We start from the raw sequence: 113,347 nt of genomic DNA, 5'->3' as shown, positions 1-113,347 counted from the left end.
CATCTGTGGGACCATCGGTTCCGTCGGTTCCGGCCACCAGCACAGTTAGCTCATCCATCCGTAATATTTGCTCGGCCAATGCCAGTGCCAGGGCTTGATTTCGACCGCCGTGACCTGGATTGGAAGGCAGAATAGTTGTCGGTTCGCCGCCCCAAATATAAACACCTGTGGGGCCGTTTCGTAATTCATCGGCTATTTTAACAGCAAGCTCATAGACATCTGCATAAAGACTTTCGGCATTTACAACGACATTCAATCCTAGTGAAGCTGCGCGGGCTGCGGCGGCGTCACGTGCTACCTTATTCGACGCCACAATATATGGACTAAATGAAAACTGGGGGTTTTTTGGACCCTGCCCAATACCCGAACCCAAAACAGAAAGGTCATCTCCCTCCACATCAGATATAGCCAACACATTTACAGAGGCGCCAGCAAAGTGGGAAAGAAGTTTACCGCCCTTTATTTGCGAGATTTCTTTTCGGCACATATTTATTGGGCCAATATCAAGGCCCGAGGCAAGTAGTCGCGAATTTTCGGTTTGCAGGTCGGCCAATGTGTTGCCCTTTGACAATAATTCGACAAGCGAGGATGCACCACCTGATACAAGCATTAATAGGTGCGAACCTTGCGGGCACTGTTTCACAACCCTTAAGACTTCCCTGCCTGCAATAAGCGAGTTGCTGTCAGGGATAGGGTGTGCTGCCTCGATAGTTCGCACCGACCCGGGTAGGGATTGGCTGTGGCCGTATTTTGTGACCACCATTGCCGGTATGTCGCTGCCAAATACCAATTGTGCTCCGGAAAGCATGTCTGCTGCGGCCTTGCCAATTGAAATGATTTGGTCGGGTTTTGGTAGATCAAAATCAGTCAAGGCTGTTTTAACGCTACCCTCGCCCCTGACTGCGTCAACACCAGCAAACCAAATTTCCCTGAGGCATTTTTCAATTGTAAGGTTCATCAATTTCCCGATGTTGCTGGCGACGACTCTCGCCAAATGCAAATTAGAAGTGCTGCATCTGGGTTGACGGGATCCCGTTGGGTCGTTCCAAATCCACTGTAGTTAGACCAAGTCTTTAAGTTGTGCCACCATCGTACTGTGTGCGCTATTAATGTCATCTTTGAGCGCCTCCACCGCCTGGACCTCATCATTTTTCTTGATTGCTTCGATCATGGATCGGTGCTGATCATTGGAAATCTTATAATGCCCGGACTGTTGCAGAAGATGAAAATAGGGATTGATGCGAAGCCAAATGTTACTGATTGTTTCTAGTAAAATGGGAGAGTTCGCTTGACGATAAATCGTAAAGTGAAACTCATAATTTGCCCGCAAAAACCCTTTAGCCTCCTTATTCTGCTCTGTCTCAATCATCTCATCAAGTTTATCTTCAAGGAGTTTGTGGAATGTTGTACTTGGATTGGCAATTGCCCATCTCAATGCCGTTGCTTCAACTTCAAGCCGAACATTCCGCAGGTCGGTGAAAACTGACTTATCAAGCCGCGGCACACCGATGGAACGGCCTGAAACAACAGTTAGTGCTCCAGCTGCCATTAAGCGAGATATTGCCTCGCGCACAGGCATTGGGCTAACGTTAAAGGCCTTGGCAATACTTGCCACGGTTATGGATTCGCCAGGTGCTAAATTACCTTCAAGAATTAATTCGCACAATTGTTCGTAAACTGCTGATTGCAGGGTTTCTCGGCGAACTGGCCTAATAGCTTTAAGGGTCGAATTCATTTAAAATCTCTCTTTATTCCAACTCTTTATAACCCAAAAATTCATTGGCATAAAGATCAAAAATTATTGATTATTGACTTTTGATCAAAAATCAATAATCAATAATATACCGAGCTAAAAAATTAATGGGAGGAAATATGTTCAATCTAAAATCGGCAGCCAAAGCGGCAATAGCCACAAGCTTGCTGGCATTCTCAGCAACAACAGTCAGCGCTCAGGAAAAATATGACGTATATTTATCCATGAGCTACATCGGAAATGATTGGCAAGCTGAGGCGGCCAATATGGTAAAGGCGATTTCGGCACATCCCAATTATGCCGATCGCGTGAACTTGCAGGTTCAAGTGGCTGGCCCAAATGCCCAACGGCAAATTCAGCAAATTAACGCTATGGTTCAGGCTGGCGCTGACGCCATTGTCGTCTACCCCATTTCACCAACGGCATTGAATAACGTGGTGAAAAATGCGTGTGACAAAGGCGTAACGATCATCGCTTATGACGGTGAAATCAGTGAACCTTGTGCCTATAACGTTACCATAGACCAACTAGAAGCTGGCAAAGCTACAGCACAATGGCTAGCTGCAAGATTAGGTGGGCAAGGTGACATTGTGTTGATGACTGGTGTGCCAGGCACTTCAGTAGATGCGGCACGGACAGCAGCAGCTAAACAGGTTTTTGAACAGTATGAAGGCATCAATATTGTTGGTGAAGCTATAGGCATGTGGAGCCAAGCTGTTGCACGGACTGAATTGTCGAAAATTCTAGCGACGCGGGACTGGGGCGACATTGACGGCTTGTGGATGCAAGTTGGCTGTTTTACTGCCAATTCAATGCAGTTGGAAGCAGGAATTTCTAATGATGCTCTACTCCCTTGTGCTGGTGAGGGATCGAATGGTGGTCGCGTTCAAATGTTACCTGAAGGTACTGAAGTTGAAGGCGCTAACGGTCCATATTCACCCCTTGGTGCGCCGCGCATTTCATATGCATCGCCACCTTATTCGGGCGCGATGGCATTTAAGTTGGCTGTGGATATTCTTGATGGCAAAGAAGTCGCAAATTTAACAACATTGCCGTTGCCACTGGTCACCAACGAGACGGTTAAACTATGTGATACCGGAAGTTGGGAAGAGCAAAAAGCTGGCTGTAATGCGTTCCTTCCATCATTGGTTTCCAACCCAGGTTGGTTTGCATCGATCTTTTCTGACGAATTGCCTGAGGTTGGCCTCAACGCTGCTTTGGTTGGTCAACCAGAAATGTAAGATATAGCGTCAACTCACATTTTGCGCCTGGTGCCTTAGCATAGGGCGCAACTTTATCTTCATTTCCTCAAGAGAACTACTATGTTGGAACCACCACGCCCTCCAGTTATCGAGTTGATCAATATACGCAAGGCTTACGGCCCAACAATTGCCAATGATGGTGTGAATTTTCAAGTCAAAAAAGGATCGGTTCATGCGCTTTTGGGCGAAAACGGAGCCGGAAAATCGACCACAATGAAGCTTTTGTCTGGCTTAATCCAACCAGATAGCGGCACCATTTTGATTGATGGTCGTCAGGTTGCACTACGCTCCCCAAGAGACGCACACACTTGCGGTATTCAAACAGCATTTCAAGAACTAACCCTAATCCCAGATCTGACTGTTCTAGAAAATATGATGCTACCCAAGGGGCCAACCAACACTTTATCCATGTTGAAGCGTTCTGAAGCAGCTCGCAAAGTATCTAAACATTTTCAATCTGTTAGCCTGGATGTGAATTGCGATGAGTTGGCAGGCAACCTTGACCTTGCAACACGTCAAAAAATCGAAATTGCTCGCGCACTTTATCGCGACCCACAAATTTTACTGTTGGACGAGCCCACGTCCGCCCTAACGGGAGATGATGTTGATTGGTTGGGCACGATCATAGCTGATGCAAAGATGCGTGGTGTGACAATTTTGTTCATCTCGCATCGCATGCCGGAAGTGCGTGAATTTTGTGATACACTTTCAATCTTGCGCAATGGCCAGCATGTAAAGTCAAGTCCCGTAAAGGACATCGCTGACGAAAAAATCCTTGAATTGATAATTGGCCGGTCGGTTGAAACGGCGTTTCCACAGCGCGATCCCGTCAAAATTGACGGCATAAAACCAGTTTTGGCAGTGCGAAACCTCTCAGTTGGAAACAAATTACACAAAATCAATTTCGCATTACATCCCGGTCAAATTGTCGGCATTGCCGGACTGCAAGGCATGGGACAAAAGGAATTATTCAATGCACTTTTTGGCGCGGCACCGATTGATAAAGGTGAAATGCTAATTGATGACGCAAGTGTGCATCTGCGTTCACCAGCAGATGCTCTACATCCTTCCATTGCAATTGGTATGGTGCCCGAGGAACGTAAGACTGAAGGTTTGTTTCTTACATTACCGGGAAAACAAAATGCCAGCCTTCCCGTCATTGATCGATTTTGCAAAAAATTCTTGCTGAACCCACATGAGGAAACTAACGCGACAGCAACTTCTTTCGCGGCAGTTGAAGTTGATTCACGGGCACAATATTTGCCCGTAAGCGCGTTCTCAGGTGGCAATCAGCAAAAGATTGCAATTGCTAAATGGCTCGTGGCGCAAAGCCGAATTTTGCTTCTATTTGACCCAACTCGCGGAATTGATGTGGGCACAAAACATCAACTTTATCAACTAATGAGCTCCTTTACTGCAGCGGGCGGTTCTATCTTATTGCACTCTACTGAAGTGCCTGAATTGGCCCATATGTCGGACAGAGTTGGTGTGCTTTACCAAGGCAAAATTGCCAGTTGGTTAGATGGAGAAGCAATAACTGAAACCAACATAATTCAAGCAACGCTTGGTGCAAATAACGAACAAACATCAGGTGCAGCATGAACCAAAGTGAAAATGTAAACACACGTCCATCAAATAGAAAATCCCAATTTGTTCTTGGATTGACGCGCAATCGCGCAGTTTTGGTATCATTTTTAGTTTTGATTGCGCTGTTTACCTTGAACAGTTCAATTAGCCCCTATCCGCTTTCCTATTTCGACATTTCATTCATGGCCAGTGGGGGCACAACCACTGCCTTAGCCGCGGCTGGGCAAACGCTAGTTATCTTGTCGGGTGGGTTTGATCTATCCGCCGGTGCGGTTGTCTCATTGGTCAATGCTGTGCTTGCGACTCAGATGGACCCAGCCAATTATGAGGCATCAGTGCCACTTTGGACAGCAATCGGTATTGGTGTTGGCATGTCAGTTGGCGCGTTTAATGGTTTTTTTATCGCCTATCTTCGCCTACAACCGATTGTCGTAACTTTGGCCACTATGTTCATTGTGCAGGGTTTGACTTTACTTGTGATGGACAAACCAGGAGGTTTCATTTCCCCCAGCTTAGCGTCGGTTTTCATGGGTGATGCGGTAGCCAATTTATTGCCAGCATCTATCGTACTGTTAGCAATTGTGGCTTTGCTTTGGTTGTGGTTGAAGCGAACACCATTTGGCTTGGCGCTATATTCTATTGGTAGCGATCCAGAGGCGGCTGAATCGGTTGGATTGCAAACCCGGTGGGTGACCTTTTCTACCTATGTTTTTGCAGGAGGCCTTTACGGACTGGCGGGTGTTTTTGTTAGCGCCCAAACAGGGTCAGGTGATCCATTGGTCGGTAATTCCCTACTGCTACCTACTTTTGCCGCTGTCGTTATCGGCGGTACCCGATTGGGTGGTGGTAAAGGCGGCCTCATAGGATCAATCTTTGGGGCGTACATTTTGATGTTCGTGGTCAACATCCTGTTGTCTTTAAACGTGTCTGCCTATTATGCAACCATTGCAGAAAGCATGGTGTTAATGGCGGCAGTGTTGGCGGGTACATTGTCATCAAACAGTCCTTTAGCGGTCCAATTGCGGAGCGTTAGACAAGATATTATTGCCCGTAAAAAAGGCATGTTGGTTAGCCAAAGACCCTTTGTGGACAATCGGTTGAACATTGCGGGCAATGCCGAACTTGTCCAACATGATCGTCTAAGTTTCTTAAAGCGCAATGCAGCCATGCTACGTTATACTTTACCAGCATTTATCTGCCTGTTCTTAGTGCTACTGCTAACCCAATTTACGTTGGGCAATGTCTTTAGTTCATTTAGATATTGGGACGCTCTTTTGGTGTTGTCGTCGTTTTTGGCCATTTTGGCGCTTGGCCAAGGCACGGTGATCCTAACGGGTGGATTGGACCTATCTGTTCCTTGGATGATTGGTCTATCCGGTATATTGGTCGCCGGGATTGTTCAGGGGGACAATGGCGCCTTAATATATGCAATTCCCATCACCCTTATGGTGGCGGTCTTTATCGGAACCATGAACGGATTGGGCGTTGTGGCCCTGGGATTGTCGCCAATTGTTGTAACATTGGCCATGAACGGATTGTTGCAGGGAGCAGCGTTGATTTATTCCAATGGTACGCCCGATGGTTTTGCTGCCCCGGCTTTGCGTTGGATGATGACTGGTGAATTTTTTGGAACTACACCCATTATTCCAGCATTGGCTTTATTTGTAGCGTGTGCTGTTTTGTTATTGGGTCGAACTGCATTTGGCCGCCGCGTTTACGCCATTGGAAATAGCGAAGCAGCGGCCCGTCTCTCTGGGATAAACACCAATAAAACGCTGATATTGGTCTATATCCTCTCTGCCATTTGTGCCGCGCTTGTTGGTATTTTGCTTACCGGTTTTTCCGGACAAGCCAGTTTAGGCATGGGAGATGATTATCTCTTACCCTCCATCGCGGTTGTCGTAGTAGGCGGTGCCTTGATCACCGGAGGACGTGGGCATTATATCGGCATGTTTGGCGGAGCATTGCTGCTGACTTCCATGCAAACCTTGCTCGCGGGAACCACTTTACCATTCGCATTCCGGCCCGTCTTTTTTGGCCTTGTGATCTTAGCCGCAGTCATCGCGTTGCGCGAAAAAAGGAGTCGTTAGTTATGACCAACACAACGAATATTTGTCTGCCCGGCTTGGCAGGGAAACGAGTGGTAGTGACCGCCGGGGCTGGCGGTATCGGCCTTGAAATATCGCGCCTGTTACATAGTCAAGGTGCCAAGCTCGCAATCTGTGATGTTGATCAAGGTGCCTTAGAAGTTGCACAAGAGGAGTTGGGGAACTGTCTTGCTCGTGTAACGGATGTGTCTGACGAAAATGCTGTCGAACGTTTCTTTTGCGAAGTTGAAGCAGAGTTGGATGGTTTGGATTCATTGGTGAACAATGCTGGAATTGCCGGTCCCACCGGTGGCGTGGAAAATATTTCCGTCGCAGATTGGCGTCGTTGTGTCGACATTTGCTTAAGTGGTCAATTTATCTCAGCCCATTTTGCAGTTCCTATGCTGAAAGCTGCGGGCGGTGGATCAATAGTGAGTATGTCATCTTCTGCTGGCAAGCACGGTTATGCATTTAGAACCCCGTACTCTGCTGCAAAATTTGGAGTGATCGGTTTGACCGAAAGTCTAGCTAAAGAGTTAGGTCCTGACAACATTCGAGTTAACGCGATTTTGCCGGGCATTGTGGCTGGGGCACGAATGGAGAGTGTGATTCAGGATCGGGCGCAAGAAACCGGCGTTAGTTATGACGAAATGGAACGTGATTATCTATCCAAGATCTCGTTGCGCCGCATGGTGACCATGGAAGACGTAGCCAAAACGGTCGCGTTTTTGTTGTCGGATGCAGGCAATAATCTATCGGGGCAGTCCTTGGCCGTCGATGGCAATGTCGAAACGCTTTGAATATCGGTGCATCCAAATACAATGAACAACAGGAGATAAGTGCATGAGTAATGCTTTCGATCAAGGTGGAAAGGTTATTGTCACTTGTGCCATAACCGGAGCGATCCACACCCCCAGCATGACACCATATTTGCCGATCACTCCTGACGAAATTGCCAAGGAGGCAATTGATGCAACAAATGCTGGCGCGTCGATTTTACATCTGCATGCTCGCAACCCAGAAACGGGTCAACCGGACCAATCACCTGAAGGGTTTTCTCAATTTCTTCCCCGCATTAAACACAGCACAGATGCGGTCATTAACATCACCACCGGTGGCAGTCCATACATGTCAGTTGAGGAACGCGTGCGACCTGCCGCCACCTATCAGCCTGAGTTGGCATCATTAAATATGGGATCAATGAATTTTGGTCTGTATCCATTATTGAGCAAATACAAGAGTTTCAAACATGATTGGGAACGCGAGCATTTAGAAGGGTCTCGTGATTTGGTGTTCCGAAACTCGTTCAAGGATATCGAGTATGTGCTTGAGACTTGTTATGGCAATGGCACGCGATTTGAATTTGAGTGTTACGATACCTCACATCTCTACAATCTGGCGCATTTCGCAGATCGTGGATTGGTCAAAGCACCGTTCTTTGTGCAATCAGTATTCGGTTTACTGGGGGGCATTGGCCCGCATCCTGATGATGTGATGCATATGAAGCGCACTGCTGACCGATTGTTTGGGGATGACTATCGATGGTCTGTATTGGGTGCTGGCTCAAATCAATTTAGGATTGCGACCCAAGCAGCTGATATGGGCGGCAATGTTCGTGTTGGGCTGGAAGACAGTATTTGGATCGGAAAAGGTGAACTTGCGATTTCTAACGCGGCCCAAGTGCTCAAAATGCGCAGCATAGTAGAGGGGTTAGGATTTTCGGTTGCAACACCAAATGAGGCACGAGAAATTTTATCCCTAAAGGGTGGCGATCAGGTCTCGTTTTAAGCGAAAAACCATTGAGGAGGAACTCCATGCGGATAGAAGTACTTTTAGATGTCAAAACCACACTTGGCGAAGGTCCAATTTGGGATGTTGAACAGCAACGCCTTTATTTTATTGACTCGGTGGATGGTCGCATTTTCAGATGCACGGCTGACGGCACTGAAATCCGCGCTTGGGATGTTCCCGGGAAAATTGGTTCTTTGGCTCTTCGCAGCAATGGACTAGGCGCGATTTGCAGTTTGGAAGGCGGTTTTTACACACTAGATTTCAATTCTGGTGATTGCGAATTATTTTATGACCCTGAACCCAACCTTCCCACAAATCGTTTGAATGATGGCAAGGTTGATCGCAAGGGCCGATTTTTTGTTGGGTCAATGGATACGATGGAAGACGATGCCAGCGGCGCACTTTATCGAGTGGATCCAGACTTTAGTGTCACAAAAGTGGATGATGGGATTATTTGTTCAAACGGCCCATGTTTTAGTCCCGATGACAAAATTTTCTATTTTCAAGATACCTGGACAGGTGAAATTTGGGCTTACGATTATGACATCGAAACTGGAAAACTGAATAATCGCAGGACCTTTGCAAAGGTAGACGGCTCAAATGGTGGGGCTGCAGATGGCTCAACGGTAGATGCTGAGGGATACCTCTGGAATGCATTGGTTTATGATGGCAAATTGACCCGCTTTACCCCAGATGGTGATGTTGACCGGATCATTGATATGCCTGTTAAAAAGGTAACTAGCGTGAATTTCGGCGGACCCAATTTGGATGTTTTATATGTGACTTCCATGGCAAAACCGCCATTGCCCCGCTTCCCCGAAGATGGCCCTCAAAGAGGAAGTCTTTTTGCAATATATGACTTAGGCATAACAGGTGTTCCCGAGCCAAGATTTGGCGCGTGAACACCTACCTCTTTATGTCGGACCAATTCAGGGAGATAGTTCGCTGGCCAGCACAACTGATCACTTTGTCCGCAAAGCGGTCTTTTGTGAGTGCGCAACGAAGGATTGTTCTTTATCTGAACCTGATTTCGGGCAAGAGAGGGTGGCTTTTCTTTTCGTTGGTCCAAATCATATCTGATACCCATAAGCCCGCCGCTTTCAATTCCGCAAGACAAGCAAACTGCGTCTGGTTTAGGCTCAGCACATGAGTGGAAGGAAAGGCGCTGATGTCTGAGGGTCGGAATTTTACAGCCTATGAAGAGCGGCTGAACCGTGTGATGACGCATATCTATGACAATCTGAGCGAGGAGCTAAACCTGGATCGTCTGGCCGAGATTGCCTGCATGTCTCCCTATCACTGGCATCATGTCTTTCGAGCCATGACCGGCGAAACGCTGGCCGAAGTGGTGCGTCGGTTGCGGTTGAATTGGGCGGCCAATGTCTTGTTGCAAGGATCCGACCCTGTTCGCTCTGTTGCCGAGCAGGCAGGCTATACCAATCTGTCCAGTTTTTCTCGGGCCTTCAAACGGACGCATGGCTTGTCACCCGATGATTTTCGAAAGCAGGGCGCCAAGGTCACGCACCTATGGGAGCAGAATGCAATGGCTGATGATGCTTATCCGATGATTGTGAAGGAGATGGATGGCTTTGCCGCTGCCGGCGCCCGCCATGAGGGACCTTATCGACAGATCGGACGAGCTTTCAAGGAACTGGGATCTGTGTTGATTGCCAATTCATTGATGGACGAGGTGGATCTTTTGTTCTGTCTTTATCATGATGTGCCGGGAACCAAGCCCGATGAGGAGATGTGCTCGCACGTTGCTGTGGCGATCAGGGAAAGCTTTCCCAAGGATCTGGAGAAGCTGGAATATTTCGATATTTCCAGTGGACGCTATGCCGTGCTGGAACATACAGGGCCTTATGCGATGTTGAAGGGGGCTTATGAATGGCTATACGGACATTGGTTGCCAAAGTCCGGCTTTGAGCCCAGGGACGAGCCGCCCCTGGAGGTTTATATCAATGATCCGCGACAGACCCCGGCGTCCGAGCTCAGAACCGATATCCGTCTTCCCCTCATATGATCGGGTATCGTTAAAGCACTTCTCATAATCGTTGAATCGCGACTTGAGCATTTTGAATGAATACCTGGTCATTCAAAATGCTCAAGCCATTGTTTCCAAGCATATTCTTATCCGAAAACCGCACACACTTTTCGGGAATACGCTCTAATCCCTTACAGGACAAAGCGCAATGCTGCGCTTGTCAGGGAAGCCACAAGCAATATTCTGATGATGCCCCAATGCATCCGGAAAGCCAGAAAAGAGCAGAATATGAACAATGCCAGGGCGATCCATTCGATGGATGCGAGTTCTGGCGTCCATAAGGTCAGGACCCCTTGTTTTTTGAGGCTGACCTTTGAAAACAGAACATGAAGGGCAAACCAAATGGACAAGTTCAGGATGACGCCGACGACCGCCGCCGTGATGGCCTGAAGTGCGCCTTTCAATCGGGGCTGGTTCGAGATCCATTCGATGTAAGGGGCACCGGCAAATATCCATAGGAAACATGGTGTGAATGTCACCCAAAGACAGACGAGGGCTGCGGCCAGTCCAAGCAGCAGTCCGCCCTGATTGAAGCCAGCAAGAAAGCCGACAAATTGTGTGACGAGGATCAAGGGGCCGGGCGTGGTTTCTGCCAATCCCAGTGCATCGACCATTTCCCCTGCCGTCAACCAGCCAAATTGCACAACAACATCCTGTGCCATATAGGCCAGAACGGCATAGGCTCCGCCAAAGGTGACGACCGCCAGGGTCGAAAAGAAGGTGCCCACTTCAACAAGCAGATCAGGGGCACCCAATGCAGCCAGTGCCACAAGCGGGATGAGCCAGATCGACAGCCAGATCAGACATGTGACAAATGTTCTGGACGCCGAGATATGGGCCATGTCGACGGTTTGTTGCTCATGGGATTGTGTGCTCATGAGCCAGCCGATGAGGCCTGCCGCCAGAACGATCAGCGGATAGGGCAGAGAAAAGAAGAAAATGCCGGTGAAAGCCAGCCCGACTATGGCCCAGTGGTGTCTCTTTGTCAGGGCTTTCCTTGCCACACGTAACAAAGCTTCCACGACAATGACCAGAACCGCAGTTTTGATGCCATAAAAAAGCAGCTCGACCAGCGGTACATTTCCAAACAGGCTGTAGATTGTGGCCAATGCCATGATGATTGCCGCGCCGGGCAGGACAAAAAGCAGCCCTGCAATCAGGCCGCCGATGGTTCCGTGCAAGCGCCAGCCCGCAAATGTTGCGAGCTGCATGGCTTCCGGGCCGGGCAACAACATGCAAAAGCTCAAGGCATTCAGATATTGCTGTTCTGAAAGCCAGCTGCGTTCTTCGACAATTTCTTTATGCATCAAGGCGATTTGTGCAGCAGGACCGCCAAAGGATAGAATGCCGATTTTCCACCAGACGCGTGTTGCCTCGCTCAGGGAAGGACTTGTGCGTCCTGGTACTTCGGTGAGGGTGGTCAAGATCATGTACTCCTGGACATCGCGGGCCAGTCATGTCCCTCATTGGTCGCATCGCGTGCCCAGCGATAGAATGCGTCATAGAGCTTGATGCCAGCCTCGAGCTGTTCAAGATCGTCCCGATACATGCGAGACAGGCCCAGCGACGCCGCCAGAAGGCCTGCGGCTTCGGGGGCGAGATCATGTCTGTTCGTGTCCGCCCCGCGCACGATCAAGGCCAGTCTTGCAAGTGCATCATTTTTGATGCCAAATTCCTCCACCATGGTGTCAAAAGTGCAGTCCGGGCCACGATGGCTCCAGAAAACACCCTCTATATCAAAGGGGGTGGCGTTGAAGCGATCTGCGACATTGAGCACTTGAGACGCCGAGACAAACAGAAATTGTGCCCTTGGGTCGATGAACCGGCGAATGAGCCAGGGACATGCGATGCGATCAATTTTTGGGCGGTGGCGTGTGACCCAAATTGTGCGGCCCTCATTGTCCAATGGCGGCAACTTGCTGACGTCAACCATGGGCAAGCCTGCATCTCTCCAGGCAAACTGACCGCCGCCAAGGATTTCGGCCTTGACGCCACAATTGCGCAATAGTGCTGCGGCTCCCTGGCTGATCTTCAGGCCTTTCTGGCAATACAGGACGACTGCCTTGTCCTTGAGACTGTCTGCGATTTCGGTGATCTTGTCGAAGGGGTAGCGGCGCGCGCCCGGGATCAATTGCGGGCTGTCGGTAAAGTCCTCATCAATGCGAACATCAAGCAGGATTGGGCAATCGGGCGTGCCGATCAATCGGGCGAGTGTGGATACGGATATTTCGTTATATGACGCCATAGAGCATCCTCCATAAAGAGCTATCAGACTGGAAGGATACAAGTTTTGGCTGGCGCCTCACGAGGTGCTTGTGAACCCCTGTTCGAACTTTATAGGTACAATCCCTGTTGCTGTCAAACCGTCAGCCGTATTCCCGATGCCAGAGTAGAGACGTCATAATCGCCTTGTGTTGCAATTGTATGAAGCCTGCTGACAGGGTGACGGAGCGATCTTTCATGCGATTGTATGGATGGTTCGCTTTCTTTTCATTTTGCGGCAGTTTCGAGCAGATGGAGCAAGTCATCTGCACAGGAAACTCCCTCACGCGGGGCATGATAAGCTGCAAGAGCAATCGGTGACAGTTTGGGAAGGTTGAATGTTCCGGATGCGGGGACCAAAGGCTCTACAATTGTCAGGCGTGGCATGACGGTCAGTGCCAATCCGGCTTGAACAAGGGATCGGACGCCTACCGGATGAGGGCTTAGATGTGTGATATGCCCTTGTTGTCCGGCGGTATCTAACGCGGTCAGGGCATATTGTCGGAGATCCCGCCCGTCCGTGAGAAAGGCAAGAGGTATGGGGCCTTCGTCAGGCAATGCAAAATCAGGTGAGCAAACCCATTCCAGATCCATGGAATGTACGAAGGATCGCAAGGCATGCCGTCCCTGATCCATCATGAAAGCCACGTCTATTTCGCCCTCTTCCAGACGTTGAAGCAGGCTGTCGCTGCGATCGCATTGTATCTGGATTTGAACATCGGGTCTTTGTCTGGCAAATGTTCTCAAGACATTGCTGACAATGGACATTGCCAGCGTTGTTGTTGTTCCCAGTCTCAGGATTTGTCGTGAATTGGTTGTGCGGACTGTCTCAATTGCTTCCTCTGACAAGGCAAGTATACGGCGTGCATAGATCAGAAATGCTTCCCCCTCGGGGGTCAGATGCATACTCTGGCCGCGCCCGCGCGACAGCATGGGTTGGCCCAGGGCTTCTTCAAGTTTCCTGATTTGGGCGCTCACTGCCGATTGAACGGTGTTGCGCTTTTCGGCAACAAGCGTGAAGTTGAGATCTTGCGCCACAAGTGCAAATGTCTTGAGCATATTGATGTCAAATGAAATCTTCATATGAGATTTTTAAAGCCAAATAAAATCGTTTCAAAGATTTAAATGCGGGGTTTACACAAGTTTGAACCATCAAACGGACGGACCCTATGGAACTCACACTTTCTTTTTATCTTGCTTCAATTCTGGCCATCTTGCTGACGGGTATTTCCAAAAGTGGTTTTGGCGGAGGATTGGGGGTTATGGCAGTTCCCATCATGTCGCTCCATGTTGCCCCTCAATTTGCAGCTGCTGTCATGATGCCAATCTTGTTGGTCATGGATATCCTGATTGTCTGGCGCTATCGCCAAACATGGGATTGGTCAATCGTGTTTGGTTTGTTGCCTGCGGCTCTTATCGGGTTGTTTTTGGGTAGCATCACATTCCAGCATATGGACGTGGATTTTATCAGGCTGCTTATTGGGCTTCTTGCCATATTCTTCGTTTTGCAGTTTTTTGCCTCCCGGCGTGCAGGATGCATCTTTGGTGTGACCCATCGGCCCGTGGTCTGGGGACTGGGGCTTCTGTCCGGCTTTGCAAGTTTTGTTGCCCATGCGGGTGGCCCGCCGGTCAAAGGCTATCTGCTGGATCAAAAGCTGCAAAAGACGTGGTTCGTGGGAACCAATACCGTCTTCTTTTTCTCCTTGAATCTCATCAAGACGATTGCCTATGGGGCAACGGGCACCCTCTCTGCTTCAAGTATGGTCACCAGCGCATGTCTTGCGCCCGTATTGTTTGTGGGTGTTTTCCTTGGAACGCGTCTGCATTCCTTGGTGAACCAGGATGTCTTTGTGAAAATTGTCTATGGTTTCCTTGCCTTGGCAGCCGCGAAATTGCTCTCAGACAGCGTTCCGGCCTTGCTGCCCTGATGGCCTTTCATGGGACCATGGCGTCGATGCAGATGCCGTAGAAGCTGTTGATCAGTCTGAGGTCTTTTTTGTCCCTTGGGATGACGAGACAATCTCGATATTGCTCGTTCATTTCGCGTACCGGGATGGCGACCAGCTTGTCGGATGGAAAGAGGCTGTTTTCCAGCAAAAGGCTGACGCCGAGATTGTGCAGAAGGGCCTCCTTGACCATGGGAAAGGTTGTTGTCTTCATCTGACGCGCAAAGCTGAGGCCATGCTCCTCGATCTTGGATTGCATGATTTTCTGGGTGAGGGATCCGTCTCCCGGCAAGACCAGGCATTCTGACTGCAGATCTTTCAAGGATAATTCGGAGCGGTTTGCCAAAGGGTGATCGGTGCGCATATGGGCCATGTATCTGGAGCGGCGCAATTCATGGATGAAGAGGTTCTCGTTTTCCTCTGGCTCGGTGATGATGGCGACATCCACCTGCCGCTCATTGAGAAGCACCATGGATGTGGTCCAGTCATAGAGTGTGAAGTCGATTTGTATCTGCGGATAGAGCTCGCCATAGCGGGCAATGATCGGCATGGCCGGGCGTGGGGCATTGGCAATCAACCGAATATGGCCATCACTGAGGGCGCTATAATCGCTGATTTTTTCGGCGACCAGCTGATCCAGTGTTGCCAGTCTGTCGGTAATCTTGAACAGCTCGGCCCCGGCACGGGTCAGCTCCAGACCTTCGCGCCTCCGGATGAAAAGCTGGGTGCCCATCCTCGCCTCCAGCTTTGCCACATGCTGGGTGACGGATGATTGGGTTACCCCCAGACAGTGCGCCGCTCGCGAGAAGCTTCGCTCCCGCGCTACATGGGTGAAAGCCTTGATCTGATAGGGGCTGGGCGATGTGTTCATGACAATTCCATGTTGAATTTCATGACGGACTCTAACGAGTATTAGCGACACTAATATTACGTCACAGATGTTTCAATCAGCCTCTCTAGGGTGCCGCTCAACATAAGGAGCAACTTGATGGCATCCATTTCCCTGAAGGCAATTGAAAAGAGCTTTGGAGAGACCTCGGTTCTGGAGCGGATCGATCTGGATATCGCTCCCGGTGAGTTTCTGACCCTTGTCGGCCCATCCGGTTGCGGCAAGTCGACCCTGCTGAGAATTCTGGCAGGGCTTGAGGCTCCGGACTCTGGCGATGTGTTGATCGATGGCGAGCGGGTCAATGATGTGCGTCCTGCCGATCGAAACCTGGCTATGGTGTTTCAATCCTATGCGCTCTATCCGCATTTGAGCGTTGGCCAGAATATGATGACGCCCTTGCGGTTGCGGGATCTGTCTTTCACGGAGCGTCTTCCCCTGATCGGGCAATTTCTGGCGCGGGCCAAATATCGTGACCTTTCCAGCCAGGTGTCTGACGCTGCCAAGGTTCTGAAGATCGATCATCTGCTGGCGCGCAAGCCGGGCCAATTGTCAGGAGGACAGCGCCAGCGTGTGGCTCTCGGCCGGGCCATGGTGCGCAAACCGGTCGGCTTCCTGATGGATGAGCCGCTTTCCAATCTTGATGCTGCCTTGCGCATTCATATGCGCTCGGAACTGGCCGAACTGCACCGCTCGCTGCAGACGACCTTTGTTTATGTAACCCATGATCAGGCCGAAGCACTGACCATGTCCGACCGCATGGCGGTGATGATGGATGGCAAGATCCTGCAGCTTGGAACGCCGGATGAGATCTATAACAATCCGCGCGATATTCGGGTTGCCGAATTTGTCGGGGCACCCAAGATCAATCTGTTGCCGGGGCATCTGGATGCTGATGGGCACGCCGCTTGCGAGGATGTGGTTTTGACGCGGGTGGCAAAGAACTGCTCTGGCGACATCACCATCGGCCTGCGCCCGGAGCATCTGGCGCTGTGCAGCGTCAAGGATCCCGATGCCTTGCAGGGGCGTGTGGTGCACAAGGAAAATCTCGGTGCAGACATCTATTTGCATGTCATCCTGCATCAGGGTGGGCATCGCCTTGTGCTGCGGGCAGCTCCGATTGAGGGTGTGCCGGTTTCCATCGGGCAGAATGTTGCCTTCAAGCTGCAGCATGGTGTGGCAATGGTGTTTGATGAAGCCGGAAAGCGGGTGGATCTGTCCCATGAGGCAGAGAAGGCACCGGCTAAATCCGGGGTCAAAGCAACCGTGCCGGAGGTTGCGTGATGGCAAGATCCAAAGCGCATTACTGGTTTGTCGGCCCGGCGCTCATCCTCATGGTGTTGATCCTGCTTTTGCCGATTGGCATCGCCTCGCTGATGAGCTTCACCAATTACAGCCTTGGCAATCCTGGTGCCGAATTTGTCGGTCTTGCCAATTATGAGAAGATCTTCACCCGCTCGGCTTACGCCAAGATGTTCGGCGCAAGCTTTCGATATGTCTTTGTGGTAGTGCCCTTGTCCGTTGGCCTGGGGCTGGGGGCAGCCTTGCTGATCAACTCGATCAAGCGTTTTGGCGATGTTTACAAGACCATCTATTTCCTGCCGGTGATGGCGGCATTGATTGCCATGGCGATTGTCTGGGAATTTGCCTTTCACCCTACCATCGGCATTGTCAATTCCACCCTTGAGCGGGGCTGCGGCTCCTTTCTTGAAGGCTGGAGCTGGTATGCCCATGGCTGCAAGCAAGGCTTTCCGCTTTGGCTGACGGATCGCGACTATGCCATCTGGACCGTTGCCTTCATTGGTGTCTGGCAGGCATTCGGCTTCAATATGGTGCTTTATCTGGCTGGGCTTACCTCTGTTCCGCGAGAACTTTATCACGCCGCCGAGATGGATGGGGCCAAATCGGCATGGGAGCGGTTCCGGCTTGTGACATGGCCGATGCTGGGACCGACCACCGTTTTTGTCGTCACCATTTCCGTCATCCGTTCCTTTCAGGTCTTTGACACGGTCGAGGCCTTCTATCCGCAAGGTGGCGGGCCGTCCAAATCCGTCTATGTGATGATGTTCGCCATTTATGAAAAAGCAATTCAGCAGAACCTGATGGGGATCGGTGCTGCCATCACGGTGGTGTTTCTTGCCTTCGTGATGTTTCTCACCTTGGCCCAGCGCTGGCTGGTGGAAAGAAGGGTCCATTACACATGAGTTATGCAACCCAAACATCAGCGCAGTCTGGCAGCCTTCCGGCCTTTCGCTTTTCAACCGCTGAGACCATGAAGCATGTGGTGCTGATTGTCGGCTGCCTGATCGTGCTTCTGCCCTTCTATGTGATGGTCAGTTACAGCTTCAAAAGTCCGGCCGAGATCATGCAGAATATCGGTGGCTTCTTTGGCAGCCAGGAAGCGTTCCGCGATGATTATTGTATCAAGCTTGGCAAGGATATTGCCGACTGCATGGTGACGCCGGTCATCTATAATTACACCACGGCCTTTGAGAAGGCACCTTTGGTGCGCTATCTGTTGAATGGGGTGTTTGTCACCGCGTCCATCTTCTTCATTCAGGTTCTGGTGGCGCTGCCTTGTGCCTATGCACTGGCCAAGTTGCGCTTTTGGGGGCGGGAGGTGGTCTTTGGTCTGGTATTGTTCTGCCTGCTGATCCCGGTTCATGCCATTGCGCTGCCGCTTTACATCATGCTGGCCAAGCTGGGCCTGACCAACAGCTATGCGGCGCTGATCATCCCCTGGTCCATCTCGGTCTTCGGCATCTTCCTGATGCGGCAATTCTTCATGACGGTTCCCGATGATCTGATCGATGCGGCCCGCATGGATGGCATGAACGAATTTTCCATCATATGGAATGTCATGTTGCCCACCGCCGTTCCGGCCTTGCTGGCCTTTGCCATCTTCTCGGTGGTGGCCCACTGGAACGATTATTTCTGGCCACGGATCGTGATTACCGGTGATCGCTCCCTGTTTACCCCGCCATTGGGTCTGCGGGAATTCAAGGGCGATGCGGATGGCGACAATTTCGGTCCGATGATGGCCACGGCCACGATCATCGTTGCCCCTTTGATCGTGGCATTTCTTATCGCGCAGCGCCGCTTCATCGAGGGCATCACCCTCAGCGGCATGAAATAGCAAATAAAGGAAAAGCGGGGCCGCCATTTGGCAGCCCCATCACCGAAATCCCGTTTTCAGGGATCAACCGGGACCGGACGAGTTTGTCGACCTGCCAGTCCCATGGCAACACAGGAAGAGTTCCATGAAAAAGAGCCTCACCGCAATAGCAATGCTTCTTGCATCCTCTGCTGCACAGGCAGAAGACAAGGTTACGATCGAATTTGCCTATCCTTACTCACATCTCTTCGATGTGACCTATGAGAAAATCCTGCCAAAATTCAACGAGCAGTTTCCCCATATCGAAGTCAAGATGCGTGCGACTTACGAATCTTACGAAGATGGCACCAATACCGTCCTGCGCGAAGCTGTTGCCGGAACGCTTCCTGATGTGACCATGCAGGGCCTGAACCGTCAGGCAATTCTGGTTGAAAAGGGCATTGCCAAGTCGCTTGAGCCCTTCATCGCCAAGGAAAAGAATTTTGCCAAGGAAGGCTATCATGATGCCATGCTGAAGCTCGGCACCTTTGATGAGGCGACTTACGGGCTGCCATTCTCCGTCTCGCTTCCGGTTGGTTATTACAATATGGATGTGATGAAAAAAGCTGGCATCACATCTGCCGCTGATTTGCCAAAGTCCTGGGATGAGGTCGTCAAGGTTTGTGGCAAGTTGCAGGATGCTGGTGTCAAGAACCCGATGTTCTGGGGCTGGAACATCACTGGCAACTGGTTCCTGCAGGCGCTGATGTGGTCTCAGGACAAGGCAACCATGGAAGGCAATGCGTTCCAGATTTCGTCTGACGAAGGTCTGAAATCTCTGGAGACCATGAAGGGTATTTTCCGTGGCTGTAACATGCAGAATATCGAATGGAAAGCGGCTCTGGCGTCTTTCTCTGCTGGTGAAATCGGCATGATGTTCTGGTCGACCTCTGCTCTGGGTGCAGTTGAGCGCGCCAAGGGTGATTTTGAGCTGAAAACCAATGAATTCCCAGGTCTGGAAGCCTCTGGCCCGAAAGGCCTGCCTGCTGGTGGCAATGCTGCCATGTTGGTGTCTGCCTCCAAGGATCCAAAGGTTCTGGATGCCTCCTGGCAATGGCTGAAATTCATCACCTCTGGTGAAGGGGCCGCCGACGTTGCCCGCACCACCGGCTATATGCCACCAAACAAGGCTGCCAACGAGGTCATTCTGGCGAACTTCTATCAGCAGAACCCGAACAAGGAAACCGCTGTGCGTCAGCTGCCATTGCTGCGCGACTGGCAGGCTTATCCTGGCGACAATGGTCTGGCTGTCACACAGGTTGTCTATGATGGCATCGAGGGTATCGTGACCGGCGAGCATGATGATATGGCCGAGCTGCAACAGGAGCTGGCCGAGGAAATCGCTGATCTTCTGCCAAAGAAATAATCACGCCAATTTGCGCCGCCCGGCTTTTCGGGCGGCGTTGTTTTTCAAGACAAGACGATCATGAGGACACCATGAAACTGCTGCAGCTTACGGACATCCATCTCACCAAACCGGGTGACACCATTGCCGGGCGTGAGCCGAATGAGAATTTCCGCAAGGCGTTGCATCATGCAACCAGACATCATCCGGATGCCGAAGCCGTTGTCATTACCGGGGATTTGTCCGATTGGGGGGATCGGGAGGATTATCTGCGCCTGAAAACCGAGATTGCCGCCTGTCCGTTGCCGGTTCATCTATGCATCGGCAATCATGATGAACGCGATATTTTCCTCTCTGTCTTCCCTGAATGTGCTGATGAGAATGGCTTCGTGCAATCGCTTGTGCCTTTGTCGGAAGGCACGGCCATTTTGCTCGACAGTTGGGGGGCGAATTCCCACGCCGGATTCTACTGTGCCAAACGTCAGGCCTGGCTGGATGCGCAATTGTCCAGGCTGTCCGGGCCGATCTATCTGTTCATGCATCACAATCCGGTGCCAACGGGCGTTGCACCCATGGATCAGATCATGCTGCAGGATGCTGATGCCTTTGGCCAGATCATATCCCGGCACAAAGACAAGATCCGCCATCTCTTCCATGGGCATTGTCACCTGCCTCTGACCGGCTCCTTTCATGGCATCCCGTTCAGCGCCCCGCGCGGTACCAATCATGCGGGTTGGCCGGACTTTGACAATGAGAGAAATCTTTCAGCTTCTGATCTGCCAGAGAGTTATGCCGTCGCGTTCTGTGGGCCGCATTCGGTGATGGTGCATATGGTGGAATATGGCTATGAGGGTCAGATCAGACGCGAAGGCTCCCCCGATTATGCCGAATGGGACCGACTGACCATGGTACGATAGGACTGATTTGGACATATTGCGTTTGGTTGGGTCCTCAATCAAACGCAATGTCGGGATCACGGGATTGCTTTGCGCATATTGATGCCCGTTGGCGCATATCCTGATGACAGATACAGCTTTTCTGCAATCTTGTTGTCAGCTGCCACACGTAGTCGAATTTCGGTAAATTCCGTTTTTGCAAACCATTCATCAAGTGCTGTCAATGCCAGCCGACCAAGGCCTTTTCCTCTATGGGAGGGTAGAATGCAAAAGTCGCTGATGAATATGGTTTGGTTCTTCCTGTTTGGCTGGCACCATAGATAGCCAAGAGGTGTATTGGATGTATCCGCTATGCCAATGATGCACAAAAGAAGCTGATCTGGTGTTTCGACACCCAGCTTCAGCTCTTCGGACACCGATTGTTCGGCTTGTTTGGTGGCTGTCTGTATGTCCAGATCATAATTGGACGAGATTTCCTCGGCATAATCGGGAATGAAAATATCGACATAGCCTTGAAACTCATCTGATCTCATTTTTCGAAGTGCGATCATTTTCTTCCCGGTCTGTTGGCCAAATCATCCATTTGAGTATGCGGCAGAAGTCTTACCCTGTGCATCGGGAGGTCAGCAGTTCAACGGCGCTGTCAAAAACGGAAATATCGGTCTCTGCGCGTGCGGCCAGATGTGCGCCTTCCAGTATGGCAAGTGTCGCCCGGGCTTCTGCCTTGGGGGTCTTGACGTCAAGAATGGATCCATCCTCCCTGGCCAGCTCGAACATGGAGAGGATCCAACGTGCCATCATTCTGCGAAACTCCACGATCTGGTGGTTCACCTCGTCTGACAGGCTTTCGCGACTTGAAATCAACGAGACGCATAGGCATACCATGTTTCCGTCATCAAGTGCATCGCGGTAGAGCGAGATGAGATCCAGAAGACGACCTGATGCCTTGACATTGCGCCGTTCGATTTCTGCGCAGCAGTCTTCTAGTTCTTTGTGGTATCGCTCCAGCAGAGCTGCGGACAGCGCCGCTTTGGTTTGAAAATGATAATGAATGGAGGCTTTGCGGATGCCAGCGGCTTCAGACAAGTCCGCATAGCTGAATCCGTCAAACCCACGGGTCCGGGCAGCCTTCTCGGCTATATCGAGCAACGTTGTTTTGGTATCGATTGCCATTGCCTGCTACACCCTTACACGTTCCAGCATTGTCAGTGCATTTTCCGCAGCTTCCAATGCGCCTTCCAAATATCCGCCAAATTCTGGTGCGACCTCCGTTCCGGCGAAAAGGAGGCGTCCTTCCCAAAGATTTTCTAAAGCATATGGCAGGCCATAGCTAGGGTGGTTGTAAAGCGGGCGGCGATCCAAATCTGTTGATGTCAGCGGATCAAAGGCCCAGTCTTTCAGATGAAGGGCGGATACTGCGCCAGCTTGTGGTCCGAACAGCCTGACAAGCTGCGCGATGATTTGCTCGCGAAGTGTTTCATGGTCTGATCTTGCTTGTGGCGGAACACCGATAAAACCAAACAGCGCGTGGTGATCTTCGGCCATGGTGGAGGCATCATGAATTTCCACCAATGGGCCATGACGGCTCATGGCATCACCAGACAGGCCAGCTTCGCGCCAGAATGGTCGATCATAGACAGCCATGGCCTTGGCTTGTCCGGCCATCCATGTCGGGATCGCTGTCATGGAGGCAATCACTTTGGCATCGAGTGCGGGGGCAAAGACAATGTTGGCAGCGATGCGTGGTGGCAAGGCAAGGACAACTTGATCTGCCTCGACATTCAGTCCGGTGTCGGTTTCTGCGGTTATGTGATTGCCGTGACGGGTCAATATCGTGACACGGTTTGAGACTGTCAGCCTGCCCTTAGGCAGCATGGCTGAGAGGGCATTGGTCAAAGCAGCCAGCCCTCCTTCCAGACGGTAGGAGCCTTGCATCGACGCATAACCTCGACCGTGCTGCACCAATCCACCTTCATCTTCAAAGCATAATTCGCCATCAGAGAATTGTCCGAAGGCCCGCAGCTTGAACTGATTGATGAGGGATGCAATGCGTGGCTGCCCCGGCCAGAACCAGGCCGGTCCCATATCGAAATAGGCCTCGTTGGTGCCTTGGGTCAGAATACGTCCGCCGGGGCGATCTCGAGCTTCCAATAGATGAAAATCCCGGCCTTTATTTTCCAACGCATGGGCAAGTGACAGGCCGGATAGACCGGCCCCGATGATGAGGGTTTTCGTTTGTATCATTCAAAAGCCCTCGGAAGCCGGGCGAAGATCCAGCTCGTGCGTCCAGGTGGATGGGGGTTGTTGTGCCAGTTGCCAATAGGCCTCAGCAATGGCCTCTGGTTTCATCATCTTGGATGGATCCAGATCATGCAGATCACGCGACCGTGTCGTGTCGATGATCCCGTCAAGGATGACATGGGCGACATGAATGCCTGCGGGTTGAAATTCGCGTGCCAGTGATTGTGTCAGCCCGCGCAAGGCGAATTTGGCGGAGGCGAAAGCGGAAAACCTGGCTCCGCCACGCAAGGATGCTGTGGCTCCGGTGACGATCAATGTTCCACCACCACCTGTTACCATTGGCTGCAGGACGCTTTGTCCGAGAATGACAAGCGATTGAACCATACTGGTCCAGGTTCGCTGATAGTCGTTCAGGCTTGTCTTTTCAAAAGGTGCGATGACCAGTTCGGCGGTGTTATGAACGACAATTTTGGGCGGGCCATGCTGGGCAATGAGCTCCGCGATTGCTAACGATGTTGCCTCTGCATCGGCTAGATCAATCTCCAAAAATGTACCGATCGGATTGATGGGCCGTGTGCGGCCAAGCCCGACGGCTGTCATGCCTTCGACCTCAAATCGTGACAGCAAGGATTGACCAAGACCGGCACCAGCTCCTGCAACAATCGCCAAAGATGATGGTTGTGTCATTCGATCATACCTCAGGCGGCTTTGCGAAATGCAGGTGGCCGGTTTTCATCCAGATCTTTGCCCCATTTGGGCCTGCCTTGATCTTGAGCGGAGCGCCGTCAGGTAGGCGAAGCCATGCGTTTTTGCTCAAGCTCTCCCCGCTTTCTTCAACTTCACCATCGATGACCAGAAGTTCGCTGCCGCCACTTTGCGTTGTTTCAAAGGCGGTTCCTGCATCAAGGTGATGATATGTCACGGTTTCACGGGCATCCTCGTGCAGCATGGCTGTGGCCACGCCATCAACCTTTTCTGCCAATTCTTCGGCCATGGTTTTGCGGAACTGGGTTCGGTCTTCCATGTCGAACTGCCAGAGTTTGACAAAGATCGTGCAACCGGGTGCTGATCCGGGTGTGTGCTGGCTGGTTGGCGGGTTGCGCACATAGGTGCCTTGCGGGAAGTCGCCATGCTCGTCCTGAAAAACACCATCCAGAACGATGAATTCCTCACCGCCGGTGTGTGTGTGGGCGGAGAAACGGGAGCCTGGTGCGAAGCGCACGATGGTTGTTGCTCTCGCCACTTCGTTGCCGATGCGATCCAGCATGCGTCGATCCACCCCGGTCATGGGAGAAGCCTGCCATTCAAGCTGGTCGGAATGGACAAGCACTCGTTCGGAGAAATCAGAATTCAGTTCCATGTTCGGTTCCTTTCAGCCACGGCGAAATCGGCAAGGGGTTGGAGTTACCAAGATCTGTATGATGGCAAAAGCAGCGTGACGGTGAACCTGGTTTGGATATCCTTCGTCATCAAAGCCTGCCAGTGCAGCCCTCTTTGATTGGCATCTATATAACTACCTACTAATAGGTAGATTGTCAATTGCGTATGACGGAACCTGAGAAAGGGTGGGAGCGAATTCCCATGTCATGCGACCATGCTCTTTGCTGCCAAGTCTTGCTTGGATCTGCTTTTTGCGTGAGTGATTGTTTCTAACACTTTGTTTTCATATAATTTTTCTTTCCTCATTCCTGGTGTAACTGCCGGTAAATCCAAAACACTTGCATAAATATGAATATCATTTTACAGTCAATTTGATCAAATAGTGAGAATCTTATGCAAGATCGACTTATCAAACTTTTAGAAGCCGTGGCGGGAAGTGCCGAGCCAGTATCTGCAATTGAGCTTTCCAAAATGCTGGATGTGCCGAGAGCAACTCTCTATCGAAACATCACAACGCTGGTGAAATGCGGCTTTCTGGATGAGACGAATAATGGAACGCGCTATCAGTTGGGACTGCGGTTCGTGAAGATTGCATTGACAGGCAAGGCTGATGGGCATGTCATTGGTGCGGTTTCAGGCGTGATGCACAATTTGGTCAACGAATTGGGAGAGACGGCCTTCATGGCCAGATATCGCGGTGGACGGGTTGATCTGATCCACAATGAGATCCCGCTTGATCCTTCGGTATCCTATATCTATCCAGGATTGGGCCCACGTCCTGCGCATGCCTGTTCTTCGGCAAAAGTGATTGCTGCGTTCATTTCGCCCGAGCTTCGGGATGAGTTGATCGAAACCAATCCATTGAGATTCAATACCAGCACGATCATAGAGCCTGATCTGATTGAAAAAGAGCTGAATCAGGTCAAACGCTTTGGCTATGCGATTTGTGATGGCGAGATTGACGAAGGTGTCACGAGCGTTGCCGTTCCGGTGAATATGGATCGATTGGGAGCGATTTTTTCCATTGGGATCGTAGGGCCGTCACACCGTATCAAGCCCGTTATTCAAAACAGGATCTTGCCATTTCTGACACAGGAGGCCATTCGCGCCGCTGCCGCCATTCAGCACTGCTCCATATCTGACGCTGAAGCAATGAACAATCAGACAATAACAGTTGCCCAGGCCTCAATCGATCCAAGTCTAAGCTATAAACACTAAGATCCTTTTGGGAGGAAAGATCATGAATAGAAGAGAGTTTGGTACTTTGTCCGCCGCTGCTGCAATGGCGCTGTTTGCGCCGTTTCGGGCCTTTGCAGATGAAACCTGCCAATCACCTTATATGCCCAAGATCACTGGCCACGAAGAGTTCGTGTATATCTGGACGTTGGGTGTTGAAGGAATGGGCGATGAGCAAGATAAGCTGGTCACCATTGATTTGCGTCCGGGTTCTGCGACGCGCGGTCAGGTGATCAACAGTCTGTCAGTCGGAGGCCGGAACGAAGCACATCATGGTGGCTTCTCGGCCGATCGTCGGTATTTCTGGACGGGTGGGCTGGATACCAACCGCATATTCATCTTCGATATTCATACTGATCCCGCTAAGCCGACATTGCACAAAACGATCGAGACCTTTGTCAAGGATTCCGGTGGCGTTGTCGGGCCGCATACATTTTTTGCGCTACCCGGCAGCATGATGATTACAGGATTGTCAAATGATCGCGATCATGGTGGCAGAACTGCCTTGGTCGAATATAATGACGACGGAGAATATATCTCCACCTATTGGATGCCGACCAAGGAAGATATGCAAGGTGCGGTGGCTGTTGGGGATGCAGTTGCAGATGGGTATGGCTATGATATCCGGGCATTGATCCGTAAGAATGTCATGCTGACCTCCTCCTTCACCGGCTGGTCCAACTATATGATGGATTTCGGGAAAATGCTGCAGGACCCTGAAGCGATGAAGCGTTTTGGCAACACGATTGTGCAGTGGGATCTGCACACACGTCAGCCACGCAAGGTCTTCAATGTTCCAGGGGCGCCGTTGGAAATTCGGTTCCCGTGGGGATCGGATGCGAACTATGCCTTCTCGACCACAGCGCTGACCTCGCAGCTATGGCTGATTTATGAAGATGAGGGCGGCGAATGGCAGGCAAAATCTGTGGCTGACATTGGCAATCCTTCCGATATTCCACTGCCGGTTGATATTTCCATCGCAGCCGATGACCAGACACTCTGGATCAACAGTTTCATGGATGGAAAGACGCGGTTGTTCGATGTATCGGATCCCCATAATCCTTCACAGATATATGAAAAAGTCATCGACCGGCAAGTGAACATGGTCAGCCAAAGCTGGGATGGTAAACGGGTCTATTTCAGCTCCTCACTTCTTGCCAATTGGGACAAGAAAGGCAGCGACGACGCTCAATATGTGCGTGCCTACAACTGGGATGGACGTGAACTGGTCGAAGACTTCAATATAGACTTTTACGAATTGAAGCTGGGGCGTGCCCATATCATGCGGTTTGGTAGTTCCGAACTATATGCGTGATCTCGCCGATTGCCGGGCAATTTCATCATTGCCCGGCGATGCATCACCTGTCTAAGGAGCGATAGCATGCAGTTTGTAAAGACGTCTGCGCTTGTTGCAGGGCTGGGAGCGATGGCTTTTGTCTGGTCTCTTTGGAATGATGTGCCTGAAAGGGTTCCATTTGCCTCTGTATTTGAAGCACCTGAAAATTATCAGTTTGAACCCCCCGTTGCCGGTTCCTATAGATTGAATCGTATCAAGGCAGCGCCGAATGGAACGGTGCTGGATATTCACGGTCAGGCCCACGAGCTTTCAGATCTGATGAAGGGAAAATACACGCTTGTCAGTTTTGTCTATCTGAATTGCGGCGATGTCAATGGTTGCCCTTTGGCCATGTCAACATTGTTTGAAATTCACGATACAAGTCTTGATCTTCCCGGGCTTCCGAAACATGTCCAATTGATGACCATCAGCTTTGATCCCAAGCGTGACACAGTCGAAGCAATTGAAAGCTTTGCCTATCCGATTTTGGCTGATGAGAAAGCCGAACAAAAACTTGATTGGCATGTGCTGACGACGACTGGTCAGACGGATCTGAAACCGATTATCGATGGCTTCGGGCAGGCGATCGATCAATCGAGCGATCAGGATGTCATCAATCACTTGCTCAGAATGTATCTTGTCGACCGGGATGGTGAAATCCGCAATGTCTATGGTCTTGGGTTTCTCGATCCAAGGTTGCTGATGACAGATATTGAAACACTCCTGATGGCAGAGAAAAGCCTGTGAAACGTGTAGCCATACTTGTCTTCTGCTGCGTTTGGAACCCGGCATTAGCCGACGATAGCTATGTTTTGCCTGAGCCGATCTCTGCTGAAAGCTGTGCTGTAAATGAGGAAGATTGGGCACAAAAGGCGGTGGAGCGTAGCCAAAGTGTGCATCTTGGGCTTCCCGCGCTTGGGAATCCCAAAGACAATCCTGTAACTGCCGCAAAAGTCAGACTTGGTCGCAAATTGTTCGCCGACCGGCGGCTTTCGATCAATGGCACCATGTCTTGCGCCATGTGCCATGTTCCTGAACAGGGCTTTGCCAATTGGGAATTGAGCACGGCAGTTGGCGTTGAGGGGCGGAGTGTAAAACGAAACTCTCCCACACTGATCAATGTCGGTTTTCTGGACGTGTTGTTCCATGATGGGCGCGATCCATCCTTGGAAACACAGTTTGTCGGGCCACTGGTTGCGCGCAACGAAATGGCCAATCCGTCAATCGGTGTGGTTGTTGCGCTGCTGCAGAACCTGCCTGAATACCAAGGGATGTTTGAGACCGCCTTTGGGGCCCGGGCTTCACTGGATCGGATCGGCAAGGCGTTCGGGGCCTATCAACGTACTCTGATTGCAGGGAATGCGCCATTTGACCGTTGGTATTTTGGTGATGAAGCCTCTGCAATTTCTGACGCGGCCAAGCGCGGCTTTGATGTCTTTCAGAATAAGGGAGACTGCGCATCATGTCATGTGATCGAGCAGCAGCATGCTTTGTTCACTGATCAGCAATTCCACAATACCGGCTATGGGCAGATGCGGGAAGATCGTCGTCAGAATCCGCCTTCGACAGTCAAGGTACAGGTTGCACCGGGCGTGGTGCATGATGTTGATTTTGGCAAGGTTGCCGCTGTAAGTGCACCCCAGGAAGTCGATCTGGGTCGATATGAGGTGACGGAAGATCCCAAGGACCGCTGGCAGTTTCGGACGCCCTCGCTTCGAAACCTGACCGTGACGGCCCCCTATATGCATGATGGGTTCCTGAGCAGCCTATCCGATGTTGTTGAATTCTATGATCAAGGAGGACCACAGACAGAGGAACAGGATCCAAGGGTCAGGCCGCTGTCGCTGACAGATAGTGAAAAGCAGGACCTGATTGCATTTCTGGAAAGCTTGACGTCCCCCGATCTGGGCTGCCTTGTAGGCGAAGCCCGCATTCATCCACCAGACAATATCGAAAGCACAGCAAAGTAGAGCTGGCCGGGAATGGTGACGATCACTTCCTTTCTATCCAGTTGCATCATGCGTTCGTCAAAGTCAGATTGAAGACGGCTGATGAGGTATATGGAAGCGTTTTTCGGGAACAGCTTCCATAAAACCTGCTCATCCTTCACATGGATCCATCCATTTATTCAGCATGGATTTGTACCAGGCTGATTCCTTGCCACCTTTCTTTCCAGACAGGACCGACTTGTAAAAGGTTGCCTCGAACTTCTTTGCAACGCATTCGGAAACCTTCAAACTATGATCAAGACGAGACACTGAACTCGGTGGATCTACAAAAGACTTTGCATAGTCGAACGCTTTGTATTTTCCGTGAATATAAGCGTATCCAGTCGAGCATTGCCTGATCTTGCTTCGATCAAGACCCTTTTGGGCCATACAATGACAATCAAATGCCCTTTGCCCAAAGCGTGACAACGAGTCGATGCATTTTTTGTGCCGTGCCATGAAAGCATCTTTCGCACCCAAATGCTTTTTCGGATCGCCCGTGATGGCGATCTCTCTGGGCCATCTGACTTTGCGATAATCAGAGCCTTTTGCTGCTGCAACATTCATTAAGTGATAAATTTTATCTCTTTGTTGCAGAATATCGTCTCGAGAAGATGACCTGCTTTTGATGATTTTCTCATCAATCATCTCGACCAACTGATCAGAAGACGGAATGATGTCGCACGAGCTTGACAGAAGGCCCTCTGCGAGCGCATCGAGGCTATCCATCTTGACAATATTTTTCAAAGTGGCACCCAGTTGTTCCAGCAATTGGCTATCAGCGGGCAGATCAAATGTCGCACAAAGGTTCAGCTTTGCTCCATCAAGGGTATTGGTACGATGGAAATCGACATAGGCACTGCTCTTGATGAAATATCTTCTGGTGTTGCCTGCGGTCAATGCCTCCACTTCGCCTGCAGGTCTTCTGATCGTCGCAGGTCTTAGATTGGCTTCCAGACGTTTCAAGAATGCCTGATGTTCTTCTTGGGAGGCAAAGTAATGGCGTTCAGCCTTTTGAAATGGCATGTCCAGAATTACTTCCTCGTCGAAAACAACAACGACATGGAACTTGTTATTGTTACCGGGATCTCCAATGCGAAAGATGCAGCGGGTGGGGCCGCTCGAGTAGCTGAAAGCCAACAGGGATTTTGAGATTGCGGTGACAAGCCGCTCTTGAGATCTGTTGTAAATCTCGTTGTCGGTAATTAAGTAGAATTTGTTGACATTGCCTCGTGCTGTGCAATTGAACGACTTGTCTGTGAACAGCTTGATATCCCAAGCCTTCTCAACTTCCTTTGCAGTCTTGGTCTCCATTCTCACAAGGTTTGAAGGATCCACCTGTGCCTGAGCGCTGCCAAGGCAGATTGCCAGAACGATCAGGGCAAGGACAACTCTTAAGGTTTGCAACATTCTGAACATATCTGTTCCTTCAAATTGTCAAGTGACTAGCAGGTATATGTTTCTATTGTGGTTTTGGAATTGGAACAGGCAAACCTACTTGCGGATAAATGATACTTGTTCCATTCCATCACACTAGTCGAAGCTATAGGGATTGCAGCCTGCCAGGGCGATTGCCGTCGAAGAAATGCCATACCATGCGAGACCATTAATTCCAGCACAGCTATCATGCTGATAGGTTGAACTGGAGCTTGTGTTTGAACTGCTATTTCCCGAAAGGGCGAGGATACCGATCGTGACGGCACCCAATGCAATCCAGGGCGCGGCTTTGCGGATCGTTCTGCGTGTCTTCAAGTTATCTGTATAGCGATCAAAACCAGCTCGCAGTTTCCGGGCGATGGGCTTTGCTTTTTTTGCCAGAACGGCATTGTCCGATTGTGCGACCTGCTCATAAGCATTCATGGCATCGCGATAATAGAAATATTCACCCTTGATATATGTTCCACTTTGCCCGCGACGCACGACAGAGAGATAGTGATTGGCAGCCATTATGCGGCCGACATCTGTTTTGAAGACGTTCGGGCTTTTGAATGCGCCATTCACATTGAGCTGCTGCGCCTTGGACAATGTGTCGAAGCGGTAAATCAGCTCCAGTTTCGCCGCATCACTGCCAAGAGTTGCAGCCTTGAACCAGAGTTTGATCGCCAAGTTCTTATGCTTGTTACCTGTTCGCTTGGAATAATATTTGGCTAGATAATCGATTGAATCGACGTGATTCAGATCTGATGCTCTGGTTAGCAAAGCAATTGCTATCCCAGGCTTGGCTTGATCCAAAAGGTGCTTTGCACATTCAAGCATGGCGGCAGGATAGCCTTGTTCGGCACTCTTGCACAAAAGTGCCTGTAAAGCTGCTGAATTTTTCTCTGTCAGGTCATCATTATGGAGGTTCAATGTGGCAAACATGAATTGAGCTTCGGCATTCCCCAGGTCTGCCGATTTTTCCAAGAGCTGCGAGACCTGACGAAGATTCGTCGGCCCGGCTCCCTCTTTTAGCACGGCTTTGGCTTTGCCCAGTGCGGTATCAGCATTTCCTTGTCCGGCCTTTTCAAAAAGCAATCTAGCGTCTTGGGCCGTTTTGTTCGGTATCTTTCCATCCAGATAGAGCTGCGCCAGTCGTTCGTTGGATTTTGTGTCGCCATTTTTGATGGCAGCAAGATAGAAACCTTCTGCCTTCAAGAAATCCTCACGGTCGGCGCCAATCTTATTGATGAACATGTCGGCCAGATAGCGTCTGGCGATGATGGATCCAGCATCGACGGCAGTTTCCAAAGCAATGCGAGCGCTTCGACGGGACTTTCGTTCACCTAGTCCCAGCAATGCCAGTTGGCTCTTGTATAAAAGCGCCACAGGGTCGTGTGTCGATGAGCGATTATTTATTTCATTGATGCATGCTTTGAGAATTGGTTGTGTGAACCGCTTTTCATCAAAGGCAGTTTCGGAAAATTCAAGTGAGCAGTTTGGGCCTGATCCGGATGCTGCCAATGCAGAGGCATTTATGTGAAATGAGACAAGAAGGCTCAGGAATAATGCTGAAAGAAAATTCATTGTACATTCCCAGTTGTCATACTCATTCCGATGCAATCCTGCCAAATAAGCACCAAATTTTCCAGATGTTTTTTGTGAGAGCTGCGCGGATATTATAGTCCGAATATGTCAGCCCCGGGTTTTCGCTTTCAGGAAAACCGCCAATGATCTTTGGTTATTTGCAACTGGCGGTTTCTGGCATGGAATTGTTGGCCAAGGTGGAATGCCGAACCTCCTGTAAACGCTTGAAGTCACCCTTTGACCTGCCTCTGTCACAGCTCCAGCTTTCTTTCTTCTAAACCACCATGGATATCAGGGCGTTCGAAAGAATTTCCCATTGATGGCGCAGATTATATGAAAGCATCCGGCACGCGCAGTGGTTTGAAGGGCTGTGCGTGCCGGTATTGCTTAGTCTTTCGTGTCGTGGCCAGCCATGCCGCCTGAGACCTCCTCGGTGGCTTCAGCGCTCAGTTCTTCCGGCAGGATCAGGTTCAGCACAATGGCGATCAGGGCTGCTGGCAGCAGGCCACTGGTCATCAGGGCGCGTATGGTGTCCGGCAGATATTGCACCGCTTTGGGGTCAAGCTTCAGCCCAAGGCCGATGGATAGAGCAATGGCAAAAATCACCATGTTGCGGCGGTTCCAGTTGACATCTGCCAGCATGGAAACACCGGCGGCCACCACCATGCCGAACATGACAATCACGCCGCCGCCCAGCACTTCGATGGGGATGGTGCGGATGATGGCGCCGACCTTTGGCACCAGACCGCAGAGGATCAGGAACAGCGCGCCGATGGTCACGACATGACGGCTCATGACACCGGTGATTGCAATCAGGCCCACATTCTGGCTGAAGGAGGTGTTTGGCAAACCGCCGAAGATACCTGAGATTGCCGTTCCAAAGCCATCGGCATAGGTCGCGCCTTCAATTTCCTTGTCAGTGGCTTCGCGGCCAGCACCACCCTTGGTGATGCCGGACACATCGCCAACGGTCTCGATGGCGGAGACGAAGGACATCAGACAGAAGCCGATGACTGCGGCCATGGAGAACTCAAAGCCATAAGCAAAAGGTGAAGGCAGAGCGAAAGGCGCAGCGCGTCCAACGCTTGTAGCGATGCCATCCAGACTGATCATGCCGACCATGAGCGCATAGATATAACCGGCGATGATGCCGATCACCACCGCCGAGACGGCGAGCATGCCACGGGCGAAGAATTTCAGGCCAAGGGTCACGATGATCACGACCAGGGCTGCGGACCAGTTGAGAAGGCTGCCATATTCCGGTTTGCCGATGGCAGGCACGCCGCCAGCAGAATATTGGATGCCGACTTTGACCAGTGTCAGTCCGATCAAGGTCACGATCAGGCCGGTGACAAGCGGCGGCAAGGCAAAGCGGATGCGTCCGATGAACATGCCAAGAACCGCATGGAAAAGACCGCCGATCAAAACGCCGCCGAACAGCGCCGGCAGGGCTTCCACGCCTTTGCCCGCGACCAGCGGTATCATGATGGGAATGAAGGCGAAGCTGGTGCCCTGAACGATGGGCAGGCGCGCGCCAACCGGGCCGAGGCCAATGGTCTGAAACAATGTTGCAATGCCTGCAAACAGCATCGACATCTGGATCAGATAGGTCATGTCAGGAAAACCCTGTGCCCCCGCATCCGAGCCAAAGCCGAAACCGGCCGCGCCTGAAATGATGATGGCTGGCGTGACATTCGAGACGAACATTGCCAGCACATGCTGAATGCCTAGTGGTACGGCCTTGTGCAAAGCCGGAGTATAGTCTGGATCGCGGAGTTGCTCCGCGGTTCCAAGCGACGTATCTGCCATTCTTCCCTCCCAACGGCGTCTGATTGCATGTCGATATTTGGGATATCGACTTTCATTGGCTGTCTTGACCGGTCTTCAGCCAGATGCGCCCTTTCCCTGTCTGGTCGCAAATTGCGCATGCCTATTGCCGGAGCAGGGGATGCGTAGATCAGGCCAGATAATGTGGTGAATGGTGCGGTCATGAATGCCGCGAGGGGAAAGGGGATGCGATTTTCAGGGAAAGTCTGTGTCGTCCCGGGCCCTGCCTTCATGCCATGACGGATTTTGTGCTTTGCCTGTTCATGGGGTGAAGATACAACAAACCCGCCTGGTCGAGCGGGTTTTGGGGTCAGATATGGGTGACTTTGATAAACCTTGAGACGATCTGTTTTGTCTGCCTCCCGAACCATGTCGCCTATGGCAATGGCCCGCTTCAAAACAGGGAAGATCGTTCCAGCCAGCCTGGACGAATGCTCGATTATTGAGCGCAAACTGGCCAAGAAATCTTCCTGTCTCATCTATCCCTCCGATCAATTGTCATCTTATTCAAGGCAAGAAGATCTATTATCAAATTCTGGTAGATACTCCTTCATGCTTTGCATGAGCGGCAGCTTTTGTTTCAGGCTGGTGAAGATGCGGCATCAATAGGCAGTAAGCCCCATTGAAACCTTGCTTTTTGGGTCCTGAGCCTGGTGTGATGGAATTGAAACAGGTATCATTTGTCTGCAGGTTCGTATGCCTATTATCGATACTGAGAACCACACTAGAAATACATATTTGCTCGTCACCTTTTTGAATCTAAAGTTCGTTCGGTGCTCGCCGCTCAATGTGGCGAACTTTAGATTCGGGTGGCTCGCCAAGAAGCGTCAGGGCTTTTGTGAACCATGGAGCCGTCTCGAGCAGATTGGACCAGATCAGTTTGATGTCGACCTCTGCTTCCGACGTGATGACAGGCAGCGTCACAAGGGACGTTCCATCATAGCAGACATCGCTGGGCGGGCGGGAATAGCTGATGCCGACGCCATTTCCGTGTGCTGCCATGGAACGCATCAGCTCCAGCGATCTGACCGGCGGGGCAATGCTGGGCGTGATGTGCAATCGATCCAGCAGCTCGCGCATGAATTGGTTCGAGAGGCTCTCTTCGAAGAAGATCAGTTGATGGGACTCCAGATCCTGCAGCTGAAGCTCAGATCTCGCTGCAAGCGGATGGTCGCTGGCAACGAAAGCCACCGGTGCGGCCCTTTTGATGATCTGCCGCTCATACTTTGCGTCAAAGCCAATGTCATAGGAAAGGGCGAGATCGATGCGCCCCTCTTCCAGCCCCGATGCCAGCTCTGAAAATCGTCCTGCCACGCCCTCAAATGTTATATTTGGAAAGTGGTGTCTCAGTGTCTCCAGAGACGAGGCCAGATGCCAAGGGGCCAGGTCTTCAAAGCATCCCAAAATGAAGGGCCGGGTGACTTCGTGCCCTTGTTCAAGCAGTTTGGCATTGTCCAGTAAGGTGCGTGCGTTGGAGAGAAAGTGATGCCCAAACGGGGTGATCTTGATCGTGGCTCCCTTGCGCCGTACGAAGATTTTCGATCCCACCACATCCTCGACCCGGCTAATGGCAACGGATAGGGAGGGCTGGGATACATTCAAACGAGAGGCCGCTTCCGTCAGACTTCCTGCATCAGCAACGGCAATTACATATTCATACTGGCGGATGGATAAATATAGCATGAAACTATTAAGATCATAAAAATGTATTATTTGAAACTAATTTTGATAATGGCTAGGCTCTTTTCTCAGAACCAGATTTAGAAGCCCTGAGCCAAGCCCTCTCCCCCTGCATCCCACCCGTCATGGAACGGATCAAAGGGGGATGCATTGGGAAAGGGCTGGTAATGCGGCTTACAATGCGTTCCCGAAAAGTTGCAGACTTTTCGGACAAGAATTCGCTCCTGGAAATCTCTGAATGAGACTTTTAAATCGGGCGGTAAGAGGAGGAGACACACATGCACCCGCTGGTTACCCAAGCCCATATTGATGCTTTTCAGCGCGATGGTGTTGTCCTGATCGAAGGATTGTTCGCCGACCATATCGAGACCATCCGTGCCGGCATCGAGATGAATATGGAGCAGCCCGGCCCTTATGCTGCTGAAAACCTGAAAGCAGGCGAGGATGGGCGTTTCTTTGATGATTATTGCAATTGGACCCGCATTCCGCAGTTTGAAGAGGTCATCAGAAAGTCCCCGGCTGCGGAAGTTGCCGCTGATCTGATGCAGTCCCGGCGCGTGCAGGTTTTTCATGATCATGTGCTGGTCAAGGAGCCTGGCACCTCCAAGCCAACCCCGTGGCATCAGGATGGTCCCTATTATTTTGTTGACGGCATTCAGAATGTCAGCTTCTGGTCACCGATGGATGTGGTGACGGAAGCCAGCCTTCGCTGCGTTGCTGGCAGCCATTTGTGGGAGAAGCCGGTGCTGCCGACCCGTTGGCTGAGCGAAGAGACTTTCTATCCGGATGAAGATGCCTATATGCCGGTACCAGACCCGGACGCAGAAGGCATGGACATCAGGGAATGGAGCCTGAAGCCAGGCGATGCGGTTGCCTTCAATTATGCCGTTCTGCATGGCGCACGCGGTAATAGCACGCAAAACCGTCGCCGGGCCTTTTCACTTCGATTGCTTGGTGATGACGCCCGTTACATCGAACGCCCCGGCAAAACCTCACCCCCCTATCCCGGCCACGACATGAAGCCGGGCCAAGTCCTGCGCGAAGACTGGTTTCCCATCATCTACCAACGGTGAGGGGGGAAATGAGGCGAGTGGGAAATGAGCTTTCGCTGCTCGGTGTTCCAATGACGGGATTGCGGGCAAAATGCCCGTTCAGTTCGCTGGCTCAGATGTTAGAATTCTTCAACCTGAACCAGTGCAAATTGAAGCCGACCCAACCTCTCGAGCCATCCAGATAGTGGCGCAACTTATCCTCTATGAACGATAAAGCTCTTGTGAGGAAATGCAGTTTTGAACAAGGCAAGTTTGCCCGGAATACATGAAAGGATTGTTCCGTGACCGAACTCAGCATACTTTTCTGCAAACATGAAAGCGAGCGACTGAAAGCTATCATCCATTTCATGATCAGAAGCGACCAAATAGCATTCTTCAGGAGCGCCTAAATCTCTTAGTATATTTAAAAGGCTAACTTCATCTCTTTTACCGCGCGGCACCTCTTTTGAATAATCAGAATGCATCGTTACACGATGGCTAAGTCTTCTTTGCAGCCATTTTTTACGACTTTTCGAAGTTTCAAATGCTCGCTTCATACGATCTTTTTCAACAGGATCAATCAGCTTGAATAATCCTGCAATATGGGCTTCTCGGTCCAACGGCCTTAGTTCCTTCACTGAAAATCTGCCCTCAAAGCTGAATGAAACATCTAAGTTTGTCAAAGATCGAAGCCGCCAAAGTAATCTGTGAAGCTTTGAATTTGCTATTCTGGCAATTTCACTTCCGCTACATAAACGTTCTCTCAAGGTTCAACTACCGCTGCAACAGCAATGTCTGGAAATCGACTATCTGTCAGAGGCCTACAAACGCACCACCCGCGTGATCGAGCCGCACTATATCCCGCTCAACTGGCCCGTTTGGTACATCATTACCTGGGACCATCCACCACCACCCGAACCTTCCGAATAGACCGCATCAAGAGAACCATGTCACTGGAGCAGAGTTTCGCACTACGGCCCCAAAGCCAGTTCCAGAACATCTTCGCAGATTATTTCGAAGCGATTTAGGGTAGGCCGGGATGGCAGCTTGGGGGACGAAGCAGATATTTGGATTTCAGGTCATTAAACCGTAGAATTCTGTGTTTAAAGCAAGGCGGGAAGCAATCGCGTATTGAAAGCGATATACAGTCAATGCTCTCTTTGAAAACGATGAGAGAATTTTGCAATCCTCATTAGTTGCGGCTGCCCAAAACTCCATCACAGCTTTTTTGATGTACTTATCAAACCAAATTTTCTGCAAGATTCATATCCTTGAGGAACTTGATATATGGTTAAGTGTTTGGTGACCGGAGGAACTGGCTTTGTAGGTGGAGCAGTCATCGATCAATTAGTTCTTCAAGGTTTTGAAGTAACAAATTTCGATATTTGCAAACCTTGCCAACAGCACACTTCATCTAGGGTGCGTTACATAGTCGGGGACGTTAGAGACGAAGGCGCGATCTTAGAAGAAATACGAAGCGTAGATTGGGTGTTTCATCTAGCGGGTGTTCTGGGAACACACGAGTTATTTGATCGTGCGCGGCTTGCTATAGATACTAACATCGTCGGCACCCTAAATGTCTTAGAAGCAATCAAAAGATATAATCGAAACACACGATTATTTATACCGGCCAAGCCAAATGAATGGAACAATGTTTACTCGGTAACGTCCGCCGCCGTTGAGAAATTAACACTCTCTTATGCCGAGACATATGGGCTTGATACTCGGATATTGCGACTCTGGAATTTGTATGGTCCTGGTCAAAGTATATCGCCAGTTAGGAAAATGGTTCCGACTTTCTTCGCTCAGGCAATAATAGGAAATCCAATTGAGATTTTTGGCGATGGAGATGAGGAAGTGCGGCTGATTTACATCGAGGACGCTGCAAAGACGATATTGTCAACAATGTTTTCAAATTTACCTAAGACGCCACTTGAGATTTCCGCTTCGACAAAGTTAACGGTAAGTGATGTTGCAAAAAAAATATTGAGTGTAACAAAATCAAACGCAGCTATTGAAAACATTAAGATGAGGCGTGGTGAGCAATCCGGTATGTATTTCTCCTCTCTTCCCGCAGTTGAGGGGTTTATAAATAATAATTTCTATACTTCCATTAATGAGGGTATTGAAAAATCATATGAATGGTACTCAAATATAAGCTTTAATGAATTGAAGATTGAATTAAAAAAAATCTCGATGGATTTGAAATGAAATCTGTATTAGTGCTGTTGATCTGGACCGCTGTTTCGTTTTTTTTGATTTTATTCGCTAGAGATGTATTTATTTACGATACGGTAGAATTGGTATTACCAGCAGCCCACGAAGTTAGAAGCATCGAAGCTCGGCTGGGTAACTTGGGTACATGGCTGCAAGCTACGATCTCACTGCTAACTTTGATCATAACTAGCTTTGCTATAATTCAGCTGTTTATGGTGAGACAGCAAATTGCGAACGACGAAATCAGAAAGCAACAAGATGCGTACCGCCGATTAGTCGATCCTCAAATGGTTTCGATCAAGAGATTTATTCATTCTGAACACGTTGGTAATTGCTTCGATGTTCTCGAGGAGTATTTAAGCAATACGGAACTGACACAAAAAGACGCCACAACCAAACTCGGCGAACTTCGGGCGGATATGCGTGTCGACAAACCTGACGACGACTATCCTCTCTTTCAAGGCAAGGCCCTTACGCTTGACCATATCGAACTTGTTCTCAATGAATACAATAGTCTCTCCAAGCTGTTGAATGAAGGTAAGCTGGATTCCCAGTTTTCCACCGAACTAGGTCTTAAAAATTTCAACACTATCTATCAAAAGACACTCCCTTTTATAAAGCTTAGGCAAAATATGAACCCTAGCTATGCCAAAGAATTCGAGAGTTTCTGTTTGAGCAAAAGGAAAACAAATTCGCGCGGTTACCATGTCAGTTCATTTTTAAAATACCTCATCAGCGCTTTCCCTTATCGAAACTCGTCAAAGAAATAGATATACGCCATTGTCGTCTCATTGGCTTGGGGCGCAAAGTGGTCCTTGGGTCCTACGATCAAACAAGCCGGGCCACAGTGTAACTGCAGCTCGTTCGCTTTGTGTGCTTGGTTCCGAACTCCATTCTTCCCCCCTAAACCCCCGTCGCAGTCAGCGCGCTCGACAGGCTCTCCCATTGGCGGCGGCTGATGGCGGATCTGGTGGCCAAGAGCCAGTAGGTCTCGCTATGGTCGAAGATATGCTCGCCTAGACGGACAAGCGCGCCGCTTTGCAGATCGGACAGGCATAGCGGCAGGGAGCCGAGGGCGACGCCGAGGCCTGCTTTGGCGGCTTTTATGGTGCCGTCCATGGTGTCGATGCGGATTTGCGGCATGGGCGTGGAGGGCAGGGCGAAGCGTTGGGTGAAACTGCTCCAATCAGGACGAGGCCCGGTGCAGGCAAGGCGTGGCAGGCTGGTCCAGTCGTCCGTTTTTGCTGCTTCCAGAAGGCTGGGCGCACAGACCGGGGCCAGTGCTTCGGTGAAGAGCGGGATCTGATAATGATGGGGCCAGTGGCCCGAGCCATATCGGATCTGGATGCTGTTGTCGGTTGTGGCGGTCTGTCCGCCCAGAATATAGGATTGGACGGAAATCTGCGCGCCGGTATCGGCATGGACCCGTGCCAGCCTTGGCAACAGCCATAGGGAAATGACCGATTGGCTGGCCGAGATGGTCAGGCGATTTTTGCCGCTGGCAAAGAGCAGCTCAGAGCTTTCGCTCAAGCCGCGCAAGGCCGCCTGCACATAGGGGAGCCAGGTTTCTCCGTCCACGGTCAGGGAAATGGTGCGGGCCTGTCGCAGGAAAAGCTGGGTATTGAGATGCTTTTCCAGCAGTCCGATGCGCTGGCTGACGGCAGGTTGGGTGAGGCCGATCTCATTGGCGGCGGCGGTGAAACTGCCGAGGCGGGCAGTGGCTTCAAACGCGCGGACCCATTCCAGCGGAGGCAAACTCTGCGATGACTCTTCCATAAATGAAACCGCCCCTTAGCTTTAATTTTTCTAATTTGAGTTTATAAGCATTTTCCCCAAGATGGTAGGGTAATTCGACCAAAGGACCCACATCATGCAAGCCACGCTGAGTGAGAATGGCGCCGTTCTGACGCTGCATTCCGACGATTTCCGCCTTCGATTTCATGCCATCTGGCTGCGCGACAATGCGCAAGACATTGAGACCCGCGCCCCGGGCAACGGCCAGCGATTGATTGCGCTGCGCGATATCCCGGCCGTGACGGTGATGTCTGCCGCCTCAATCGACGGCGAGGTGCTGAGCGTGACCTTCGCGCCGGAAGACAAGAGCGTGACATTCGATCTGGGTTGGTTGAAGGCCAATGCGTATGATAAAGCCGATAAACCTGTGTCTGGCTGGTTGTCTGATGACATCACCCCATGGGATTCGAGCCTGCAGCCCAATGTGCCGACCGGCCAATATCCGGCGCTGGTGCAGCGCGGCGCGGACTATGCCAACTGGATTGACAATGTTGCCCGCTATGGCTTTGGCAAGATTGAAGCTGCGCCAGTGAAAGAGGGGGCTCTGTTTGATGTGGTCGATCTGTTCGGCTATGTGCGTGAGACCAATTATGGCAAGCATTTTGAAGTGCGCACCGAGGTGAACCCGACCAATCTGGCCTTTACCGGGCTGGGATTGCAGGCCCATACCGATAACCCTTATCGCGATCCGGTGCCCTCCATTCAGGTGCTTTATTGTCTGGAAAGCTCGGCTGCCGGGGGCGAGAATATGGTGGTGGATGGTTTTGCCTGTGCCCGCCGTCTGCAAAAGGAAAATCCGGATTACTTTGATGTATTGGCCGAGCATTGCGCCCGCTTTGAATATGCTGGCGAAGAGGGTGTCTGCCTGACCTCGCGTCGCCCGATGATCGAACTGGCCCCGGATGGGGAGCTGATCGGGGTGCGCTTCAACAACCGCTCGCTGGCGGCTGTAACGGATGTGCCGTTCGAGAAGATGGCGTTGTGGTATGCCGCCTATCGCCGTCTTGGCGAGATCATTGATGACCCGGCCATGGAGGTGGTCTTCCGTTTGGAGCCGGGCGAGGCCTTTGTCGTTGACAATACCCGCGTGCTGCATGCTCGCAAGGCTTATTCCGGCATCGGCAAACGCTGGCTGCAGGGATGCTATGCCGACAAGGACGGTTTGCGTTCGGTGCGCGATGCTTTGTCTCGCAAGCGTTTGGAGGCAGCAGAATGAGCACTGCAAAACAGGATCTGAGCGCCGATAACATTGTGGAATTTCTGGCCGATATTTTCGAGCGTCGAGGTGCCGAGGAATATCTGGGCGAGCCGGTCACCATGGGCGAGCATATGCTGCAAGGGGCCACCATTGCCGAGCAGAACAACCAGCCCGACGAAATTGTCGTTGGAGCGCTGTTGCATGATATCGGGCATTTCACGTCCGAGTTTGGCACCTTCACCATGGATGATACCGAAGACCGCTATCATGAAGATGCGGGCGCGGAAGTGCTGGAGCGCTTCTTTCCCAGCGTCGTGACCGATTGCTGCCGCTATCATGTGGCGGCAAAGCGCTATCTCTGTGCAACCAAGCCATCCTATTTCGAGCGTCTGTCAGAGGCCTCCATTCATTCGCTCAATCTGCAGGGCGGACCGATGAGCGAGGAAGAGGTGGCCGAGTTCGAAAAGAACCCGAACCTGAAACAGATCATCGCCGTGCGCTATCTGGATGAAGCGGGCAAGATTGCTGGCATGGAGACCCCGGACTTTCGCCATTTCGCCCCTAGGGTCCAGCGTCTGGTCGATGCCCATATGCGACGCGGCGAGGCATAAGCGATGAGCAAAGTCTGTCTGATTGTGATTGATGGCTTGCGCGATGATACGGCCCGTGTCGCCTGCAAGTATCTGATGGCAGCGGTCGCCAAGGGTGATGCACGGCTCTGGACCATGGAAGCATGTCTTCCCACCATTTCGGCGCCGCTTTATGAGACCATCCATACTGGTCTTACCCCGACCGAGCATGGCTTGCTGGATAATGAAGGTCTGCGTCCTTCAACCAGTCCAAGCGTCTTTTCGGAAGTCAAAGCCGCAGGCGGTTTAAGTGGCGTGGTCGGGCATAGCTATTTCCATAGCCTGTTTGGCGGCTCTGAATTTGATCCCTTCACCCATATCGAAATCAATGATCCGAAGGCGCCCATCGCTTATGGGCGCTATTACAGCATGGATGGCTATGATGCGGACAATTCCGTGCAGCCAGCCGAGATCGACCTCTGCGCACAGGCCTGGATGATTGCCGACCGTCATGCGCCTGACTATCTGCTTTTGCATTCCTCCAGCTGCGATACGCTTGGCCATGCCCATAATCGGTCTTGGGGCGGGTTATGTGCGTCAGGCACAAAAGGTGGATGCGGCGCTGGCAAGGCTGATCCCGCGTCTGATAGAGCGGGGTTATCAGGTGCTGGTTACCGCTGATCATGGCATGGATGAAACGGGCAATCATGGCGGCGACGCGGATTGTCTTCGCCAAGTGCCTTTCTTTGCCTTCACGGACAGGCTGAAAGCCAATGAGACCGAGATGCTGGATCAACGCGCTCTGGCGCCCACAATCCTTGCTCTTCTCGGGATCAATCGCCCGGTCAGTATGACAGCGTCACCGCTCGTCTGATCTTTGCGTTATTTCCTTGCATCAAGGCCGGGCCTATCTATGGTTCGGCCTTTTTGTTTTGGAGAGTTCCTGTACTTGGAGCTTGATTAAAAGTCCCTGGCCAAGCCCACTCCCCCTCCCAAACCACCCGTCATGGTACCCTCTCGATACTTTCAGGGGCGGTTGGCAGAGGGAGAGGGCTGGTGATGCTACTTAAAAGTCTCATCCAGAGACTTTTAAATCGGGCACTAAATCTCGCTGTAGTATTCCCATAATACCACTTTGGTCTTCGCTCCAGTTAAGGTGAGATGGGAGAAAATTTTATGGCAAAACTCATTCACAGCATGATCCGGGTTCTTGATGAAAAGCGCTCGGTGGCATTTTACGAAGCAGCATTCGGGCTCAGCGTCAAAGACAAGCTCGATTTCGAAAGCTTCTGCTTGATCTATATGGTGTCCGACCAATCAGTCTTTGAGCTGGAACTGACAATCAATAAAGAGCGGACAGAGCCTTATGATCTGGGGGATGGCTATGGCCATCTTGCCCTTGTGGTGGATGATCTCGAGGCCGCGCGGGAGCAGGTGATTGCTGCCGGGGCCGAGCCAAGGGACATTGTTGATTTTCGCCCGGCTGGCACACGTGTTGCCAGATTTTTCTTCGTGGCTGACCCCGATGGTTATCAGATCGAAGTGATCGAAAAAGGGGGAAGGTTCTCTTAGAGCTTGATTGAAAGTCCTGGCCAAGCCCACTCCCCCGTCCAAACCGCTCACGAGGGTACCATATCGGGTGGTTTGGGAGGGGGAGTGGGCAGGACATGCAATTCACAGCGAGCTCTTAAATCAAAGCATAAGGGGAGGAGACCAAAATGCTTTATCAATTGAATTTCAATGTCGAATATGATGCCACCATGCAGCAGCAGGGCTTGCTGGGCGTATGGGCAGAAGAAGCCGATGCTGCCCTGGGCGCAAAATCGGCAGGGGTGGTCAAGGATCTTTGGAAGATCGTAGGCGAGCGCAAAGTCACCGCCATTGTTGATGTCGAAAGCCCGGATGCGCTGGATCAGATCCTGTTTGATCTGCCGATCATGCAAAGAATGGGACATCATGTGAATGTTGAGGTAAAGTCTTTGCGCCGCTACGAAGATTTCGCGGCAGATGTTAAAGAACGCCTCGGCAGGTAACAATGTGCCAATTGTTCATAGACGCAGATCCTGCACTTTGGACGCCCCAGACCCGATCCTTTCGGATGGATGGGATGGTGACCAGCGTGCGCCTGGAAGATCTTTTCTGGCGCACTCTGGAGACGATCGGGGAACGGGATGATCTGACCGTCCCACAGCTCTTGCTCCGGCTTTATAATGAGAGTCTGGATGCAGGCCATGATATCGGCAATTTCACATCCTTCCTACGGGTCTGCTGCCTGCGCTTTCTGGATCTGCAGTTGCGCGGCTTGATCCCGGTCGAGCCGGGCGTCAGACTGTCAGAGTTGCTGGTTGATGACATTCTGGCTGCGGAACGCTGCGAACGCGATAAACGCGCGCCCTTGCTTTGATTGGCTGATGGGTTTGTTAACCACAATGCACATATAGGGCAACCCGAGGCTCTGGAGCTTTGTCTGCGGGGGCAAATCCAACTTCGCTCCCGCGTCCATCACCTCTGACAATGCCAAACATCCCCAGATACTGGAGTACGGAATAGTATTTCGAGGGTGGTGGTGAGACAGGTATGGTGTCGCCAAGAGTTTTGGGTTCGATATATGAGGGGAAGCTTGGTGCGGCCGGATCAAGAGTTTCATCCTTCTCTCTGTTTCCAAAAGTCGTAATCTGCTCACCAAAGTTGCTCAGTGCAGGAATTTTGCTCTTGTCGCAGGTGAAGGATAGGGTGCCTTCATCAAGATCAAGAATGCCCAGCTTATAACGCGTCCCGATAAAGATGGTTTTCCTTCTATCATCGATATAGAGAGCAGCGCCCGAGTTATACGGCTTCTTGTATATTTCGAACCATTCGCTTTCAGCCAATGGCCAGAAACCACCCTTTTCGTTGAGTGATAGTCTCTCTTCCATTCCCCAGTCCCAGGATACGGAAAAGGTCAGGTTGTAATCAGTCTGGTCAATGACCACGGTCTTTGAACTCTGTGTCGTCTTGTTCCAGACCACAAGAGTGACACCGATAAGCAAGGCAATGAAAATAATTTTACGCATCAGTTTGGGGACTTTGCATACTAGCGATTTATTCAGTCTCATAAGATATGGATGGACCTATACTAGCCGTAAGGTCATATCATGTTTCGTCTCTCTTTATTTTTTGCGTTGTTTCTTGGTTCTCTATTCCCTGCTTTTGCTGGCAATTTTTGCATAAAAGCACTCAAGAATGGCAAACCCAAACTGCCGGTGGAGGTCAAATCCCCTTATCGTATGGCCAGTGATCCGCTTGTCGTTGGTGGTAAAATGGGGCTTCTGGTCAAAGCCTATAACAGGCATGAAATCTATGAGATTGTCGATAATGACTATCGTCTGGTGAGGGAGGATTTCCCCCATGTCTGGGGCTTGTCATACCCTTACAGAACATTTCCCTTGCGTGCTGGCGGGGCGATAGGAATAGGCTCAAAGCCAAGGGCCATCTATTATTTGCCAGCGGATGGTGAAAGGTTCGAACGGATCGAAGGCACACAAGATTATGTAGCTGCCAGTTTTGATGCTGTCTCGCAGATCCTTTTCTTTCAGCCCAAAAATTCAAATAGAATCTCTGTGATATGGGCGGGTAAAGTCCTGCCGACCACCTTGCCCACGTTGCTTGAGCGTGGCGTTGGCGATATTCACTTTATCCCGGAGCTTGAGGGCTATTTGGCCAAAACCTCTGCGAATTTTGAATCTAAGAAAGGCAATCGTTTTTGGTTCTTGAAGGATAAGGATGGGGTTTGGCTGCCTGCGAGTGAAGAGTTTGAAAAAGAGGATGCGCGTGTTCTTGACTATTATTTGAGAGACAAGACAATTCTTGTCGAAGAAGATGTCAGGATACTCAAGATTTTTACGAATAATCGGCCAACCGCTTTTTTCCGGATTGAGGATGGCCGGCCTGTCTTTGACAAGGCAATTTCTGAAGACGGTTGGACGCAGCATGAAAAGTCGCGGTCCGCACTTTTGTGGAATCCGATGTTTTCGGAACGAAAGAAAACCTGGTGGGGCAAAGTCATCGAACCAGAGACGCCCAAGCTTTATATCTTGAGATATGGTCAGACAGTCCCGGAAGAAATTCCAAATATCGCACCAGCCAAAATTGACGATGGCAATGGGTTTCTTTCCTTTTCGACGTTTATAGATGCATTACCTGAAACCGGGGATCTGTTGATCGAAACAGACAAGGGACGCGTTTTGTTTGACGGCAAAGACTTTGCCGCCGTTCCCGGCCTTGGCTATGACATCTTGGGAAGGCATGTGCGCTTTGTTCATAGCGGTCTGAAAAAACTTCTTCAGTCCGAAAAGGGTGTCTTTGTAATGAATGACGATCTGCTGATAAAGCAGGTTACGCAATTCCCTTTCCATGATCCTTGGCGCCATAATGTGAGCATCGAGTATTTTCCCAAGCTGGAAGCCTATTTGATCAATGACCGCAGGACTGGTGACGTCTATTCCTCCGCTGCGTTCGAGACTTTTCATCGGATCGAAGGCTCTGCAGAAATCACCCAATTTGTTGCTGCCTTGCCCGACCGAGCGGCTGTGCTTGCCGTGGCCAAGGACGGACTCGTCACGATCGAGAAAGACTGCAGATAACAGTAGCCTTTCAACCCTGCTGGATTTCAGGAAAATCGCGCACTCTTCGGTTCCAAGTCCCTAAGGGTAAAATTGATCGAGTAGAAATGGGGGCGGGGACTTGATAGAGCTGCGAACGCGACAAACGCGCGCCCTTGCTTTGATTGGCGCGCGTCTGATCAAGCGGGGTTATCAGGTATTGGTCACCGCTGATCATGGCATGGATGAAACGGGCAATCATGGGGGTGATGCCGACCGTTGGTGTTACGTGCCGTTTTTTGCCTCTCCTCGTCTGAGCGCGCTGGTGGTGCAGCCTGAAAGTCTCTGATCGAGGCGTTTAAATCGGGCGCTGAGCTTGATGTAGATGTTCCATTCTTCTGTTTGGTCTCGGGGTTGCTATGCATCTGACCCGACATAACTGACCAACAGTCCGAACAACTCATTTTGTGATGAGATGCTCAGCTTCTTGTATAGCGATCGGCGATGGACTTTGACCGTCTGGATTGAAATCCCGAGTTTCAACCCGATGGCTCTGCTGGAATGCCCCTGAACGATCAAGGCAGCGACCTCCGCTTCGCGCATCGAGATGTCGGTGCGACGTGCGTGAGCCATGGCATGAAACCTGCTGTCCAACGGTTGCGATTCCATCACTTCCACGGCGGGCTGATTGACCAGAACCTGCCTCAATTTAGGGGCCAGAACCTTTGCTAGTTGCTGGAATTTGGCAAGCTCGGTGGCGCGAAACCGTCGTTGTCCGTGATTGCGCCCCATTGAGAGATGAACTGCGGAGGTCTCATCAATCCGCGCCACGAATCCCAGCTCATCCACCATATTTGTTGCCCCAAAATAGTTGGTGAAATACTCGCTTGATTCAAACCGGTCTGGTGCGATGTCTCTTAACAGACAGGCTTCCCAATCCTTGACGGTAAAGGCGCGATGGAAAAACGGGTCTACCATATAGCCCAACTTGTCATACCGTTCATCAAAGAGCTGGCGCAATGTCTCATCTGGTATCCAGCGGAAAAGAATTTTGGGAAGGCGGGAGCGATGAAAATGGATCGCCAGAATGCTTTTGGCTCGGAAGGTCTGACTGCCAAACGCCGTGATAGCGCGATCAAAACTGTCTATGTCGTCTGCAAGCGCGATTTCGCCCAGAAAGTCATATTCATCCATGAAACGCCCTTCTTGCGACTCCGCACCACCAAATTTGCTTTTTTTTATCGAAATATACCACTCTGGTGGTATTGGATACCAGTTTCAAAGTCAATTCACGTTGAAAATAAAGGCGCCGATTTTTGGGAGGAAATGGCATGACATCCGCAATTGGCCTGAATGGGCTTCAAAAGACATATCCGGGGTCGCCCCCGGTACGGGCGTTGCGAAATGCTGATCTGACCATCAATGACAATGAATTCTTCACGCTTCTGGGGCCATCAGGTTGTGGCAAGACCACGCTTTTGCGTCTTATGGCGGGATTCGAAGTGCCGACAGCAGGGGAGCTGACCTTGTTCGGAGATGATATTGCGCATCTTCCGCCGGAGAAACGTCCGATCAATACAGTGTTTCAACATTACTCGCTGTTTCCGCATATGACGGTTCTCGACAATGTCGCCTTTGGCCTCAAACGTTTGGGCAAGCCAGATGGCGAGGCCAAAAAAATGGCGCAGGAGATGCTGGATCTGGTGCATCTGTCGGAATTTGGTGCACGTAAACCGGACCAGCTTTCAGGGGGGCAACAACAGCGTGTGGCACTGGCTCGTGCGCTGGCACCGCATCCTCGTGTGTTGCTGCTGGATGAACCTTTGTCTGCGCTTGATCTGAAGTTACGTCAATCCATGCGGGCGGAATTGAAGCGTCTGCAAAGAGAAACCGGGATCACCTTTGTTTTCGTCACCCATGATCAGGAAGAAGCACTGGCGATGAGTGATCGGATCGCGGTGATGTCGCAGGGTGAAATCCAGCAGGTTGGTGACTCCGCCACCATCTATGAATTCCCCGAAAACCGCTTTGTTGCAGAGTTCATTGGTGATGCGGATTTCTTCGAGGCTGAGGCCTTGGGAGGGTCCCGCTATGAATTGTCAAACGGGGAAATCCTGATCGGACCAGAAACCAAAACAGCATCTGGAGCCGAGGTGACGTTGTTTTTCCGCCCGGAGAAGGCGACCTTGAAGCATGCAGGTGAAGGTGTGCGCGGACGAGTGTCCGATATTCTGTATCTGGGGAACAGTACCGATTATGTCGTGGAGCTGGCGCAAGGTGGAGCGCTAACGGTGCGCTCGGAAAACCACAAGGATGGCACTGCCATTGCGGATGTTGGAGCGGATGTGGTGGTTGAGATTGATCCTGCGGCCGTGCGGGTGGTGACACCATGATGCGGCTCGGAGACATGATCCGTTCTCATATGGCGCTGATCCCGGCAATGGTGGTCATCGGCTTTTTCATGATCCTGCCGATCCTGATCATTCTGATCTATTCGTTTCTGGCACCTGGTGACTATGGTGGCGTAAAACCCGAATTTTCGATTGATGCCTATCAACGTTTGCTGTTTCAACGGGACCTGTTTGATCATATGGTGTTCGACCCGGCTTATCTGAAAATTGCGTTTCGGTCCGTTTGGGTTGCTGTCGTCTCGGTTGTTGGATGCCTGATCCTTGGGTTCCCGGTGGCTTATTACATTGCCTGCCAACCGGAAGAGCGACGCAACATCTATCTGCTGCTGATCACCATCCCGTTCTGGACCAATCTGTTGATCCGCACCTATTGCTGGATCCTGGTATTGCGCGACACCGGGTTGATCAATGGGGGCTTGATGCGGCTGGGTCTCATAGATGAGCCGCTCTCCTTGCTCTATACCGAGGGCGCAATTGCACTGGGACTGATTTACACCTATGTGCCATTCATGGTCCTGCCGATCTATGCGGCGCTTGAGCGGCTTGACCGACGTCTGATCGAGGCCGCGCGGGACTTGTATTCCAGCCGTTGGGTGGCCTTGCGCCATGTGGTCATCCCGTTGGCAATGCCGGGAATTGTTGCGGGATCAATCCTGGTTTTCATTCCGGCGCTTGGTGCCTTCATCGCGCCCGACCTTTTGGGTGGGGGCAAGAATCTGATGCTGGGATCTTTGGTGCAACTGCAATTCTCGTCTGCGCGTAACTGGCCCTTTGGATCCGCTCTGGCAATGATCATCATGGCAATGGTTCTGATAAGCCTGTTCTTCTATGCCCGTAGTGCCAGAAAAAATGGCGGGGGGATCCAACATTGACCCATAAACATGATATACGCCGGCTGCCCGGTTTCAACTGGATCACCCTGTTCTTCTTTCTTTTTCTCTATTTGCCGCTGATTATCCTGGTGGTGTTTTCTTTCAATGATTCACGATCTGCAACTGTCTGGAGCGGGTTTTCATTGGATTGGTATGTCAAAGCCTTTGCCAATGACGATATCCAGCGTGCCACCAAAAACAGCCTTATCATCGCGGTGTGTTCCACCGCCAGCGCAACAGCCATGGCGATGATGGCGGCATTGGCATTGTCCCGCAACCGGGTCGTGAAAAACAAGAAGCTGTTTGGCGGGATTTTGATCCTGCCTTTGATGGTGCCCGAGATTGTCACCGCAGTGGCCACGCTTACCTTTTTCTCCGCCATCGGGTTGTCGCTGGGGCTTGGCAATATCATCATTGCCCATTCAGTCTTTTGCATCCCCTTTGCCTATCTGCCCATTCGTGCCCGTCTGGAGGGGATGGATGAGAGTCTGGAGAGTGCGGCGCGCGATCTTTATGCAAACAAATGGGACACGCTGCGACTGATCACATTGCCGCTTCTGATGCCGGGCATTGTGTCCGGGGCCATGTTGGCCTTCATCATATCTCTGGATGATTTCATCATTACCCTGATGGTGGCCGAAGCCGGATCAACCACCTTGCCCATCTATATTTACAGCCTTGTGCGCGTGGGGATCACGCCCGAGGTCAACGCCATCTCGACCGTTCTTTTGGGGGTTTCGGTCCTCATTGTCACCGTGTCCTATCTGGTCGGAAAAAAGAAATAGGGACGTGGATCATAACTGGGAGGAAATCATGAAAAAGTTCGCTACATCCTTGCTGGGCCTTTTGCTTGGCACAGGTGCCGCCTTTGCTGACGGAGAGCTGTTCGTTTATAACTGGACGGATTATACCGCGCCCGACCTGATCAAGAAATTTGAGGCCGAAACGGGTATTTCCGTCACGCTCGATACTTACGATTCCAATGAGACGTTGCTGGCCAAGCTGCAATCCGGGGCCACCGGTTATGACATCGTGGTGCCCAGCCACAATTTTGTCCAGATCTTTGTCTCGGAAGGGCTTTTGCAGCCCATCAACGCTGAAAAACTCAAAGGCGCGGCCAACCTGAGTGCCAGTTTCACCAGTCCATCCTGGGATAAGAACAATATCTATACAATCCCATGGCAATGGGGGACCACCTCATTCACCGTAAATACGGACATCTATGCTGGTGACATCAACACCTATAAAATCCTGTTCCAGCCCACCAAGGAATTGCAGGGCAAGATCGGCATGTTCAAATCTGCCGATGAGGTGATCTCGATGGCATTGATTTCGCTGGGACTGCCGCTTTGCAACGAAAATCCCAAAGACATGCAAAAGGTACTTGATCTGCTGAAAGCGCAAAAACCGCATGTGAAGACCTATAATTCCGATGGCATTCTGGAGCGCCTGAGCTCGGGGGATGTTGCCGTGCATCAGAATTGGAACGGTTACTCCATTCGGGCACGCAATCAAAACCCGGCGATGAAATATGCTTTCCCCAAAGAAGGGGTGATTGCATGGGCCGATAATATTGCTGTGCCCAAGGGGGCACCGAACTATGACAATGCCATCAAATTCATCGAATTCCTGATGGATCCGGCAAACATTGCCATTCAGTCCAATTTTGCCGGATATTCCAACGGCATCGCAGGCAGTGAAGCCTTCATGAGCGACAAGTTGAAAACCGCCCATGAATTGTCACCGCCAAAAGGCACGCCGCTTGTCTTCTCAAAAACCTGCTCTCCCAAGGCGGTCGAGTTGCAGAACCGTGTTTGGACCGCGCTTCTGCAATAACGCCACCACACCTGATGGGGCTTCGGCCCCGCTTTTTTCTTTGAAAGCTGACGGCATATGACCGACCTGATCCTTTTGAACGCACGCATTTTGACAATGGTGCCAGATCATCCTCGCGCCGAGGCCATTGCCATCACAGGACAGCGCATTTCCGCGATTGGAAAGACGGCCGAGATAAAAACACTCGCAGAACCGCATACCAACGTGATCGATGCAGGTGGGCGTACGATATTGCCCGGTTTTATTGATAGCCATGTGCACTTGTTTCAAGGATCGGCAGAGTTGGATTTTCTACCGGTAGGCGGGCTGACGGATTTGGCCGATATCCAGCCCAAAGTGCATGATTATGCCAGCATGCGTGCAAAAGAGCCCCTGGTTCTGGGTGTTGGTGCCTTCTACGATCTGTTTGTCGGGCTGGGCACTCCTCCGCGCTTGTTGCTCGACGCCATTCTGCCAGATCGGCCATTTGCCCTGCTGGCGGCAGACCTTCATACGGTCTGGGCCAATACAGCGGCGCTTGAGAAGGCAGGATTGCTGGATGGGGCAGATATGCCCGAGGGCAGTCATGTGGTCATGGGAGATGATGGTTTGGCCAATGGCATTTTGCTGGAGACGGGAGCCTTTGGTCCGGTTCTGGCTCTGTCACGTACCGGCGGGCGGGATATGCTTGGGTATGTCACAGGGAATGACCCCGATCCTGCTGCAACCAAAGCTGAACGTGAAGCAGACAAGTTACTGCTTTTAAAAGGGATTGACCATGTAGCAGAGCATGGTATCACCACATTGCACAATATGGACGGCAATTTCTATCTTCTTGAATTGCTGAGTGAACTGGAAGCCGAAGGACGGCTGAATATACGCGTTCAAGTGCCGATGCATCTGAAAAATTACGATCCGCTGGACCGGTTGCAAGAGGCCGCCCAGATGCATGAGCAATATAGAAGCGAAAAGGTCTGGTCCGGTCGGGTGAAAATGTTCATGGACGGGGTGTTGGAAAGCCGGACGGCCCTGAAATCCCGTCCCTATCCTGATAGGCCGGGTATACAGGGTGAAGCCGTGTTTGATTCCGACCGCTTCAATGAAGCCTGCCGCATTGCCGATGCCATGGGGCTGCAAATCAGCGTGCACGCAGTGGGCGATCTTGCGGTCAGCCGTGTGCTGGATGGATATGAATATGCCCGCAAGTGCAACGGCAAACGGGATGCTCGCCACCGGATCGAGCATATCGAAGTGATTTCCGCAGCGGATATCGATCGCATGAAAAGGCTGGATGTCGTGGCATCAATGCAGCCCCGACATGCACCATTTGCAGGTTTCTTCGAACCACCTCAGCCAAACACCGTTCTTTATGATGATGAATATGTGCGAGCCTATGCGTGGCAAACTCTGCGCGAGAGGGCCATCCCGTTGGCCTTTTCTACCGATTGGCCCGTGGTGCCGGTTGATGTCATGGCCAATATCCAATGTGCGGTCGCTCCGATGGATCTTGGACCAAGCTGGCCGGATCAGAGCCAAACCCTGATGAACACGTTGGACAGTTACACCGCCGTGAATGCCTGGATGGCATTTCGCGACCAGCATCATGGTAGCCTCAAACCCGGACTGGCCGCTGATCTGGTCATGTTGGATGGTGATATCGAAGACTGTGACACCAATGAGCTGCGCGATTTACCTGTCGCACTGACCATTTGTGATGGGACGATTATATTTGTTGATGGTGCAGTTTAGTCGCAAGCTTCTTGTATGATTGGCGGTTTTGATGATGGTTTTCAAGGCCATGATTTTGTCAACGATCCTGAGTTTTCTGGGCATTGCCAGCTTCAGGCAAAGAGCATCCACACTGCGACGGCAGTCAGAATTATACCGAATGCAAGATTGAGTGTTTTCGCGCTATCGGGTGATCTGAACAGGTTTGCTATCCTGTCTCCAATCAGTGTCCAGATTGAGAATGCTACCAGATTGTTGAGCGTGAATATTGTCGTGATCAATATGATTTGAGCGAATATTTCCGTGGTGGACGTGTTCAAAAACTGAGTGAACATCAGAGCAATGATCACATAGGCTTTGGGGTTGAAGAGCAGCAGAACGACGCCGTCGATAAATGTTGCGGGTTTTGCTTCTTCAGCTCCTTGCAGTGTTCCTGCTCTCAGCATTTTCCAGGCTATGAAAAGAACATAGAGGGATCCAGCAATCTTCAATGCCATAAAGAATTGAGGGAATGTCTCGATTGTGGTCAGAAGGCCAAAGCCAATTGCCGCAGTCACCAGCCAAGTTGCGATGTGATATCCGATATTTGCCGGTATCGTTGCACGGAAACCAAATCTTGCTCCGTTGGCAGCGAAAAACATGTTACCCGGACCCGGACTATAGGCAAGCGGGAACAAGAATAATATGAGTGCAAGTGTCATCAGTAGCATTCCGTAACTTTGAAAGAAGGACTGTTACTGAAGCATTTGAAGAAGTGATCTTGCCACCCGTTTCTTGCTCAGCTTGTCGGTTTTGATTAAGGTTGCGACCTGGCCTTTATCTACCAAAATTGCTTGCTATGCCTTGGAAATGTCTTGTGTTCTGCGGTCCAACCTAGACTGAACGAAGCTGTGCTTCGAAGGCTTTGCGGTCATGACGGATCTTGTCCAGCACATCGTGTGATGCGTTTGGACGGTCGTCGTGCGTGCCGCTCCATATGATGATCTCCAGCAATATCGGCGCCAGATCGCGTCCCTTTTGGGTCAGGGTATAAAGGAAGCTGCGGCGATTTTCCGGGTCGCGGCTTTTCTCGACGATTCCGTCACTTTCGAGCTGCTTGAGCCGGTCAACGAGGATATTCGTTGCAATGCCCTCTTCGGCCTGCAGAAATTCGCTATAGGTGCGTTTTCCGCGCAGCATGATCTCGCGGATGATCAGCAAGGTCCAGCGATCCCCAAAGATATCGAGCCCGAATGCAATGGGGCAACCGGACGGGCGTTTTCTGGTTTCTGGTTTCATTTTCCAACTCTAAAAAAAAGACTTGCAAAATGCAATATATAGTTTTAGGAAATTACATATTACATATTGCATTTTGCAAGTTAATAATGGAGACGTTAGATGCCAATATCCCTAACCCTTACTGATGGTGTCCTGCCGACGGGGCAGGAAGCTGTTGCTGTTGCCAAAATCACCGAGTCTTTTCTCAAACATCACGGCATGAGCGGGAATACCAAGATGACGCCCAACATCACGGCGCATGTTGCGATTTTGCCAAAGACCCACACCTTTGCTGGTGGTAAGCCGGTTGAAGGGGCCTGGGTTGAGACCACGACGCCGACCTTCGCTCTGGCTGATCACGAGGTGCAGAGCGCATTCTTTGGGGAGGCAACGCAGATCCTGCATGATCTGTCGGGTGGAACGCTTGCCAAGGATCGCATCTGGTCCAACGGTGTTCATGCGGTTGATGGTACATGGAATCTTGACGGTAAGGCCATGACCAATGGCGAAATTGGTGATGCGGTGTCAGGCGGATAATCGACTTGCCTGCAAGAAGACACAATTCTGCCGGACGGGAGGCTCGTCTTTCCGTCCGCCTTTCTCATCAATTGCAAGGATCTGAAAATGACCATGATGCCCAACCCTCAATCTATTCCTCATCGCTTACTCCACGCCATGATCCGGGTTGGCGATCTGGAGCGTTCCGTCGCCTTCTACCGCGACGCACTTGGTATGCGAGAGTTGCGACGCGAGGATTATCCGGATGGGCAGTTTACCTTGTCTTTTCTTGGCTATGGGGATGAGAGAAATGCATCTGTCATCGAGCTGACCTACAATTATGGCGAGAAAGACTATGGTCATGGTACGGGGTTCGGCCATATCGCCGTTGCCGTTGCTGACATCGCTGCTGCTTGTGAGCGTTTGGCGGGGATGAATGTCAAGATTCTGCGTGATCCGGGGCCCATGACATATAGTGCGACAAACGGGCAGCGTGATGTCATCGCATTTATCGAGGATCCGGATGGGTATCGTATCGAGTTGATCGGAACCTGAGCTTTTCGCTGACCAGTTTTACCGTTTTGAAATTCAGAGCCTGATTTAAATGTCTTGGCCGAGCCCTCTCCCCTCCCAAACCGCTCACGAGGGTACCATATCGGGTGGTTTGGGAGGGCGAGAGGGCTGGTGATGCAGCCTAAAAGTCTCGATTGGAGACTTTTAAATCGGGCACTCAGATATTCCAGGGAGAAATATCATGCCATTCGTGCGCATCCATCATCCGCAAGGAAAGAGTTCGCATTACGGTGTTGTTCTGAGCCAGGCTGTCCATGAAGCTCTGATCTCTGCTTTTGCAATTCCGCGCGAGGACTTCTTTCAAGTGGTGACACAGCATGAGGCGGGGACCGAGTTGATCGGCCCGGCAGAGTTTTTGGGCATTACCCATTCTGCTGATCTGATTATTGTGCAGATCACCTGTGCGGAAGGGCGGACACCTGATCAGAAAAAAGCGCTTTATGAAGCGATTGCCGACAATGTCAGCAAGGATGCTGATGTGCCACGGAATGATGTGATCATCAATCTGGTTGAGACCAAACGCGAGAACTGGTCCTTTGGCGATGGAGCCGCGCAATTCTCATGATGCGTACCATGTCAATGTGATAGGGCGATTGGACAAATCGCCCTATCATTCGGACGACAAAATGGTCAAGATCTGGCGTCCGCAAAGAGTGCGAATGGGCAACCAGCCCATTCGCACTCTTTTTCCAGTCATATCAGACCATTTTGACACCAAATCCAGCTCATTTATGCGTCTTGCATCCTAGCTTTCAGCGGATACAGTATCAGCCCAGGGAGCCATAATTTCCGTTGTTCCTGCGTTCATTGTACCATTTCGTTCGATAATAGAGGGGCAGGCAAAATGGTAGGGATAGACAGTGCGTGGGGCTTCGGTCATGCTTGGTAACTTTTGCTTTAGGGCGGTGCGGATTGGCTCTGGCAAGGTATGATCGATGATGGTTGTTTCCGACAGACTGACATCAATCCTTGGTTCGTGCATTGCAGTATTTGCATCCATGCCAAAGTCCAAAAGATAAGATATCAATTGGGCAACGGCTGGCATGATTTTGCGGCCACCTGCTGCTCCAAGGCCGAAGCGCGTTCCGTCCGAACGTTCCAATAATGTAGGGCACATGTTAGAGAGACAGCGTTTGTTCGGACCTATGGAATTTGGTTTCCCGGATTCGGGATCAAACCACATAATTCCATTATTCATAAGGACCCCGCTTGATGGCAGGGTCATACGTGAGCCAAATATTGAAAGGAGCGTCTGGGTCACAGAGACCATTGTTCCTTCTTCATCCACTATATTGAAATGTGTGGTGCAACCTGGCACTGGTTCATTCGCAACATCACCCATTGTTTCGAAACGTTCCTGATTGGCTTTACGGATCACTTGATCAAATGTAGTGAAGTCTTCCGCTGAAGGTCTCATCCCGTCAGGAGACCATTCTTTGAGCCATTGGAATACCCGTTCCAACGTCGGTCCGGCAGTTATCTCCGGGGTTCCGAAAATGCGATGGCCTTTGTACCGAAATTCAGATGCGGGAACAATTTGGGCTCTGTAATCGTTAAAATCCTGGAGGCTATGGTGTCCTCCAGCGGCTTTCAGATCATCCACCATATTCTGAGCAATAGACCCTTGGTAGAAGGCTTTTGCTCCCTGTGACGCTATGGTTGCCAATGTGGTTGCGAGATCACTCTGGTCACATCGTGTCTGGCCAAGTGCGGTCCAGGCGGAGGCCTTTGGGAAGCCGTCTTCTTCGAGATAGACAGCGCGAGATGCCGGAAATTTGGCCAACCCCTTGGCTGCACTTGCGAGGATCAATTGAGCATACCAGTCAACCAGCAGCCCTTCCTCAGCTTCAATGATGGCAGGAGCCAGAAGATCCGCCCAGGGCAAAGATCCGAAGGTTTCATGGGCCTTGGCCATTCCGGCTACCTGACCGGGAATTGCGATGGCTTTTGCTCCAAAGACATTGGCGTCGTCTTTAACGACAGGCCAGGGGAAAAGATCATTGGCCTTCCCACCGATGACGGGATAGTCTTCTTTCTTCAGCATGGAGGGTGATCGCATGCCGAAATCCACCACGTGAGCCCCTTCATCATTGGCGCGCCGGATGATCATGTAACCGCCACCACCGATACCGCTCATCCATGGTTCTACAACACCGAGTGCAAACGATGTAGCAATGGCGGAATCAATTGCGTTTCCGCCTTTTCGAAGGATATTTGCTCCAATTTCGGACGCTATGCGGTTTTGTGATGCGACCAATCCTTTTTCGCTGACAACCACCGGTTTTTGAATTTTCATTGTTTGGCTTGCTGCGCGGCTCATGTTCGGGTCTCCTTGCGCTCTTTCAGAGTTCGGTGGGTTATGAAACTGACTGAAAGTACGGTCAGGCCCAGAAATAGGATGGAAATTGGGGTTGAGACGAAGATCGACCAGTCTCCGGAAGAAATTGTGAGGGCCTGTCTAAGCGATTGCTCGCCAATTGGTTCCAAGACAAAACCAATCATCATGGGGGCAAGTGGAAAAGCCAGTTTTCGCATGGCATATCCAAGAAATCCAAAGCCCAGCATGATCCAAAGATCAGTGGGACTGGAATTGAAACCGAAGACGCCCAGCAAGCACAGGATTGCGATAATCGGATAAAGCACATAGCGCGGGATCATCACAATGCGGGAGAAAAGCCGGATTGCAGCCAGCCCGATAATGGGAAGCATGAGTGCGGCGATTAGCAAGGCGATGAATATTGCATAGACAAGGTCGAGATGTTCGGCAAAGAGCTGAGGTCCGGGTGCTAATCCGTGTATCAGGAAAGCGCCGAGTAGAACTGCCGTAACGACATCTCCTGGAACACCTAGAGCCATCAACGGGATTAGTGCGCCGCCTGCAGTTGCGTTGTTGGCCGATTCCGCTGCGGCCACACCGTCCAGAGATCCTTTGCCAAATTTCTCAGGTGTTTTTGAAGCGCGCTTGGCTTCGGAATAGGAGAGAAATGCCGAAGGGGTGGCCCCCAAGCCTGGAATTGAGCCCAATATGATCCCGATAACCGAACCCCGCAGGATTGTGGGAAGCTTCTCTCGTATCTTTGCCCAACTGATTTGGGCTTTGGGAACGACAACCTTTGAAATCGAATCTGTGAGCTGCTCTGCCTGAATGAAGAGCTCCGATACGGCGAAGAGACCAATCAGCATCGCCATTAGCGAGATGCCATTTAACATCGTGAGCTCACCGAATGTGAAGCGTGGTGTTGCCATCATTGGGTCAAGGCCTATCGTCCCAAAGATAAACCCTATGGATGCAGCGATAAGGCCCTTGATTATGGACTTTCCTGAAACTCCGGCAACGATGGTCAAAGAAAACAGAACCAGCATTGTGAACTCTGGCGGACCAAATTTGGTGGCCAGTTGTGCCAACAGGATAGCGCCGAAGATCAGAGCTATGGTTGAGATAACGTCTCCAATGACTGATGACCATAGTGCCATTCCCATTGCTTCACCGCCGCGCCCTTTTTGGGTCAGCGGATAACCGTCAAGAACCGTGGCTGCTGCTGCAGGCGTACCTGGTGTGTTGATAAGGATGGCTGGTATACATCCGCTGAACAATGCCCCTTTATAGGTGCCAAGAAGAAGGGCAAAGGCGGTGATTGGTTCAAATGCATAGGTCAGAGGAATGATGAGTGCGATGCCCATGGTGCCGGTCAACCCCGGAACAGCACCCATGAAAACGCCGAAGGCCACACCTGCAAAGATTGCGATCAGGTTCTGGATTGTTAGTAGCATGTCCAAAGCAGAGAGGAGGTCAATAATCATGAGCATATCTCAAACGAGTGGCAGGTTCAGACCAAAGCTGAACACAATAAACAAGGTTGCGGTTGTGGTGGCGGCAACCAATAAGATGATCAGAGGATTCCGCGCGCCAAATAGAAGCATGAGGGCAGCAATGGTTGGCGGGGTTGCGTAGAAATATCCGAATGACTGAAACATCAGAATGAATCCGGCCATGGTAGCGGCGATCAATAGCGCGATCTGGAATTTCGCCAAGCGATCCTTCAGTGTTATTTGGTTGATTTCAGGCTGTTTCGGGGATTTTGTAAATCCAGAGAGACTTATCAGGGCCAGTCCGCCAAAGCCGATCAGAATAGTGCCGAGCCGCGGAAAAAATTGCGGTGACATGGCACCACTCTCGCTGTTTGCGACAAAATTGGGAATTAAATAGAAATACAGTGCAGTTGAAAAACCTATCAATACCAGCCCGCAAATTGTATCCGACTTTCTTTGTTGCATTCCCTGCCTCCCTTGGGGAAATAAAAGGCCCGTTGCGGTGTAGCAACGGGCTTCGCGTTATCACGTTGCTATTTGCCAAGTCCGGCGGCTCGAATGATCTCACCCTGAATTTTGTAATTTTCACGGACATTTTGTTCGAAATCGGCGCTGTTTCGATAGGTCATCTTCATAGCTAATTTGTCGATAATCGCCTGCAACTCCTCACTCTCAGTTGCATTCTTGATAGCCGCGTCGAGTTTTCCGACTATGTCTTCGGGCACACCGTCGGCGGCCGCTATGCCCAGGATGGAGGGTGCAGCAATGTCGTATCCCAAGTCTTGTAATGTGGGTACATCGGGAAACTGCTTCATACGTGCGCCGGTCATGATGGCAAGAAGCTTGAAATCACCCGATTGAACCTGGGGCAACCATTCGGTAGCGCCAGCCATGACATCGACGTGATTGCCTAGCAGAGCGGTCACGGATGCGGCACCGCCCTTGAACGGAATTGCTTTCCAGTCGAGACCTTCCTCCATTGCCAGGCGTTCCATTGTCAGATGCTGGGGTGTGCCAGTGCCTGCTATGGCATAGCTGATTTTGCCGGGGTTCTTTTTGGTGAATGCCACCAGTTCCTCAAAAGTCTGATAGGGCGCATCTGAGGGAACAACGATCCCGAGATTCCATGCACCATATTGGGAGATGAAGGTGAAATCGGAAAGCGTATCGTAAGGTAATTCCTGACGGTGCGGCGAGAGCACTGCAGCTCCTGTTGTCAATGTAAACACATTATAGCCATCTGGCCGCTCTGCAGCAGCGAGGCCCGCAGCAAGTGAACCACCACCGCCCGGCTTGTTGATTACGGTTACAGATGTGCCGAGTTCTTGTTCAAGCAGTTTAGCCAGGACACGTGCAGTTGAGTCCGTCGTTCCACCAGCACCATATCCAACGGTCAGATTGATGTCCTTCGATGGCCAGTCGCCTGCAAGTGCAGGGCCTGACAACAAGAGCAAGCTAAGAGTAGCTGATCTCAATAAATTCTTCATATGATCCTCCATTTTATCGTATAACGATTTTTATATTCGTTATTCAATTTAATAGTCATGAAATTGATCTGTCAACAGGATATTTCGTGTGACTGATTGCGAATACTGATGAAGGCATGGTCTATTGCAGGGTAAGCAAGGAGATCGTCTCGAATGAGTTCAAACGCGTTAGCAAAAGCTCTGGATGTTCTTGAAGCCTTTCAAAACTCGTCCGGTGCCTTGACTGTAAAAGATGTCGCGGAGCTGAATGATGAAACTCAAAGCTCTGTCCAGCGAAGCATCTATACCCTTGAAACTCTGGGGTATCTGGAGCGCGAAGAAGCGGGGAAAAGATATGTTCCCGGGCGTGCTTGCCTGCGACCTGTCTATGGATATTTGCGCAATAACCGGTTTCTTGAAACCGCCACTCCATATCTTATTGATCTGTCTGAACGGTTTGCTACACGAGCTGACCTCACCGTTCTGGAGGGAACAGATATTGTTTATCTGTCCCGGATTCCCAGCCGTGATGAATTGTTAAATTTGTCCCCTCTCGGAAGACGCTGGCCAGCCATTCATACAGCCTCCGGGCGTGCGATTCTTGCTGCGATGAAGGATGATGAACGCGATGAAGTGCTGTCGGCATCGTCTTTCTCCAAGACCACGCCTCATTCTCTTACAACACTCGAAAGCATCGTGCGTGCAATTGAGGATATCAAAAAAAGTGGTTATTCCTATCAAAGTGAGGAGGTTCTTCTTGGCGCTGCCTCTGTTGGGGCTGCAATTGTTGGAACCAATGGAGAAGTACAAGGGGCAATCATTCTGGGGGGAGCGGTAGAAGCATTTCAGGACATTGACCAGCGGCATATTCTCGGTAACGCCGTGAAGCAGGCCGCCCGGGCTATCGGAGCATATATATAATGGCGGTAGAGCAGACGACGGCCTTTGATCCGAGGACGAATTCCAGAGAAGATCCCAGGTTTCTGTCTTCGGTCGAGCGTGGATTGTCTGTGCTTGAAGCACTTTCGGACAGTTCCGGGCCGATGTCCCTCACGGAAATTGCCCGTATTACCGGACTTGCTGTTCCGACATTGCAACGGTTGACTGCAACGCTGGTACAAGCCGGATATTTGGAAAAAGAGGCGGACTCGAAACGGTACTGCCCGACGGTCAAGACCGTTGATTTACTTTTCAGTTATTTGTCACGGAATCAATTTGCTAAACGTGCATGGCCACATCTTGTGAAGTTGCGTGAAGATCTTGGGCTTGATGTTTCGCTAGCAGTTCCATCGGGAACTTCGATGATCTATGTGCATCGGCTTCCCGGATATGCGGGCAATTTTGAAAATACGTTACCTGGAAAAAAGATTCCAATACATCTATCTGCGAGTGGTAGATGTGTCCTGTCATTGGAGAATGTGGGAAAAGTCGAAGGTTTTCTGAATTCAGCGGTTTTGGAACCTCTCACCCCATGGTCAATTGTGGATCCTGAGACAATATTGTCGGAGATTGCCAAGTGTAGAGAAATTGGATACGCGGTCGTTAAACAGGAGGATGCCTCTGGAACGATCTCACTCGCTTGCCCGGTGACAAAGACTTTCAAGGCGGTAGCAGGTATCTCGGTTCATGCACCTGTTGCTGGTTTGGATATATTGGATTTCGTTTCGAAGGTCCTGCCGTCTGTCGTTGCGGTTTCGAATGCGTTGAGTGAAACGTGATCTGGTCGACCCTCGGCAAATCAATTTGGCAGCTACGAGGGGCGAGGCATTCTGAAATTCGCTATACATGCGCCCCACAGACCTCAATATTCCTGTTTCAGATCAGGTCTTACAATCGTCCGGCGGGCAGGATTTGTTTCAGTATGGCGGCGATGATGGCTTCGGGGCGATCTTCCTGAACCAGATGACCGGGGACCAGGCCCATTGCTATGCAAAGATCATGGGTCAGAATATTGGGCCGCCGCAAATTTCATTCCCTGAACTAGGCCGTCATAACCGTGTTTTGTGCGACAAGGACAACATCCTGTTCGTCGTGCATCTTTGATTGTTCATAGCCCGCAAGATCAAAATAATAGACATGTCAGTGATCGGTATTGGCGCGATGAGAGCCAGCATCGAGCGATTTGTAATTTTCGATAACAGAAATTGGGTGTTGCAACATATATTGAGATCTGATATCTCAGATGTCAGGATAAATTTTGGTTCAAGGGAGGAAACCATGTTTAACAAATTTTCTATTGCGCTAGGGGCGCTTCTATCGGCAAGTGTCGCATTCGCTGCATCGGCTGAAACGGTGATTAAAGTCGGTCATGGTGCGGCCGAGTCATTTCACATGCATCGTGCCCTTTTGAAATTTGAAGAGCTTGTCGAAGCCGGATCAAACGGTGAGATCGATGTTCAGATCTTCCCGTCATCTCAAATGGGACCTGATCGCGAAATGATCGAAGGTGTTCAAACCGACGTTCTTGAAATGGCGATCCCGCCTTCATCTTTCTTTGCAGGCTGGGATCCCGCTTTTGCAGTGATCGAGCTTCCTTACATGTATGCATCCAAGGATATCGCTTTTGATGTGCTGGATGGTGCAGCAGGTGATGGCATGCTTGCCCGGGTTGAGAAACAAGGTCTGGTTGGACTTGGCTGGCTTGAACTGGGTGTGCGTAATGTCACCAATAATGTTCGTCCAATCGCCTCACCAGCTGATCTTGAAGGCGTAAAGTTGCGTACGATGAAGGTGCCTGCGCATGTAGCGACGTTTGAGACGCTGGGTGCCAATCCGACCCCGATGAATTTTGGTGAGGTTTATTCCGCCCTTCAGCAGGGTGTGATTGATGGTCAGGAAAATCCTCTTGCTATCATCACGTCACAGCGTTTCTACGAGGTTCAGAAGTATCTTTCGACAACAGGTCATGTGTTTGCAGTCTATATGCCGGTCATTTCGAAATCGTTCTTTGATGGGTTGTCAGCTGATCATCAGAAGTTGATCCGTGAATCGATGGCTGCTGCGCGTGCGCATCAGGCTGAATTGGTGGCCTCTGAAGATGCTGCACAATTGAAGCAAATTCGCGCAGCAGGTGTTGAAGTTCTCGAGCTGACAGCAGAGCAGCGTCAGGCCTTTGCAGAGCAAACGGAAAGTGTCCGCTTGAAGTATCGCGAAAAAGTCGGTGCAGAAAACTATGATGCCTGGGTTGCTGCGGTAAGTGCGGCTAGCGGAAACTGATCATCGTTTGGTTTTGCTAAGGACGGGTGCCCTGCGCTGATTGCCTGGGCACCCGTCAATCATTGGGAGGGGAAAATGTCGGCTTTGAGATGGTTGGATCAGAATGCAGAGAAGACCTTGGCGAGTATGCTATTGATGGCGATTGTGTTGCTGATATCCGGCAATGTCTTCATGCGCTATGTAATGAACGCTTCCCTGTCCTGGAGTGAAGAACTCACGCTTTGGCTGTTTGTCTGGTTTGTATGGATTGGCGTCAGCTATGCGTTTCATACCGGCGATCATGTGCGCATTACGGTGTTGCGCGATGCCCTGAGCGAGCGAGCCTGTCTTATCGTCGAATGCATCGTTGCTTTGCTGGTTCTTGGGTTCCTGCTGATACTGGCTGTCGAGTGTATCAAGCTGATCAGCATGCCTTTCGTGGCCAGCCAGACGTCTGTCGTTCTGGGTCTGCCTATCCCGATCCTCTATGCCTCGGCTCCGGTTGGGGCGGGTCTGTCCGTGATCCGCGTTGTTCAACATTTGATACGCACCTTGCGATTGATCGCACGGGCCAAAGCGTGAGGGTACACACATGGTAGCTACAATCCTGTTTCTTACACTCTTTGTGTTTTTGCTCTTCAGCGTGCCGGTTGGCATTTGCCTTGGTCTTGCAACGATGATCGTGATGGTCTTTGTCGACGGTTCGCCCCCCATTGTGTTGCTGGCCCGTTCGGTGGTGACGGGAGCTGACTCATTTCCACTGATTGCCGTGCCTTTGTTCATTCTGGCTGGTGATCTGATGCAGCATGGAGGCATGTCTCGTCGGATCGTCGGGTTTGCCAATGCGCTCATTGGCCACATTCGAGGCGGACTTGCTTATGTGAATGTATTGGCCTGTGTGTTCTTTGCCGCAATTTCCGGCTCATCTCCGGCGACGGTTGCTGCCATCGGATCGAACATGATCCCGGAGATGGAAAAAGTCGGCTATACAAGACGGTTCAGTGGCGCTTTGACCGCATCTTCGGGAATGATCGGCGTGATGATCCCGCCAAGTATCCCATTCATCATCTATGGTGTTACCGCCGAGGTTTCGATTGGCAAATTGTTCCTGGCAGGCATCATACCAGGTATTCTTTTTGCGCTCATGTTCATGTTTGTTGCGCGCGTTCTGTTGCGCAATGATGTAACTGTTCAGGAATCTGCCACGACATTTTCTGGCTCTGGAGTTTGGCAAAGCTTTCGAACCTCGATTTGGGCTCTTCTTGTTCCAGGTATCATCTTGGGCGGAATTTATAGTGGCGTCTTCACGCCAACGGAGGCGGGCGCTGTTGCTGTTGTCTATGCAGCTGTTATTGGAATATTTGTCTATCGCGACATTAGTGTGAAGGATCTGCCGGAGATCTTTGCTGGCAGTGCCAGGACAAGCGGAACCATTCTGGTGCTGGTGATCATGGCAACTGCCTTTGGCAGATTGATTACGCTAGCGCGCATTCCGACGGAATTGGCAGCGACGATCACGGGCCTTTCGGACAATCCGATCATGATCTTGCTGCTGATCAACCTTTTGCTGCTTGTCATCGGCATGTTCATGGAAACGATTTCATCAATCATCATCATGACGCCCATCCTGTTGCCCGTAACGACGGCATTGGGTGTGGATCCAATTGTTTTCGGTGTGATCCTGACGGTGAATTTGGCGATCGGTTTCTGTACGCCGCCGTTGGGTGTGAACCTGTTTGTGGCGAGCACCATCTCAAAGGTCTCAATCGAGCATCTCAGTCGTGCTGTTCTGCCGTTTTTCGTCGGCATGATCGTCCTGTTGATGTTGATCACCTATGTACCAGCCATTTCACTTGCACTGCCGTCACTTTGGTAGCGCGCAAATACTGCAAAAATGTAGGTGCATTCGAGGTAATAGAATAATGGATCTGGATCTGTCACATCCGTCGATTGAAGACCTGCGGCAGGCGGCCCGAAAACGAATTCCCAAATTCGCATTCGAGTACCTGGATAGTGCAACCGGCAGGGAGCTGGGGCTGAAGGTGAACCGCGATGCGCTGGATGCTGTCGGGTTCATGCCCAGCGTGCTATGTGGTCGCACCAAGGCGGAATTGCAAACAAGTCTGCTTGGTCAGACTTACGATCTGCCTTTTGGGATTGCTCCTGTCGGCATGTCCGGCTTGATGAGAGCCGGTGCAGAACGCCTGCTGGCGCAGGCTTCGGTAGCTCATAATATCCCATTTTCGCTTTCCAGCGTGGCCGTTGCGTCACCAGAAGATGTTTCTGCTCATATCGGACAGAATGGCTGGTTTCAGCACTATCCGGTCAATTCTGCAGAATTGCGCCGAAAAATGCTGCCACGGATCAGGGAAGCTGGATTTCACACCCTCATCATCACGGTGGATGTTCCCGAGGAGAGCAGGCGTGAACGTCAAAGGCGTGCAAATCTGACGGTGCCACCCAAGGCCGATCTGCGTACACTGATTGAAATGGCCATGCATCCCGCCTGGTGTTTCTCTCATTTATGTGAGGGTATCGTTCCTCGTATGCGCTTTTTTGACGATTATGTGCCTCATCGGGGAAGGGAGAGCTTCACGCATGCAGGTGCTCTCATACGGGGGATTCCGGATTGGCAATATTTGCAGGAACTCCGTGAGGAATGGGATGGGCATCTTGTCGTCAAGGGTGTTTTGCGGCCCGAAGATGCCACACGTATGGTGGCAATGGGCGTTGACTGTATCTGGGTGTCAAACCATTCCGGTCGACAATTTGAGGCCGGACCAGCGGTGATTGACCAATTGCCAAAAATCCGGGAGGCGGTTGGGTCAGATATGCCTCTTATCTACGATTCCGGTGTGGCATGGGGGCTTGATATCATGCGCGCCTTGGCCAAAGGTGCGGATTTCGTCATGATTGGCAGGGCTTTTCAATATGCTGTTGCAGCCTTTGGCGCAAAGGGCATAGATCATCTTGTGCATATTTTGAAAGCTGACATGATTGCCAATATGAGCCAATTGGGTGTCGAAAAGCTGGATCAATTGCCGCAATATCTATTGGACCATGACTGATTTGAGGGCATGAAAGTGGTGAGGTAGGATATCCTCATCATGTGTCGGCATATTGCGGTGTGATACGAAGCCAAATTCATGTATGGGATGTATTATTGGCTGGGCTTGGTCGATCATATTCAGGCGCTATGCTTTGGCCCCGAGATGCACAGGCAGCAATGGCAGGCCTGTTTTGTCATTGCGAGCATCTGAAACTCGCCCTGGTCCAGCATATGCTTTGGGTGACCAGGGCCTGTTTCATGTCAGATTGTCCAATGCATCAACAAATGCCTTGGCGCGCTCGTTGATTTCTTCAAGAGAATATCCGGGTTTGTATAGTGCAGATCCCAACCCGAAGCCGTTTGTACCTGCGGCATGATAGGGGGCCATCGTCTGAGGGGTGATTCCTCCAACAGCTGCGATGATGGCTTTTCTTGGCAGGACGGCGCGCATCGCGGCAATGGCGCCGGGCGGTACCATTTCAGCCGGGAAGAATTTCAGAACCGCAGCGCCGAGATCCAATGCAGCAAATGCTTCGGACGGGGTCATGACACCGGGGCACCAATATAATCCGCGTGCGACAGCAGCGCGTCCGACATCGGGGTTCATGTTGGGTGACACGATGATCCGTCCGCCTGCATCGGCGACGGCATTTACCTGATCTACCGTCAAAACGGTGCCTGCCCCAATGATGGCCTTTTCCCCATGGCGTTCTGCGATCAAGGCGATCGAACTTATTGGATCAGGAGAGTTCAGTGGTACTTCCATGATGCGAAAGCCCGCCTCGATGAGAGTGTCAGAAACCGACGGCGTATTTTTCAGCTCCAGTCCTCGCAGAATTGCGATCATCGGGTTTTGGGAGAAGGCTGTAGCAAGATCAATCATCCTATCAACCCCGCTGCACAGGCAATCTTGAAATGTCCCTTGGCAACGATATCATCCGGTGCACGCCGGCTTTCAATATTTGCGGTTTGGAGAGCGATTTCGTAGCGATCCGACAGATCAGAGCGTCCCACAAGGGTGATGGTGCCGATGGTACTGGCATTGTCGGTTGCAGCTGCCACTTCCGTACCGATCAACAGACCTGACATGTAATCGGCCGCTGCGGTTTTGGGAATTTTGCCCATCAGCGGAAGCGTGCGCACATGGAACAAATTGTGCAGGAGATCTGCTTTGTCTTCCATGGCTACCGTTACGCCAGCTTTGAATGCTTCTGAATTGAATTCATCGTCTTCCATCAAAGTTCCCAATATCGTGTGTTCCTTGAGGGCGGCGAATATTTCGCCGGTCATATATGTGGAGAAGTCCATGATCTGGCCGTTTGAAACCTGCACCCATTTGCTGTGTGTGCCTGGCATCACAAATGTGCCATCGCTCAACGCAAGCGCAGAAGCACCGATAATCTGCGTTTCCTCGCCCCGCATGACGTCCGGTCTTCCTGCATGTTCAATTGAGGCTCCTGTTACAAAATGGATACGGGTGCCGCTTGCAATGTCATGAGGTACCAGAGCGCTTGCAAGACCACCGGCGTCTAGCGGCATTCGGGCATAAGTTGTTTCAATCCAACCATTCCGACTGGTGATCATGCCAGAGGCAAGGACAGGAAGGTCAGTTTGGGCAAGCCAGTGGCCAATGAGACGATCGAGGACCGTCTCATAGTTTTTGCCGGGTACTTGCATGATGCCTTGGGGAGAGGAGATCCCATCAAGGATCTGACCATCTTTGCTGATCAGAAATGCCCGTAAAGAACTTGTCCCCCAATCTACACCAATCAGTGCCGGCTCAGATGCGTCCGAATTCATTCAGCAGGTCCTCGACGGTTTTTCCCTTGGCTACCCATTTGCGGGTTTCTTCTTCGCGTTCGGCCTGCTCCTGTGCAAGGCGTACGGTTTCCTCGGCCAATTCCTGCGGAATTACGACGACACCCATCAAATCGGCTACAATGAAATCTCCGGGATTCACGACCACGCCACCACAGGCGATGGGTACGTTGATCGACAATTCTTCTTTGCGTCCGGAAAACATCGTGTGTGTGCCACGCGGCGTGATGGCACGTGTCCAGATTGGCCAGTTGATGTCTTCCAGCTCATCCGTATCGCGCCCTGAGCCATCGACGATCATCCCGCGAATGCCGCGATTTTGCGCCAATCCACCCATGAGCCCGCCACAAACAGAGGTATTGAGGTCGCCACCCGCATCAACAACGATCACATCACCGGGTTGACCCATTTCCAGGGCTTTCAGAGGATCGACCAGATCTCCCTTGGAAAGCTGGACGGTTACAGCCTGACCTGTAACCTTGGCGCGGAAGGCAGGCTTGATGCTACTGTCCATCACACCGGTGCGATATTGTACATCGGCAAAAATGGCCGCCGCTGAATAAGCCTCCAGAACCTTGTCGAATTTCTTGAGCAAGTCCGGGTTTCGTTCAAAGTCATTGAAGACCCTGAGATCACTGCTGACGTCTGGCATGGTTTTCTCCTGTTATGCGGGTGTTGCAGCCAATGCCTGGGCATTGACGGTGTAGTCTGGCTTTTGTCCTGTAAGCACCTTGGCCACCTGTGTTGCCGCGATGGTGCGGGCGGCAAGTATCGACTCTTCTGAATAATAGGCGGCATGTGGTGTCACGAGGACGTTGGGCAGCGTGAAGAGCGGATTGTCATCTGGTGTCCAACTGGCCCGCTTTGCTGGCTCCTCTTCGGGGTCATCAAGGCCCGCAGCGGCCAAATGACCCTCGCTGAGTGCCCGGAACAACGCCTTGTTGTCCACGGTGGGCCCACGCCCTGTATTCACAAGGATTGCTCCGGGTTTCATGGCTGCGAACTCGGAATCTGAGAGGAAGTGATGCGTGTCGGGAGTCATCGGGGCCTGCATCAGGATGTAGTCGGACCGGGCAAGCAGATCAGCTTTGCCCACCAGTTCCACACCAAGCTTTGCGGCGACCTCAGCGGGCAGGAAGGGATCATACGCGATGACCGTAACCCCGAAGGCTTGGGCCCTTGCCATGATAGCCTGGCCGATTTTTCCCAATGAGACGACGCCCATTGTGCGTCCACGCAAGCGATAAACCGGTTGACCGCTTTGCCATTGCCATATCCCTGCATGGGTGGCGCGGTCGTAATCTGGCAATTTGCGGGCAAGTGTCAGCCAAAGAGCAATGGCATGATCTGCGACTTCCTCGGTGCAATAGTTTTGCACATTGGTTACCAGGATGCCTCGTTCGGTGGCTGTGTCTACATCGACAATGTCGACGCCAACGCCATAGCGTGCGATCACCTCACAATGTTTCATTCGTGTGATCGTTTTGCGCCCAATTCTGGCATATTGATTTATCATCGCGGCACAACACGGCGCGATGTCAAACAGATCTTCCTCTTGTTTCGCCTGCAATGCGATGACCTTGGCACCAGCCGCTTCAAGGATTTCGGTCTCGACACTTATATCGTCAAAATCAAAATCGGTAATCACGACAAGCGGTCTGTCGCTACGCGGTTTGAAACTGGCAGTTCTTGACATTGCGGCGGCCTCCTTTGTTTGTTCTCTGATATCTGATATTCCAGCTTGCATATTGTGGTATATCAGATATCTTGAAGTGTGCAACTTATTTCGAGGAGACCGTGTATGGCGTTGGAAAGACCTAAATCACTTCGAGAGCTCGCTTTGGAGTATCTACGCGGGCGAATCGTTGATGGCACATTTCAGATGGGTCAGGTCTTGTCGGAACGAAAGATCTCTGAAGAGCTTGGTGTTTCAAAGTCCCCAGTGAGGGAGGCGTTGGCACAATTGCGTGATGAAGGACTGGTACATATCGAACCTCAGAAAGGCGCGCGCGTTTTTACTCTGTCAGAGGATGAAGTGATACAGATCTGTGATTTCCGACAGGCTATTGAATCTGCGTCTTTTGAGCTCGCATTGCAGCGTGATCCCAAGGGCTTGGCTGCGGAGATGGACAGGGTTGTTCAGAAGATGGTGGCCAGAAAAAATGAGGATGATGAGGATGCCTATATCGCACTTGATAATGATTTCCATCAGGTCATTTTCGAGCATGCCGGAAATGATTATCTGACTGCGAGCTACACGCGTTATGTCGGGAAAATTGCCGCGTTGCGCAAACTCCTGTCACAACTTCCAAAGCATACGGATCTCTCATTTGATGAACATAAGGCGATTGCAGAGGCTGTGCGCAAAGGAAATCTGGTGGAGATCAAGGCTTTGCTTGCCGAGCATATTGATCGAACCCGGACAGCTTATACTCAAGCCACAAATTTCCTGAAAATGTCGGTCGAATGAGGCAGTATCTGCTTTGAACCACGACATTCTGACACCAATTCGACTTTGCTCATGAGCGTGTGAGCTGATCGGGCAGGATTTGTTCCAGTATGGCGGCGATGATGGCTTCGGGGCGATCTTCCTGAACCAGATGACCGGCATCGGGAATGGGAATGCAGTCCTTGTCCGAGAGATACATTGCCAATTGTCGCCCCGTCCTGGCAGGGATCCATTCATCCTTTTCACCCCAAAGGACTGTGACTGGACAATCCATGCGGCTATACAGGCTCTGGATCTCGTCGGTATATTTTTGGTCCATCTGTGCAATCTGGCGATAGAATGCTGGCTGGCCGATCTGTCCGGTCCAAGGGGCGCAATAAATCTCCAATGCTTCTTCGGAGAGTGGGTTGTGCGCTGCTGTCTGCAAATAGGCACGAAGTATGGCCTGGTGCATATAGTTCGGCATTCCTGAAAAAGCGGCTTCATGCTGGCGCACGTGTTGCACCAGAGGTGAACCCCAGGGGGCCAGGGCCACGGCGTCGAAAATGGTCAATGAGCCATAGCGCAGACCATTCAGATAATATGCGCGCAATGCTGTTGCACCACCAAAATCATGGGCCAGAATATCAGGCTGTTCCAGATCCCATTCTCTGAAAAGGGCTGTCAGCACCTTGTTCTGGACGGCAAGGGAGACATCCTGTCCGTCGCGCATTTCGGATTGGCCATAGCCCACAAGATCGAAATAATAGACACTTCTGTGATCAATCAGGTGGGGGATGATCCTGCGCCAGACCTGTGAGGAGAATGGCGTGCCATGGATGGCAACCAATGCAGGTCCTTGGCCGGATTTTCCCCAGCGGACAGAGTTGCCTTCAATGATGGAGGTGTTTGGAAGATCCAGCATGGTCATTTCTCATATTTACATTTAGGTAAATGACTATATGATATAAAGCATGATCAAATCAATCCAGATTAAAGCCCTTGCTGGCGAGACCCGTTTGAAAATCTTGCGGTTGCTGGCCGAACCCGAGATACATTTTGGCAATCAATGGTCTGCTGATCCGGTGGAGCTTGGTGTTTGCATGACATTGATTGCTGATGCTTTGGATGTGGCACAGCCAACCGCGAGCAGACATTTGGATATTCTGAAACAGGCGGGTTTCATAAGTGTGCGAAAGCATATGAAATGGTCTTATTGCAAAAGGGATGATGCTGCGATCCGGGATTTTCTGAACCAATTGGGTGAGGAAATCCTGTTGAAAAATCAAGCCGAGCTTTGTCCTTCGAAAGAAGGGTGACATTGTCGTCGTCCAAAGGATAGAGCGATTGTTCCTGCTCACCACGTCGTAAGAGTTTGAAAAGGAACCATATTGAAGGCACTCTTTACTTCTTGTGAGCAGAAAAATTTGCCCTGTCAAATTCAGCTCATTTATGAGTTTATGTCCTGATTTTCCGGTTTCCAGTCTGGTTGGGTTTTGAAGGAGACGACATCTTCGGGCAACTCATCCCAGTGGGGTTTGTCGCGTTCAAAGATGACCACTTCGATTTTCAGATCACTGGCATCATCCATGGATCCCAATGTCAATGTAAGATGGTCAGGCGTCTGGGAATTGGTTCCATATATGGGGCTGCCACAGGTTGCGCAAAAGGCCTTCGTAACCTCTGATCCCTTTGCGGATCTGTATTTGAACGTGTTCACACTTCCCCTCAAGGTGACTGAAGTGAAGGGGAACATGGCGCCAATGGTGTGCCCTGTGCCGCTCAGACGGCGGCATTCATCACAATGGCACTGCGCGACCACAAGAGGTGAACCCTCGGCTTCATATGTGATTGCACCGCAAAGGCATTTTCCTGAAAATTTCATGATGAATTCCGAGTTGACGATCTTGAAAATGCCGACCGCTTCACTCGCCGTTCGACACGATTGTTGTCAGACTATACGAATCATCCTAGCAAAAGACATGAAAATTCTCGCGATCTCCGGCAGCAGTCGAGCTGCATCGACCAACACCGCCATGCTGAATGCTGTCTCGAAAATCGCCTGTCCTGATCATCAGGTCAGGGTTTTTTCTGCTTTGGCCGATCTTCCCGTTTTTTCTCCTGATGCCGAAACCAAGCCATTGTCAGCGTCCGTTCTGTCTTTTGTGACCATGATCCGCGAACATGACGGATTGATCATTGCCAGTCCCGAATATGTAAGAGCCATTCCCGGCGGGTTGAAAAATGCAATCGATTGGCTTGTGTCCCGTGATGAGATTGTCGGAAAGCCTATTGCACTTATGCATGCCTCTCATCGGGGCGATGACATGCTGGCCCAGCTTCGTCTTGTGCTTTCGACCGTCAGCGAGAATTTTTGTGAAGATGATTTTCTTCGGTTTGCGCTGATGAAGCTGTCACCGGAAGAGATTTCGGCGATTTTGGCAGAGCCTTCAAACCGGTCATCAATCAGAGACTATCTGACAAGTTTTGCTTCGCGTGTGTCTCATACGAACGAGGGAAAACGATAATTCATAGGGTGCTTTTCACTCGTTGGTATTAGGCTCAGGCCCCATCAATTATCCCCGCGGAATTTGCTTGATGAATGGGTTCTCAACCTAGGATTGGGGCTGGTTTTCGTTGGCAACAATCAAATCGATTTCGTTTTCTTCGAGCATTTTTTGGATATTGCGTGGTGGCTGACGGTCGGTAACAAACAAATCGATCCTGCTGATATCCTGCAGGGCAACCGGTGCGCGTTTTCCCAGCTTTTCACCATCTGCAACAATGACCCGGACCTGGGCGTTTTCAATGGCGATATTGGCAAGATTGGCTTCCTGCAGGTCATGAAGCATGAAGCCGGTGTCAGCATTGATTGCACCGACCGACAAGATTGCGAATCTGACATTGAGGCGTCGGATGAGATCCTGGGCTTCCACACCAAATGCCCCGCCATCATGGGGACGCAATTCGCCACCAGCCATGAAAACCTTGTTGTTGTTGCGTGTCGATAACGTGCTTGCCACAAAGACGGAATTGGTCACCACAAACAGATCGCTATGGTTTTTCAGGGCCATCGCCACATAGGCCGTGGTGGTGCCGATATCGAGGAAAATGGAATCGCCATCGCTGATATTCTCGACTGCAGCCTTGGCAAGCTTTTCCTTGCTATTGACCATTTTGTCCAGTCGACTTTCGAAGGTCGGTTCGAGAATTTCCTCAACCAGATGAACGCCCCCATGAACCTTGCGCACGATGTTGCGTTCTTCAAGCGTTCTGAGATTTCGGCGTATCGTTTCGAAGGTCACACCGAGTTCGTTTGCCAGAAAGCGGACCCGGCAAGAGCCACCTGCACGATAAAGCGCTCGCAGGATTTCTTCTTCTCGCTGGTTTGTTGTCTTGGCTGACATGATCGACACTCAGTTTGTAAGTCGCGAATGTGCGGCATCTGTAACAGGAAATCCACATTTAGCAACATCTTCTGACGATTTCCGCTTCGTATATTCCTTTATTATAAGCTTTTTTGTGGCTTTTTGTGGTTAAACTTGACAAATTTTCTGAATATGGGATCTTTTGTCATAAATAAAAATAATTAGCTAAAAATACCACATCAAAGGGGAGAGAGAAATGCGAGCATTGAAATCGAGCGTGATGGCTCTTGCGATGATGACTTCCATATCGGCTGCGGGCGCTGTGGAATCATCCGATCCAATCAAGCTGACACTGCATGATTGGTCCGGTCAGTTGATCAACACCAAGATCATGGGATCCATCCTGAAAGAGGCTGGCTATAATGTCGAATATGTTCAGGCTGACTATATTGCGCAATTTGCCGGACTGAAAAATGGCGATCTGCATCTGGCGATGGAGATCTGGGAGACCACTGGTCGGGAAGCTATGGATGAAGCCACGGCCACTGGCAAGGTTGTCACCATCGGTGAGACCGGTCTGATGGCTATCGAAGAATGGTGGTATCCTTCCTATATGAAAGAACGCTGCCCGGGTTTGCCGAACTGGGAAGCCTTGAAGGAATGTGCCGAAGAATTTGCGACCACCGAAACAGCACCGCTTGGTCGCTATGTCGGCGCACCGGTTACCTGGGGTGGCTTTGATGATGAGCGGGTAGAAGCTTTGGAACTCGATTTCGAAGTCGTTCATGCTGGTACCGATGCGGCTTTGTTTGCGGAGTTGGAATCGGCTTATCAGCGCAAGGCCCCGATTATCCTGTGGGTCTATGTCCCTCATTGGGCACCAACCAAATATGAGGGTGAATTTGTTGAATTCCCTCCTTATTCGCCGGAATGCTATTCGGATCCGTCAGTCGGTGTGAACCCGAACATGGCCTATGATTGCGGCAAACCGCGTGGTCCAATCTGGAAGGCTGCATGGTCCGGGTTGAAGGAAAAATGGCCAGGTGCCTACAAGATCATCGATGCTTACCGTGTTTCCAATGACGAGATGAGCGCAATGGTCGGGCAGGCGGATCTGGAAAAAGTTGATATCGACAAGGTTGTCTCCGGTTGGATGGATGCCAACAAGGATCGCTGGTCCGGTTGGATCAAGAAATAAGAAGATATACCCGGGACCGACAGGTTCCGGGACCTCTTTTCACCCGATCCATTAGCCGATCCCCGCTCGTCTGGGCGTGGAAAGCGGAGCCCATTTGATGACATCCCGGATTAAGCTGTCCTGCCGGAACCTGTGGAAGCTATATGGCGCGGAGCCGGAAGCATTTCTGAAAAAAACTGAAGACCCAAGTGGTGATGATATCCATGCGGCGGGCCTGGTCGGTGCCGTGCGTAATGCACATATCGACATTGCCGAAGGTGAGATTTTTGTCATCATGGGCTTGTCTGGTTCGGGCAAGTCGACCCTTGTGCGCTGTCTGTCCAGATTGATCGAACCGACCGGAGGCGAGGTGATTTTCGATGGCGTCGATTTGCTGCGTGCCAGTGAAGAGGAACTGATCGATATACGCCGCCACAAGATGGGAATGGTATTTCAGCATTTTGCTCTTCTTCCTCATTTGAGTGTTTTGCAAAATGTCATGTTCCCGCTCACCATACAGGCGGTGTCCAAACCGGATGCCGAAGTCAAGGCGCGTGAGGTCATCGAACTGGTTGGCCTGAAGGGACGTGAGGACAATTATCCGCGCGAGCTTTCTGGTGGTCAGCAGCAACGTGTGGGCATTGCACGTTCGCTTGTGACCGAGCCGGATCTTTGGTTTCTGGACGAGCCTTTTTCAGCTCTGGATCCGCTGATCCGTCGCGAAATGCAGGACGAGTTTCTCAGCCTTCAGGCGCGATTGCACAAGACAATCGTCTTCATTACGCATGACTTCGAGGAGGCCGTACGTCTGGCGGACCGGATTGCCATCATGAAAGATGGTGAGGTCATTCAGGTGGCAACACCGGAGGATCTGGTCCTTAATCCTGCGACCGACTATGTGTCCGAATTCACAAAACACATCCCGCGCTCCAAAGTATTGACCGTTGGTCAGCTGATGAACCCGGATATGGTTGGTGAGGGAGAACCCTTGCCAAGGGCTGCAAGGATTTCTGAGGTCGCAGAGCGTGTCATCGCGGCTGAAAAACCGGTTCCCGTCATGGACGAGGCCAGCACTATCATAGGGGCCATAGACCGTATGGCCATCGCCCATATATTGTTTGGCGGGGATGTTCCGGCATGAACTGGCGTATGGAAATGCGGTCCCTGATCACGCCCGGATTTATCGTGTTGACGGTGATCCTGGGGACTTATGGACGGGATCTGGCCAAGTGGCTGGATGCCCGCTGGCTCATCAAGGTGCCTTCGGCATGGATCATCAAGTTCAACACCTATATTTCCGCAGGGATGAAATGGCTTGTTGAAGATGCAGCAATCGGACCTCTTTCCTTTACAGATCTGACCCGGGCGTTGGCCTGGTTGATCGAACAACCCTATGATTTTGTTCTGGCCTTGCTTGCTACTGGCTTTACTGTTGGGCAGGGGGCTGATGTACAGACAATCCTGCCTGCCATAAGCTGGATTGTGGTCACCACCGCGGTGATTGCGCTGGGTCATTATTGCAGGGATTGGGGTCTGGCGGCGCTGGTCGGAACCTGTTTTTTGTATCTGGCCATATTCGGGCAATGGGATAGCGCCATGGTCACGCTGGCCTCGGTTGTGATTGCTGTTCCAATCGGTGCTGTCGGCGGTTTGCTGACCGGTATCTGGGCCTATCGCCATCCCGTGGGTGAGCGGATCTTGTCGCCGATCCTTGATTTGATGCAGACGATCCCGATTTTTGCCTATCTGGTGCCGATCCTGTTCATGTTCGGCTTTGGGCCGGTTTCGGCTCTTGTGGCAACCATCATCTATGCCACGCCGCCGATGGTGCGTGTTACCATTCTGGCACTGAAGGCGGTGGACCCGGAAATCGTGGATTTCGGACGCATAACCGGTGCTACCCAGCGTCAATTGATGTGGCGCATCCTGGTGCCATCGGCCTCCCCTACGCTGATGGTCGGGGTCAATCAGGTTATCATGCTGACGCTCAATATGGTGATCATCGCATCGATGATCGGAGCGGGTGGACTTGGATTTGATGTTCTGGCGGCGTTGCGTCGGCTGGATATCGGTGCTGGCTTCGAAGCCGGTATTGCCATTGTGGTTCTTGCCATTGCAATAGACCGGCTAAGCCATGCCATGCAAAAGCGCGTCGGACAGATTCACAAGGCCGCCACAGGCTCGTGGTTTTCCCGCCACAAGCGCACTATTCTGGTTGTCGGTCTTCTTCTGGTGACCTGGCTTTTGGGGCAATTCGCGCCTTTCTTGCTGAAATACCCAGACGGACAGATATTGACCACAGGAACATTCTGGAACGACACGATCAAATATCTGAACGTGAATTTCTTTGACCTGTTCGAAGCCTTGAAAGTGTTCTTTCTGCATTGGTTCATGTTGCCGATCAAACGCGTCATGCTTGGTATTCCATGGCCTGTTGCCATTGCGTTGCTGACGTTCCTTGGCTGGCGTGCTGGCGGCTGGCGACTGGCGCTTTTATGTGGTGGTCTATCCGCGCTGATCGCCCTGAGTGGCCTTTGGACAAAGGCCATGGTGACGGTCTATCTGTGTGGCGCATCGGTGATATTGGCAACGCTGATTGGTGTGCCGCTGGGTATTCTGGCTGCACTGAACAAGCGTGCGGGTGTGGTGATTGATCTTTTCATCGATACGCTTCAGACCCTTCCCAGCTTTGTTTATCTGATCCCTGTGGTGATGCTTTTCCGCGTCGGGGACTTTGCGGCCATGATAGCCATTGTTCTTTATGCCTTGGCGCCAGCTGTGCGCTATGCCGCCCACGGTGTTCGTGGTGTGGGGCAGGAATTGATCGAAGCTGGTCAGGTCTGCGGTTGCACCAAAGCGCAATTGCTTCGCCACATACGTCTTCCCATGGCATTGCCGGAGATCTTGCTGGGCCTGAACCAGACCATCATGCTGGCACTGTCCATGCTGGTAATTACTGCGCTCGTGGGAACCAGGGATCTGGGGCAGGAAGTTTATATCGCTCTGACAAAAGCGGATATCGGCCGTGGACTGGTGGCGGGGCTTGCAATTGCTTTCATCGCTATCATTGCGGACCGTCTGGTAAAGGCCGGAGCCAGAGGTGCGCGTGAGCGTTTTGGATTGGAGAGATGACACATGACTGAAGCAGAGTTGCACTCCCAAATTGGCGCTTTGTCCTTGTGGAATGGGCAGATCAGCATCGAACCGCTGACAGGTGGAATTACCAATGAGAATTATCTGGTTCAAGACGATGTCAGCAAATATGTCGTTCGAGTTGGGGATGACATTCCGCTGCATCAGGTCATGCGTTTCAACGAGCTGGCGGCCTCTCGTGCTGCCCATTGCGCAGGATTGTCTCCTGCGGTGCTTCATGCTTCGGGCAATCTGACCGTTCTGGAATATGTCGAAAGCCGTACACTTCGTCCCGAAGATGTTCGTGCTGCGGATATGTTGCCGCGTGTGCTTGAACTGGTGAAACGGTGCCATACAGAGGTGCCGAAATATCTGAAAGGGCCTGCGCTGGTTTTCTGGGTTTTTCATGTGATCCGGGACTATGCATCAACCTTGCAAGAGCGGAATTCCGTGCATGTCCCATTGCTCGGGCAACTTCTGGACGCGGCGAACATGCTGGAGGCGGCGGCTGGTCCTTTCGATATTGTCTTTGGTCATAATGATCTGCTGAGTGGCAATATCCTGGATGACGGCAAGCGCTTATGGCTGATCGATTTCGACTATGCCGGGTTCAACAGTCCCTTGTTCGATCTTGGCGGATTGGCTTCGAATAACGGGCTTGCTCCTGATCAGGAAGAATGGCTTCTGGAAAGCTATTTCGAAGGACCGGTGGGTGATGAACTGCGCCATCGTTATTCGGCCATGAAATGCGCTTCACTTCTGCGCGAGACGATGTGGAGCATGGTTTCGGAAATAACGTCCCGGATCGATTTTGACTATGCGGCCTATACCGAGGAAAACCTGTCCGGTTTTCGAGCCGCTCTTGATGAATTTCGAATGAGTTGAGGATTGAAATGACTAAACTTCCTTCTACCGCAAAGGCTGTAATCATCGGCGGTGGCATCATTGGCTGCTCGACTGCCTACCATCTGGCCAAGCTCGGCTGGACCGATACCGTCTTGCTGGAACGCAAGAAGCTGACATCGGGCACCACCTTCCATGCGGCGGGTCTTGTCGGTCAATTGCGCTCCAACGCCAATATCACCCAGTTGCTGGGATATTCGGTCGATCTTTACAACAAGATCGAGGAGGAAACCGGACTTGGTACCGGGTGGAAAATGAATGGCGGTCTGCGTTTGGCCTGCAACGAGGAACGCTGGACCGAGGTCAAGAGACAGGCGACGACCGCGCACAGTTTCGGCTTGCCGATGGAACTTCTGACACCGCAGGAGGCGCAGGAATTGTGGCCATTGATGGATATTTCCGATGTGGTCGGAGCGGCTTTTCTACCGACTGATGGCCAGGCGAACCCGTCGGATATTACCCAGGCGCTGGCAAAGGGCGCGCGTATGGCCGGGGCCAGGATTTTCGAGGATACCAAGGTCACGGATATCGAAATCGAGAATGGCAAAATTCGTGCTGTCATTACTGAAGATGGTCGCATCGAGTGCGAGAAAGTCATTTGCTGTGCCGGGCAATGGACCCGGACTTTTGCCCAGCGTTTTGGTGTGAATGTCCCTCTGGTGCCAATGGAACATCAGTTCATGGTGACGGAACCTATTGAAGGTGTCACCTCGACCCTACCGACACTGCGTGATCCTGATCGTTTGACCTATTACAAGGAAGAAGTCGGTGGTCTTGTCATGGGTGGGTACGAGCCCAATCCCATTCCGTGGGCGGTCGATGGCATACCCCGGGGTTTCCACTATTCCTTGCTGGACAGCAATTTCGATCATTTCGAACAGCTGATGGAATTGTCGCTGGGTCGCGTTCCGGCGCTGGAGACTGCAGGTATCAAGATGTTGACCAATGGGCCGGAGAGCTTCACACCCGATGGCAACTTCATTGTTGGGGAAGCGCCGGAATTGCGTAACTTCTTTGTTGGTGCAGGCTTTAATGCCTTTGGTATTGCAGCCGGTGGTGGGGCAGGCATGGCGCTTGCCGAATGGGTGCATAAGGGTGAACCACCTTTCGATCTCTGGTCGGCGGATATACGCCGCTTTGGTCGCCCGCATTTCGATACTGACTGGATACGCACCAGAACAGTAGAAGCCTATGGCAAGCATTATACCATGGCCTGGCCATATGAGGAGAATAATTCCGGAAGACCCTGTCGCAAATCGCCGCTTTACGACATTCTTGCCTCGCAAGGGGCCTGTTTTGGCGAAAAGCTCGGATGGGAACGCCCGAACTGGTTTGCGGACACCGCCAGAGGAGAGAGCCCCAAGGACGATTATAGCTTTGGCCGGCAAAACTGGTTTGAGGCTGTGGGACGTGAGCATAAGGCCGCCCGTGAAGCAGCCGTTCTGTTTGATCAGACATCCTTTGCCAAATTTGCGATGAAGGGTCCGGATGCAACGTCAGCATTAAGCTGGATCTGTGCCAATGACATCGACAAGCCGGTTGGATCACTGATTTATACGCAGATGCTGAACGATCATGGTGGCATTGAATGTGATCTGACCGTTGCACGTGTCGCTCTGGATGAATTCTATATTGTCACCGGTACAGGCTTTGCTACCCATGATTTTGACTGGATCAGCCGGAATATCCCAAAAGGCATGAATTGTCAGCTGTTCGACATCACCTCATCAAACGCTGTTCTATCTTTGATGGGCCCCAATGCCCGGATGATTTTGGAACAGGTCACGCGGGATGATGTGTCCAATGATGGGTTCAAGTTTGGCACTATCCGTACCATTGGCATTGCCGGTTGCCCGGTTCAGGCGCTTCGTGTCACCTATGTGGGAGAGCTGGGCTGGGAACTGCATCTTCCGGTCGAATATGCGCAGACGGTCTATCAGGCGCTCATGCGTGCGGGGGAGGAGCATGGACTGGTGAATGCCGGTTATCGCGCCATCGAATCCTTGCGACTGGAAAAAGGCTATCGTGCCTGGGGCTCTGATATCGGACCTGATCATACGCCGTTCGAGGCAGGTCTGGGCTGGGCGGTCAAGCTGCGCAAGGCCATTGATTTCAAGGGCCGGGCTGCAGCCGAGAAGCAAAAGGCTGAAGGTGTCAAAAAGATGCTGGCATGCTTTACCGTTGATCCTTCGGTCATTTTGCTTGGGCGGGAAACAATCTACCGCAATGGTGAGCGGGTTGGATGGCTGACCTCCGGCGGGTTCGGATATACCGTCGACAAGTCCATTGGCTATGGCTATGTGCGCCATCCGGATGGGGTGGATGCGGATTTTGTGACGTCGGGAGAGTTCGAGCTTGAGGTTGCAACCGAGCGCGTGCCCTGTGCGGTTACTCTTCACCCGCTCTATGATCCAAAGATGGAACGCGTCAAGTCTTAGTACCAAATCTAAAAGTCTCTAATTGAGACTTTTAGGCTGCCTTCTTGAACCGGATGTCTTTTGAAATATTGCGGTAAGCAGATGCCATATAATGCCGGATATGAGTTGAGGAAATGCGATGACGACCATGATGACGATTGCTGATCATGCCGAAACGATGAGTGCGTTGGCATCAAAAACCGCCATGCATTTTTTCCGGGGGGCATTGGGGGTCGAGTTCAAAGCAGATGAAAGTCCGGTTACGCAAGCGGACAGGGCGGTTGAAACAGAAGTGCGTCGCTATCTCAAAACTCATTTTCCCGATCACGGTATTCTGGGTGAGGAACATGGCCTGGAGGACGGAAAAAAGGACCATATGTGGGTTGTCGATCCGATTGATGGTACGCGGTCCTTCTTGTCCGGGCATCCGCTTTTCGGTTTCCTGCTGGTTCATCTGACGGATGGTAAACCGGATTTGGGGGTCATTTGCATGCCCGTTCTGAACGAGATCTTCATGGGCCAAAAAGGCAAAGGCGCAACCCTGAATGGCCAGCTTGTTCAAACCTCCGGCCAAACGAGCCTGAATGATGCAATTCTCTACATAAATGAGGGCGAAAAAATCTGTCGTGATCATCCTGTGATATTTGATCGCTTGTTGAGCATCGGTCAGACACGCCGGTTTGCCTATGATTGCTATCCGCATGCACTGCTGGCTGCGGGTCATGTGGATGTGGTGATTGATTATGATCTTCAGCCCTATGACTATCTCAGCGTTTCGGCCGTTGTAGAGGCAGCTGGCGGGGTCATGACCGATTGGAATGGGCAAGCTCTGTCCATGACGTCCGATGGTGCGGTCGTATCCGCTGCCAATCGGGAGCTGCATGCGCAGGTTTTGAAGACCTTATCAGCTCCTTCTGATGGCGGATCCTTTCAGCCGTGATGAGATATGGCGGAAAGGGTGTATTCTTGAAGTGTTTATCATATGGAGTGCGAAAGATGTGTTATTCATCTGGTCACCATTGTGACCAGATGCTATGTGCCATCTCTCATGATCTGGGGTGATCTGGATTTCCCGCATATCAAGGATCGTTCCCGCCTGGCTGCGCAAAGGATCGTGAATTGTTCCAGTTTGGAGTTAAAAGATGCCGCGCATTTGCCAAGTCTGGACAAATCCGGCGATCTTACAATTGCGCTGCTTGATTTTATTCAGAAGCATTTCAAATAAGATATCTTCCAGACATCCCAATAAGGTGGTTGTAGACGAACCTGTCAGATCTCTGATAGCATTTCGTGCATGCACAAAGCGATACGCCACCAAACCGTGATTGAAGGTATTGATGCGATCTCTATCCGATCGGATCGCACCTTTCCAAGGCATACTCATGACGAGTTTGGCTTTGGATATATTGCGGACGGTGGTCAGGATAGCTGGAGTGGCCGTGGCCTTGTCGAAGCACAGAGCGGTGATGTGATCAGTGTGAATCCCGCGGAGTTGCACGATGGTATTGGCCGCAAGGGATGTCCGCGCTATTGGCGCATGTTGTATCTCTCACCAGCGGCGCTTTCCAAGCTCACCGATATTCCGATTGGGGCTGCGGAATTTTCCCTGCCGGTCATTCAATCCAGAGCGACGTCGCGTCTGGTCATCAATGCGCTCGCTGCCATGCATGCAGAGCGAGCGGACCGTGATCATGTGGAACAGCAGATGATATTGGCGCTTGATGTCTTGTTGCACCGCAATGGCGCCCAAACCCGGGCAGCACGCTCCAGCTGTTCCCGTCAGGTTCAATTGGTGCTGGATATGATCCGCCAACATTATGATGCGTCGTTATCTTTGAATGATTTTGCAATGGCTACGGATACCAGTCGATATCAAATTCTGCGTATGTTCTCGCGTGAACTGGGAACAACCCCTCATGCCTATCTTACCCAGCACCGGGTGAAACGGGCAAAGCGGATGATCCTGAAAGGGTCCTCTCTTGCTGATGTTGCCTCTGCATGTGGATTTTCCGATCAGAGCCATCTGACGCGCAGCTTTGCGAGGCAAATGGGGGTGACACCGGGACGCTTTTCTTTCCGGCAATGCGCTTGATCTGCAATATTGTTCAATACCGGGGGAGATTGCTCACCTATGGTTTTTAAAAATCATGAGGTGAGTGATGCGTTTTTCCTATTCCAGTTTCATGCAGCAAGCTTTTCCTGATCGCTCAACTGCGATCCTTCGAACGACAAACATATATTCCGATCTTGATGTGACTGCTGCGGTTGCTGGGCTTACTGCGCGGGCAACGCAACGCCTGACAGAGAAGACGGAAGGTGTGTTTGTGGAAATACAGGCCTGGCGCAGAGCTTATTCGGCGATGGGACTCAAGCCAACTCAATATCGCTGTGCTTCTGAGGCTTTGCTGCGACGCCTTAGAAAAGATGGTGCGTTACCGTCTCTGCATCCGCTTATCGACCTGTGCAATGCAGCCTCTGCCGCCTATGCTGTTCCGGTGGCTGTGTTCGATCTTGATCATGTCGCGGGTGATCTTTGTGTGAGACAGGCGGATGGCAGCGAGCGATATCACGCTTTTTCCGGTGCGATTGAAAATCCCGATATTGGGGAAGTCATTTTTGCCGATGATCAGGGCAATGCCCATGCCCGACGATGGGCAAACCGGCAAAGCAGGCTGTCGGCGGTTTCGCATACTACCAGCAAAGCGCTGATTGTTGCCGAGGCCTTGCATGAAAAGAGCGCCCGGGATGTCGACGCCTTGTCTTTGGAACTGAGCGATATCCTGTCAAAGGCGATTGGCACTCTCCCCGAGACTGCGCTCTTGCTGACGCCAGATGCCGACTATTGTACGCAAGAAGTGAAAGGGGTTGGTCATGTGGGTTGAGTTTTTGATGACGTCCTTCATTGTCGTCATAGCGCCGGGTACCGGTGTGATCTACGTGATTGGTGTGGGATTATCGCGCGGAGCGGGGGCAAGTCTGGCTGCTGCTACCGGATGCACCTTTGGCATCCTGCCACATATGACAGCTGCGATCCTTGGGTTGGCAGCCCTGCTGCATACAAGTGCGTTGTTGTTTCATGCGGTGAAATGGTTCGGAATTGCCTATCTGCTCTATCTTGCATGGTCGATCATGAAAGAAGACGGTCCCATCCAGTTCGAGGGGGATGCTGACAAGGGATCGCTCGTCGGGACAGCTCTTACCGGTTTTCTGATCAATATTCTGAACCCGAAGCTTTCCCTGTTCTTTCTGGCATTCCTTCCCCAGTTTGTGCCTGCCCAATCTTCTTCGCCTTTTGGGCAGATGCTGCTGTTGAGCGGGATATTCATGGCCATGACCTTCGTCGTGTTCATGGGTTATGGGGTTTTTGCCGGCTATATCCGCACCCATATCGAGCAAAGACCTGCGATCCTTGTCTGGATGAAGCGAAGCTTTTCAGCTGCCTTCCTGCTTCTCGGGATCCGGCTTGCCTTTGAAGGCAGATAAGGACAGATCCTGCTGCTGGCTTGGAGCAAGAAGGTGTCTGAAGAATAGGACGTTTTTCTATTCCTGCCAAATTCTTCCAATTCATGAGTTTACATCCTAATATTGCTCATCTCTTTTGTTGCCATAGCCGGACTTTCAAAAAGGAACAGGCAAGTATGATTTCCTATGTCACTGTCGGAGTTGATGATATCGCTCGTGCAAAGCGGTTTTATTCTGCATTTTTACCAGCGCTGGATTATGATCTGGAGGAACGCTCTGACGGCATAAGCTGTACGCTGCGCAAGCAACCTGATCAGGCTTTTGCACTGCCGGACTTCTACATCAAATCGCCCTTCAATGGACACCCGGCTTCGGCCGGGAATGGGGCGATGATTGCGTTCAAGGCTGGCTCTCAACAACAGGTTCGCGAGCTTCATACCGCAGCGCTGGTTGCAGGCGGCTCGGACGAGGGACAGCCGGGTTTTCGTGATGCATATGGACCTCGTTTTTATGTTGGCTATCTTCGGGATCCTCAGGGCAATAAGATTGCCCTATTTTCCAACGATCCAAACGAGCCTGATCGTGACGGACGGTGTGGATGACAAACGTGCCTTGTCATCAATCTCCTGATGTTGAAGCTAGGCATCTGCATGATTGGCTTCGAATTTTTCGCGGGCGGCGTCGATATTGGTGATATTGTCCAGCGCCCATTGGCCCAGTATCTCCACGGGTTGGCGAAAGGACTCGCCCATTGGAGTGAGGTTATATTCCACCTTGGGCGGGATGGTTGGATGATAGGTGCGATTGACCAGACCGTCGCGTTCCAGCTCACGCAGGGTGCGGCTGAGCATGCGCTGGGAAATACCAAGATTCCGTTTCAGCTCATTGAAGCGCAGCGTCCCATAGCGCGCCAGGGAAATCACGATCAGTACGCTCCAGCGATCCCCCACTCGGGACAGCACCTCATTGATGCGCGAGCATTGCGGGCATTGGTCCTGAGTTTTCATGCGGTTTCCTCCGTGTAACCGAGGCGCAAAAATGTGCCTTCTTGCAACATCTCTCGGTTCTTACTAGATAGTCGGTAACAAATGTATACTGCACATATCGTGCTTCGACAACCTATGCTCTACAACAGGATTGAGACATGACAAACAAGTCGCTTCTGGATCATCTCAACTGGCGTTATGCCACCAAGAAAATGGATCCGGCCAAAGCTGTGCCACAGGAAAAAGTGGATGCTATCATCGAGGCGATCCGCATGACGCCAACTTCCAGCGGCACCCAACCATTTGAGCTGATTGTTGTGAGTGACCCGGATGTGCGTGCCAAAATCAGCGAAGTGGCCTGGGGCCAGCAACAGATCAATGATGGCTCCCATCTTCTGGTCTTTGCCGCCTGGGACAATTACACCGCAGATCGCATCGACGCTGTCACCAATCAGCTGAATGACGAGCGCGGCGAAATCCCGATGGCGAAAGAATATTATGACAATCTGAAGGCCAATTATCTGCCGCGCCCGGCCGAGGTGAATTACGCCCATGCTGCGCGTCAGGCCTATATCGCCCTTGGTGTGGCACTGGTCGCTGCCGCCGAGCAGGAAGTCGACAGCACCCCGATGGAAGGCTTCGAGCCGGAGAAAGTCGATGAGATTCTGGGACTGAAAGAGCGCGGCTTGCGTTCCGTCCTGTTGCTGCCTCTTGGCTATCGCGACAATGAAGGTGACTGGTTGTTGCCAATGAAGAAAGTGCGCAAATCCCGCGAGACCCTCGTGTCCCAAGTTTAGTTGGATAGGCAGGTGTCTCTCAGCGCCAGCCTTTTGCTGAAGTATCTGATCCATCCCAGATCACTTCCAAAGAAGCCGAGCCAAGGCCTTTGAGCACTGGTTCGGCTTTTTTGTTTGGTGGGATGTGCATTTTTGCATTGGGGCGGCTATTGGCTGCCCCTATTGCATGGAACTGATATCTGAGGTACGGATGATGCATGGGTGTTTTTAGCTTGCAATCCGTTTTGACAAAAGGCCGCAGAGCAAAACTGCGCCTTTTGGCTATTCGCTCAAAACGCCCGGGCAGAATTCCTTTTGCGAGAATGCGTGCTGGTCCGTGTACCGGCTGAGTGCTGTCTTTCAAATTCTCACAATTCAAAAGGAACAATCATGTCCCATCATGATCGAGCGGCCTATTTGGCCTATGCCACTGCCATGCGCCATCCCGGCGATTTTTCCAATGCCTCGATGCGATTTTTTGCAACCGATGCAACCATCAACGTCGTGCACCCGTTCAATCAAATCACGGGTGCTGCATTCTATGCTGATGATGTGGTCCGACCACTTCAGTGTTCATTCGAAGGTCTCTATCGGCGCGATGATATCGTCATGGCTGGCCAGTTTGAAGGTCAGACCTGGGTCAGCTCAACCGGTTATTATGTAGGTCGGTTTGTCAAAGACTGGATTGGCCTTAATCCGACGGATGACCTTTGCTATCTCCGCTATGGAGAATTTCATCACATGGAAGGCGGTCGGGCTGTTGAGAGTTATATCTATTTCGATATTCCGGAGCTGATGATCGCCTGCAAACAATGGCCGCTGGATATGGGGCCTGGCGTCAAGCCGGGTTATCGAGGATTGATCCATGGTCCTGCCAGTCATGATGGAGTTATCCGGGAAGCTGCGGATCCGGCAGAAGGTCAGCGCAGCTATCAGATCGTAACGGACATGCTGGCTCGATTGGCGACAGCAGATGAGGAATGGCGACCCTATTGGGACAAGAATATGATGTGGTATGGGCCGGGAGCCTTTGGCACTTTTATTGGTGTTGAGGAATTTGCATCCTTTCAGGTGCCGTTCGAGGCGCAATTCGAGGGATGGTCCGGAGGTTCGAAAAATAATGGTCTTACCCGGCATTTCACGCGATTTGGCGAAGGTAATTACACTTGCTCGGGTGGTTGGCCGTCTCTCACCGGTATCAATGTGAAGCCATTTCTCGGGCAGGGACCAAGCCATGAGCGTGTTTTCATGCGGGTTTGTGATTGGTGGCGGCGCGAAGGAGATTTGCTGATTGAAAATTGGGTCTTTGTCGATGTTCCTCACGTGCTGCTGCAGCTTGGATATGATCCATTGCCCAAATGGGATAATTAACACAAAAGCGATCAAAAAATTCAACTGAAAGCCGAACCAGCGATGGTTCGGCTTTTTGCCTTTTGAGGGATCTGTTCTCGGAGATAGGTCTACTGAAACATGTTTGCGTTGGTCAGCCAGGCAATGGCGGCATCGACGCGTTCGACACCGCGCATGTCCTTGTTGCGCAAAAGCCAGACGTCGCGCTTCATGGTGGGTATTTCAGAGGGAAGTGGAAGCTCGATCATGCGTGAGTCCTGGCGGGCAATCAACACAGGCAATAGAGCGCGCGTTCTGGTGGCAAGCGCTGCCTCGAAAGCGGTTTCCAGATCATGCATCAGCAGGTTTGAATAGACCCCCCCATTTTGCTGGGCGAGGTCCTGTGTCCACTTGGCTTGCGGAAGGTGCGTTGCTATGGGATCGTAACCAAGCCAGGGACGTTCTTCATAGGCAAGTTGGGTTTTTGTTTTTGCGGTGAAGACGGAAAAGACAACGCTTCCTATCTTTTGTGCCAGAACTGCGTCTCCCCCTTCCTCCGGGTCACCAAACCGAAGGGCAATGTCTGCTTCGCGACGGGAGAGGCTGAGATTTTTGCTGTCGGGGATCAGGCTGACATTCAAGCCCGGATGTTCAGCAGAGAACTCGGCGAGCCATGGCATGAGCAAGCGGTTGAGAAGGAATGGAACCGCCGTCACACGCACTGTTCCACTAAGCGGAGTTTCGTGACCGATCAGTGCATCCGCCGCATGGGCATGCTGTTCCATATTCTCTGCATGATCGGCAATGGCTTGCCCAAGTTGGGTCAGGAATGTGGAACCCTGCTTGTCGCGGGTGATCAGTGTCGATCCTACGCGACTTTCCATAGCCTTGATCCGCCTCGAAATCGTTGTGGCATTGAGCCCAAGCAGACTTGCGGCACCGCTCAGGCTTTTCGCGCGGGCCAGTGCGAGCAATATCCGATAATCATCCCAATTTGATAGCTGCATATTTGCAGTATATATCTGCAAATAATCGCATTGCAAATGCAATCTCGCAGTAGCAAGTTCGGACTAAATTCTAATTGCCCGATTTAAAAGTCTCTGAATCAGACTTTTAAGAGCATGTCCAGCCCTCTCCCCTCCCAACCGTCCGCGAGGATACCATGACGGGTGGTTGGGAGGGGGAGAGGGCTGGCTCGGGATTTCTAAAACAAGATCTAAAACGCAGATTGATGCAATTGGGGTGTCCTTTGTCTGACGCTGTTTTATTTGCCGGCCTATCAGAATGGGAATGGGCTATTTGTTGCGGTGCTGCGCTGTTGGCGGGAGGCGTGCGTGGCTTTGCTGGTTTTGGTCTTTCTGCCGTGGCCATGGCTTGTCTTGTACTGATCCTGCCGCCGGTTGAGCTGATTCCGATCCTCTATGTGATGGAAAGCGCAGCCAGCCTGGTGATGTTTCGCGGTGGCATGCGTGATGCAGACATGAGCCATGTCTGGCCTCTCGCAATCGGATCCTTCATAGGTATGCCCCTTGGTTTGATGGCCACTGTGACCGTTTCGCCCGATCTTTCAAAGTTGATCGCTGTCCTGGTAATCCTGACGCTTACTCTCCTGCAATTTTCCCGATCGATGCCAGCAGCTCTGACAAACAAAACGGGGCGCTATGTAGTGGGAACAACTGCCGGGATTGTCACTGGCCTGGCGTCCGTTGGTGGCATGGTGGTCGCGCTTTATGTATTGGCGAGCCGCTCTCCGGCAACACAGATGCGTGCAGCCCTGACCATGTTCCTGTTCATCGGGATGTTCACAACACTGGGCCATATGGTGCTGTATGGTGTTATGACCGAAACCGCCATCGTCCGAGGGATGATCCTGGCTCCCTTCGCACTGGCAGGTGTCTTTCTTGGGGCTTGGGCATTCCGGCCTAGCTTGCAGATCTATTATCGCCGTTTTTGTTTGGGGCTTTTGATCGCCATCTGCCTTTCCAGCCTCGTCCGTCTGGCGTTCGGAGCCTAAGTTTGAAGGCTTGCAGAATCACCGCTCAAGCTGGTCAATCTGTCAAAGAGATGCGGAATTCCAGCGTTTCCTGTCCACCAAGAGCACTATCGGACACATAGCTTTTCATCAGCGTGCCGCCCGCCTTTTCTATCACTTTGATAGAAGCAGGATTGGTGGGATGCGTGGTGATGGTGACATATTGCAGCCCCACGGCCTTGGCTTCGGGCAGAAGAGCGACAAGAGCCGCTGTGGCTAGTCCTTCTCTCTGCCGCCAAGGGACGACGGAATAGCCTATGTGGCCGGAGCAGGTTGAGGGCAACTCTTCCGTTCCTTGCTTCCATCGCAGGCTGATATGGCCGCAAAAGTCATCGTCCCATATCCAGCGACGAATGCTTGGCAGGCGTGAAACCTGCGAACCATCTGGCAAGATGATAGGTCCCCCCTTTGCTGTAGGGTCATCGAGATTGGCCACGAAGGTTTCGGCGTCTTTTGAGATTTTATCGAGCTGTTCCTGCCCGGCTTCGACACGCAGGTTTTCTGGTGACCAGCCTCTTTGAAGCGCATCACTATAGGCTGAAATATGATCGATGCTTGGCTTTATCAGCTTCATGTCTTTGATCCCAAATCATGAGGAGATCTGAGCCTAGTAATCGAGGTTGCATAGGTCAACCTGAACGCGAAAAGACAAGCAGTGATAGCTCGGCTTTTGATTGGGTTTGTGAAAGGCTTGTTGCCAAACCTGTCAGGTGTAGCATGCTTCGTGGAGTTTTTCTTCGAACTTCAAAGAGCCCTTGGCCGAGAAAGTTTTGGCGATGGAGCCGTTCGGGCGATAAACCAGAAAACGTTTGGCTTTGCCAAAAGATTCCAGTTGCGGGTAGCTGAACATGACATGGCCCAGCCATGTGTCTTCACTTGCAACATAATAGGTTGGAATGCGCACCTTGCGGATCTTGCCATTGCCCAAGTCCATGCCAAGAACGAAATTGGCGCGTTTGTCCTGCCGCTTCATGGAGGCAGGCATGGGGAGCTCTTCAAAGGTGATGCGGATCCGTGAGCGATCATTGCCGCAATAAAGGGTAATTCTGGAAAAACCATTGCTCACCCAACCAAGGGCGTTGATGCCCCCTGCCGGATTGCGGGCGGTTTTTGTCGTCCAGCCTTGGGCGAATGTCTCGCCTGTGGTGGCGATCAGGAAAAGAAGAGCGGTCAGGAGAGGACCGCATTTGCGAAGCGAGTGGGTCATTCTTGCCTCCGGTACGAGCGCTCGGATGAAGGAGCCGAGCGGGAAGTCATTCTGTCTGGAGAAAAGCTTCAACTCATCGCAGATTGTTTGCAACCGCTACAGATGTACGTAATTGAAATTCCATATGAAATTCTGTCGGAAATCAATTGTCGTACCTGCGCCATCCGATAGCAGGCAGAGGATAGGGGCGCGCGTTGATCGTCAGTTCTTGTGTCGTGTCATAAACCTCTTGAAGCGAGTTCTTGTCCGAAAAGTGCTGCAACTTTTCGGACAAGAACTCGCTCTAATCTCTAAAAATGAATAGGTAAAAGCTATTGTTCGTTGAAAATCAACTCGACGCTGGCAAGCGGCCACCGGCCCAGACTGAAGTCGATTGGCTTGCCCTTGGTGTCGCTATTGATGGCGCTGGTGCGCATCAATGGTGTGCGATGGGTCAGTTGCAGGGCCTCGGCCTCATTGCTATGGGCAAAGCCCCCCGAGATCCGCGTCTCCACTCTCTTGAAATCCTTGATGCCATGGGCCTGATAAACATCAGCGACCGATTGGCGTGCCTCATATACTGCTTCGAAATCGGGAAAGAGATCTGCCGGGAATTCCTTGGTGGTGAAATAGACCGGCTCGTCATTCAGCGTGCGAATGCGGTCCAGGCAGATCACTTCTGTGTCCTGCTTCAGCCCAAGGGCTTCTATTGCTTTCATGCTGGCCGGGCGACGGGATAGCGAAAGGGTATGGGTTTTGATCTGCTCGGCATCGACATTGAGGCTTTCGATGAAGCGCATGTTTGAGCTGATCGCATAACGGGTCGGTTGCTGGCGGACAAAGATGCCGACACCTTTGCGGGCTTGCAGCTGCCCTTCCTGCTGCAATTTTGTGAGGGCGCGGCGCATGGTGACCCGGCTGACATCAAACAAGTCGGCCAGATCATTTTCGCTGGGCAGGCGAGACCCTGCGCTCAACGGACCATGGATGCAGGCATTGGAGAGGCGGTCATAGATTTGCAGCCAGATGGCCCTTTGGCTCTTGTTGCCATAGGGCTTGGCTGCGATGGCACGAATACGCTCCAGCTCATCTTGATCAACGCTGGCGATATTCAGTCTTTTACTCATGTTCCAATACCTTTTGCCCCGCAACGAACACGGCTTTGATGCGGCGGCTCGATTTATCGACAACAAGTATATCGGCCCGCTTGCCGACTTCCAAGGCACCCCGATCGTCCAGTCCGGCGGCTTTGGCGGCATTCAGCGAAATCAGCTTCCATGCTTCGGGCAAGCTCATGGCCTGTTCGTCCACCAGCTTGAAAGCGGCAAACATCATGGCAGGGTAATAATAGTCCGAAGCAAGGCAAGTGCAGCGTCCTTGCTTGATAGCACTGGTGGCATCAAGGGCATTATTCTGGCTACCACCACGCAAGACATTGGGAGAGCCAAGAATGATGGCCTCGCCATGGTCGCGGGCTTCATCGGCTGTGTCTTCCGTCATGGGAAATTCCGAGACGCTGATGCCCATCTGGCGATTTTGACGTCTGACCTCGATGGCATCTTCATCATGGGCAAACATTTTTGTTCCAAGCGCACGCCCCTCACTTGCCATGCGATCAATGGCGGCGGGCACTTCCTCACGGCGCTCCCAGACTTCATGCAGCATGGCAACGGCCTCTTCGCGGGTGAGGCCGCAGCGATCCGCCAGGCGCCCGATTTTGCTGGACTGGATTTTGTGACCCAGATTGGTGGTGGTGTGATCATTGAAGGAAAGGATATGGGCCGGGTCGGTTTTCAGCCAGCCAATCACCTCGTCGCAATAGTCAAAGGCAAAGGTCTCCCAGCGCATATTGACCTTGGTATCCACGGCCAGGTCTGACCCAAGGCTTGTGAGCGTGCTCATGAAGTCCCGCGCCGTCTGCATGCTGCGCAGGCCCGGCTCCCAACTGATGGCCAGCCCGTGATAGGCGGTGGTGATGCCGTTGGTCATCATCTGCCGGTCGGCTTCTTTCAGGGCTACATCCATAGGAAACATCAGGCCGGGGCGCGGCTGTACGATGCGCTCGAAGGCATCGCCATGAATGTCAATGATGCCGGGCAGGACCAAACAATCGCGCGCGTCATAGATGCGATCTTGCTTTAGTGCCGGTTCGGCTTGTGCTTCGATTGCCTCGATCATGTCGCCGCCGATGATCAGATCTGCGTGATGAACATTGTCGGTCGAGACGATCTCGCCGCCCTTTACTAGCCAGGAATTCATGATTTTTTCTCTCCGCTCGGCCTTGTCGCAAAACTGCGTCATAGCCGTCATGAACGTGTAACACGGGCGGACTATAGGTTCCTTGTATGACAATGCTGTATATACAGCAAACAATATCGAGCCTATTCACAAGACTTGTTAACTGGGAGAGTCCTATGTCTCGTTCACTGCTCGCTGCCGCTGCAACCCTGCTAATGGCAGGCACCGCCATGGCCGAACCTGTCAAATTCGCCGTCACCGACATTGAAGGTCTGGAAGCGTTGCAGCAGGAATTTGCAGCTTTTGAAGGCGCGTTGGAAAAAGCCACCGGTCTGGAAATCGAGCTTTATCCTGTTTCTTCCCGCACCGCGGCCGTCGAAGCCATCAATCAGGGCAAGGCTGATCTGGTTCTGACCGGTCCGGCTGAATATGTGGTCATCAAGGAACTGACCGATGCAGAGATCGTCGTTGCTTGGCAGCGTCCGAACTATTATGCGCAGATCGTGACCTTGACCGAAGGCTCCATCGATAGCGTTGCTGATCTCAAAGGCAAGACCGTTACCTTCGGTTCTGTTGGATCCACCTCTCAGCATCTTGGCCCTGCACAGACTTTGGCTGATTTCGGTCTGAATTATGGCAGCGACTATAATGCGCAGATCATTTCCCGAAATGTTGCTGTTGAAGCCTTGATTCGTGGTGACATTCAGGCTGTTGGCATGAATGACGGACATCTGAAGAAAATCCGCAAGGCTTTCCCTGGTGTGTCCTTCACCGTTGTGGCTCGTGGTCGTGATCTGCCAAACGACATTCTGATTGCTCGTAAAGATATGGACAAGGCTGCTCTGGAGAAGGTCAAAAAGGCCTTCGTTGAAAATGGCAAAGAGCTGATGGCCGCTGTTCTTAAGGGTGATGACAACCAAAAGTACGAAGGTGGTTTCTTCCTGTCTTCCGTTGAAGACGCAAAATATGACTATGTCCGCGCCATGTACAAGACCATCGGCGTCGACACCAAGTCTTTCGTCGGCAACTAATTGCCTCGCGTTAGATCTGTCATACCTTTGTAAAAGAACGGATCGAAAATTCCGGACAGGGGCGCACGTTCGCCCTTGTCCATCGATCACAACCAGACCTTATTCCCCATGCTGACAACTGTTTCCCACCTTGCCCCGGATGTGAAAGGCAGAGACGCCATCATTCAGACCAAAGGCCTCAGAAAAGCCTATGCTCGTGACAGGGTCATTCTCAATGGCATTGATCTGACCATTCGCTCTGGTGAGCGGGTGGCCCTGATTGGCTCGAACGGTTCGGGCAAATCCACCTTGCTGAAAAGTCTGATCGGTCTGCACCCGATCTCGGGTGGTTCGGTCGAAACTCTGGGTCAGTCCTTTGAACGTGCGCCATCGGGCAAACAAAGGCAGGCTTTGCGTCGGCAGATGGGATTTGTCTTCCAAAAGCACTGCCTGGTGCAGCGGCGCTCCGTCCTCTCCAATGTGGTGCATGGCATGCTTGGGGAAGCTGGCAGCTGGCGGGCCTTTTGCCATCATACAGCGCCAACGCCATGGCGGGATATGGCGCTGGAAACTCTGGACAATGTCAATCTGGCGTCCTTTGCCAGTTCTCGTGCCGATGCTCTGTCCGGTGGTCAGCAGCAACGGGTTGCCATTGCGCGGGCTCTGGTGCGTGGCCCCAAGATCCTGATTGCTGATGAACCGGCCGCCAGTCTTGATCCTGTTGCGGGGCGTGATGTGATGAGCCTGTTTGCCCGTCTCTGTCAGGATGCCGGTATCACCCTTCTCTTCACCTCTCACGATATGGTTCATGCAACAGAATTTGCCGACCGCATTGTTGCCTTGAAAGCTGGCAATCTGTTTTTTGACAAGCCATCCAGCAAGGTCACCCAGTCTGATCTGGCGGAGGTCTTCCATGCCTGATGCTGCGCACTCTCTTCCTTCGCGCCGTCCGCGCCTGACCCCGCTTGCTTTCATTCTTTATGTAACTCTTGGGGCCGTTCTGATTGCCTCCATCAATGATGTAGCGCCATCAGTCAGCCAGTTGGTTGATGGGGTTCCGGGCATGGTGTCCTTGCTGGATCGCATGACGCCGCCCAATCTGGAGCCTGCCTTCCTGCAGCGGGTGGGGCTGCGCATCGTCGAGACTTTTCAGATTGCTTTGGTTGGCGCCGCCATCGGCATTGTGCTGAGTTTGCCTTTGGGATGGCTTGCAGCGCGTGGCGTCTCGCCTCTTGGGCGGTTTGGCTATGGTGTGAAAGCCTTCATTTCCTTGTTGCGCACGGTGCCGGATCTGGTCTGGGCGCTTTTGTTTGTTGCGACCGTGGGGCTTGGGGCCGTTGCTGGCACCATGACCATCGTCGTCGATACCATTGGCTTTTGCGGGCGTTTCTTTTCCGAGGCCATGGAAGATGCGGACAAGGAACCGCAAGATGCATTGTCTGCCATCGGGGCCAATCGGGTTTCAATTCTGACTGGCGCGATCCTGCCTCATGCTGCGCCATCAATGATCAACTCGTCTTTGTTCGCGCTGGAAAAGGCCATTCGTTCGTCGGTCATTCTTGGCCTGGTCGGGGCAGGGGGTATCGGTCAGGAGCTGAAGGTTGCGTTTGATCTGTTCCAATATCGCAATGCCTGCACCATCATTCTGGTGATCTTCGCCATCGTCCTGATCATGGAATATATCACCGACCGTATGCGCGCGCGACTGGAATAGATTTGAACAATGGTCCTCATACGCAAAGTGTCTCGCCTTTGGAGCCAAACTTCGGAGGCGGTTTGGCTTTGTTTATCGGGTGACAGGGTTTGAAACAGTCGCAATGCTGTATTGAAGCGATGTTGTCAGGAAAAACACAAGGTCAAGCGAACCATTTAAAGCCCAAGATTGCAACCCATGAAATCAATAGGCCTTGCGGGTTTTACACCTCACTATCCGAAGAATCCGGAAGTTTTGGGTTTAAAATTGCATGGTCAGGATGACGTCGAAGCGGTTGTCGTTTTTCTTGGTGGTTGTGCCTGCCTGCAGGACGTGGCCCCATGAGGTGCGCAGGGCTATGTGATCGGCAAAGGCGGTGTTGACACCAAGGCCGAGGCTGGCGAGCTCATGATCCTTGCTGGCGGCGATGTCGCGGGTGATGCCATAATCGGCAAAGGCGAAAAGATCGGCTGCGAACTGGCCTTGCTTGAAGACCGGGGCGTGCAGCTCTGCCTGTATCGAGATGCCATGATCGCCTGCCACTTCGCCGGTTTGATAACCACGCACGGAGCTGCGGCCGCCAAGGTCGAACTGTTCCAGACCGGGCAGGGCGTCACTGGCCAATTGCAGGCGGGTCGATAGATCAAAGCTGAAATCGGACGGCAGGCTGAGGCTGTAATCCATCCAGCCGCGCAAATAGGCATAGCGGGCTTTGGCGCTCTGATTATTGGTGAAGGCGCGATAGGCGGCGTTTGTGTTGTCGCCGCTGATGCCACCGGGGCTGAGCACGCCGGTCAGCTCATAATCAAAGCTATGACGGCCTTTGGACCAATCACCACGTAGGCCAGCCTTCAGCTGATAGATATCGATGTTTGATGGGCCAAGACCGGTGCCGTTGAATTCCCGCTCCACCTGCTGCCATTTGGCGTCGAACCCGACAAAGGCCTCTTTGATGGGGCTGAAGCGCTCGAGCGGGAAGGCATACTCGCCTCCGAGCTCGGTGATTTTGCTGTCCTGCACGAAGGGGTGGGTCAGCTTGGCGCGGGTGCGGATATGGTTGCCGGTCAGGGTCAGCTTGGAACGGTCCTCCAGATGCTGTGTATAGGCAAAGGCGTTGGAGAGATAGGCCTTTTTGCCATCCAGCTGAAACAGGCTGCCATCGGAAAAGAGCGTATCGGGTGAGGCGACCATCTGATAGGAGATTAGCGCATCCCAGGGCAGCTCGGCTGCAAAGCCGCCAAAGAGGCGATGATAACCAGTGGATTTGGTGCCGCTATTGGTATAGCCACCGAAAACCTGCCATGGCTTGTCGTCGCGAAGGGTCAAGGTCAGATCCGTGGAGCCGGGCTTGCCGCCTTCGGAAAAGATGACGCCGACCTTGCGATAGGGGCTGCGATTGAGCCAGTTGAGATCGGAAATCAGCTCGGCAGAATTGATCTCGTCGCCGCTTTGAGCGCGGACCTCATTGAGGATTTCTTCTTCGCCAGTGCGCTGATGATCGGACGGAATGCGTTCGACTTTCTTATCGCCGAGCTTGAAAGGCAGCACGGCAATGCGCAGGGTGCCGCCGGTAATTTCTTGCGGTGGCACGACCACAGCCACCAGAGGGCGGTCATTGGCGCGCATATGGCTGACGATGTCCTTGCGGATGTCGCCGATCAGTTTGAAGCTGAGCGGTTGGCCAAGATATTTGCCCAAAATCTGATGCAGAGCATCCTGATTGATGGTCGGATTGGCTGACTGAATGGCCACGCCCTGCACATTATGCGCGGGCAGGTTTGCTACGCTGTCATTAACCACGATGCCGGAAACGGCAACGCCAAGGGGTGTCTCATCCCCACCATTGCTGAGCTGGGTGGTGTTGCCGGGAAGCGAGGTGATGCGCTCGCTGGAAACCGATGGGGCAGGGTGGCGTTCGATGGCGTATGGGCTGGTGGTGGCAAGCAGCAAAAGCGCTGTGCTTGCAATCAGATAGCTTGCAAATGAGGAGCGGGAAAAGGAAGACCTGACCCTAAGGGGCAAAGGGGCCGGTCTGGTCTGCTCAATGATTTGCTGTTTCAAATATCTTCGGCAGATGAATGCCGCCTCACGCCATGATTTTTCTTTAACGAAGAGTAGAAAAACATGGTTAATGAAGCTTTAAATTAACGAACTCCAGTTGTGGACTCTGTAAACGAAACAACCCGCTTGTAAAAGGCGGGTTGTTTTCTTTAATTATTTGGTAACGACTTGCCTGTTGTGGCGCATTGTTGCGAATTAGTTGAACTTTGGCACCTCATCAAAGGCCATGTCGGTTTCGCAATCAATGTGCTGGAGGCGGGCGAAGGTGCCATCCTCATTCAGCACCACTCCATCCTTGTCGAACCGGTCCTGACAGGCAGTGATCGGCAGGATGGAGGTCATGGTGATGCGTGGAGTGTCCACCTCGCCTGGTGCATCCTGCACGGTCAGGCGGCCATTGACGTAAGTGATGCTGTAGTTGGAAAGGCCCTGACCGCTGGCCTGTGATGGTACGATGTCATAATTGCCAATCGCGGCCGAGGTCGGGCTGCCGGAGCTGAACAGGGTCAGCGCATCAACGCTGTCCATATTCAAAAGGCCTGCAACCGTATAAGAAGTTGGCTGGAAATATTGGCCAAGATATTTGGTGGCATCAGAGGCTGTGATGGTCAGCGGCGCCGGGGTAACATGCAGGAAAACCGGCTGCTCATTGGAGCCATAGGATTCCACCGAGATGTCATAATTGGGGTTATTGGCATTGGTCAGTGTGCCCGCCGTGATGGCATATTGCCCGACAGGAGAGCTGACATTGGCCGGTGTGTCGAGACTGCCATTCAGGACATCGCCATTGACCAGCCCACGCCAGCCGACGTCATAGGTGAGGGTCGGGTTGGCTGCGCCATATTGGCGGCTTTGATCATGCGGGAAGATATAGATCGGGCGACGATTGACCGTCCATGTGCCATCCACGCGCTGGGTGATGGTGTAATTATTGTTGCTTAAGGTCCCCGCCACTTGTGTGGTGTAGGTGCCTGCATTGGTGGTGCCGGAAATGCCAAAGCTGTTGCTGAGGCCGGTCAGCGCGCTGACACTGTCAAAGCTGGCCAGATTGGTGGCGCCAAGGCCCGGATTGGTCGGGACATCACCATAGATGGAGTTGCCACCGAGGGCCGTGACCGTGATGGCACGTGGATTGACCGTGAGCTGACCCTTTTGCAGCGTGATGTCATAATTGTGGCTTAGCGGATTGTTGCCAAGGCCGGATGTGCCAGACAGGGCTGCATCGATATCATAGGTGCCGACATTGGCATTGTTGATCTGGCCATTGCTGCTAAGGGTGTAGGACAGGCTGTCGCCCGCCACCAGACCGGGATGGCTGAGGTTTCCAAGGTTGGCGGCGGTATCGCCATAGGTCTTGGTGACATTGCTGCCTGTAATGGTCAGCGGCTTTTTGGTGACGTCCAAATTACCTTTGACATAGGTGATATTGTAGTTGGACACCCCATCGAAGGAGAGACCTGTGCCTTGCGCATTGCTTGCTACGATATCATAGCTGCCGACATCGGCGCGGGCTGCGCTGCCGGTGGTGCTCAGATCCAGCGAGGTGATGCTGTCGCCATTGGCAGTGACAAGGCCATTGACCGTGTAACCCGTCGGGGTGAAGACAGAGCCATAGGTCTTGGATGCATTGTCGGCGGTGATGGTCAGATCGGCTGGATTGACGGCCAAGAAGCCCTGCACATAGCTGATATCGTAATTGCCAAGTCCATTGCCCTGGGCATTGCTGGCATCGATGTAATAAGTGCTGACATTGGCGCTGACAGGGGAGCCATTACTGGTCAGATCGACTGAGGTGATGTTGTCGCCATTGGCTGTGACGAGACCAGAAGATGTATAGCCGGTCAGATTGGCCAGCGTGCCATAAGTCTTGCTGTCGTTGCTGGCATAGATAGTCAGCGGGGCCTTTGCCACGGTGAGCGTGCCATCGACATAATTGATATTGTAATTGTCCAGCCCCATGCCGGTGGCGTTATTGGCCACAATGTCATAAGTGCCGACAGTGGCGCTGACTGGTGTGCCAGTGCTGGTGAGGCTAAGGCCGGTGACGCTGTCGCTGTTGACCAGACCCGATGTGGTGAAGCCGGTGAGTGAGGCCAGTGTGCCATAGGTCTTGCTGTCATTGCTGGCCGTGACAGTCAGGTTCGCCTTGTTCACCGTCAGGGTGCCGTTGACATAATTGATGTCGTAATTGCCAAGGCCGGTGCCTGCGGCATTGTCGGCTGTGATGGCATAGGTGCCAGCATTGGCCGTGGCTGGCGCACCAAGGCTGGCAAGGTTGACCGAGCTGATGCTGTCGCTATTGACCAGACCGGAGGACGTATAGCCGAAGGGTGCAGCGGCATTGCCATAGGTCTTGGAGGCATCGTTGGCCGTGATGGTCAGCGGGGCCTTGTTCACTGTCAGGGTGCCGTCGACATAAGAGATATTGTAGTTGCCAAGGCCAGTGCCTAGCGCATTGTCTGCGGTAATGGCGTAAGTGCCTGCATTGGCCGTGGCAGGTGCGCCGAGGCTGGCAAGGCTGACCGAGGTGATGCTGTCGCTATTGACCAGACCGGACTGGGTATAGCTGAATGGTGCGGCGGCAGTGCCATAAGTCTTGGAGGCATTGCTGGCTGTGATGGTCAGCGGGGCCTTGTTCACGGTCAGCGTGCCGTTGACATAGCTGATGTCATAATTGCCAAGGCCGTTGCCTGCGGCATTGTCGGCGGTGATGGCATAGGTGCCAGCATCGGCTGTTGCTGGTGCGCCAAGGCTGGCGAGATCGAGCGAAGTGATGTTATCGCCATTGGCGGCGACCAGACCGGAAGCTGTATAGCTGAACGGGGCTGCCGCATTGCCATAAGTCTTTGAGGCATTGTCGACATAGATGGCCAATGGAGCCTTGGCGACTGTCAGAGTGCCGTTCACATAGGTGATATTGTAATTGTCCAGCCCCATGCCGGTGGCGTTGCTGGCCAGAATGTCATAGTCGCCGACCGTGGCAGAGACGGGGGCACCAGTGCTGGTGAGGCTGAGGCCGGTGACGCCATCGCTGTTCACCAGACCTGACGTGGTGAAATTGGTCAGCGGGGCCAGCGTGCCATAAGTTTTGCTGTCATTGCTGGCCGTGATGGTCAGATCCGCCTTGGCGACTTCCACTGCGGCGCTACCATGATAGAAGACGCGGAAATTCTGCCCCTGATCGCTGTTTTCAAAGACATTTTGCGTGACCAGATTGCCGCGATGAGTGCCGGCGCTGACGGTTGGATCAACCGCAACGGTGCTGCCTGTCAGATCCATGCTGTCTGGCATCGGCCCAAACACATAGGTGCCAACGCCGCCATGCTGGAAAATGGAACTGACGGTGCCGGTGGGCTGCCCATAAGTGGATGTGGTGGTGGCACCTTGGACCCAGATGACCGGGTTGATGGCATAGAGCTCGGGATTATATCCTGCTCCCGGAGGCGACCAGACATTGTTGAAATCCCAGCCCAGAGCGGATTGGGTATTCATGACAAGATCGGTGTCCTGCAATTGTGCGCCAGAATATTGGTTCAGGTCAGTCAGGGTGCCGGTATTATCGGCAACCACTGTGGCACCTGTGGCACTGAAGGAATTGGAGATTGTTCCTCTGTTAATCCCGGCCAGTTGGCCCGCATTGGTATTTTGCCCCACGGCTGTTGCGGTGCCAAGAGCGTAGGTGCGATTGATGGTTCCGGCATTCTCTCCGACAAAGCCGCCAGCGTTGCTGAAGGACTGCGTTCCTGTCGTGACAGAGGCAGTGGCTGATGCACTGGATGTGGCAACAACATAGGCATCTTCGATCAGGCTAACATTTTGCCCGGCGAACCCACCCACAGTGCTGATTGCTTCATCAGCGGGATCGCTGGAACTTGTTTCTGCCCGACCTATGACAGAGCCAGAGGCATAGGCTACCTTGATGGTGCCCTGAGCATAGCTGACGCCTTCAAGACCATTGGTGCCTACAAAGCCGCCAGCATAAATCTCGACAGATCCATCGCTTATAGAAGAGACATCGACATCACCAGTTGCAGAGGAATTGGTGATCGTTGACCAATTGCCGCCGACCAGACCACCGGCAGAGACTTTGCGATTTCTGGTGAAGTGTGATGGGATCTCCCGAACCGTGACATCACCCGTGGCATAGGAATCTGTGATTGTGGCGTTGGCAAGGTTTGAGGCCACAAGGCCACCTGCGCGAACATGGGTTGTTGCACCCAGGGCAACAGTATTCGACGCTGTTACATTGCCGGTGGCGTAGGAATTTGAAATCGAGCCGCTATTGACATTGTCAGCGACCAGACCAGCAACTGAACCGATGCCTGAAACGGTCGCTGATGAGTACGTATTATCAAGAGATCCGAGACTGTTGCGGCCAATCAAGCCTCCAACTGTGAAGCTACCCCGAACAGTGCCGGACGAATGGGAATTGGTGATTGCACCTGACGTATTGTAACCCATAAGTCCACCGACATAAAAAACGCCGGAAACGGTTCCGGTCATGCTGGACTTGTCAATATCGCCATAGTTTTCGCCGATGAGACCTCCGACATCATTGCCGCCAGTTACGCTGCCGGTAACACGGGCCGATGATGTATTTCCTTCACTGCGACCGGCCAGAGCTCCGGTTTCATCGTCCCCTTCAATTGAGACATTGATCAAATCGAGGTCGGAGAAGGAGCCGGTCGCCCAGCCGAATAGGCCAACCCAACGGGTGCTTGGGCGGTCAATGGTCAGATTGCTGATGCTATGGCCGTTACCATCCAGCGATCCGGTGAACCTGGTGGCGTAGCTGTTCCCCACTGGCACCCAGCCGGATGGGCTCCAGATGCCGGATGGATTGCTGCCATCGGTGGCGCTGGCGTCGATGTCTTTGGTCAGCACATAATTGCCGGATAGATTGCTGCCCATCAAGGCCAATTGATTGAGATTGGAAACCGCTGTCACGCCATTGATGGTTGGGCCGATTTCCGCGCGCAGGATCGGTCGCATATCGGCATTCTGGTACCAGTCATTGGTGAAGTCGAAGGCGGTGTAGTTGCTGCTGTCTCTTGCTTGGGAAGTGGTGAGACCAGTGGTGGAAACTGAATGTGTACCCACCGTCGTTCCAACCGCATTCGTGAGGCCAGTTGTACCAATATCGAAGTAGGCATTGCTGATGGTGCTGCTAATTGAACCATTTGAGACAGAATTTAGATTGCCTACCAGAGCACCTGTTGAGGTGCTGCCTGTGACACGCCCACTTGCATAGATGTCGCTAAAATTGGCGCCGCTAAAAACACTATATATTTGCCCAATAAAGCCGCCGACATTATCTGTGCCCGTAACATTGCCTGTGGCATAGGCTTTGTTGATTGTACTGCCGAAGCTGTAGCCTACCAAGCCGCCAACCACTTCAGCGCCGGTCACATTGCCTGTGGCATAGACATTGAAAAGATCGTTTGAGCCAGTCAGTTGGCCAACAAGCCCACCCGCAGAATATCTGGTGGCATTTACATTGCCCGTGGCAAAGGAGTTCGTAATATCGAAACGTGAGGAATCTTCCCCAACTAGCCCACCGACACGTCGATCGCCTGTCACGTCACCACTGGCGGACGAATTGTCAATTTGTCCATCTCTGTTGTTGCCGATTAGCCCACCTGCTGAACTGCCGGAAGCTACTACGGTGACATTAGAGTGGGCATTGGCAACAATGCCACGCTCTAGCCAGCCGATAAGGCCTCCGACATTGTCGGTTCCGCGAATGGTGCCGCCTTCTAGCGAGATGTCACGGATCGGGACATCAATACCGAAGCCCCTGGTTACGCGACCAAACAGGCCTGTCAGGTTTGCAGAGCTATTGATATCGAGATTCGAGATTGTGTTGCCAAGTCCGGTAAAGATGCCAGAGAAAGGATTGGCATAATCATGGCCCACCAGCGCCTCGGTATAGGTCGTGCCGGATGCATTGAGATCGGTGGCCAATGCATATCGGCCGCCAAGGCCGGTGGTGTCGATATTGTCCAGCTCGGCCATGGAATGGATCAGCTCATAGCTCTGTCCATTGACCGAAAAGCTGGCATTGGCGCCGGTCAGGTCAATGGATGCGCCATCAGCGATGATATAGTCTCCGCTGGCCCCATGGTTCAGTGCCAGGCCTGCATTGGTGCCTGTGGCTTTGACATTGGCGAAGAAGCCGATATTGCGGTCGGCATTCAGCGTCAGAGTGGTGTCGGCATCCCATGTGATGTCATCGGCCACCAGAATGTCGCCGCTCTGTGTGCCTGCGCCATTGGTGGTGATGGTGACATTGGCGCTGGCCAGCTGGGTTTGCAGCGTGGTGATATTGATGTTGCTGTCATCGCCCGTGGCTGCAAGGCCCGCCGAGTTAAAGGCTGGCTCATTCGATAGCGTCACATTGTAAGGGTCGAGCAACAGCGTGCCGAAGACACCACTCTCGGACGTCAGATCTGCAAAGCCGAGATAGGCGAGCTTGGCCTTGCCGGAGACTTCCGCATCGCCGCCTTTGCCATCCTTTTTGCCTTTGGCCTCTATCCGACCGGCAAAGGAGGTGAGCTCATCGGACCAGAGGACGATGTCGCCGCCATCGCCAGCATCCGTCGCTGATGCTGTCAGCAAAGTCTGATCGTCAACGCTCAGCATGGTAGCTGTGGTCAGATCGCCAAAGTCGCCGCCCTGATAGGCCCCGCCGACGCGGATGTCGCCGCCGCCCTGGCTGCCATCGGCATTCAGCGTTGCGCCGGTCAGCGAGATGACATTGCCGCCGACATCGATTTTACCGCCGAGGCCATCTTCATTGCTGACATCCAGAAGGCCCGCCAGATTGACCACATCGGCATTGATATAGATGGAAGAGCGCGACTTGCTGGCTGTTCTCACGCGGCGACTTTTGGCGCGCAGGGTCTTTTTCACGCTGACCTTGCCGCCACCAGCGGTGAGGAAAATGCGCCCGCCTGAACGGCTGGTGCCAGAGGCATTGATCGCGTCGCCCTTGTTGCCCGCAAGCGCATAGATATTGCCGCCATGGGCGCGCAGCTCCACGCTGGCGGCGTCAATGACACCGGCCTCGGTGATGGAACTGTCAGCATCGCCAACCTTGACCAGAAACTTGCCGTCATCCAGCTCGGCATCTTGCAACAGCACTTCGCGGCCCACGGCCAGACCGACGCTGCCATTGGGCGCGCTGATGCTGCCCTCATTGACAATATGGCGCGAGATGAAGGCGACATCACCACCCAGCGATCCCACCTTGCCCTGGTTGATGATTTTGGTATTGGCATCGCCCTTGAAGGTCAGGTTGCCACCATCCAGAAAATCTTCGTTCGAGATATCAAGTGTGGAGGCAACAAAGCTGCCGCCGGTTTTCACCACGCCATCCTTGCCAATGACAATGCCGTGCTGGTTGACCAGATAGAGGCTGCCCGTGGCCGAGAGCGAGCCATCGATACGCGAGATATGGGGGCCGGTGACCCGGTTCAGCGTGGCGCCGCTGCCATTGTTAAAATGCACCGAGCGATCCCGCCCGACCGAGAAATCATGCCAGTTGATGATGGCATTTTGCGTTGCCTGATTGATGAGCAGGCCATCGGCCTGAGATTGAATATCGACGCTGCCTGCGGTGACCGTTGCCCCGCTGGGCAGGTCATTGGCGGAGGCGCCTGTCGTGAGGGCGACGCTGGTCAAAGCGGTGGAAGACAGAACCAAAGCCATGAGAAAGGCGGTGCTGCTTTTGTGCGCTGGGCGATTGCTGCCAATCATTGTCGTCACTCCATACTCAAAACTCAAAAGGCCGGGTCTTACGATCCAGCCTGACTGTCGGCAAAACGGCTGGCCGCCGTGAAACCGGACAGGGAAAATTCAACATCAACGGGACGGGCCGAGAGGTCATGCACCCGCACGCGCAGGCGATTGCCACGCTGCAGGCGCTTGGCCATGGCGGACGTCAGCGCAAAAGGCGCAACGCAACCGCTTTGGTGGCAGGACCGAAAAGCCAGTTTTTGGGGTTTTTGCTTGTCGACGCGCAGCTCGATGCCCTTGGCGAGCAACAGATCCAGCGGCGTCTTCAGAACCAGAATGGTCTTGCTGCCTTTTTGCTTCAGCGAGCTCAGCGCCAGCTGAACGGGGCGTTTGGCGCTCTCCGATACGGCGGATTGTGCCTCCGCCGAAAAACCGCAGCGCGTCTTGTCATTGCTCGTCTCACAGCGCACCTGCCAGTCTTCCATCACATGCACGGACAGGCTGTCAGCCGAAGCATCCTGTGGCAGCGCCGTCAGCAGCGCGCCCGCAGAAGCAGGGAGCGATAGCATTAGTGTTAGAGCTAGTCCTAGGCCAAGCCCTCTCCCCCGCCCAAACCTCCCACGAGGATACCATGACGGGTGGTTTGGGCGGGGGAGTGGGCTGGTGAAGCAACTTAAAAGTCTCGTCTGGAGACTTTTAAATCGGGCACTCAGGAAGAGAGCAAGGCGCTTGAGCGAGACATGCATGTTTGGCATCACTCCGCTGCTGCTTGATTGGAGAGGTGCGCGAGCGCCTGATCCAGCCCCTTGGTGGGCACCACAATGGTCAGTGCGCGGCCATTGCGCTCGCGAAAGGACAGATGCACCACATCCAGTTTGGCGAGGGGTTGCAGCTTGTCGCCGGGCACCAAAGCCCGCGCCAGACAGCCATTGGAAAGGCAGGTGAAAAAGGCCAGATCAATCGGCTCAGTTGATGGTTGGGAAGCATCCTGCTGCGCGCCAAGGCGCATGGGCTCGGACAGCAAAACCCCCAGCGGCGTGCGCCCGGCCACCACTAGCTTGTCTGGCGCTTGCGCAGGCACGCCCACGGCCAGCTCTGCCAGCTCTCGGCCATTGCTGCGGACGGATAGCACCAGTTCGCATTGATTGGTTTTGGGGCTGGATTTGGCATTTTGGGAAGAGGCAGATTGGGGTTGAGAGGTCGCATCAACCCCATCCGCGCAGCGCAGGGACCAGGCCCCAAACTGGCTGGTCTTGTTCGCCGTTTCTTGGGCCGCCGAAGCTGGCATGGATGTCAGTGCTGCCAGCACCAGAAAAAGAGCAAAGACCAAAGCCCCGGACACCTCAGAGGAGGACCCGACTTTCCTTAACCAATTGACCGAGTAAACAGGCACGCGCATTAACCATTTCCCATTCTCATCTATCGGTTTCAAGCAAACCGATCATGAAATTGCCCCAAAATGGGCTCGGAAACAGTCATTGCATCAATATGTTGCGCAATCAAACGCTTATATTGGCAAGATTTTAACTATAAATATTAAGATTTATAATAATTCTGGTGTTTTGTTTAAATTTTTATTGAATTTCAATGCGTTGCGTACGTAAAAATATTAACCATATGCATTAATCATCCTGAATGTCGCGGTCATTTACTATAAATTTTGCGATTAACCTAAACGAGACTGGTTAACGAACCGAAGAGTGTTAGGGTCGCAATGGTGTTATATGAAAGGCAAGAAGCCTTGGCGTGTTTCACGTCAAGGCCAGATTTTTATCGTCATCGGATCTATTGAAAACGACTTTCTCGGTGACGTCCGGATCGGTCTCCAGAACCGTTTTGTTGCGGCCGGTTCCCTTGGCGGTGATCAGGGCGATGTCGGCCCGTGTGCGAAGGGTGGAAACAGTTCCGCCTTCCGGGGTCGTGGCAATGCCTATCGAGACGGTTACAGGGCCGAGCAGGGCACCGCGGTGCGAGAAAGTGGAAGTCTCGGTTCGGGTACGGATTTTCTCTGCCAGTGCATGGGCGTCTCCCTGAGAGGTTTTTGGAAGAAGAACCGTGAATTCCTCGCCTCCAAATCTGTAGCAGGTGCCAGCCCCATCCACTGTTTCGTTCAGAATGCCAGCAAAGGATTGCATGACCGTGTCGCCTGCATCATGTCCGAACTCGTCGTTGAAAATCTTGAAATGATCGATATCGATCATCAGACAGGTCAGCGTTTCCGTCTCAGCTTCTCTTGCATAATCGCCGAGCACTTCGTCCAACGAACGACGGTTATAAAGGCCGGTCAGCCCATCGCGTGCGACTTGTCGTGTGAGGCGTTCGCGCAATTGTAGATTGGCAACCGAGAGAGAGATATTTTCGGCAATCAGTTCCAGATAGATCCTTGCTTCGTTGATCTCCTCAATATCGTCACTGAGATTTTCAAAGGTCAGAAGACCGATCGTATCATTTTGTGCGGTGAGCGGAATACACAGGGCTGTTTCGGTTTTCTCGCCAAGATGCGAGCAGGTAACATCCGAGTCTTCGATCGTATTTGTGTGGGTTCTTCCTCTGCGCAAGCACCAGCAATCGTCAGGTTTGAAGCTTTCTGGCGGTGACTGATCAAATTGCCACGAGCCAGCGAGTTGCAACGTGTTCCTGCTTTCGTTGGCAATATAGAGGCCACCAGCAAGATGAGGGAAGATTTGCGGGGTAAAGGAGCTGACTATATCGGACAGTTCATCAAGAGTTTGACAAGCCTGCAGGCGATACATCATTTGCAGGAACAGATCCTTGATCTTTAGATCGCGTCGGCGCTCTGCATCCAGGCGTTCTCGTTCCAATCCGTTTTGGCGAAATATATGTATGGCTGCGGTGAGTTCGCCAATTTCATCGCGTCGATCATCCAGTGGCACTTCCACTTCATAGTCCTGATCGGCCAGGCGATTGACGATCCCGGTCATCTGTGTGAGAGGTTGTGACACCCGACGTTTCAGGACAAAGTAGAGAACCCCAAGAAAGACTGCAGCGGTGAGGCCCAGCATCATGCGGGCAATGAAGCCCAAAAGTTCATTTTCGAGCTTGGCCTGTTCCAGATCATGCGTGGTACGGACGTTGACGATCCTGGTGAACTGCTTCACTCTATTGATCAGCTTGGTGTGAAGCGCATAATGGTCCTCCCCGAACAGGAGCATGCGTGCTGTCGTGCTGTCCCCTTGTGCATAATGTTCGAGTGCTCGCAGTTCAATCTCCTCAAGAGCGTCTATAGTGCTTGCCATGCTTTTGAGATGGGATAATTCTTCTTCAGTCGCGCCAAGCTCTTCGGCATGTCTTGCCTTGTCTTCCAGTTCATGTTCCCGATTATTGACCTCTTCAAACGCTTCGAGATGACTTTGGTCGCCTCGCATCACATAAAGCCGGGCTTCATCGGTTCGCAATTCTGCTCCGATTTCCAATTCCATGGAAAGATCGTTCATTGCAAGATGCGCTTCCAATGCCTGACGTTCCAATTGAACTGTGTGATCAGACAGAATGAAGGCGGTGCCAGATAGAGCCGTCAAGAGCACGGTCACGCCGTAGGCCCAGTTGGTTATCGTACTGATTTTCATTCGATTTTTCCGAGATTTTGCCCAAGATACCGCACCTGATTCAAGGAATTGAAAGCATTGCGAGGGGGGTCGCAAACCAGAGAGCGGAATCACCTCATCTATTACATCAGAACAGAATTAAGTACAAATACTATGAGTTAAAATAAACGATCTGATGCAATCTTGATTTGCGTGTATATGTCTAAGTAAAAATATATGCAAGTACATAACTATTTATGGAGCTATAACATAATTTGAATACTTTCAAATCAAGCTGATTACTGGTCGGTGGAAAAAAGCTGTATGATCAATAAGTAAGATACGACTTTTGAATGTTTGGGTTTTGGATATGATCGAATTTGCTTGTCATATTGTCAATTTTTACAGGTGTCAGTGGATAATTTTCTTGTGTGTTTGTTGATTTTTAACTTTTGGTGACAGGTTGGAGATGCATTTGCGCCGCAATACCGCCGATGTGTGACCAGTTATGAGTGGTGGTGATTGGAGTTTGGGCCAATTTGGTTTGGATTGGTTTCAATCGCACCAGTTGCCATTCCATTCAATGTCGCGTGTTGATGCCTGCTGCGGGGTTATGCCTTTTCTGGCTGCCAAGGTCAGAATTTCAACAAAGGACTTCAATTGGCGGCTTTTGCTCAATGGATCATATGGCCAGCTCATGACGTCTTCGGCCTTGTTCAAAGACCTGAAGAAATCGGCAGTTTTGCCACTTTTTATCGCTGCTGGCAGAGCGTAAATCCACATGGCCAGTTTTATCATTTGCGGCTTGGGTATATCGGGCTCCAGCAAGGTGCCGGTGTCTCGGGTGAAAAGGGGATTGTTCCTTCGGAACAAATGCAGGCCGCTGACAGTGCGAGGGTTGCATTCCAGTGGCAGGATACTGCCATCCCGAAGGCGCATCAGATCAAAGGAAATCTGTCCCGTCCAAGCTGTTTTCGCGACGAATTGTTGCACAAATTCCAAGCTTGCCTGATCCCGGATCGAGTCGAAATAGATACCGGCTCCTTTTCCTGCACGCCAGGAAGAGTGATAAAGGCCAAGGGCCAGCAAGTGGCCATTGCGTGCCACGCCATAAGCGCAGATTTCCTCTCCTTCGAGATAGTGCTGGGCCACCCATGGCTCCTGCGGGGAGGGAATGATGGTTGATAGTTGCCCTGCTTTTGGCTGGATCAGAACCCGATCGGCAAAGCGTGACCAGGCCGGTTTGTAGACAAGGGATGCGCATTGATCGAGTGTTGTGTTCAGATCAGCGCGGCTTTGCAGCAATCGGGTTTCGGGCGTGGGCAGGTCAAGATGCTTGCATAGCTTGATGAAGCGATCTTTGTTATGGACTTCTTCCAGTAAAGGCAGATCAGGTGCGAAGAGCTCCGCAGTAAAGTCTCGTTCCTGCCAGATTCTGGCGAGATAGAAGATCTCCTCACATGTTGGAACAACAAGACTGCACTCTTCTGCGACAAGAACAGTATCCATTGCATCTGCGTAATCCGCCAGCGCATAACGGGGAGAGGGCAACTGATAATAGGACCCACAACAGGTGCTGGCCGCCGAGACAGGATGGCGGGGTGTGTCGGCCATGATCACACGCCAACCATCTTGATGAAACAGGCGTGCGGCATGCAAGGCCACCGGTGCACGAGCGCCTGTGATCAGGACGGATTTGTCTGAACGGCTTGTCTTGTCAGATGAGAGACCCATATCCTTCACATATCCCGGCTCATAGCATATTGGTGATGCAATGCTGCATTTTTCTATAATTCCATGAAAAGGGTTCGGGGCGTGTTTGCCGCTTCTGGCAAATGCCCTTCCAGAATGCGCTCCATGTCCTTGCGAAGGATATCGAGAGGGCCGACAAGTGGGTCCATATCCGGGAAAAATTGCTTGTTACGGCTGGCTGACCCCAGAATGCGACGGTCTTGTTGCAGGGCAATTTTGAACATGGGAATGAATGCAAGGGATTTCAGATAGTCCAGCGCTCCATTGCGTGGACCAATCAGGCAACCAACCCCCTCCACATGTGCCTCGTCCGCTTGTCGTAAATGAAAGGTGGTGGCCAGAACCAGTCCCTCTGGTCCCCAATATTCCAGTTCCGCTATGCCAGGATAAAGGAAACGCCCGATGGTCTTTGTTCTTTCTCCTTCGAGCAATTTGCTGACAAGGCCCTGCTGCTGCTCTTCTCCGGTATAGCAGGCCTCCACCCAGCCATCCCCTCCCGTAATATCCACCTGAATTTTCTGCTTGTCGTC

At 51.9% G+C, this 113,347-nt stretch carries 111 protein-coding genes (2 of these 111 only partly in view); 65 read left to right on the top strand and 46 right to left on the bottom strand.

The genetic code is table 11. The annotated features are described in order from the left end of the window. Both CRO57_RS11950 and CRO57_RS11945 read right to left on the bottom strand, forming a co-directional pair. Positions 1-958, bottom strand: partial view of a glycerate kinase type-2 family protein gene (locus tag CRO57_RS11950; protein ID WP_097153675.1) — the 5' portion only. The gene continues 161 nt to the left of window position 1, outside the view; only the first 958 of its 1,119 coding nucleotides appear in the window; the start codon lies at positions 956-958; its stop codon lies off the left edge, out of view. 102 nt (positions 959-1,060) lie between these two features. Then, positions 1,061-1,735, bottom strand: coding sequence for a GntR family transcriptional regulator (locus CRO57_RS11945; protein WP_097153674.1), 675 nt, complete (start codon positions 1,733-1,735; stop codon positions 1,061-1,063). Between the two features lie 137 nt (positions 1,736-1,872). On the opposite strand from CRO57_RS11945, the gene CRO57_RS11940 reads away from it, so the two are divergent. The 7 genes from CRO57_RS11940 to CRO57_RS11910 all read left to right on the top strand — a co-directional run bounded on the left by CRO57_RS11940 (position 1,873) and on the right by CRO57_RS11910 (position 10,503). Continuing rightward, entirely contained in the window at positions 1,873-2,994 is a 1,122-nt protein-coding gene (locus tag CRO57_RS11940; RefSeq protein ID WP_097153673.1) for a sugar ABC transporter substrate-binding protein, read from the top strand. A gap of 81 nt (positions 2,995-3,075) precedes the next feature. Beyond that, entirely contained in the window at positions 3,076-4,617 is a 1,542-nt protein-coding gene (locus CRO57_RS11935; RefSeq protein WP_097153672.1) for a sugar ABC transporter ATP-binding protein, read from the top strand. Beyond that, positions 4,614-6,692, top strand: a complete 2,079-nt coding sequence (locus CRO57_RS11930) for an ABC transporter permease (RefSeq protein WP_097153671.1) — start codon at positions 4,614-4,616, stop codon at positions 6,690-6,692. Before CRO57_RS11935 ends, CRO57_RS11930 begins: the two co-directional genes overlap by 4 nt. A 2-nt stretch (positions 6,693-6,694) precedes the next feature. Further along, the gene (locus CRO57_RS11925) at positions 6,695-7,489 is read left to right on the top strand and encodes an SDR family oxidoreductase (protein ID WP_097153670.1); all 795 of its coding nucleotides are present in this window, start codon (positions 6,695-6,697) and stop codon (positions 7,487-7,489) included. Between the two features lie 43 nt (positions 7,490-7,532). After that, on the top strand, positions 7,533-8,477 hold the full coding sequence (gene kce, locus CRO57_RS11920; protein ID WP_097153669.1) for a 3,5-dioxohexanoate:acetyl-CoA acetone transferase: 945 nt from the start codon (positions 7,533-7,535) through the stop codon (positions 8,475-8,477). Between the two features lie 26 nt (positions 8,478-8,503). Then, positions 8,504-9,382, top strand: a complete 879-nt coding sequence (locus tag CRO57_RS11915; RefSeq protein WP_097153668.1) for an SMP-30/gluconolactonase/LRE family protein — start codon at positions 8,504-8,506, stop codon at positions 9,380-9,382. A gap of 266 nt (positions 9,383-9,648) precedes the next feature. Continuing rightward, positions 9,649-10,503, top strand: coding sequence for an AraC family transcriptional regulator (locus CRO57_RS11910; protein ID WP_097153667.1), 855 nt, complete (start codon positions 9,649-9,651; stop codon positions 10,501-10,503). A gap of 152 nt (positions 10,504-10,655) precedes the next feature. Here the strand turns inward: CRO57_RS11910 and chrA are convergent, their stop codons facing one another. From chrA to CRO57_RS11895, 3 genes are all read right to left on the bottom strand, one after another. Further along, complete coding sequence (gene chrA / locus CRO57_RS11905; protein ID WP_097153666.1) at positions 10,656-11,954, bottom strand: chromate efflux transporter; 1,299 nt, start codon at positions 11,952-11,954, stop codon at positions 10,656-10,658. After that, positions 11,951-12,769, bottom strand: coding sequence for a chromate resistance protein ChrB domain-containing protein (locus CRO57_RS11900; RefSeq protein WP_097153665.1), 819 nt, complete (start codon positions 12,767-12,769; stop codon positions 11,951-11,953). Before CRO57_RS11900 ends, chrA begins: the two co-directional genes overlap by 4 nt. A gap of 245 nt (positions 12,770-13,014) precedes the next feature. Beyond that, on the bottom strand, positions 13,015-13,845 hold the full coding sequence (locus CRO57_RS11895; protein ID WP_170956064.1) for a LysR family transcriptional regulator: 831 nt from the start codon (positions 13,843-13,845) through the stop codon (positions 13,015-13,017). Positions 13,846-13,955: 110 nt separating this feature from the next. On the opposite strand from CRO57_RS11895, the gene CRO57_RS11890 reads away from it, so the two are divergent. Beyond that, on the top strand, positions 13,956-14,714 hold the full coding sequence (locus tag CRO57_RS11890) for a sulfite exporter TauE/SafE family protein (protein WP_097153663.1): 759 nt from the start codon (positions 13,956-13,958) through the stop codon (positions 14,712-14,714). A 7-nt stretch (positions 14,715-14,721) separates the two neighbouring features. On the opposite strand, the gene CRO57_RS11885 is transcribed toward CRO57_RS11890, so the two are convergent. After that, a complete protein-coding gene (locus tag CRO57_RS11885) occupies positions 14,722-15,603 on the bottom strand; it encodes a LysR family transcriptional regulator (RefSeq protein ID WP_097153662.1) in 882 nt (293 codons plus the stop codon). Between the two features lie 117 nt (positions 15,604-15,720). On the opposite strand from CRO57_RS11885, the gene CRO57_RS11880 reads away from it, so the two are divergent. From CRO57_RS11880 to CRO57_RS11860, 5 genes are all read left to right on the top strand, one after another. Next, complete coding sequence (locus CRO57_RS11880; protein ID WP_097153661.1) at positions 15,721-16,902, top strand: ABC transporter ATP-binding protein; 1,182 nt, start codon at positions 15,721-15,723, stop codon at positions 16,900-16,902. Next, complete coding sequence (locus CRO57_RS11875) at positions 16,902-17,822, top strand: carbohydrate ABC transporter permease (protein ID WP_097153660.1); 921 nt, start codon at positions 16,902-16,904, stop codon at positions 17,820-17,822. Before CRO57_RS11880 ends, CRO57_RS11875 begins: the two co-directional genes overlap by 1 nt. Beyond that, entirely contained in the window at positions 17,819-18,754 is a 936-nt protein-coding gene (locus tag CRO57_RS11870; RefSeq protein WP_210200851.1) for a carbohydrate ABC transporter permease, read from the top strand. Before CRO57_RS11875 ends, CRO57_RS11870 begins: the two co-directional genes overlap by 4 nt. Before the next feature lie 124 nt (positions 18,755-18,878). Beyond that, entirely contained in the window at positions 18,879-20,138 is a 1,260-nt protein-coding gene (locus tag CRO57_RS11865) for an extracellular solute-binding protein (RefSeq protein WP_097153659.1), read from the top strand. 71 nt (positions 20,139-20,209) lie between these two features. Further along, a complete protein-coding gene (locus CRO57_RS11860) occupies positions 20,210-21,034 on the top strand; it encodes a phosphodiesterase (protein ID WP_097153658.1) in 825 nt (274 codons plus the stop codon). A 56-nt stretch (positions 21,035-21,090) separates the two neighbouring features. Here the strand turns inward: CRO57_RS11860 and CRO57_RS11855 are convergent, their stop codons facing one another. The 5 genes from CRO57_RS11855 to CRO57_RS11835 are packed head-to-tail and all read right to left on the bottom strand — an operon-like array spanning position 21,091 to position 24,614. Next, entirely contained in the window at positions 21,091-21,564 is a 474-nt protein-coding gene (locus tag CRO57_RS11855; RefSeq protein ID WP_097153657.1) for a GNAT family N-acetyltransferase, read from the bottom strand. A 52-nt stretch (positions 21,565-21,616) separates the two neighbouring features. After that, on the bottom strand, positions 21,617-22,186 hold the full coding sequence (locus CRO57_RS11850) for a TetR/AcrR family transcriptional regulator (RefSeq protein WP_097153656.1): 570 nt from the start codon (positions 22,184-22,186) through the stop codon (positions 21,617-21,619). A 6-nt stretch (positions 22,187-22,192) separates the two neighbouring features. Next, a complete protein-coding gene (locus CRO57_RS11845) occupies positions 22,193-23,257 on the bottom strand; it encodes a flavin monoamine oxidase family protein (protein ID WP_210200850.1) in 1,065 nt (354 codons plus the stop codon). Beyond that, positions 23,258-23,941: an SDR family NAD(P)-dependent oxidoreductase gene (locus tag CRO57_RS11840; RefSeq protein WP_097153655.1), complete on the bottom strand. Its 684-nt coding sequence runs from the start codon at positions 23,939-23,941 to the stop codon at positions 23,258-23,260. 4 nt (positions 23,942-23,945) lie between these two features. Continuing rightward, positions 23,946-24,614: a cupin domain-containing protein gene (locus tag CRO57_RS11835; RefSeq protein ID WP_097153654.1), complete on the bottom strand. Its 669-nt coding sequence runs from the start codon at positions 24,612-24,614 to the stop codon at positions 23,946-23,948. A 413-nt stretch (positions 24,615-25,027) separates the two neighbouring features. On the opposite strand from CRO57_RS11835, the gene CRO57_RS11830 reads away from it, so the two are divergent. The 4 genes from CRO57_RS11830 (at position 25,028) to CRO57_RS11815 (ending at position 29,176) form a co-directional block, all read left to right on the top strand. Then, the gene (locus tag CRO57_RS11830; RefSeq protein WP_097153653.1) at positions 25,028-25,852 is read left to right on the top strand and encodes an IclR family transcriptional regulator; all 825 of its coding nucleotides are present in this window, start codon (positions 25,028-25,030) and stop codon (positions 25,850-25,852) included. A gap of 22 nt (positions 25,853-25,874) precedes the next feature. Beyond that, positions 25,875-27,185 (top strand): methanethiol oxidase, encoded by a 1,311-nt coding sequence (mtoX, locus tag CRO57_RS11825; RefSeq protein ID WP_097153652.1) that lies wholly within the window; start codon positions 25,875-25,877, stop codon positions 27,183-27,185. A 66-nt stretch (positions 27,186-27,251) separates the two neighbouring features. After that, entirely contained in the window at positions 27,252-27,953 is a 702-nt protein-coding gene (locus CRO57_RS11820) for an SCO family protein (protein ID WP_097153651.1), read from the top strand. Continuing rightward, positions 27,950-29,176: a cytochrome-c peroxidase gene (locus CRO57_RS11815; RefSeq protein WP_097153650.1), complete on the top strand. Its 1,227-nt coding sequence runs from the start codon at positions 27,950-27,952 to the stop codon at positions 29,174-29,176. The genes CRO57_RS11820 and CRO57_RS11815 overlap by 4 nt, the downstream gene beginning before the upstream one ends. A 129-nt stretch (positions 29,177-29,305) precedes the next feature. On the opposite strand, the gene CRO57_RS11810 is transcribed toward CRO57_RS11815, so the two are convergent. The 5 genes from CRO57_RS11810 to CRO57_RS11790 all read right to left on the bottom strand — a co-directional run bounded on the left by CRO57_RS11810 (position 29,306) and on the right by CRO57_RS11790 (position 35,707). After that, positions 29,306-30,613: a hypothetical protein gene (locus CRO57_RS11810; RefSeq protein ID WP_097153649.1), complete on the bottom strand. Its 1,308-nt coding sequence runs from the start codon at positions 30,611-30,613 to the stop codon at positions 29,306-29,308. A 114-nt stretch (positions 30,614-30,727) separates the two neighbouring features. Beyond that, positions 30,728-32,197, bottom strand: a complete 1,470-nt coding sequence (locus CRO57_RS11805) for a tetratricopeptide repeat protein (RefSeq protein ID WP_097153648.1) — start codon at positions 32,195-32,197, stop codon at positions 30,728-30,730. 387 nt (positions 32,198-32,584) lie between these two features. After that, positions 32,585-34,006 carry a uracil-xanthine permease family protein gene (locus CRO57_RS11800; RefSeq protein ID WP_097153647.1) on the bottom strand — a complete coding sequence of 474 codons (1,422 nt, stop codon included), beginning with the start codon at positions 34,004-34,006 and terminating at the stop codon, positions 32,585-32,587. Continuing rightward, a complete protein-coding gene (locus CRO57_RS24385) occupies positions 33,925-34,503 on the bottom strand; it encodes a hypothetical protein (protein WP_141401232.1) in 579 nt (192 codons plus the stop codon). The genes CRO57_RS11800 and CRO57_RS24385 overlap by 82 nt, the downstream gene beginning before the upstream one ends. Before the next feature lie 280 nt (positions 34,504-34,783). Further along, on the bottom strand, positions 34,784-35,707 hold the full coding sequence (locus tag CRO57_RS11790; protein ID WP_097153645.1) for a LysR family transcriptional regulator: 924 nt from the start codon (positions 35,705-35,707) through the stop codon (positions 34,784-34,786). Positions 35,708-35,982: 275 nt separating this feature from the next. Here CRO57_RS11790 and CRO57_RS11785 point away from each other — a divergent pair, with 275 nt between their 5' ends. Next, positions 35,983-36,777 carry a phytanoyl-CoA dioxygenase family protein gene (locus tag CRO57_RS11785; RefSeq protein ID WP_097153644.1) on the top strand — a complete coding sequence of 265 codons (795 nt, stop codon included), beginning with the start codon at positions 35,983-35,985 and terminating at the stop codon, positions 36,775-36,777. 173 nt (positions 36,778-36,950) lie between these two features. Here the strand turns inward: CRO57_RS11785 and CRO57_RS11780 are convergent, their stop codons facing one another. Then, a complete protein-coding gene (locus CRO57_RS11780) occupies positions 36,951-37,355 on the bottom strand; it encodes a hypothetical protein (protein WP_141401231.1) in 405 nt (134 codons plus the stop codon). A 106-nt stretch (positions 37,356-37,461) separates the two neighbouring features. On the opposite strand from CRO57_RS11780, the gene CRO57_RS25445 reads away from it, so the two are divergent. The 3 genes from CRO57_RS25445 (at position 37,462) to CRO57_RS11770 (ending at position 39,722) form a co-directional block, all read left to right on the top strand. After that, positions 37,462-37,665, top strand: coding sequence for a WYL domain-containing protein (locus CRO57_RS25445; RefSeq protein ID WP_483189146.1), 204 nt, complete (start codon positions 37,462-37,464; stop codon positions 37,663-37,665). Positions 37,666-38,022: 357 nt separating this feature from the next. Further along, positions 38,023-38,946 carry an NAD-dependent epimerase/dehydratase family protein gene (locus tag CRO57_RS11775; protein WP_097153642.1) on the top strand — a complete coding sequence of 308 codons (924 nt, stop codon included), beginning with the start codon at positions 38,023-38,025 and terminating at the stop codon, positions 38,944-38,946. Next, positions 38,943-39,722: a hypothetical protein gene (locus tag CRO57_RS11770; RefSeq protein WP_097153641.1), complete on the top strand. Its 780-nt coding sequence runs from the start codon at positions 38,943-38,945 to the stop codon at positions 39,720-39,722. Before CRO57_RS11775 ends, CRO57_RS11770 begins: the two co-directional genes overlap by 4 nt. Positions 39,723-39,855: 133 nt before the next feature. Here the strand turns inward: CRO57_RS11770 and CRO57_RS11765 are convergent, their stop codons facing one another. Further along, the gene (locus CRO57_RS11765; RefSeq protein ID WP_097153640.1) at positions 39,856-40,728 is read right to left on the bottom strand and encodes a LysR family transcriptional regulator; all 873 of its coding nucleotides are present in this window, start codon (positions 40,726-40,728) and stop codon (positions 39,856-39,858) included. 94 nt (positions 40,729-40,822) lie between these two features. On the opposite strand from CRO57_RS11765, the gene tmpA reads away from it, so the two are divergent. The 7 genes from tmpA to CRO57_RS11730 all read left to right on the top strand — a co-directional run bounded on the left by tmpA (position 40,823) and on the right by CRO57_RS11730 (position 44,917). Beyond that, positions 40,823-41,962 carry a 2-trimethylaminoethylphosphonate dioxygenase gene (gene tmpA / locus CRO57_RS11760; protein ID WP_097153639.1) on the top strand — a complete coding sequence of 380 codons (1,140 nt, stop codon included), beginning with the start codon at positions 40,823-40,825 and terminating at the stop codon, positions 41,960-41,962. Beyond that, a complete protein-coding gene (gene tmpB, locus CRO57_RS11755; protein WP_097153638.1) occupies positions 41,959-42,555 on the top strand; it encodes a (R)-1-hydroxy-2-trimethylaminoethylphosphonate oxygenase in 597 nt (198 codons plus the stop codon). The genes tmpA and tmpB overlap by 4 nt, the downstream gene beginning before the upstream one ends. 3 nt (positions 42,556-42,558) lie before the next feature. Further along, positions 42,559-43,194, top strand: coding sequence for an alkaline phosphatase family protein (locus CRO57_RS11750; protein ID WP_097153637.1), 636 nt, complete (start codon positions 42,559-42,561; stop codon positions 43,192-43,194). Further along, entirely contained in the window at positions 43,076-43,387 is a 312-nt protein-coding gene (locus tag CRO57_RS24380) for an alkaline phosphatase family protein (RefSeq protein WP_244580085.1), read from the top strand. The genes CRO57_RS11750 and CRO57_RS24380 overlap by 119 nt, the downstream gene beginning before the upstream one ends. Positions 43,388-43,689: 302 nt before the next feature. Continuing rightward, positions 43,690-44,085 (top strand): VOC family protein, encoded by a 396-nt coding sequence (locus CRO57_RS11740; RefSeq protein ID WP_097153635.1) that lies wholly within the window; start codon positions 43,690-43,692, stop codon positions 44,083-44,085. A gap of 146 nt (positions 44,086-44,231) precedes the next feature. Then, positions 44,232-44,546, top strand: a complete 315-nt coding sequence (locus tag CRO57_RS11735; RefSeq protein WP_097153634.1) for a muconolactone Delta-isomerase — start codon at positions 44,232-44,234, stop codon at positions 44,544-44,546. Positions 44,547-44,548: 2 nt separating this feature from the next. Then, positions 44,549-44,917: a ribbon-helix-helix domain-containing protein gene (locus CRO57_RS11730; RefSeq protein WP_097153633.1), complete on the top strand. Its 369-nt coding sequence runs from the start codon at positions 44,549-44,551 to the stop codon at positions 44,915-44,917. A 16-nt stretch (positions 44,918-44,933) separates the two neighbouring features. On the opposite strand, the gene CRO57_RS11725 is transcribed toward CRO57_RS11730, so the two are convergent. Next, on the bottom strand, positions 44,934-45,566 hold the full coding sequence (locus CRO57_RS11725; protein WP_097153632.1) for a hypothetical protein: 633 nt from the start codon (positions 45,564-45,566) through the stop codon (positions 44,934-44,936). A gap of 81 nt (positions 45,567-45,647) precedes the next feature. On the opposite strand from CRO57_RS11725, the gene CRO57_RS11720 reads away from it, so the two are divergent. Together CRO57_RS11720 and CRO57_RS11715 are read left to right on the top strand one after the other, a co-directional pair. Further along, positions 45,648-47,135, top strand: a complete 1,488-nt coding sequence (locus CRO57_RS11720) for a hypothetical protein (RefSeq protein ID WP_097153631.1) — start codon at positions 45,648-45,650, stop codon at positions 47,133-47,135. Between the two features lie 100 nt (positions 47,136-47,235). Beyond that, positions 47,236-47,442: a hypothetical protein gene (locus CRO57_RS11715; RefSeq protein ID WP_097153630.1), complete on the top strand. Its 207-nt coding sequence runs from the start codon at positions 47,236-47,238 to the stop codon at positions 47,440-47,442. 68 nt (positions 47,443-47,510) lie between these two features. Here CRO57_RS11715 and CRO57_RS11710 read toward each other — a convergent pair whose 3' ends face one another. Further along, positions 47,511-48,287 carry a helix-turn-helix transcriptional regulator gene (locus tag CRO57_RS11710; protein WP_097153629.1) on the bottom strand — a complete coding sequence of 259 codons (777 nt, stop codon included), beginning with the start codon at positions 48,285-48,287 and terminating at the stop codon, positions 47,511-47,513. Between the two features lie 137 nt (positions 48,288-48,424). On the opposite strand from CRO57_RS11710, the gene CRO57_RS11705 reads away from it, so the two are divergent. The 5 genes from CRO57_RS11705 to CRO57_RS11685 are packed head-to-tail and all read left to right on the top strand — an operon-like array spanning position 48,425 to position 53,940. Further along, positions 48,425-49,486, top strand: a complete 1,062-nt coding sequence (locus CRO57_RS11705) for an ABC transporter ATP-binding protein (protein ID WP_097153628.1) — start codon at positions 48,425-48,427, stop codon at positions 49,484-49,486. Continuing rightward, a complete protein-coding gene (locus tag CRO57_RS11700) occupies positions 49,483-50,376 on the top strand; it encodes an ABC transporter permease (protein WP_097153627.1) in 894 nt (297 codons plus the stop codon). Before CRO57_RS11705 ends, CRO57_RS11700 begins: the two co-directional genes overlap by 4 nt. After that, positions 50,373-51,161: an ABC transporter permease gene (locus CRO57_RS11695; RefSeq protein ID WP_097153626.1), complete on the top strand. Its 789-nt coding sequence runs from the start codon at positions 50,373-50,375 to the stop codon at positions 51,159-51,161. Before CRO57_RS11700 ends, CRO57_RS11695 begins: the two co-directional genes overlap by 4 nt. Before the next feature lie 28 nt (positions 51,162-51,189). Next, positions 51,190-52,212 (top strand): ABC transporter substrate-binding protein, encoded by a 1,023-nt coding sequence (locus CRO57_RS11690; RefSeq protein WP_097153625.1) that lies wholly within the window; start codon positions 51,190-51,192, stop codon positions 52,210-52,212. 57 nt (positions 52,213-52,269) lie between these two features. Continuing rightward, on the top strand, positions 52,270-53,940 hold the full coding sequence (locus CRO57_RS11685) for an amidohydrolase (RefSeq protein ID WP_097153624.1): 1,671 nt from the start codon (positions 52,270-52,272) through the stop codon (positions 53,938-53,940). 92 nt (positions 53,941-54,032) lie between these two features. Here the strand turns inward: CRO57_RS11685 and CRO57_RS11680 are convergent, their stop codons facing one another. Together CRO57_RS11680 and CRO57_RS11675 are read right to left on the bottom strand one after the other, a co-directional pair. Next, positions 54,033-54,620: a LysE family translocator gene (locus CRO57_RS11680; RefSeq protein WP_244580084.1), complete on the bottom strand. Its 588-nt coding sequence runs from the start codon at positions 54,618-54,620 to the stop codon at positions 54,033-54,035. A 172-nt stretch (positions 54,621-54,792) separates the two neighbouring features. Beyond that, positions 54,793-55,197, bottom strand: a complete 405-nt coding sequence (locus CRO57_RS11675; RefSeq protein WP_097153622.1) for a winged helix-turn-helix transcriptional regulator — start codon at positions 55,195-55,197, stop codon at positions 54,793-54,795. Between the two features lie 99 nt (positions 55,198-55,296). Here CRO57_RS11675 and CRO57_RS11670 point away from each other — a divergent pair, with 99 nt between their 5' ends. From CRO57_RS11670 to CRO57_RS11660, 3 genes are all read left to right on the top strand, one after another. Further along, complete coding sequence (locus tag CRO57_RS11670) at positions 55,297-55,713, top strand: 4-oxalocrotonate tautomerase (protein WP_097153621.1); 417 nt, start codon at positions 55,297-55,299, stop codon at positions 55,711-55,713. An 87-nt stretch (positions 55,714-55,800) separates the two neighbouring features. Continuing rightward, positions 55,801-56,229 (top strand): lactoylglutathione lyase, encoded by a 429-nt coding sequence (gloA, locus tag CRO57_RS11665; RefSeq protein WP_244580083.1) that lies wholly within the window; start codon positions 55,801-55,803, stop codon positions 56,227-56,229. 199 nt (positions 56,230-56,428) lie between these two features. Further along, the gene (locus CRO57_RS11660) at positions 56,429-56,812 is read left to right on the top strand and encodes a tautomerase family protein (RefSeq protein ID WP_097153620.1); all 384 of its coding nucleotides are present in this window, start codon (positions 56,429-56,431) and stop codon (positions 56,810-56,812) included. 180 nt (positions 56,813-56,992) lie between these two features. On the opposite strand, the gene CRO57_RS11650 is transcribed toward CRO57_RS11660, so the two are convergent. From CRO57_RS11650 to CRO57_RS11635, 4 genes are all read right to left on the bottom strand, one after another. After that, complete coding sequence (locus CRO57_RS11650; protein ID WP_097153618.1) at positions 56,993-58,567, bottom strand: gamma-glutamyltransferase; 1,575 nt, start codon at positions 58,565-58,567, stop codon at positions 56,993-56,995. Then, entirely contained in the window at positions 58,564-60,048 is a 1,485-nt protein-coding gene (locus CRO57_RS11645) for a tripartite tricarboxylate transporter permease (RefSeq protein WP_097153617.1), read from the bottom strand. The genes CRO57_RS11650 and CRO57_RS11645 overlap by 4 nt, the downstream gene beginning before the upstream one ends. Positions 60,049-60,057: 9 nt before the next feature. Continuing rightward, the gene (locus tag CRO57_RS11640; protein WP_097153616.1) at positions 60,058-60,522 is read right to left on the bottom strand and encodes a tripartite tricarboxylate transporter TctB family protein; all 465 of its coding nucleotides are present in this window, start codon (positions 60,520-60,522) and stop codon (positions 60,058-60,060) included. A gap of 68 nt (positions 60,523-60,590) precedes the next feature. Further along, positions 60,591-61,544, bottom strand: a complete 954-nt coding sequence (locus tag CRO57_RS11635) for a tripartite tricarboxylate transporter substrate binding protein (protein ID WP_097153615.1) — start codon at positions 61,542-61,544, stop codon at positions 60,591-60,593. A gap of 153 nt (positions 61,545-61,697) precedes the next feature. Here CRO57_RS11635 and CRO57_RS11630 point away from each other — a divergent pair, with 153 nt between their 5' ends. The 7 genes from CRO57_RS11630 (at position 61,698) to CRO57_RS11600 (ending at position 67,786) form a co-directional block, all read left to right on the top strand. After that, positions 61,698-62,444: an IclR family transcriptional regulator gene (locus tag CRO57_RS11630; RefSeq protein WP_097153614.1), complete on the top strand. Its 747-nt coding sequence runs from the start codon at positions 61,698-61,700 to the stop codon at positions 62,442-62,444. After that, positions 62,444-63,241 carry an IclR family transcriptional regulator gene (locus CRO57_RS11625; protein ID WP_097153613.1) on the top strand — a complete coding sequence of 266 codons (798 nt, stop codon included), beginning with the start codon at positions 62,444-62,446 and terminating at the stop codon, positions 63,239-63,241. The genes CRO57_RS11630 and CRO57_RS11625 overlap by 1 nt, the downstream gene beginning before the upstream one ends. A 67-nt stretch (positions 63,242-63,308) precedes the next feature. Next, positions 63,309-63,566, top strand: a complete 258-nt coding sequence (locus CRO57_RS24995; protein WP_097153612.1) for a hypothetical protein — start codon at positions 63,309-63,311, stop codon at positions 63,564-63,566. 174 nt (positions 63,567-63,740) lie between these two features. After that, entirely contained in the window at positions 63,741-64,739 is a 999-nt protein-coding gene (locus CRO57_RS11615; RefSeq protein ID WP_097154050.1) for a TRAP transporter substrate-binding protein, read from the top strand. Positions 64,740-64,814: 75 nt separating this feature from the next. Continuing rightward, the gene (locus tag CRO57_RS11610; protein WP_097153611.1) at positions 64,815-65,300 is read left to right on the top strand and encodes a TRAP transporter small permease; all 486 of its coding nucleotides are present in this window, start codon (positions 64,815-64,817) and stop codon (positions 65,298-65,300) included. A gap of 10 nt (positions 65,301-65,310) precedes the next feature. Then, positions 65,311-66,594: a TRAP transporter large permease gene (locus CRO57_RS11605; RefSeq protein WP_097153610.1), complete on the top strand. Its 1,284-nt coding sequence runs from the start codon at positions 65,311-65,313 to the stop codon at positions 66,592-66,594. Between the two features lie 46 nt (positions 66,595-66,640). Then, positions 66,641-67,786 carry an alpha-hydroxy acid oxidase gene (locus CRO57_RS11600; protein ID WP_097153609.1) on the top strand — a complete coding sequence of 382 codons (1,146 nt, stop codon included), beginning with the start codon at positions 66,641-66,643 and terminating at the stop codon, positions 67,784-67,786. 237 nt (positions 67,787-68,023) lie between these two features. Here CRO57_RS11600 and CRO57_RS11595 read toward each other — a convergent pair whose 3' ends face one another. The 4 genes from CRO57_RS11595 to CRO57_RS11580 are packed head-to-tail and all read right to left on the bottom strand — an operon-like array spanning position 68,024 to position 71,281. Continuing rightward, positions 68,024-68,650 (bottom strand): 2-dehydro-3-deoxy-6-phosphogalactonate aldolase, encoded by a 627-nt coding sequence (locus tag CRO57_RS11595; RefSeq protein WP_097153608.1) that lies wholly within the window; start codon positions 68,648-68,650, stop codon positions 68,024-68,026. Continuing rightward, entirely contained in the window at positions 68,647-69,567 is a 921-nt protein-coding gene (locus tag CRO57_RS11590; protein WP_097153607.1) for a 2-dehydro-3-deoxygalactonokinase, read from the bottom strand. Before CRO57_RS11590 ends, CRO57_RS11595 begins: the two co-directional genes overlap by 4 nt. Then, complete coding sequence (locus CRO57_RS11585; RefSeq protein WP_097153606.1) at positions 69,548-70,237, bottom strand: RraA family protein; 690 nt, start codon at positions 70,235-70,237, stop codon at positions 69,548-69,550. Before CRO57_RS11585 ends, CRO57_RS11590 begins: the two co-directional genes overlap by 20 nt. Before the next feature lie 12 nt (positions 70,238-70,249). Next, positions 70,250-71,281, bottom strand: coding sequence for a C-terminal binding protein (locus CRO57_RS11580; RefSeq protein ID WP_097154049.1), 1,032 nt, complete (start codon positions 71,279-71,281; stop codon positions 70,250-70,252). Positions 71,282-71,386: 105 nt separating this feature from the next. On the opposite strand from CRO57_RS11580, the gene CRO57_RS11575 reads away from it, so the two are divergent. Beyond that, complete coding sequence (locus CRO57_RS11575; protein ID WP_097153605.1) at positions 71,387-72,055, top strand: GntR family transcriptional regulator; 669 nt, start codon at positions 71,387-71,389, stop codon at positions 72,053-72,055. A 49-nt stretch (positions 72,056-72,104) separates the two neighbouring features. On the opposite strand, the gene CRO57_RS11570 is transcribed toward CRO57_RS11575, so the two are convergent. Further along, positions 72,105-72,938 (bottom strand): alpha/beta fold hydrolase, encoded by an 834-nt coding sequence (locus tag CRO57_RS11570; protein WP_097153604.1) that lies wholly within the window; start codon positions 72,936-72,938, stop codon positions 72,105-72,107. A gap of 49 nt (positions 72,939-72,987) precedes the next feature. On the opposite strand from CRO57_RS11570, the gene CRO57_RS11565 reads away from it, so the two are divergent. Then, a complete protein-coding gene (locus tag CRO57_RS11565; protein WP_097153603.1) occupies positions 72,988-73,332 on the top strand; it encodes an ArsR/SmtB family transcription factor in 345 nt (114 codons plus the stop codon). Positions 73,333-73,463: 131 nt separating this feature from the next. Here CRO57_RS11565 and CRO57_RS11560 read toward each other — a convergent pair whose 3' ends face one another. Next, positions 73,464-73,898, bottom strand: coding sequence for a GFA family protein (locus CRO57_RS11560; protein WP_097153602.1), 435 nt, complete (start codon positions 73,896-73,898; stop codon positions 73,464-73,466). A gap of 97 nt (positions 73,899-73,995) precedes the next feature. On the opposite strand from CRO57_RS11560, the gene CRO57_RS11555 reads away from it, so the two are divergent. Further along, on the top strand, positions 73,996-74,541 hold the full coding sequence (locus CRO57_RS11555) for an NADPH-dependent FMN reductase (RefSeq protein ID WP_097153601.1): 546 nt from the start codon (positions 73,996-73,998) through the stop codon (positions 74,539-74,541). 87 nt (positions 74,542-74,628) lie between these two features. On the opposite strand, the gene CRO57_RS11550 is transcribed toward CRO57_RS11555, so the two are convergent. After that, positions 74,629-75,420, bottom strand: a complete 792-nt coding sequence (locus CRO57_RS11550; protein ID WP_097153600.1) for a DeoR/GlpR family DNA-binding transcription regulator — start codon at positions 75,418-75,420, stop codon at positions 74,629-74,631. Between the two features lie 217 nt (positions 75,421-75,637). Between CRO57_RS11550 and CRO57_RS11545 the strand changes: the two genes are divergently transcribed. The 11 genes from CRO57_RS11545 to CRO57_RS11495 all read left to right on the top strand — a co-directional run bounded on the left by CRO57_RS11545 (position 75,638) and on the right by CRO57_RS11495 (position 87,074). Continuing rightward, positions 75,638-76,579: an ABC transporter substrate-binding protein gene (locus CRO57_RS11545; protein WP_097153599.1), complete on the top strand. Its 942-nt coding sequence runs from the start codon at positions 75,638-75,640 to the stop codon at positions 76,577-76,579. Between the two features lie 97 nt (positions 76,580-76,676). After that, a complete protein-coding gene (locus CRO57_RS11540; protein WP_097153598.1) occupies positions 76,677-77,699 on the top strand; it encodes a quaternary amine ABC transporter ATP-binding protein in 1,023 nt (340 codons plus the stop codon). After that, positions 77,696-79,690 (top strand): ABC transporter permease, encoded by a 1,995-nt coding sequence (locus CRO57_RS11535; RefSeq protein ID WP_097153597.1) that lies wholly within the window; start codon positions 77,696-77,698, stop codon positions 79,688-79,690. The genes CRO57_RS11540 and CRO57_RS11535 overlap by 4 nt, the downstream gene beginning before the upstream one ends. 3 nt (positions 79,691-79,693) lie before the next feature. Further along, positions 79,694-80,575, top strand: coding sequence for a choline/ethanolamine kinase family protein (locus CRO57_RS11530; protein ID WP_097153596.1), 882 nt, complete (start codon positions 79,694-79,696; stop codon positions 80,573-80,575). A gap of 8 nt (positions 80,576-80,583) precedes the next feature. Further along, complete coding sequence (locus CRO57_RS11525; RefSeq protein WP_097153595.1) at positions 80,584-83,031, top strand: GcvT family protein; 2,448 nt, start codon at positions 80,584-80,586, stop codon at positions 83,029-83,031. A 118-nt stretch (positions 83,032-83,149) separates the two neighbouring features. After that, positions 83,150-83,950 (top strand): inositol monophosphatase family protein, encoded by an 801-nt coding sequence (locus CRO57_RS11520; protein WP_097153594.1) that lies wholly within the window; start codon positions 83,150-83,152, stop codon positions 83,948-83,950. Between the two features lie 42 nt (positions 83,951-83,992). Then, positions 83,993-84,235: an alpha/beta fold hydrolase gene (locus CRO57_RS11515; RefSeq protein WP_097153593.1), complete on the top strand. Its 243-nt coding sequence runs from the start codon at positions 83,993-83,995 to the stop codon at positions 84,233-84,235. A gap of 69 nt (positions 84,236-84,304) precedes the next feature. After that, positions 84,305-85,102 carry an AraC family transcriptional regulator gene (locus tag CRO57_RS11510; RefSeq protein ID WP_097153592.1) on the top strand — a complete coding sequence of 266 codons (798 nt, stop codon included), beginning with the start codon at positions 84,305-84,307 and terminating at the stop codon, positions 85,100-85,102. 67 nt (positions 85,103-85,169) lie between these two features. Then, complete coding sequence (locus tag CRO57_RS11505) at positions 85,170-85,892, top strand: B3/B4 domain-containing protein (RefSeq protein ID WP_097153591.1); 723 nt, start codon at positions 85,170-85,172, stop codon at positions 85,890-85,892. Next, complete coding sequence (locus tag CRO57_RS11500; protein WP_097153590.1) at positions 85,882-86,493, top strand: LysE family translocator; 612 nt, start codon at positions 85,882-85,884, stop codon at positions 86,491-86,493. The genes CRO57_RS11505 and CRO57_RS11500 overlap by 11 nt, the downstream gene beginning before the upstream one ends. A 155-nt stretch (positions 86,494-86,648) precedes the next feature. After that, a complete protein-coding gene (locus CRO57_RS11495) occupies positions 86,649-87,074 on the top strand; it encodes a VOC family protein (RefSeq protein ID WP_097153589.1) in 426 nt (141 codons plus the stop codon). 36 nt (positions 87,075-87,110) lie between these two features. Here CRO57_RS11495 and CRO57_RS11490 read toward each other — a convergent pair whose 3' ends face one another. Continuing rightward, positions 87,111-87,479, bottom strand: coding sequence for a winged helix-turn-helix transcriptional regulator (locus CRO57_RS11490; protein WP_097153588.1), 369 nt, complete (start codon positions 87,477-87,479; stop codon positions 87,111-87,113). A gap of 137 nt (positions 87,480-87,616) precedes the next feature. On the opposite strand from CRO57_RS11490, the gene CRO57_RS11485 reads away from it, so the two are divergent. Continuing rightward, on the top strand, positions 87,617-88,255 hold the full coding sequence (locus tag CRO57_RS11485) for an NAD(P)H-dependent oxidoreductase (protein WP_097153587.1): 639 nt from the start codon (positions 87,617-87,619) through the stop codon (positions 88,253-88,255). Positions 88,256-88,624: 369 nt separating this feature from the next. Continuing rightward, positions 88,625-89,605 (top strand): hypothetical protein, encoded by a 981-nt coding sequence (locus tag CRO57_RS11475; protein WP_097153585.1) that lies wholly within the window; start codon positions 88,625-88,627, stop codon positions 89,603-89,605. Positions 89,606-89,694: 89 nt separating this feature from the next. Here the strand turns inward: CRO57_RS11475 and CRO57_RS11470 are convergent, their stop codons facing one another. Beyond that, complete coding sequence (locus tag CRO57_RS11470) at positions 89,695-90,570, bottom strand: LysR family transcriptional regulator (RefSeq protein ID WP_097153584.1); 876 nt, start codon at positions 90,568-90,570, stop codon at positions 89,695-89,697. 242 nt (positions 90,571-90,812) lie between these two features. Between CRO57_RS11470 and CRO57_RS11465 the strand changes: the two genes are divergently transcribed. Then, positions 90,813-91,577, top strand: a complete 765-nt coding sequence (locus tag CRO57_RS11465; RefSeq protein WP_210200849.1) for a sulfite exporter TauE/SafE family protein — start codon at positions 90,813-90,815, stop codon at positions 91,575-91,577. A gap of 34 nt (positions 91,578-91,611) precedes the next feature. Here CRO57_RS11465 and CRO57_RS11460 read toward each other — a convergent pair whose 3' ends face one another. From CRO57_RS11460 to CRO57_RS11445, 4 genes are all read right to left on the bottom strand, one after another. Continuing rightward, the gene (locus tag CRO57_RS11460; RefSeq protein ID WP_097153582.1) at positions 91,612-92,169 is read right to left on the bottom strand and encodes a GNAT family N-acetyltransferase; all 558 of its coding nucleotides are present in this window, start codon (positions 92,167-92,169) and stop codon (positions 91,612-91,614) included. Positions 92,170-92,301: 132 nt separating this feature from the next. After that, positions 92,302-92,802, bottom strand: coding sequence for a hypothetical protein (locus tag CRO57_RS11455; RefSeq protein ID WP_097153581.1), 501 nt, complete (start codon positions 92,800-92,802; stop codon positions 92,302-92,304). Between the two features lie 311 nt (positions 92,803-93,113). Beyond that, a complete protein-coding gene (gene phnF, locus CRO57_RS11450) occupies positions 93,114-93,908 on the bottom strand; it encodes a phosphonate metabolism transcriptional regulator PhnF (protein WP_097153580.1) in 795 nt (264 codons plus the stop codon). Then, entirely contained in the window at positions 93,901-95,040 is a 1,140-nt protein-coding gene (locus CRO57_RS11445; RefSeq protein WP_170956061.1) for an alpha-D-ribose 1-methylphosphonate 5-triphosphate diphosphatase, read from the bottom strand. The genes phnF and CRO57_RS11445 overlap by 8 nt, the downstream gene beginning before the upstream one ends. 155 nt (positions 95,041-95,195) lie before the next feature. Here CRO57_RS11445 and CRO57_RS11440 point away from each other — a divergent pair, with 155 nt between their 5' ends. The 3 genes from CRO57_RS11440 to phnE all read left to right on the top strand — a co-directional run bounded on the left by CRO57_RS11440 (position 95,196) and on the right by phnE (position 97,743). Continuing rightward, positions 95,196-96,050, top strand: a complete 855-nt coding sequence (locus CRO57_RS11440) for a PhnD/SsuA/transferrin family substrate-binding protein (RefSeq protein ID WP_097153578.1) — start codon at positions 95,196-95,198, stop codon at positions 96,048-96,050. A 108-nt stretch (positions 96,051-96,158) separates the two neighbouring features. Continuing rightward, entirely contained in the window at positions 96,159-96,950 is a 792-nt protein-coding gene (locus tag CRO57_RS11435; protein WP_097153577.1) for a phosphonate ABC transporter ATP-binding protein, read from the top strand. Then, positions 96,943-97,743: a phosphonate ABC transporter, permease protein PhnE gene (gene phnE, locus CRO57_RS11430; protein ID WP_097153576.1), complete on the top strand. Its 801-nt coding sequence runs from the start codon at positions 96,943-96,945 to the stop codon at positions 97,741-97,743. The genes CRO57_RS11435 and phnE overlap by 8 nt, the downstream gene beginning before the upstream one ends. A 240-nt stretch (positions 97,744-97,983) precedes the next feature. Here the strand turns inward: phnE and CRO57_RS11425 are convergent, their stop codons facing one another. The 7 genes from CRO57_RS11425 to CRO57_RS11395 form a co-directional block, all read right to left on the bottom strand. Continuing rightward, a complete protein-coding gene (locus tag CRO57_RS11425) occupies positions 97,984-99,672 on the bottom strand; it encodes a ShlB/FhaC/HecB family hemolysin secretion/activation protein (RefSeq protein WP_141401229.1) in 1,689 nt (562 codons plus the stop codon). A gap of 306 nt (positions 99,673-99,978) precedes the next feature. Further along, positions 99,979-107,541 (bottom strand): MBG domain-containing protein, encoded by a 7,563-nt coding sequence (locus CRO57_RS11420; protein ID WP_097153574.1) that lies wholly within the window; start codon positions 107,539-107,541, stop codon positions 99,979-99,981. Positions 107,542-107,579: 38 nt separating this feature from the next. Further along, positions 107,580-108,089 (bottom strand): invasion associated locus B family protein, encoded by a 510-nt coding sequence (locus tag CRO57_RS11415; protein WP_170956060.1) that lies wholly within the window; start codon positions 108,087-108,089, stop codon positions 107,580-107,582. Positions 108,090-108,274: 185 nt separating this feature from the next. After that, positions 108,275-108,919 (bottom strand): invasion associated locus B family protein, encoded by a 645-nt coding sequence (locus tag CRO57_RS11410; protein ID WP_097153572.1) that lies wholly within the window; start codon positions 108,917-108,919, stop codon positions 108,275-108,277. A 352-nt stretch (positions 108,920-109,271) separates the two neighbouring features. Continuing rightward, complete coding sequence (locus CRO57_RS11405; RefSeq protein ID WP_097153571.1) at positions 109,272-111,107, bottom strand: diguanylate cyclase; 1,836 nt, start codon at positions 111,105-111,107, stop codon at positions 109,272-109,274. Between the two features lie 513 nt (positions 111,108-111,620). After that, complete coding sequence (locus CRO57_RS11400) at positions 111,621-112,799, bottom strand: ATP-grasp domain-containing protein (RefSeq protein WP_097153570.1); 1,179 nt, start codon at positions 112,797-112,799, stop codon at positions 111,621-111,623. Between the two features lie 53 nt (positions 112,800-112,852). Then, positions 112,853-113,347, bottom strand: partial view of a Rieske 2Fe-2S domain-containing protein gene (locus CRO57_RS11395; protein WP_097153569.1) — the final stretch only. It continues 495 nt past the right edge of the window; the window shows 495 of its 990 coding nt (coding positions 496-990); its start codon lies beyond the right edge, outside the window — the gene reads right to left on this strand; its stop codon occupies positions 112,853-112,855.

The organism is Cohaesibacter gelatinilyticus (assembly GCF_900215605.1).
GTDB lineage: Bacteria > Pseudomonadota > Alphaproteobacteria > Rhizobiales > Cohaesibacteraceae > Cohaesibacter > Cohaesibacter gelatinilyticus.
Note: the sequence above shows the minus strand (reverse complement) of the source record. Positions and strands in the feature narration are given on the sequence as shown.

Excerpts from the sequence above, each read along its gene's own strand:
- CRO57_RS11945 (WP_097153674.1), bottom strand. The coding sequence starts at position 1,735 with ATGAATTCGACCCTTAAAGCTATTAGGCCAGTTCGCCGAGAAACCCTG.
- CRO57_RS11940 (WP_097153673.1), top strand. The coding sequence starts at position 1,873 with ATGTTCAATCTAAAATCGGCAGCCAAAGCGGCAATAGCCACAAGCTTG.
- CRO57_RS11935 (WP_097153672.1), top strand. The coding sequence starts at position 3,076 with ATGTTGGAACCACCACGCCCTCCAGTTATCGAGTTGATCAATATACGC.
- CRO57_RS11930 (WP_097153671.1), top strand. The coding sequence starts at position 4,614 with ATGAACCAAAGTGAAAATGTAAACACACGTCCATCAAATAGAAAATCC.
- CRO57_RS11925 (WP_097153670.1), top strand. The coding sequence starts at position 6,695 with ATGACCAACACAACGAATATTTGTCTGCCCGGCTTGGCAGGGAAACGA.
- kce (WP_097153669.1), top strand. The coding sequence starts at position 7,533 with ATGAGTAATGCTTTCGATCAAGGTGGAAAGGTTATTGTCACTTGTGCC.
- CRO57_RS11915 (WP_097153668.1), top strand. The coding sequence starts at position 8,504 with ATGCGGATAGAAGTACTTTTAGATGTCAAAACCACACTTGGCGAAGGT.
- CRO57_RS11910 (WP_097153667.1), top strand. The coding sequence starts at position 9,649 with ATGTCTGAGGGTCGGAATTTTACAGCCTATGAAGAGCGGCTGAACCGT.
- chrA (WP_097153666.1), bottom strand. The coding sequence starts at position 11,954 with ATGATCTTGACCACCCTCACCGAAGTACCAGGACGCACAAGTCCTTCC.
- CRO57_RS11900 (WP_097153665.1), bottom strand. The coding sequence starts at position 12,769 with ATGGCGTCATATAACGAAATATCCGTATCCACACTCGCCCGATTGATC.
- CRO57_RS11895 (WP_170956064.1), bottom strand. The coding sequence starts at position 13,845 with ATGCTCAAGACATTTGCACTTGTGGCGCAAGATCTCAACTTCACGCTT.
- CRO57_RS11890 (WP_097153663.1), top strand. The coding sequence starts at position 13,956 with ATGGAACTCACACTTTCTTTTTATCTTGCTTCAATTCTGGCCATCTTG.
- CRO57_RS11885 (WP_097153662.1), bottom strand. The coding sequence starts at position 15,603 with ATGAACACATCGCCCAGCCCCTATCAGATCAAGGCTTTCACCCATGTA.
- CRO57_RS11880 (WP_097153661.1), top strand. The coding sequence starts at position 15,721 with ATGGCATCCATTTCCCTGAAGGCAATTGAAAAGAGCTTTGGAGAGACC.
- CRO57_RS11875 (WP_097153660.1), top strand. The coding sequence starts at position 16,902 with ATGGCAAGATCCAAAGCGCATTACTGGTTTGTCGGCCCGGCGCTCATC.
- CRO57_RS11870 (WP_210200851.1), top strand. The coding sequence starts at position 17,819 with ATGAGTTATGCAACCCAAACATCAGCGCAGTCTGGCAGCCTTCCGGCC.
- CRO57_RS11865 (WP_097153659.1), top strand. The coding sequence starts at position 18,879 with ATGAAAAAGAGCCTCACCGCAATAGCAATGCTTCTTGCATCCTCTGCT.
- CRO57_RS11860 (WP_097153658.1), top strand. The coding sequence starts at position 20,210 with ATGAAACTGCTGCAGCTTACGGACATCCATCTCACCAAACCGGGTGAC.
- CRO57_RS11855 (WP_097153657.1), bottom strand. The coding sequence starts at position 21,564 with ATGATCGCACTTCGAAAAATGAGATCAGATGAGTTTCAAGGCTATGTC.
- CRO57_RS11850 (WP_097153656.1), bottom strand. The coding sequence starts at position 22,186 with ATGGCAATCGATACCAAAACAACGTTGCTCGATATAGCCGAGAAGGCT.
- CRO57_RS11845 (WP_210200850.1), bottom strand. The coding sequence starts at position 23,257 with ATGATACAAACGAAAACCCTCATCATCGGGGCCGGTCTATCCGGCCTG.
- CRO57_RS11840 (WP_097153655.1), bottom strand. The coding sequence starts at position 23,941 with ATGACACAACCATCATCTTTGGCGATTGTTGCAGGAGCTGGTGCCGGT.
- CRO57_RS11835 (WP_097153654.1), bottom strand. The coding sequence starts at position 24,614 with ATGGAACTGAATTCTGATTTCTCCGAACGAGTGCTTGTCCATTCCGAC.
- CRO57_RS11830 (WP_097153653.1), top strand. The coding sequence starts at position 25,028 with ATGCAAGATCGACTTATCAAACTTTTAGAAGCCGTGGCGGGAAGTGCC.
- mtoX (WP_097153652.1), top strand. The coding sequence starts at position 25,875 with ATGAATAGAAGAGAGTTTGGTACTTTGTCCGCCGCTGCTGCAATGGCG.
- CRO57_RS11820 (WP_097153651.1), top strand. The coding sequence starts at position 27,252 with ATGCAGTTTGTAAAGACGTCTGCGCTTGTTGCAGGGCTGGGAGCGATG.
- CRO57_RS11810 (WP_097153649.1), bottom strand. The coding sequence starts at position 30,613 with ATGTTCAGAATGTTGCAAACCTTAAGAGTTGTCCTTGCCCTGATCGTT.
- CRO57_RS11805 (WP_097153648.1), bottom strand. The coding sequence starts at position 32,197 with ATGAATTTTCTTTCAGCATTATTCCTGAGCCTTCTTGTCTCATTTCAC.
- CRO57_RS11800 (WP_097153647.1), bottom strand. The coding sequence starts at position 34,006 with ATGGCAGATACGTCGCTTGGAACCGCGGAGCAACTCCGCGATCCAGAC.
- CRO57_RS24385 (WP_141401232.1), bottom strand. The coding sequence starts at position 34,503 with ATGAGACAGGAAGATTTCTTGGCCAGTTTGCGCTCAATAATCGAGCAT.
- CRO57_RS11790 (WP_097153645.1), bottom strand. The coding sequence starts at position 35,707 with ATGCTATATTTATCCATCCGCCAGTATGAATATGTAATTGCCGTTGCT.
- CRO57_RS11785 (WP_097153644.1), top strand. The coding sequence starts at position 35,983 with ATGCACCCGCTGGTTACCCAAGCCCATATTGATGCTTTTCAGCGCGAT.
- CRO57_RS11775 (WP_097153642.1), top strand. The coding sequence starts at position 38,023 with ATGGTTAAGTGTTTGGTGACCGGAGGAACTGGCTTTGTAGGTGGAGCA.
- CRO57_RS11770 (WP_097153641.1), top strand. The coding sequence starts at position 38,943 with ATGAAATCTGTATTAGTGCTGTTGATCTGGACCGCTGTTTCGTTTTTT.
- CRO57_RS11765 (WP_097153640.1), bottom strand. The coding sequence starts at position 40,728 with ATGGAAGAGTCATCGCAGAGTTTGCCTCCGCTGGAATGGGTCCGCGCG.
- tmpA (WP_097153639.1), top strand. The coding sequence starts at position 40,823 with ATGCAAGCCACGCTGAGTGAGAATGGCGCCGTTCTGACGCTGCATTCC.
- tmpB (WP_097153638.1), top strand. The coding sequence starts at position 41,959 with ATGAGCACTGCAAAACAGGATCTGAGCGCCGATAACATTGTGGAATTT.
- CRO57_RS11750 (WP_097153637.1), top strand. The coding sequence starts at position 42,559 with ATGAGCAAAGTCTGTCTGATTGTGATTGATGGCTTGCGCGATGATACG.
- CRO57_RS24380 (WP_244580085.1), top strand. The coding sequence starts at position 43,076 with ATGCCCATAATCGGTCTTGGGGCGGGTTATGTGCGTCAGGCACAAAAG.
- CRO57_RS11740 (WP_097153635.1), top strand. The coding sequence starts at position 43,690 with ATGGCAAAACTCATTCACAGCATGATCCGGGTTCTTGATGAAAAGCGC.
- CRO57_RS11735 (WP_097153634.1), top strand. The coding sequence starts at position 44,232 with ATGCTTTATCAATTGAATTTCAATGTCGAATATGATGCCACCATGCAG.
- CRO57_RS11730 (WP_097153633.1), top strand. The coding sequence starts at position 44,549 with ATGTGCCAATTGTTCATAGACGCAGATCCTGCACTTTGGACGCCCCAG.
- CRO57_RS11725 (WP_097153632.1), bottom strand. The coding sequence starts at position 45,566 with ATGCGTAAAATTATTTTCATTGCCTTGCTTATCGGTGTCACTCTTGTG.
- CRO57_RS11720 (WP_097153631.1), top strand. The coding sequence starts at position 45,648 with ATGTTTCGTCTCTCTTTATTTTTTGCGTTGTTTCTTGGTTCTCTATTC.
- CRO57_RS11710 (WP_097153629.1), bottom strand. The coding sequence starts at position 48,287 with ATGGATGAATATGACTTTCTGGGCGAAATCGCGCTTGCAGACGACATA.
- CRO57_RS11705 (WP_097153628.1), top strand. The coding sequence starts at position 48,425 with ATGACATCCGCAATTGGCCTGAATGGGCTTCAAAAGACATATCCGGGG.
- CRO57_RS11700 (WP_097153627.1), top strand. The coding sequence starts at position 49,483 with ATGATGCGGCTCGGAGACATGATCCGTTCTCATATGGCGCTGATCCCG.
- CRO57_RS11690 (WP_097153625.1), top strand. The coding sequence starts at position 51,190 with ATGAAAAAGTTCGCTACATCCTTGCTGGGCCTTTTGCTTGGCACAGGT.
- CRO57_RS11685 (WP_097153624.1), top strand. The coding sequence starts at position 52,270 with ATGACCGACCTGATCCTTTTGAACGCACGCATTTTGACAATGGTGCCA.
- CRO57_RS11680 (WP_244580084.1), bottom strand. The coding sequence starts at position 54,620 with ATGACACTTGCACTCATATTATTCTTGTTCCCGCTTGCCTATAGTCCG.
- CRO57_RS11675 (WP_097153622.1), bottom strand. The coding sequence starts at position 55,197 with ATGAAACCAGAAACCAGAAAACGCCCGTCCGGTTGCCCCATTGCATTC.
- CRO57_RS11670 (WP_097153621.1), top strand. The coding sequence starts at position 55,297 with ATGCCAATATCCCTAACCCTTACTGATGGTGTCCTGCCGACGGGGCAG.
- gloA (WP_244580083.1), top strand. The coding sequence starts at position 55,801 with ATGACCATGATGCCCAACCCTCAATCTATTCCTCATCGCTTACTCCAC.
- CRO57_RS11660 (WP_097153620.1), top strand. The coding sequence starts at position 56,429 with ATGCCATTCGTGCGCATCCATCATCCGCAAGGAAAGAGTTCGCATTAC.
- CRO57_RS11650 (WP_097153618.1), bottom strand. The coding sequence starts at position 58,567 with ATGAGCCGCGCAGCAAGCCAAACAATGAAAATTCAAAAACCGGTGGTT.
- CRO57_RS11645 (WP_097153617.1), bottom strand. The coding sequence starts at position 60,048 with ATGATTATTGACCTCCTCTCTGCTTTGGACATGCTACTAACAATCCAG.
- CRO57_RS11640 (WP_097153616.1), bottom strand. The coding sequence starts at position 60,522 with ATGCAACAAAGAAAGTCGGATACAATTTGCGGGCTGGTATTGATAGGT.
- CRO57_RS11635 (WP_097153615.1), bottom strand. The coding sequence starts at position 61,544 with ATGAAGAATTTATTGAGATCAGCTACTCTTAGCTTGCTCTTGTTGTCA.
- CRO57_RS11630 (WP_097153614.1), top strand. The coding sequence starts at position 61,698 with ATGAGTTCAAACGCGTTAGCAAAAGCTCTGGATGTTCTTGAAGCCTTT.
- CRO57_RS11625 (WP_097153613.1), top strand. The coding sequence starts at position 62,444 with ATGGCGGTAGAGCAGACGACGGCCTTTGATCCGAGGACGAATTCCAGA.
- CRO57_RS24995 (WP_097153612.1), top strand. The coding sequence starts at position 63,309 with ATGCGCCCCACAGACCTCAATATTCCTGTTTCAGATCAGGTCTTACAA.
- CRO57_RS11615 (WP_097154050.1), top strand. The coding sequence starts at position 63,741 with ATGTTTAACAAATTTTCTATTGCGCTAGGGGCGCTTCTATCGGCAAGT.
- CRO57_RS11610 (WP_097153611.1), top strand. The coding sequence starts at position 64,815 with ATGTCGGCTTTGAGATGGTTGGATCAGAATGCAGAGAAGACCTTGGCG.
- CRO57_RS11605 (WP_097153610.1), top strand. The coding sequence starts at position 65,311 with ATGGTAGCTACAATCCTGTTTCTTACACTCTTTGTGTTTTTGCTCTTC.
- CRO57_RS11600 (WP_097153609.1), top strand. The coding sequence starts at position 66,641 with ATGGATCTGGATCTGTCACATCCGTCGATTGAAGACCTGCGGCAGGCG.
- CRO57_RS11595 (WP_097153608.1), bottom strand. The coding sequence starts at position 68,650 with ATGATTGATCTTGCTACAGCCTTCTCCCAAAACCCGATGATCGCAATT.
- CRO57_RS11590 (WP_097153607.1), bottom strand. The coding sequence starts at position 69,567 with ATGAATTCGGACGCATCTGAGCCGGCACTGATTGGTGTAGATTGGGGG.
- CRO57_RS11585 (WP_097153606.1), bottom strand. The coding sequence starts at position 70,237 with ATGCCAGACGTCAGCAGTGATCTCAGGGTCTTCAATGACTTTGAACGA.
- CRO57_RS11580 (WP_097154049.1), bottom strand. The coding sequence starts at position 71,281 with ATGTCAAGAACTGCCAGTTTCAAACCGCGTAGCGACAGACCGCTTGTC.
- CRO57_RS11575 (WP_097153605.1), top strand. The coding sequence starts at position 71,387 with ATGGCGTTGGAAAGACCTAAATCACTTCGAGAGCTCGCTTTGGAGTAT.
- CRO57_RS11570 (WP_097153604.1), bottom strand. The coding sequence starts at position 72,938 with ATGCTGGATCTTCCAAACACCTCCATCATTGAAGGCAACTCTGTCCGC.
- CRO57_RS11565 (WP_097153603.1), top strand. The coding sequence starts at position 72,988 with ATGATCAAATCAATCCAGATTAAAGCCCTTGCTGGCGAGACCCGTTTG.
- CRO57_RS11560 (WP_097153602.1), bottom strand. The coding sequence starts at position 73,898 with ATGAAATTTTCAGGAAAATGCCTTTGCGGTGCAATCACATATGAAGCC.
- CRO57_RS11555 (WP_097153601.1), top strand. The coding sequence starts at position 73,996 with ATGAAAATTCTCGCGATCTCCGGCAGCAGTCGAGCTGCATCGACCAAC.
- CRO57_RS11550 (WP_097153600.1), bottom strand. The coding sequence starts at position 75,420 with ATGTCAGCCAAGACAACAAACCAGCGAGAAGAAGAAATCCTGCGAGCG.
- CRO57_RS11545 (WP_097153599.1), top strand. The coding sequence starts at position 75,638 with ATGCGAGCATTGAAATCGAGCGTGATGGCTCTTGCGATGATGACTTCC.
- CRO57_RS11540 (WP_097153598.1), top strand. The coding sequence starts at position 76,677 with ATGACATCCCGGATTAAGCTGTCCTGCCGGAACCTGTGGAAGCTATAT.
- CRO57_RS11535 (WP_097153597.1), top strand. The coding sequence starts at position 77,696 with ATGAACTGGCGTATGGAAATGCGGTCCCTGATCACGCCCGGATTTATC.
- CRO57_RS11530 (WP_097153596.1), top strand. The coding sequence starts at position 79,694 with ATGACTGAAGCAGAGTTGCACTCCCAAATTGGCGCTTTGTCCTTGTGG.
- CRO57_RS11525 (WP_097153595.1), top strand. The coding sequence starts at position 80,584 with ATGACTAAACTTCCTTCTACCGCAAAGGCTGTAATCATCGGCGGTGGC.
- CRO57_RS11520 (WP_097153594.1), top strand. The coding sequence starts at position 83,150 with ATGACGACCATGATGACGATTGCTGATCATGCCGAAACGATGAGTGCG.
- CRO57_RS11515 (WP_097153593.1), top strand. The coding sequence starts at position 83,993 with ATGGAGTGCGAAAGATGTGTTATTCATCTGGTCACCATTGTGACCAGA.
- CRO57_RS11510 (WP_097153592.1), top strand. The coding sequence starts at position 84,305 with ATGCACAAAGCGATACGCCACCAAACCGTGATTGAAGGTATTGATGCG.
- CRO57_RS11505 (WP_097153591.1), top strand. The coding sequence starts at position 85,170 with ATGCGTTTTTCCTATTCCAGTTTCATGCAGCAAGCTTTTCCTGATCGC.
- CRO57_RS11500 (WP_097153590.1), top strand. The coding sequence starts at position 85,882 with ATGTGGGTTGAGTTTTTGATGACGTCCTTCATTGTCGTCATAGCGCCG.
- CRO57_RS11495 (WP_097153589.1), top strand. The coding sequence starts at position 86,649 with ATGATTTCCTATGTCACTGTCGGAGTTGATGATATCGCTCGTGCAAAG.
- CRO57_RS11490 (WP_097153588.1), bottom strand. The coding sequence starts at position 87,479 with ATGAAAACTCAGGACCAATGCCCGCAATGCTCGCGCATCAATGAGGTG.
- CRO57_RS11485 (WP_097153587.1), top strand. The coding sequence starts at position 87,617 with ATGACAAACAAGTCGCTTCTGGATCATCTCAACTGGCGTTATGCCACC.
- CRO57_RS11475 (WP_097153585.1), top strand. The coding sequence starts at position 88,625 with ATGTCCCATCATGATCGAGCGGCCTATTTGGCCTATGCCACTGCCATG.
- CRO57_RS11470 (WP_097153584.1), bottom strand. The coding sequence starts at position 90,570 with ATGCAGCTATCAAATTGGGATGATTATCGGATATTGCTCGCACTGGCC.
- CRO57_RS11460 (WP_097153582.1), bottom strand. The coding sequence starts at position 92,169 with ATGAAGCTGATAAAGCCAAGCATCGATCATATTTCAGCCTATAGTGAT.
- CRO57_RS11455 (WP_097153581.1), bottom strand. The coding sequence starts at position 92,802 with ATGACCCACTCGCTTCGCAAATGCGGTCCTCTCCTGACCGCTCTTCTT.
- phnF (WP_097153580.1), bottom strand. The coding sequence starts at position 93,908 with ATGAGTAAAAGACTGAATATCGCCAGCGTTGATCAAGATGAGCTGGAG.
- CRO57_RS11445 (WP_170956061.1), bottom strand. The coding sequence starts at position 95,040 with ATGAATTCCTGGCTAGTAAAGGGCGGCGAGATCGTCTCGACCGACAAT.
- CRO57_RS11440 (WP_097153578.1), top strand. The coding sequence starts at position 95,196 with ATGTCTCGTTCACTGCTCGCTGCCGCTGCAACCCTGCTAATGGCAGGC.
- CRO57_RS11435 (WP_097153577.1), top strand. The coding sequence starts at position 96,159 with ATGCTGACAACTGTTTCCCACCTTGCCCCGGATGTGAAAGGCAGAGAC.
- phnE (WP_097153576.1), top strand. The coding sequence starts at position 96,943 with ATGCCTGATGCTGCGCACTCTCTTCCTTCGCGCCGTCCGCGCCTGACC.
- CRO57_RS11420 (WP_097153574.1), bottom strand. The coding sequence starts at position 107,541 with ATGATTGGCAGCAATCGCCCAGCGCACAAAAGCAGCACCGCCTTTCTC.
- CRO57_RS11415 (WP_170956060.1), bottom strand. The coding sequence starts at position 108,089 with ATGCTATCGCTCCCTGCTTCTGCGGGCGCGCTGCTGACGGCGCTGCCA.
- CRO57_RS11410 (WP_097153572.1), bottom strand. The coding sequence starts at position 108,919 with ATGCGCGTGCCTGTTTACTCGGTCAATTGGTTAAGGAAAGTCGGGTCC.
- CRO57_RS11405 (WP_097153571.1), bottom strand. The coding sequence starts at position 111,107 with ATGAAAATCAGTACGATAACCAACTGGGCCTACGGCGTGACCGTGCTC.
- CRO57_RS11400 (WP_097153570.1), bottom strand. The coding sequence starts at position 112,799 with ATGGGTCTCTCATCTGACAAGACAAGCCGTTCAGACAAATCCGTCCTG.